This is a genomic window from Paenibacillus sp. TC-CSREp1 (assembly GCF_050171015.1).
GTDB lineage: Bacteria > Bacillota > Bacilli > Paenibacillales > Paenibacillaceae > Paenibacillus > Paenibacillus silvae.
Window position 1 is genome coordinate 173,015 of the sequence record NZ_JBNOKM010000006.1, and the last position, 115,343, is coordinate 288,357.

The 115,343-nt window shown below is 48.2% G+C and carries 110 protein-coding genes and 1 other annotated feature (2 of these 111 running past the window's edge); of the genes, 11 read left to right on the forward strand and 99 right to left on the reverse strand.

Annotated elements, in window-relative coordinates; translation table 11 throughout:
* The 13 genes from ACQSGY_RS10945 to leuC form a co-directional block, all read right to left on the reverse strand.
* Positions 1 to 133, reverse strand: the 5' portion of a protein-coding gene (locus ACQSGY_RS10945) for an ABC transporter substrate-binding protein (protein WP_427051919.1). It extends 887 nt beyond the left edge of the window; only the first 133 of its 1,020 coding nucleotides appear in the window; it begins with the start codon at positions 131 to 133; its stop codon lies off the left edge, out of view.
* Positions 134 to 267: 134 nt separating this feature from the next.
* Entirely contained in the window at positions 268 to 1,932 is a 1,665-nt protein-coding gene (locus ACQSGY_RS10950) for an AraC family transcriptional regulator (protein ID WP_427051920.1), read from the reverse strand.
* A 251-nt stretch (positions 1,933 to 2,183) separates the two neighbouring features.
* Positions 2,184 to 4,034 carry an ABC transporter ATP-binding protein gene (locus tag ACQSGY_RS10955; protein WP_216514738.1) on the reverse strand — a complete coding sequence of 617 codons (1,851 nt, stop codon included), beginning with the start codon at positions 4,032 to 4,034 and terminating at the stop codon, positions 2,184 to 2,186.
* Positions 4,031 to 5,803 carry an ABC transporter ATP-binding protein gene (locus ACQSGY_RS10960; protein WP_188591028.1) on the reverse strand — a complete coding sequence of 591 codons (1,773 nt, stop codon included), beginning with the start codon at positions 5,801 to 5,803 and terminating at the stop codon, positions 4,031 to 4,033. Before ACQSGY_RS10960 ends, ACQSGY_RS10955 begins: the two co-directional genes overlap by 4 nt.
* 407 nt (positions 5,804 to 6,210) lie before the next feature.
* Positions 6,211 to 9,885 carry a dynamin family protein gene (locus ACQSGY_RS10965; protein WP_427051921.1) on the reverse strand — a complete coding sequence of 1,225 codons (3,675 nt, stop codon included), beginning with the start codon at positions 9,883 to 9,885 and terminating at the stop codon, positions 6,211 to 6,213.
* Between the two features lie 392 nt (positions 9,886 to 10,277).
* Positions 10,278 to 10,550, reverse strand: a complete 273-nt coding sequence (locus tag ACQSGY_RS10970) for an NAD/NADP transhydrogenase alpha subunit (protein ID WP_110894196.1) — start codon at positions 10,548 to 10,550, stop codon at positions 10,278 to 10,280.
* A 2-nt stretch (positions 10,551 to 10,552) separates the two neighbouring features.
* Entirely contained in the window at positions 10,553 to 11,269 is a 717-nt protein-coding gene (gene nth / locus ACQSGY_RS10975) for an endonuclease III (protein ID WP_111271348.1), read from the reverse strand.
* Between the two features lie 98 nt (positions 11,270 to 11,367).
* Complete coding sequence (locus ACQSGY_RS10980) at positions 11,368 to 14,103, reverse strand: S-layer homology domain-containing protein (RefSeq protein WP_427051922.1); 2,736 nt, start codon at positions 14,101 to 14,103, stop codon at positions 11,368 to 11,370.
* A gap of 75 nt (positions 14,104 to 14,178) precedes the next feature.
* A complete protein-coding gene (locus ACQSGY_RS10985) occupies positions 14,179 to 14,859 on the reverse strand; it encodes a GerMN domain-containing protein (RefSeq protein WP_427051923.1) in 681 nt (226 codons plus the stop codon).
* Positions 14,860 to 14,893: 34 nt separating this feature from the next.
* Positions 14,894 to 16,303: an N-acetylmuramoyl-L-alanine amidase gene (locus tag ACQSGY_RS10990; RefSeq protein WP_427051924.1), complete on the reverse strand. Its 1,410-nt coding sequence runs from the start codon at positions 16,301 to 16,303 to the stop codon at positions 14,894 to 14,896.
* Positions 16,304 to 16,545: 242 nt separating this feature from the next.
* Positions 16,546 to 17,967 (reverse strand): N-acetylmuramoyl-L-alanine amidase, encoded by a 1,422-nt coding sequence (locus ACQSGY_RS10995; protein WP_427051925.1) that lies wholly within the window; start codon positions 17,965 to 17,967, stop codon positions 16,546 to 16,548.
* 353 nt (positions 17,968 to 18,320) lie between these two features.
* On the reverse strand, positions 18,321 to 18,923 hold the full coding sequence (leuD, locus tag ACQSGY_RS11000; protein WP_111271353.1) for a 3-isopropylmalate dehydratase small subunit: 603 nt from the start codon (positions 18,921 to 18,923) through the stop codon (positions 18,321 to 18,323).
* Between the two features lie 31 nt (positions 18,924 to 18,954).
* Complete coding sequence (gene leuC, locus ACQSGY_RS11005; protein ID WP_145403630.1) at positions 18,955 to 20,376, reverse strand: 3-isopropylmalate dehydratase large subunit; 1,422 nt, start codon at positions 20,374 to 20,376, stop codon at positions 18,955 to 18,957.
* A gap of 494 nt (positions 20,377 to 20,870) precedes the next feature.
* Here leuC and ACQSGY_RS11010 point away from each other — a divergent pair, with 494 nt between their 5' ends.
* Positions 20,871 to 21,803, forward strand: a complete 933-nt coding sequence (locus ACQSGY_RS11010) for a LysR family transcriptional regulator (RefSeq protein WP_111271355.1) — start codon at positions 20,871 to 20,873, stop codon at positions 21,801 to 21,803.
* A 933-nt stretch (positions 21,804 to 22,736) separates the two neighbouring features.
* On the opposite strand, the gene ACQSGY_RS11015 is transcribed toward ACQSGY_RS11010, so the two are convergent.
* On the reverse strand, positions 22,737 to 23,573 hold the full coding sequence (locus ACQSGY_RS11015) for a carbon-nitrogen family hydrolase (RefSeq protein ID WP_427051926.1): 837 nt from the start codon (positions 23,571 to 23,573) through the stop codon (positions 22,737 to 22,739).
* 68 nt (positions 23,574 to 23,641) lie between these two features.
* Complete coding sequence (locus ACQSGY_RS11020) at positions 23,642 to 24,673, reverse strand: ABC transporter substrate-binding protein (protein WP_427051927.1); 1,032 nt, start codon at positions 24,671 to 24,673, stop codon at positions 23,642 to 23,644.
* A gap of 335 nt (positions 24,674 to 25,008) precedes the next feature.
* On the opposite strand from ACQSGY_RS11020, the gene ACQSGY_RS11025 reads away from it, so the two are divergent.
* The 7 genes from ACQSGY_RS11025 (at position 25,009) to ACQSGY_RS11055 (ending at position 32,434) form a co-directional block, all read left to right on the forward strand.
* Positions 25,009 to 26,217, forward strand: coding sequence for a pyridoxal phosphate-dependent aminotransferase (locus ACQSGY_RS11025; protein WP_427051928.1), 1,209 nt, complete (start codon positions 25,009 to 25,011; stop codon positions 26,215 to 26,217).
* A 382-nt stretch (positions 26,218 to 26,599) separates the two neighbouring features.
* Positions 26,600 to 27,703, forward strand: coding sequence for a glutamate 5-kinase (proB, locus tag ACQSGY_RS11030; RefSeq protein ID WP_184187369.1), 1,104 nt, complete (start codon positions 26,600 to 26,602; stop codon positions 27,701 to 27,703).
* A gap of 22 nt (positions 27,704 to 27,725) precedes the next feature.
* Positions 27,726 to 28,973, forward strand: a complete 1,248-nt coding sequence (locus ACQSGY_RS11035; RefSeq protein ID WP_427051929.1) for a glutamate-5-semialdehyde dehydrogenase — start codon at positions 27,726 to 27,728, stop codon at positions 28,971 to 28,973.
* A gap of 36 nt (positions 28,974 to 29,009) precedes the next feature.
* Positions 29,010 to 29,876 (forward strand): pyrroline-5-carboxylate reductase, encoded by an 867-nt coding sequence (gene proC, locus ACQSGY_RS11040; protein WP_184187363.1) that lies wholly within the window; start codon positions 29,010 to 29,012, stop codon positions 29,874 to 29,876.
* Positions 29,869 to 31,092, forward strand: coding sequence for a 2,3-diketo-5-methylthiopentyl-1-phosphate enolase (locus tag ACQSGY_RS11045; RefSeq protein WP_427051930.1), 1,224 nt, complete (start codon positions 29,869 to 29,871; stop codon positions 31,090 to 31,092). Before proC ends, ACQSGY_RS11045 begins: the two co-directional genes overlap by 8 nt.
* An 8-nt stretch (positions 31,093 to 31,100) precedes the next feature.
* Positions 31,101 to 31,778, forward strand: a complete 678-nt coding sequence (locus ACQSGY_RS11050) for a 2-hydroxy-3-keto-5-methylthiopentenyl-1-phosphate phosphatase (protein ID WP_427051931.1) — start codon at positions 31,101 to 31,103, stop codon at positions 31,776 to 31,778.
* 2 nt (positions 31,779 to 31,780) lie between these two features.
* Entirely contained in the window at positions 31,781 to 32,434 is a 654-nt protein-coding gene (locus ACQSGY_RS11055; RefSeq protein ID WP_427051932.1) for a methylthioribulose 1-phosphate dehydratase, read from the forward strand.
* Between the two features lie 171 nt (positions 32,435 to 32,605).
* Here ACQSGY_RS11055 and ACQSGY_RS11060 read toward each other — a convergent pair whose 3' ends face one another.
* The 25 genes from ACQSGY_RS11060 to ACQSGY_RS11180 form a co-directional block, all read right to left on the reverse strand.
* The gene (locus ACQSGY_RS11060) at positions 32,606 to 33,892 is read right to left on the reverse strand and encodes a multi-tm2 domain protein (RefSeq protein ID WP_427051933.1); all 1,287 of its coding nucleotides are present in this window, start codon (positions 33,890 to 33,892) and stop codon (positions 32,606 to 32,608) included.
* A 30-nt stretch (positions 33,893 to 33,922) separates the two neighbouring features.
* Positions 33,923 to 34,375: a hypothetical protein gene (locus ACQSGY_RS11065; protein WP_427051934.1), complete on the reverse strand. Its 453-nt coding sequence runs from the start codon at positions 34,373 to 34,375 to the stop codon at positions 33,923 to 33,925.
* Positions 34,368 to 34,868 (reverse strand): RNA polymerase sigma factor, encoded by a 501-nt coding sequence (locus tag ACQSGY_RS11070; RefSeq protein ID WP_253299021.1) that lies wholly within the window; start codon positions 34,866 to 34,868, stop codon positions 34,368 to 34,370. The genes ACQSGY_RS11065 and ACQSGY_RS11070 overlap by 8 nt, the downstream gene beginning before the upstream one ends.
* Before the next feature lie 243 nt (positions 34,869 to 35,111).
* On the reverse strand, positions 35,112 to 35,837 hold the full coding sequence (locus ACQSGY_RS11075; protein WP_427051935.1) for a DnaD domain protein: 726 nt from the start codon (positions 35,835 to 35,837) through the stop codon (positions 35,112 to 35,114).
* Entirely contained in the window at positions 35,837 to 37,132 is a 1,296-nt protein-coding gene (gene asnS / locus ACQSGY_RS11080; protein WP_216514757.1) for an asparagine--tRNA ligase, read from the reverse strand. The genes ACQSGY_RS11075 and asnS overlap by 1 nt, the downstream gene beginning before the upstream one ends.
* Positions 37,133 to 37,233: 101 nt before the next feature.
* A complete protein-coding gene (locus ACQSGY_RS11085) occupies positions 37,234 to 38,439 on the reverse strand; it encodes an acetate/propionate family kinase (protein ID WP_427051936.1) in 1,206 nt (401 codons plus the stop codon).
* A complete protein-coding gene (locus tag ACQSGY_RS11090; RefSeq protein WP_145401188.1) occupies positions 38,436 to 39,308 on the reverse strand; it encodes a 3-hydroxyacyl-CoA dehydrogenase family protein in 873 nt (290 codons plus the stop codon). Before ACQSGY_RS11090 ends, ACQSGY_RS11085 begins: the two co-directional genes overlap by 4 nt.
* Before the next feature lie 133 nt (positions 39,309 to 39,441).
* Complete coding sequence (locus ACQSGY_RS11095; RefSeq protein ID WP_427051937.1) at positions 39,442 to 40,944, reverse strand: AAA family ATPase; 1,503 nt, start codon at positions 40,942 to 40,944, stop codon at positions 39,442 to 39,444.
* Positions 40,937 to 41,464: a hypothetical protein gene (locus ACQSGY_RS11100; RefSeq protein ID WP_427051938.1), complete on the reverse strand. Its 528-nt coding sequence runs from the start codon at positions 41,462 to 41,464 to the stop codon at positions 40,937 to 40,939. The genes ACQSGY_RS11095 and ACQSGY_RS11100 overlap by 8 nt, the downstream gene beginning before the upstream one ends.
* A 329-nt stretch (positions 41,465 to 41,793) precedes the next feature.
* Positions 41,794 to 42,324 (reverse strand): DUF5590 domain-containing protein, encoded by a 531-nt coding sequence (locus ACQSGY_RS11105; protein ID WP_427051939.1) that lies wholly within the window; start codon positions 42,322 to 42,324, stop codon positions 41,794 to 41,796.
* Positions 42,325 to 42,375: 51 nt separating this feature from the next.
* Positions 42,376 to 43,683, reverse strand: a complete 1,308-nt coding sequence (locus ACQSGY_RS11110; RefSeq protein ID WP_427051940.1) for an amidohydrolase — start codon at positions 43,681 to 43,683, stop codon at positions 42,376 to 42,378.
* A complete protein-coding gene (locus tag ACQSGY_RS11115) occupies positions 43,667 to 44,323 on the reverse strand; it encodes a redox-sensing transcriptional repressor Rex (RefSeq protein ID WP_184187330.1) in 657 nt (218 codons plus the stop codon). Before ACQSGY_RS11115 ends, ACQSGY_RS11110 begins: the two co-directional genes overlap by 17 nt.
* A gap of 245 nt (positions 44,324 to 44,568) precedes the next feature.
* Positions 44,569 to 47,421, reverse strand: coding sequence for an ATP-dependent DNA helicase DinG (dinG, locus tag ACQSGY_RS11120; protein WP_427051941.1), 2,853 nt, complete (start codon positions 47,419 to 47,421; stop codon positions 44,569 to 44,571).
* Between the two features lie 143 nt (positions 47,422 to 47,564).
* Entirely contained in the window at positions 47,565 to 48,212 is a 648-nt protein-coding gene (locus ACQSGY_RS11125; RefSeq protein ID WP_427051942.1) for a tetratricopeptide repeat protein, read from the reverse strand.
* 94 nt (positions 48,213 to 48,306) lie between these two features.
* Positions 48,307 to 48,690: an aspartate 1-decarboxylase gene (gene panD, locus ACQSGY_RS11130; RefSeq protein WP_427051943.1), complete on the reverse strand. Its 384-nt coding sequence runs from the start codon at positions 48,688 to 48,690 to the stop codon at positions 48,307 to 48,309.
* Positions 48,683 to 49,585, reverse strand: a complete 903-nt coding sequence (gene panC, locus ACQSGY_RS11135; protein ID WP_427051944.1) for a pantoate--beta-alanine ligase — start codon at positions 49,583 to 49,585, stop codon at positions 48,683 to 48,685. The genes panD and panC overlap by 8 nt, the downstream gene beginning before the upstream one ends.
* On the reverse strand, positions 49,585 to 50,457 hold the full coding sequence (gene panB / locus ACQSGY_RS11140; RefSeq protein ID WP_188591048.1) for a 3-methyl-2-oxobutanoate hydroxymethyltransferase: 873 nt from the start codon (positions 50,455 to 50,457) through the stop codon (positions 49,585 to 49,587). Before panB ends, panC begins: the two co-directional genes overlap by 1 nt.
* Positions 50,458 to 50,807: 350 nt before the next feature.
* Positions 50,808 to 51,785 (reverse strand): biotin--[acetyl-CoA-carboxylase] ligase, encoded by a 978-nt coding sequence (locus ACQSGY_RS11145; RefSeq protein WP_427051945.1) that lies wholly within the window; start codon positions 51,783 to 51,785, stop codon positions 50,808 to 50,810.
* A complete protein-coding gene (locus tag ACQSGY_RS11150) occupies positions 51,772 to 53,073 on the reverse strand; it encodes a CCA tRNA nucleotidyltransferase (protein WP_427051946.1) in 1,302 nt (433 codons plus the stop codon). Before ACQSGY_RS11150 ends, ACQSGY_RS11145 begins: the two co-directional genes overlap by 14 nt.
* Before the next feature lie 38 nt (positions 53,074 to 53,111).
* Entirely contained in the window at positions 53,112 to 54,272 is a 1,161-nt protein-coding gene (gene bshA / locus ACQSGY_RS11155; protein WP_427051947.1) for an N-acetyl-alpha-D-glucosaminyl L-malate synthase BshA, read from the reverse strand.
* Positions 54,273 to 54,414: 142 nt separating this feature from the next.
* Positions 54,415 to 55,104, reverse strand: coding sequence for a bacillithiol biosynthesis deacetylase BshB1 (gene bshB1 / locus ACQSGY_RS11160; protein WP_427051948.1), 690 nt, complete (start codon positions 55,102 to 55,104; stop codon positions 54,415 to 54,417).
* Positions 55,101 to 55,541 (reverse strand): methylglyoxal synthase, encoded by a 441-nt coding sequence (gene mgsA, locus ACQSGY_RS11165; protein WP_110894267.1) that lies wholly within the window; start codon positions 55,539 to 55,541, stop codon positions 55,101 to 55,103. Before mgsA ends, bshB1 begins: the two co-directional genes overlap by 4 nt.
* Before the next feature lie 43 nt (positions 55,542 to 55,584).
* Complete coding sequence (gene dapB, locus ACQSGY_RS11170; RefSeq protein ID WP_216514966.1) at positions 55,585 to 56,388, reverse strand: 4-hydroxy-tetrahydrodipicolinate reductase; 804 nt, start codon at positions 56,386 to 56,388, stop codon at positions 55,585 to 55,587.
* A gap of 91 nt (positions 56,389 to 56,479) precedes the next feature.
* Positions 56,480 to 57,004, reverse strand: coding sequence for a tetratricopeptide repeat protein (locus ACQSGY_RS11175; protein ID WP_427051949.1), 525 nt, complete (start codon positions 57,002 to 57,004; stop codon positions 56,480 to 56,482).
* Between the two features lie 50 nt (positions 57,005 to 57,054).
* On the reverse strand, positions 57,055 to 57,384 hold the full coding sequence (locus tag ACQSGY_RS11180) for a nucleotide pyrophosphohydrolase (RefSeq protein ID WP_111271388.1): 330 nt from the start codon (positions 57,382 to 57,384) through the stop codon (positions 57,055 to 57,057).
* A 221-nt stretch (positions 57,385 to 57,605) separates the two neighbouring features.
* Between ACQSGY_RS11180 and ACQSGY_RS11185 the strand changes: the two genes are divergently transcribed.
* Complete coding sequence (locus tag ACQSGY_RS11185; protein WP_111271389.1) at positions 57,606 to 58,475, forward strand: YitT family protein; 870 nt, start codon at positions 57,606 to 57,608, stop codon at positions 58,473 to 58,475.
* Between the two features lie 91 nt (positions 58,476 to 58,566).
* Here ACQSGY_RS11185 and ACQSGY_RS11190 read toward each other — a convergent pair whose 3' ends face one another.
* The 32 genes from ACQSGY_RS11190 to mtrB form a co-directional block, all read right to left on the reverse strand.
* Positions 58,567 to 59,436 carry a sporulation protein YpjB gene (locus ACQSGY_RS11190; RefSeq protein ID WP_427051950.1) on the reverse strand — a complete coding sequence of 290 codons (870 nt, stop codon included), beginning with the start codon at positions 59,434 to 59,436 and terminating at the stop codon, positions 58,567 to 58,569.
* A gap of 66 nt (positions 59,437 to 59,502) precedes the next feature.
* A complete protein-coding gene (locus ACQSGY_RS11195) occupies positions 59,503 to 60,129 on the reverse strand; it encodes a DUF1405 domain-containing protein (RefSeq protein WP_216514968.1) in 627 nt (208 codons plus the stop codon).
* Between the two features lie 111 nt (positions 60,130 to 60,240).
* A complete protein-coding gene (locus ACQSGY_RS11200; protein ID WP_427051951.1) occupies positions 60,241 to 61,122 on the reverse strand; it encodes a c-type cytochrome in 882 nt (293 codons plus the stop codon).
* 22 nt (positions 61,123 to 61,144) lie between these two features.
* On the reverse strand, positions 61,145 to 61,816 hold the full coding sequence (gene qcrB, locus ACQSGY_RS11205) for a menaquinol-cytochrome c reductase cytochrome b subunit (RefSeq protein ID WP_017687726.1): 672 nt from the start codon (positions 61,814 to 61,816) through the stop codon (positions 61,145 to 61,147).
* A gap of 15 nt (positions 61,817 to 61,831) precedes the next feature.
* Positions 61,832 to 62,374: a ubiquinol-cytochrome c reductase iron-sulfur subunit gene (locus tag ACQSGY_RS11210; RefSeq protein ID WP_111271394.1), complete on the reverse strand. Its 543-nt coding sequence runs from the start codon at positions 62,372 to 62,374 to the stop codon at positions 61,832 to 61,834.
* A 192-nt stretch (positions 62,375 to 62,566) separates the two neighbouring features.
* The gene (locus tag ACQSGY_RS11215) at positions 62,567 to 62,989 is read right to left on the reverse strand and encodes a DUF2487 family protein (RefSeq protein WP_216514772.1); all 423 of its coding nucleotides are present in this window, start codon (positions 62,987 to 62,989) and stop codon (positions 62,567 to 62,569) included.
* A gap of 166 nt (positions 62,990 to 63,155) precedes the next feature.
* Positions 63,156 to 63,335: an IDEAL domain-containing protein gene (locus ACQSGY_RS11220; protein ID WP_017687723.1), complete on the reverse strand. Its 180-nt coding sequence runs from the start codon at positions 63,333 to 63,335 to the stop codon at positions 63,156 to 63,158.
* Between the two features lie 23 nt (positions 63,336 to 63,358).
* Complete coding sequence (locus ACQSGY_RS11225; RefSeq protein WP_427051952.1) at positions 63,359 to 63,865, reverse strand: gamma carbonic anhydrase family protein; 507 nt, start codon at positions 63,863 to 63,865, stop codon at positions 63,359 to 63,361.
* Positions 63,866 to 63,909: 44 nt separating this feature from the next.
* Positions 63,910 to 65,028, reverse strand: coding sequence for a hypothetical protein (locus ACQSGY_RS11230; protein ID WP_427051953.1), 1,119 nt, complete (start codon positions 65,026 to 65,028; stop codon positions 63,910 to 63,912).
* A gap of 234 nt (positions 65,029 to 65,262) precedes the next feature.
* On the reverse strand, positions 65,263 to 65,862 hold the full coding sequence (locus ACQSGY_RS11235; RefSeq protein ID WP_427051954.1) for a histidine phosphatase family protein: 600 nt from the start codon (positions 65,860 to 65,862) through the stop codon (positions 65,263 to 65,265).
* Positions 65,863 to 65,907: 45 nt separating this feature from the next.
* Positions 65,908 to 66,543 (reverse strand): anti-sigma factor family protein, encoded by a 636-nt coding sequence (locus ACQSGY_RS11240; RefSeq protein WP_216514776.1) that lies wholly within the window; start codon positions 66,541 to 66,543, stop codon positions 65,908 to 65,910.
* A complete protein-coding gene (locus tag ACQSGY_RS11245) occupies positions 66,540 to 67,133 on the reverse strand; it encodes an RNA polymerase sigma factor (protein ID WP_111271400.1) in 594 nt (197 codons plus the stop codon). Before ACQSGY_RS11245 ends, ACQSGY_RS11240 begins: the two co-directional genes overlap by 4 nt.
* Positions 67,134 to 67,827: 694 nt before the next feature.
* Positions 67,828 to 68,922, reverse strand: a complete 1,095-nt coding sequence (locus ACQSGY_RS11250) for a prephenate dehydrogenase (RefSeq protein WP_111271401.1) — start codon at positions 68,920 to 68,922, stop codon at positions 67,828 to 67,830.
* Between the two features lie 27 nt (positions 68,923 to 68,949).
* Positions 68,950 to 70,050: a histidinol-phosphate transaminase gene (gene hisC, locus ACQSGY_RS11255; protein WP_427051955.1), complete on the reverse strand. Its 1,101-nt coding sequence runs from the start codon at positions 70,048 to 70,050 to the stop codon at positions 68,950 to 68,952.
* Between the two features lie 47 nt (positions 70,051 to 70,097).
* Entirely contained in the window at positions 70,098 to 70,904 is an 807-nt protein-coding gene (trpA, locus tag ACQSGY_RS11260) for a tryptophan synthase subunit alpha (protein WP_289371526.1), read from the reverse strand.
* Complete coding sequence (gene trpB / locus ACQSGY_RS11265) at positions 70,904 to 72,100, reverse strand: tryptophan synthase subunit beta (protein ID WP_427051956.1); 1,197 nt, start codon at positions 72,098 to 72,100, stop codon at positions 70,904 to 70,906. Before trpB ends, trpA begins: the two co-directional genes overlap by 1 nt.
* Positions 72,097 to 72,780 (reverse strand): phosphoribosylanthranilate isomerase, encoded by a 684-nt coding sequence (locus ACQSGY_RS11270; protein ID WP_373288425.1) that lies wholly within the window; start codon positions 72,778 to 72,780, stop codon positions 72,097 to 72,099. Before ACQSGY_RS11270 ends, trpB begins: the two co-directional genes overlap by 4 nt.
* A 53-nt stretch (positions 72,781 to 72,833) precedes the next feature.
* Positions 72,834 to 73,622, reverse strand: coding sequence for an indole-3-glycerol phosphate synthase TrpC (trpC, locus tag ACQSGY_RS11275; RefSeq protein ID WP_427051957.1), 789 nt, complete (start codon positions 73,620 to 73,622; stop codon positions 72,834 to 72,836).
* Positions 73,612 to 74,652 carry an anthranilate phosphoribosyltransferase gene (gene trpD / locus ACQSGY_RS11280; RefSeq protein ID WP_427052034.1) on the reverse strand — a complete coding sequence of 347 codons (1,041 nt, stop codon included), beginning with the start codon at positions 74,650 to 74,652 and terminating at the stop codon, positions 73,612 to 73,614. Before trpD ends, trpC begins: the two co-directional genes overlap by 11 nt.
* 68 nt (positions 74,653 to 74,720) lie before the next feature.
* Positions 74,721 to 76,289, reverse strand: coding sequence for an anthranilate synthase component I (gene trpE, locus ACQSGY_RS11285; protein WP_427051958.1), 1,569 nt, complete (start codon positions 76,287 to 76,289; stop codon positions 74,721 to 74,723).
* Positions 76,290 to 76,868: 579 nt separating this feature from the next.
* Entirely contained in the window at positions 76,869 to 77,237 is a 369-nt protein-coding gene (aroH, locus tag ACQSGY_RS11290; RefSeq protein WP_110894307.1) for a chorismate mutase, read from the reverse strand.
* Between the two features lie 4 nt (positions 77,238 to 77,241).
* A complete protein-coding gene (aroB, locus tag ACQSGY_RS11295; RefSeq protein ID WP_427051959.1) occupies positions 77,242 to 78,336 on the reverse strand; it encodes a 3-dehydroquinate synthase in 1,095 nt (364 codons plus the stop codon).
* Position 78,337: 1 nt separating this feature from the next.
* Complete coding sequence (aroC, locus tag ACQSGY_RS11300) at positions 78,338 to 79,507, reverse strand: chorismate synthase (protein ID WP_427051960.1); 1,170 nt, start codon at positions 79,505 to 79,507, stop codon at positions 78,338 to 78,340.
* A 168-nt stretch (positions 79,508 to 79,675) separates the two neighbouring features.
* Positions 79,676 to 80,467 (reverse strand): CheR family methyltransferase, encoded by a 792-nt coding sequence (locus ACQSGY_RS11305; protein ID WP_216514784.1) that lies wholly within the window; start codon positions 80,465 to 80,467, stop codon positions 79,676 to 79,678.
* A 24-nt stretch (positions 80,468 to 80,491) separates the two neighbouring features.
* Positions 80,492 to 80,935, reverse strand: a complete 444-nt coding sequence (ndk, locus tag ACQSGY_RS11310; protein ID WP_111271411.1) for a nucleoside-diphosphate kinase — start codon at positions 80,933 to 80,935, stop codon at positions 80,492 to 80,494.
* Positions 80,936 to 81,131: 196 nt separating this feature from the next.
* Positions 81,132 to 82,106 (reverse strand): polyprenyl synthetase family protein, encoded by a 975-nt coding sequence (locus ACQSGY_RS11315; protein ID WP_216514785.1) that lies wholly within the window; start codon positions 82,104 to 82,106, stop codon positions 81,132 to 81,134.
* A 287-nt stretch (positions 82,107 to 82,393) separates the two neighbouring features.
* The gene (locus tag ACQSGY_RS11320; RefSeq protein WP_427051961.1) at positions 82,394 to 83,011 is read right to left on the reverse strand and encodes a UbiX family flavin prenyltransferase; all 618 of its coding nucleotides are present in this window, start codon (positions 83,009 to 83,011) and stop codon (positions 82,394 to 82,396) included.
* 2 nt (positions 83,012 to 83,013) lie between these two features.
* Positions 83,014 to 83,880 carry a UbiA-like polyprenyltransferase gene (locus tag ACQSGY_RS11325; protein WP_111271414.1) on the reverse strand — a complete coding sequence of 289 codons (867 nt, stop codon included), beginning with the start codon at positions 83,878 to 83,880 and terminating at the stop codon, positions 83,014 to 83,016.
* Positions 83,873 to 84,601 carry a demethylmenaquinone methyltransferase gene (locus ACQSGY_RS11330; RefSeq protein ID WP_216514787.1) on the reverse strand — a complete coding sequence of 243 codons (729 nt, stop codon included), beginning with the start codon at positions 84,599 to 84,601 and terminating at the stop codon, positions 83,873 to 83,875. The genes ACQSGY_RS11325 and ACQSGY_RS11330 overlap by 8 nt, the downstream gene beginning before the upstream one ends.
* A gap of 15 nt (positions 84,602 to 84,616) precedes the next feature.
* The gene (locus ACQSGY_RS11335; protein WP_426333020.1) at positions 84,617 to 85,483 is read right to left on the reverse strand and encodes a heptaprenyl diphosphate synthase component 1; all 867 of its coding nucleotides are present in this window, start codon (positions 85,481 to 85,483) and stop codon (positions 84,617 to 84,619) included.
* 101 nt (positions 85,484 to 85,584) lie between these two features.
* On the reverse strand, positions 85,585 to 86,136 hold the full coding sequence (locus ACQSGY_RS11340; RefSeq protein WP_427051962.1) for a hypothetical protein: 552 nt from the start codon (positions 86,134 to 86,136) through the stop codon (positions 85,585 to 85,587).
* 117 nt (positions 86,137 to 86,253) lie between these two features.
* Positions 86,254 to 86,475 (reverse strand): trp RNA-binding attenuation protein MtrB, encoded by a 222-nt coding sequence (gene mtrB / locus ACQSGY_RS11345; RefSeq protein WP_111271418.1) that lies wholly within the window; start codon positions 86,473 to 86,475, stop codon positions 86,254 to 86,256.
* 148 nt (positions 86,476 to 86,623) lie between these two features.
* Here mtrB and ACQSGY_RS11350 point away from each other — a divergent pair, with 148 nt between their 5' ends.
* Positions 86,624 to 86,803, forward strand: a complete 180-nt coding sequence (locus ACQSGY_RS11350) for a hypothetical protein (protein WP_427051963.1) — start codon at positions 86,624 to 86,626, stop codon at positions 86,801 to 86,803.
* A gap of 79 nt (positions 86,804 to 86,882) precedes the next feature.
* On the opposite strand, the gene ACQSGY_RS11355 is transcribed toward ACQSGY_RS11350, so the two are convergent.
* The 26 genes from ACQSGY_RS11355 to ACQSGY_RS11480 form a co-directional block, all read right to left on the reverse strand.
* Positions 86,883 to 87,155, reverse strand: a complete 273-nt coding sequence (locus ACQSGY_RS11355; RefSeq protein WP_090917341.1) for an HU family DNA-binding protein — start codon at positions 87,153 to 87,155, stop codon at positions 86,883 to 86,885.
* Positions 87,156 to 87,371: 216 nt separating this feature from the next.
* Positions 87,372 to 88,358 carry an ABC transporter permease gene (locus ACQSGY_RS11360; RefSeq protein WP_184187236.1) on the reverse strand — a complete coding sequence of 329 codons (987 nt, stop codon included), beginning with the start codon at positions 88,356 to 88,358 and terminating at the stop codon, positions 87,372 to 87,374.
* Entirely contained in the window at positions 88,355 to 89,875 is a 1,521-nt protein-coding gene (locus tag ACQSGY_RS11365) for a sugar ABC transporter ATP-binding protein (protein ID WP_427051964.1), read from the reverse strand. The genes ACQSGY_RS11360 and ACQSGY_RS11365 overlap by 4 nt, the downstream gene beginning before the upstream one ends.
* 72 nt (positions 89,876 to 89,947) lie before the next feature.
* Positions 89,948 to 91,045 carry a sugar ABC transporter substrate-binding protein gene (locus ACQSGY_RS11370; RefSeq protein ID WP_427051965.1) on the reverse strand — a complete coding sequence of 366 codons (1,098 nt, stop codon included), beginning with the start codon at positions 91,043 to 91,045 and terminating at the stop codon, positions 89,948 to 89,950.
* 218 nt (positions 91,046 to 91,263) lie between these two features.
* Positions 91,264 to 92,742 carry a stage IV sporulation protein A gene (spoIVA, locus tag ACQSGY_RS11375; protein WP_342551712.1) on the reverse strand — a complete coding sequence of 493 codons (1,479 nt, stop codon included), beginning with the start codon at positions 92,740 to 92,742 and terminating at the stop codon, positions 91,264 to 91,266.
* A 430-nt stretch (positions 92,743 to 93,172) separates the two neighbouring features.
* Positions 93,173 to 93,955 carry a hypothetical protein gene (locus tag ACQSGY_RS11380; RefSeq protein WP_427051966.1) on the reverse strand — a complete coding sequence of 261 codons (783 nt, stop codon included), beginning with the start codon at positions 93,953 to 93,955 and terminating at the stop codon, positions 93,173 to 93,175.
* Between the two features lie 57 nt (positions 93,956 to 94,012).
* Positions 94,013 to 94,372, reverse strand: a complete 360-nt coding sequence (locus tag ACQSGY_RS11385) for a 2Fe-2S iron-sulfur cluster-binding protein (protein WP_427051967.1) — start codon at positions 94,370 to 94,372, stop codon at positions 94,013 to 94,015.
* Positions 94,372 to 95,007 (reverse strand): hypothetical protein, encoded by a 636-nt coding sequence (locus ACQSGY_RS11390; RefSeq protein ID WP_427051968.1) that lies wholly within the window; start codon positions 95,005 to 95,007, stop codon positions 94,372 to 94,374. The genes ACQSGY_RS11385 and ACQSGY_RS11390 overlap by 1 nt, the downstream gene beginning before the upstream one ends.
* Positions 95,008 to 95,092: 85 nt before the next feature.
* Entirely contained in the window at positions 95,093 to 95,272 is a 180-nt protein-coding gene (locus tag ACQSGY_RS11395; RefSeq protein ID WP_184187216.1) for a DUF2768 family protein, read from the reverse strand.
* A 174-nt stretch (positions 95,273 to 95,446) separates the two neighbouring features.
* A complete protein-coding gene (locus tag ACQSGY_RS11400; RefSeq protein WP_090917250.1) occupies positions 95,447 to 95,722 on the reverse strand; it encodes a stage VI sporulation protein F in 276 nt (91 codons plus the stop codon).
* Positions 95,723 to 95,833: 111 nt separating this feature from the next.
* Positions 95,834 to 96,874: an NAD(P)H-dependent glycerol-3-phosphate dehydrogenase gene (locus tag ACQSGY_RS11405; RefSeq protein WP_427051969.1), complete on the reverse strand. Its 1,041-nt coding sequence runs from the start codon at positions 96,872 to 96,874 to the stop codon at positions 95,834 to 95,836.
* Positions 96,867 to 97,490, reverse strand: coding sequence for a glycerol-3-phosphate 1-O-acyltransferase PlsY (gene plsY, locus ACQSGY_RS11410; RefSeq protein WP_427051970.1), 624 nt, complete (start codon positions 97,488 to 97,490; stop codon positions 96,867 to 96,869). Before plsY ends, ACQSGY_RS11405 begins: the two co-directional genes overlap by 8 nt.
* Positions 97,491 to 97,501: 11 nt before the next feature.
* The gene (der, locus tag ACQSGY_RS11415; protein WP_427051971.1) at positions 97,502 to 98,824 is read right to left on the reverse strand and encodes a ribosome biogenesis GTPase Der; all 1,323 of its coding nucleotides are present in this window, start codon (positions 98,822 to 98,824) and stop codon (positions 97,502 to 97,504) included.
* 183 nt (positions 98,825 to 99,007) lie between these two features.
* Positions 99,008 to 100,222, reverse strand: coding sequence for a 30S ribosomal protein S1 (gene rpsA, locus ACQSGY_RS11420; RefSeq protein WP_111271431.1), 1,215 nt, complete (start codon positions 100,220 to 100,222; stop codon positions 99,008 to 99,010).
* Between the two features lie 135 nt (positions 100,223 to 100,357).
* A complete protein-coding gene (locus tag ACQSGY_RS11425) occupies positions 100,358 to 100,945 on the reverse strand; it encodes a lysophospholipid acyltransferase family protein (RefSeq protein WP_111271432.1) in 588 nt (195 codons plus the stop codon).
* Positions 100,942 to 101,646 carry a (d)CMP kinase gene (cmk, locus tag ACQSGY_RS11430; protein WP_426333024.1) on the reverse strand — a complete coding sequence of 235 codons (705 nt, stop codon included), beginning with the start codon at positions 101,644 to 101,646 and terminating at the stop codon, positions 100,942 to 100,944. The genes ACQSGY_RS11425 and cmk overlap by 4 nt, the downstream gene beginning before the upstream one ends.
* 104 nt (positions 101,647 to 101,750) lie before the next feature.
* On the reverse strand, positions 101,751 to 101,975 hold the full coding sequence (locus tag ACQSGY_RS11435) for a hypothetical protein (protein ID WP_216514798.1): 225 nt from the start codon (positions 101,973 to 101,975) through the stop codon (positions 101,751 to 101,753).
* Between the two features lie 108 nt (positions 101,976 to 102,083).
* A complete protein-coding gene (locus ACQSGY_RS11440) occupies positions 102,084 to 102,737 on the reverse strand; it encodes a flagellar brake protein (protein ID WP_427052035.1) in 654 nt (217 codons plus the stop codon).
* 154 nt (positions 102,738 to 102,891) lie between these two features.
* Positions 102,892 to 104,238 (reverse strand): germination protein YpeB, encoded by a 1,347-nt coding sequence (gene ypeB, locus ACQSGY_RS11445; protein ID WP_427051972.1) that lies wholly within the window; start codon positions 104,236 to 104,238, stop codon positions 102,892 to 102,894.
* Positions 104,239 to 104,372: 134 nt separating this feature from the next.
* Positions 104,373 to 104,546, reverse strand: a complete 174-nt coding sequence (locus ACQSGY_RS11450) for a hypothetical protein (RefSeq protein WP_427051973.1) — start codon at positions 104,544 to 104,546, stop codon at positions 104,373 to 104,375.
* Between the two features lie 105 nt (positions 104,547 to 104,651).
* A complete protein-coding gene (gene prsW / locus ACQSGY_RS11455; RefSeq protein WP_111271437.1) occupies positions 104,652 to 105,350 on the reverse strand; it encodes a glutamic-type intramembrane protease PrsW in 699 nt (232 codons plus the stop codon).
* 43 nt (positions 105,351 to 105,393) lie between these two features.
* Positions 105,394 to 106,008, reverse strand: coding sequence for a genetic competence negative regulator (locus tag ACQSGY_RS11460; protein WP_145403869.1), 615 nt, complete (start codon positions 106,006 to 106,008; stop codon positions 105,394 to 105,396).
* A gap of 187 nt (positions 106,009 to 106,195) precedes the next feature.
* Complete coding sequence (locus ACQSGY_RS11465; protein WP_216514801.1) at positions 106,196 to 106,546, reverse strand: hypothetical protein; 351 nt, start codon at positions 106,544 to 106,546, stop codon at positions 106,196 to 106,198.
* A gap of 96 nt (positions 106,547 to 106,642) precedes the next feature.
* Positions 106,643 to 107,452, reverse strand: a complete 810-nt coding sequence (locus tag ACQSGY_RS11470; RefSeq protein ID WP_427051974.1) for a metallophosphoesterase — start codon at positions 107,450 to 107,452, stop codon at positions 106,643 to 106,645.
* Complete coding sequence (locus tag ACQSGY_RS11475; protein ID WP_427051975.1) at positions 107,452 to 107,904, reverse strand: hypothetical protein; 453 nt, start codon at positions 107,902 to 107,904, stop codon at positions 107,452 to 107,454. Before ACQSGY_RS11475 ends, ACQSGY_RS11470 begins: the two co-directional genes overlap by 1 nt.
* Entirely contained in the window at positions 107,901 to 108,494 is a 594-nt protein-coding gene (locus ACQSGY_RS11480) for a CPBP family intramembrane glutamic endopeptidase (protein ID WP_427051976.1), read from the reverse strand. The genes ACQSGY_RS11475 and ACQSGY_RS11480 overlap by 4 nt, the downstream gene beginning before the upstream one ends.
* Before the next feature lie 475 nt (positions 108,495 to 108,969).
* Positions 108,970 to 109,202: a binding site (T-box leader), on the forward strand.
* Positions 109,203 to 109,405: 203 nt separating this feature from the next.
* On the opposite strand from ACQSGY_RS11480, the gene serA reads away from it, so the two are divergent.
* Positions 109,406 to 111,001: a phosphoglycerate dehydrogenase gene (gene serA, locus ACQSGY_RS11485; RefSeq protein ID WP_427051977.1), complete on the forward strand. Its 1,596-nt coding sequence runs from the start codon at positions 109,406 to 109,408 to the stop codon at positions 110,999 to 111,001.
* Between the two features lie 97 nt (positions 111,002 to 111,098).
* Here the strand turns inward: serA and ACQSGY_RS11490 are convergent, their stop codons facing one another.
* Positions 111,099 to 115,343: the 3' portion of a BclA C-terminal domain-containing protein gene (locus tag ACQSGY_RS11490; RefSeq protein ID WP_427051978.1), read on the reverse strand. Its footprint extends 450 nt past the window's final position; the window shows 4,245 of its 4,695 coding nt (coding positions 451–4,695); its start codon lies off the right edge, out of view; the stop codon is at positions 111,099 to 111,101.

Sequence of the window (115,343 nt, forward strand, 5' to 3'; positions counted from 1 at the left end):
ATGCAGCTGTAGTGGACTGACTTGTACCGCGCTCTCCTGAACCGGACGCTTTAGGCTCGGTAGCCTGTGCACATGCACTAAGCAATAGCAGCAATAAAATAATTCCTGTAAATACCCCATACTTTAACTTCACTTCTCATGTACCCCCTATATATTTTTTTGAAATTTTGATAACCATTGATTAATAATAATTATCATTATCAATTAGACATAGGAGTAGTATAGTCAAAATCTGCGCCGCAGGATATTGACGATTGCGACTTTATATTATGGACGATGGTGCCACATATTCAATACTTCGTCCAACATCAGATCATGAGTAAAGGCGGTGTCCTCCAGCAGCACACCTGGATGCATCATGCTGATAGAGCCCTGCTGCGCGGCTTTGGTAGACTGCCATATCTCCGAATCGCTTAGTTCAAGCCAAGTTTGTCTTGATGCAGCATCTTCACCAACGATGACTAGTGCCCTGTCTATAGACAGATGTGCCAGATCGCTTAGATCACTCATCTGCAGATGATGCTTCTGCCATACGTGCTCTATGCCTTCGGGGGCCAGCAGCTGCAGATCCGTATAGAAAACGGAAGCGATTGTTCGTGGACCCATTACATGAATGCAAGCTTCCTGAATACTAATGATAAGCAACGTGTCCTTGAGGATCTGTTCAGACAGCTGTGAACGCAAGGCAGCTGCCTTTTGCTCATACCTTTGCAGCCAAACCTCGGCCGCAGCAGACCGATTTAGACACTCGGCCGCAGTTCTGAGATGATGACGCCAATCGCCATCCGCATGTGAAAGCACACATACAGGTGCCAGTGAGCTTAGATGCTGCATCATGTTATGTGACATTTCTTCACGAAAAGCAACGATATAATCAGGACGTATGGCCTCCAGCTGCTGCAGAGCTCCATCCTCCGTGTCAACCAGAGGAGTAACCTTATCCGTCTCATATTTTCGTCTGTAATAGGCCGTCCATGGGTGATTCGCTCCTGCTGCGCAGGGGATAACCTGAAGTACAAGCAACGTGCCGATCGCTAGCGGATGAACAGCAGCAATACGCTGCTTACTGTTACGAATAAACGCAGCTGGCGGAAGTCCCGAAATTTGTTTGAATTTACGGCGGAAATACATCTCGTCTGTGAATCCCACACAGGTCGCAATCTCCTTCAGCCGAAGGCTGTGGTCATTCCTCATCATAATCTGTGCCTGCTTGATTCGATAAATCGTTAAATAGTCCACTGCGCTGCAGCCGTATCTTTTTTTGAACAGGCGCATGAAATGACGTGAGCTCATCCGTGCAGCCTCAGCCATATCCTGAATCGTTATTTTCTCCATATGATGCTGTTCAATATAATGCTTGACCTGCTCAACAGGCAGGAGTGTCTCCTGTGTTTCAACATGGAGCATATCACTGAACATAAGATATAACAGCTCTTGAAAACGAATCTGACCATAATAACGCTTCAAGCCCTCTGCACATCGGTTGAGCTCCTCTATATCCTGGCATAACAGACGAACAGCAGCTGGCGAGCTGCAGCTGATCTCGCTGTTATTGCTTTGCATGTATATTTGTTTCATCATGTCCTGTACGGATGTATCAATCCATTCACCATCAAATGTAACGCTAAACTTCATCAGGTACAGCCCACGTTTATCTTTTCCGTGAAACACGGCTTCCACTAGCTGCCCAGGCAAACCGATATAAAAAGCTCCACTTCGGAGCTCAATAAACTGGCCATCAACCGTCAGCCATCCTTCACCACTCGCAGCAAAAAGCAGTAAATAACTTTCCAGAAAATGTTTGCCCAGTCTCCAGCCAGGCTCGGACTGGCTTGTCGATGCCGCTTGAAACTCGATCAAGCTGAAATGCAGCTTATCCAGTACATCAAAAGAAGAAAGTGGGCTGACCTGTCCTGCGCGTTTGTTCTGCATGCTCTTCCCCCAGATATCGCTGTAATTTTTCATGATGTTTAAAATATAACATATTTCACTTCGCATCCTCTGTGGTCAGGCAACATGATTCCGATTAGAATCCGAGCATAAAAAAAACACCTCAACCCTGTGGTCTCATACCTTCTTCAGGGAAACCTGCTTGAAAGGAGAGAAACCAATAAGGCTGAAGTGTCTGTTCATACTAGCTATACTCCAATTGCTTGTTAATGTTTCTGTGTTATTCCGATCATTTATAAAAACCGATACTGCGCTTCAATCAGACCGTTGTATACGCCCTGCTTCTGGATGAGCTGCTCATGATTGCCTTCTTCCTTGATCTCCCCGTGATCCAGCACAATAATGTTATCCGCATTGCGAATGGTAGAGAGTCGGTGAGCCACCATAAAGGAAGTGCGTCCCTGGAGCAGCACCTTGAGTGCCTCCTGGATTTTCAGCTCGGTTTCTGTATCAATGCTGGCTGTGGCTTCATCCAGGATCAAAATTCGCGGATCAGCGAGCAACGCACGGGCAAACGACAGCAATTGCCGTTGTCCCATGGACAGCACGTTACCACGTTCTTCAACCTCCGTGTCATATCCACCCGGCAGCTTCATAATAAATTCGTGAGCATTGACGGCTTTGGCGGCTTCCTCTACCTCTTCATTGGTCGCATCCAGCCGTCCAAAACGAATGTTGTCGCGAATGGTTCCCGAGAAAATAAATGTATCCTGCAGCACAATGCTAATCTGACTGCGCAGGCTCTCAACCGTTACATCGCGAACGTCATGTCCGTCGATGGTCAGACGCCCGCTCGTGATGTCATAGAAGCGGCTGATCAGATTGATAATTGTACTTTTCCCCGAGCCTGTGTGACCTACAAGCGCAATGGATTGCCCGGCCTTAGCCGAAAAGCTGATGCCTTTGAGCGCCTGTCTTCCTTTTTCATATTCAAACACCACATTGTCGAACACGATATCCCCTTTAATAGAAGGAAGCGGTCTTGCACCTGGTTTATCCGCGATATGCGGCTTCTCATCCATGAACTCGAAGATACGCTCGGATGAAGCCATCGCCACCAGCAGCTGATTGTACATTTGTCCCAGACGGTTGATCGGGTCCCAGAAGTTGCCGACATAGTTGGCGAAGGCAACGAGCAGACCCACGGTTAACATTTCATTCTGGATGAGATGTGCACCATACCAGAATAGTATGAGCGTGCCGAAGCCGCCTGTGATTTCAATTAACGGACCGAATCCCTGGTTCATGGCGGATGCTTTGTCCCAGGACTTCTTGCTGGACATATTCATATTGTCAAAGTATTTCATATTTTCTTTTTCCTGCGTATACGCCTGCGTTACCCGGATGCCTTGAATGGATTCATTCAAGTGGGAGTTAATTCTGGAGTTCTTCATCCGCACATCCTGCCACGCCCGGCGAATCATGACACGCAGCTTGGTGGATATAATAAACATGATCGGTACCGTAATAATTACAGCCAGCCCCAGCTTCCAGTTGATAAGCAGCAGAATAACGATAATGCCTAGCAGCTGCACACAGTCGATCATGACATTGACCGCACCGTTAGTAAACAGATCCTGCAAGGAGTTAATATCATTCGTTACACGCACAAGCACTGAGCCTGCCGGCCTTTTGTCAAAAAAGTTAAAGGACAGCTTCTGAATATGCTTGAACAAGTCTGAACGAAGATCGTAAATAACCCGCTGCCCAATGACATTTGTCAGCTTGATCCGGTACGTATTAGCCGCCCACTGAATGATATACAGCAGCAGGATTGAACCTGCAATCAGATACAGCAGTGTTACGCTAGGCACTCCGCTTTGCGGCGCAATCGCTTTATCGATAGCCAGACTGATGAGAAACGGTACGGACAATTTCGTAATCGTTCCCAGAATCATCATCAGAATAACGAGCGGCAGCAGCTGCTTCGCATACGGTTTCATATAGGCGAACAATCGCCCGAATTCTTGCCAGTTAAACGGTTTTTCAATAACTTCATCATCCTGATAAACAAATCGTTCATTCATTTTCGGATTCGAGGTCCCTTTGACCTCGCGCCTATCTGTTATCGTCTCGGCACTCATGAGTTCACCTGCTCCCCAGCCTCCCGCTTGCCGCGGGCAATGTAGTCTGCATATTGAATGTTATACACATCCTGGTACGGTCCAGGCACCTGAATAAGCTCTGTATGTTTACCGCGCTGTACAACGCGTCCTTCATCAAGCACCAGAATCTCGTCGGCATGACGCAAGGATGAAATCCGGTGGGCAATAATAAATGTTGTTCTGCCGCGCATAACCTCTTGAAAGCCCGACTGAATTTCGTGTTCGGTTTCCATATCCACCGCGCTGGTTGCATCATCCAGCACAAGAATTTTCGGATTTTTGAGCAATGCCCGGGCAATGGCAATCCGCTGTTTCTGACCACCAGACAGCCCCATGCCGCGTTCGCCCACGACCGTATCGTACCCTTCGGGAAACTCCATAATAAAGTCATGCGCCTTCGCCAGCTTGGCAGCACGGATAATCTCATCCATCGTGACATTTTTCAGTCCGTAGGAGATGTTATTGCGAATGCTGGAAGAGAACAGGAACGTTTCCTGGAACACGGAAGCAATCTGACTCCGCAGGCTGCGAATGCCCATATCCTTAATATTTCTTCCATCCAGCTTGATTGCGCCTGAATTAACGTTATACGCTCGCATCAGCAGCTGAATAATGGTCGATTTACCAGAGCCTGTTCCGCCAAGGAAACCGATTACAGAACCAGGCGGAGCATCAAAATTAATATCCGTTACAGCTGGCATTTTGTTTCCGTAAGCAAAGGTTACTGATTCAAAAGTCACATGACCTCTGACCTGCTCTGATTCCACAATCACCGGGTCTTCTGTCTCTACAACGTCAACAGGGGTATTCAGCAGCTCAAGCACCCGCTCACCGGAAGCTTTGGACTGTGTATAGTTATTGATATGAAACCCAAGTCCCCACATCGGACCAATTATGTACCAGATCAGACTGAAGAAGGCAACAAGTTCACCCAGGGTCAGTGTCTGCTGAATAACCATCCTTCCACCAACTACGAGCAGCAGTACAACACTTACCGATGCCAGGATCTCCATGACAGGAAAATAACGGCTCCATAATGTAGCAGCATGGATTTGATTGGTTTTGTACCGTTCATTCCGTGTGGAGAATTTCTCCACTTCATAAGGCTCGCGTGCAAAGGATTTAACGGTTCTTACACCTGTAATATTCTCTTGTACCGCTGTAGTCAGCGAGCTTAGAGCCAGTCTCATCTCCTGAAATGCAGGGTGAATTTTGGATTCGAATCGAAGCGCAACGAAGGCAAGCAGAGGAATGCAGACAAGGGTCAGCAGCGTTAGCTTCCAGCTCATCGTCATCATCATAATTGCGCCGAACACGACCATTAGAACCATGTTGAGAATCTGGGCGAAACCAAATCCGATAAAGTTACGGATGGCCTCCAAATCTCCCGTGAGGCGGGACATCAGATCACCTGTTTTGGCCGTATCATAATAACGGAAGGATAGAAATTGAAGCTTTTCATAACATGCATTACGCAGGCGGTAGGCCAGATAGTTACCGAGACGCCCACCAAAGAAACCGTGTAAAAATTGCATTCCCGCTTTCAAAATAACGACACCTAACACCGTCAGGGCAAGTATGGGAACGTCTTCAAAATTTCGTGGAACAATGACATCATCAATCAAAATTCGCAGCAGGTTCGGGTAGACCAATCCAAGTGCGGTCGCTAAGGCGAGGAACAAGATTGATACCAGTAAATACGTTCGCTTCTCCCAAAAAAAGGTTTGCAGTTGCCTAAGAACATCCATGTTTCTCCTCCTCTGATGTTGCATTAAATGATATGAACATTTATGAAGTTTATCACCGTCCCCCATTCGCGGCAAAGCGAATAATAGACCATATTCAGGCTGCTTTCAGCTTATTATCGCATTAACGGAGACCAATACCCGACTTTCAATCAAATGTTTGAATATTCTCTATATTTCAGGTTGGTCATACCAAAAAAAGGCTCCCTGTATGCCTTTACAGCGGGAGCCTTTTTGAGCGTGTTTTTGCAACATTTTCAAAGTATTTTGGAAGTTCTCATTTATTTTACAAACGTTTCCATAATCACGACCATGTTGGCTGAAAAAACCTTGTCACAGGACAGGCTATCAATCGCGCACATTTACCCGTCATTAAAACGAAGTGATGCTATTGAAGCATCCATGACCTCTTATTCCTGCATCTGTTCCAGCTGGGCCGACAAAGCGGCCCACTGCTCTGCAGGAATTCCACTTTCGAGCGTATCCTGCAGTCCGCTAATCGCTTCATCCAGCCGCTCGGTGAGCTGACGCGCTTGATGCTGCACCGACTGGCAAACCTGTGTATCGTAAAATTGAATCAGCTTTTGTTCCGAGGCAGGCAGCGCTTCAATAATCATCTGCTTGAGCACAGGATCAAGCACCTCCTGAAGGCGCTGGCGCCCATCTCCTTCAAAGAACTGCTTCGGATTACGGAAGTAACTCCAGTAGTTTTTCCAACCCGACGGTTCCTCCAGCCGGATTTCCTCCAACACCGGTGTGCTCCATTTCTCATCCAAGGTTAAGGATAAATCAATGCCGCTGGTCAGCTGCTTCACCTCATCAATGCATTCGGTGACTTGCTTGGCAACCCATGCCTGCCCGGTCTGCTCCAGTCTCAGTGTCGTGGCAAGCAATTCCTGCTCAAGCTCGATACCGATCATACGCAGCAGTTCCCGGCCGCATGCGGCAAAAGCCGTTTTCAGATTGCCCTGATCCTCCCGCAGCACCGACGGATGGAACGCTTCAGCCATAAACTGACCCAGTCGGAACGCAAGGCGTTGTCTGACATGGAAGAGCAGTTCATTCGTTTCCTGTGTCAACTCATCCTTCATCGCCCGCTGTGCCAAGCGCTGAATCCGCTCACGTGACTGCCCGGAGATCGTCTCCAGTTCATTCCGCCGCTCACGAAGTTTTTCTTCTCCCTGAGCTGCATCTTCCGCGCGTTTGTTCAAGCGCTGGATGACACGTGCCAGCTCCTCGGAAGCTCCACCTACTGCAAGATCAGCCAGCTCCTTGCCCGCAAAGCGGTTAAACTCCTCCTCAAAACGAATGAACCCGGATTGCTGCAGCAGTTCTGCATTGCCATCCATCTTGCCTTCCATCGCCATAATGCTGGATACCGGGAACAAACGAGGGGAACGAATGCCGTTGCTTCGCAGCTCTGTACCTACGTGCTCCAGCACCTGTTCCAGCTCTTCATCGGAAGAGGACAGGTCGCTTGCATTGACAACAAAGAACATCTGATCCATCGCAGAGCTGTCCTTGACCCGCCCCAGCTGATTCAGGAACTGTCGATCTCCTTGAGAGAAGGCATGGTTATAATACGTTACGAAAATGAGCGCATCGGCATTTTTCATATAATTAAACGTTACGCCGGTGTGGCGTGCATTCACGGAATCTGCCCCGGGTGTATCCACCAGCACAATGCCCTGTTCGGTTACATCACAGCTGTAGTATAGATCGATGGAATCCACAAAACAGGATTTCTTCTCGTTCGCTACAAAATTGCGATAACCATTCAGATCGACCAGCACATCCTGACCCAACTGATCCTGCGTCTCCTGCCACCCCGCAGCAGCGGCTTGCAAAAAGCTGTAATGCGGACGTCCAGCCGGATGCACATCCTGCGGTGTCAAGGCTTTCACACGCTTCTGCCATTCTGCGCCAGGCTCGCCAAGCCCCAGCAGGCGGAAGGAATACGCCAGATCCTCCTGGAAGGCGTCCCGGGTCTTCATGCGGACCCGGGCTGTTCCATGCTGCGCGCCGCCGGCCGGAGCCATGATGCGGTTGATCGCCGCTGTCGTTGGATGCGGCGATACGGGTAAGACGGCTTCGCCCAGCAAAGCGTTGGCGAAGGAGGATTTGCCCGCGCTGAACGCACCGAACAGCGCGAGTGTGAACGTGCCGCCCGCAAGCGAAGCTGCGCGTGCACGCAAATCCCGTACCGCCGACCCCATGGCGGGGTACGGCTCCACCAGCACAGCAGCGGCTTCCAGCCGTGCCGCTGCTGCGTCCAGGCGCCGGCGGCGTTCCGCGCCAGCCGCCGCCGGTGCGCCCTGCGCCGCTGCTGCGCGCGGCGGCGCAGGGGCGTGCGTCTGTGGCTGCGCAGCCACAGACGTGAACGTGCCCGCCTGCGGACCGGGAGCTTCGCCCGGTCCAGGCGCGGGCACGTGCGGGCCCTTCACCTCCGGCAACAGCCCGGAGGTGAGGGGGCCCGCAGGAGGCAGCAGGCTGCGCAGCCCTGCTGCCTCTTCGGCGGCGGCGCGCTGGAGCGCCGTGTAGCGCGCCGCCGCCGCCGACTGCGCCAGCAGCGCTGCGCGGCTGGCGTCCAGCGCCTGGAGCGCGGCTTCGCCCTGCGCAGCCAGCGCTTCCAGGATGCGGTCGGCCAGCGCCATGGCCAACTTGCGATACCGGGCCTCGATCTCGCCCCGGACATCCTTGCTGAATTGCATCACATACTCAGGCGACAGCTCTGCACTCGCACTTCGTTTCAGTTCAAGCAATTCCTCATCGATTGCAGGCAGCTCTGAATTCAGTGCCTGCTCCCACTCCGCGCCCCAGATTTGATGGGCTTCACCCAGCTGTCTGAGCATTGTGCGCACGTGAACCTCCACTTGGCTAGTGGTTTGATCCTGCAGCAGCCTCACCAGTTCCGAAGCCCGGCGCTGCTTTTCCTGCTCCGTCTTGCCGCCGGAGAAGAGCAAGCCTACCCGGAAACCCGGCTTGCGGCTTTCCAGATAACTGCCTGCGGAAGTACGAATGTCCGCCGGAGTAAGATTGGCATTAGCCAGCAGCGAATCAAGCTCTGCTCTGAACTTTTCGCGTATCCGCGATGGTTTGCCCTGAATCTCGGCAGCTTGTTCATCCAGATGCGCCAGCTCCTGTGACAAACGTTCAATGCCTTCTTGCCCGCCAATCTCCTCCAGCAGTGCATTTTCCTCATCTTCTCGTTTTCCCGCCTCACGGGTCAGATGCTGCTCCGTAATATGACGAGCCGAACTAGCCAGACTGTGTGAGATCAGCTCTTCTTTGCTCTTCATCATCTGGGTAATAAGTTCGGGAAGCTGCTTCCACTGATTATATCGATGCTGCTGATCCCGCAATGAGGTAAACAGCAGACCATCATAACGCACCTCCCATGCTTCAAAAATCGCTTCTACGCCTTGCACATATTGTTCAAACGAGAGCTCACGCTCCCGGTGTTTATCAATCTGGTTTACGATCAGGAACAGCGGCTTGCCCCAGTCGGACAAACTTTTCGCAAAAGAAAGATTGGTCTCCGACTGAACGTGATTGTAGTCCATCACATAGAACACAACATCTGCCAGATGCAGTGCTGAATGTGTGGCCAGGCTGTGCCCGCGATCGGTTGAATCTACGCCTGGCGTATCCAGTAACACGGCGTCGTCCTGCAAAAGCGGGATATCATCCCATACTTCAATAGAGCTGTATGCCCCGCCGTTTTTACAATATGCCTCGAGCTCTTCGGGTGAAACCTCAAGCATGCCTTTATCGTTATTGTCAGCGCTTACGCTCGGAGACGTATAAATAAGTGCTCTCGGCTTGCCATTGCGAATGGCAACCACATTTGCGCTGGTTGGCACAGGGCCGGAGGGCAGCACCCTTTTACCGCACAAGCTGTTAATCAGACTCGATTTGCCTGCCGAGAAATGTCCGCAGAACGCAATCGTCAAATGTTTTGTTTCCGCCTTGCTGATTAAATCCGTTATTGCCTCTACAGCGGTTTGGTCCCCTGTCTTCTCCATTGCTTCACGCAACGGGTTCAAAGGTGTGGCCATTTCTGCTGGAAAATCTGTTCTGGACATGACTGGCCTTCCTCCTGGCTCCTCTAATTTGACATCCTTATCGACGTCAATCTCTGTTATATCTTATTTAGTTTAACATTATCATGTTTGAATTTGAACGTTTTCACTTGAATCTGCATGTAGATGAATTCCAGATCAATATCATTGCATTACGAGATCATTTCTGCCAGCAATCTGTTCTTAACACAATGTATGTACTACCTGTGGTATGGATAAAAAAATAAAACCGATCATGTCGGTTTTAAAATTTTATACTATAATTTCCGCATAACACGGAACGTTCATCATCAAAAAACTGACCGCATGACATACCATCCTCATCTGCATACACAATAGAACGGTCGTGTCACGGCAGCCAGGTTCTTGATCATAGGTTTTAGACTAAACAAAACTTAGGATACTGCATTCTCCATTTCAGGCAGCAAAATTTCGAAAACCTGACCATGCTGCAAAATCGTAATGTTTCTGCCTTTGTCTCTCATCACAACCACTTCTGGTTTCGTGGACATACGCTCCAGATAATGTTCAGGCACATCACCAGAGTGACTTACAGTGATACCTTCAACTTCTTTTTCTTCATTCTCAGCCATATCCTGTTCAACGATCTGTTCAAAAATATCGGAGAAGGCTTCAAAGTTGTCAGTGTACACGGAAATGCATTTCATCATTATTCATCCTTTTCTGCTGTTGAATTTAACTTTCGTTTTCGGGGAGTTGCACGTTCCTTATCTTTCCTGATCTGGGACGTTTTCATACGTTTTTTCCCTTCCCGGCATATGTCCAGTAACGGACAGATATGACACTGGGGAGATTGAGCCTTGCAATGGTAGCGTCCAAAAAATATAAACCGGTGATGAGTTATAGTCCATTCATCCCGAGGTACGCGCTTCATCAGTTTCTTCTCGACTTCAAGTACGGAGTCATCCCAACCCGCTAGCCCAAGTCTCTTCGACACACGTTCGACATGGGTATCTACAGCGATCGCCGGTACTCCAAACGCGTTTGATACAACGACATTTGCGGTTTTGCGGCCTACTCCTGGCAAAGTGACAAGCTGATCATGCTCCTGCGGCACGTCACCGCCATACTGCTCTATTAAAATTCGGCACATGTTCTGGATATGCTTGGCCTTGTTTCGGTACAGCCCGATTCGACGAATATCCTGCTCCAGCTCTTCAAGAGGAACCGCCAAATAATCTGCCGGACTTTGGTACTTTTGAAACAAATCCGCGGTGACCTTATTCACCGTTTCGTCTGTACACTGTGCAGACAGAAGCACCGCCACCGTTAGTTCAAATGCATTGCTGTGATTTAATTCGCAATGTGCATCAGGAAACATGGCTTCCATTGTTTCGAGTATATGTCTTACCGTCGCTGCATTCATGAAGAGCTACCTCCCAAAAAGCTTGCAAAAAAAACGTCTTGATGCGGGAAAGATCCCGTATCAAGACGGTCATTCTTTTGATCCTCGAAAAGAAACGATTACTGTTTTTGAATCTCAAACACAACATTGTTCAAGAGATACAATACAATATTATCATTATCTCTGAGAGATTGCACGCTTAAAGTGTTGTCACCCTGGTGAACAAATACGCTTGAACCCAGTGCAAAACGATAATTGGTGTCCGTTGTCGTTTCACGTTTAACCAAAATCTGGTTTCCTACTCCATCATAAGACCAGAACTGTTTGCTCATGACAGTAAGTACCCGGAAACGTGTGGAGTTATCCGTATCTTTGGTCATTTCTACACGGTCACCCACCGTAAGGTTACTTAAAGAGGTTAAAGTCGAACCGGATTTCACAACTTTCACCGCTCCCGAAATTGCCACCTTCTCTGTCGAACCATTGAACTGTTTCAAGGTTACGGAAGAAGCATCCACCGCTGTCACTTCAGCAAGTGTACGTTTGACAACCTGAACCGCTTTTGGTGTTGTTCCTTCAAAGGTCACATTGATCAGGCTGCCTGTAACCAGCTGTGCAGGAGTAATCGTTTGACCATTTTCATCCGTCAACACCGCTTGGTCCACATAGAACTGACTAGTAAGCAAATCAGCCTTCACTCGAACTCGGCCATTCGTTTCCACACCTGCAACTTCAAATTGAGCCACAGATTTGAGCGCAATTTTCTGTACCACATCCTGATTCGATCCAAGAGTAACAGTAACATTGTCACCAATCTTCAGATCAGACAAGCTCGCACCGGATTTATTATACATTTCAACCGTTGGAGCTGTTGTATATGGCACAGTCACCGTTTGACTGCCGGATAACAAGCTGATTTTTCGATTTGTAGTATCAATACTTGTGATCGTTCCCTCGTACTTGTAAATGACCTTTACAGACAATGCACGAGTTCCTACATAAGTCAGATCCAGCTTGCGGCCATCATTTAGCAGGGATTCCAGTCCCGCCAATGTCGGTTTGGCTGCGTTATAGTCCATTTTTGTCTTTTCATCAAGCGTAAACACATACGGTTTTTTATTGGCATCCAGTACCGTGAGCACTTTTGTTTTGCTATTGTAGGAGACAACCGTAGCTCCATTCAAAGGCTCCATCTGACGTCCGATGACCTGAATGCGTGTCACCTGATCATCACTGTTTAACGTAAGCTCAACCTTGTCGCCATTGATTGCATCTGTAATCAGATCATTCAGCGTTGCATCCTGAATGCCGTTAATGATCACCTCCGGCTTTTCAATCAGAAGCTTGGCTTCAAGGGAGCCGCCATCGCTTTTGAATGTTACCGTAGACTGATTGCCACCGATCTCAACAAGTGTTCCACGAACGGATTGCTCAACCCCTTGAGCAAGCTCGATCGTTTGCAGCACACTGTCTTTTACCATATATTTCACTGCGCTTCCTGCCTTCAGATCAGACACAGACAGAATACGATTTTGATAACGGATAATCAGATTATCATTATATGTGTACTGTTCGGTTGCTCCGGCTGCATTGACCAGTTTGATCGTTTTGCCAGAAGTCTGTACTTCCGCAATCACACCGTTATCGCTTTTGTTTACGATGCCCGATTTCACCCGGATCGCCACTGTTTTTTTGTCAGCGGAGAATGTCTCACGCTGCACCTCAATAATACTGTCTACTGTAATGTCAGACAATTTAATGGCATTGCCATTTTGATCGATAAATGCTGTGTTCTCGTCGTAACTGTAAGTTTCATAATTTTCGCCTACGAACAAGCCGATTTTATTACCTGACAGCGAACGCGCAAATGTACCTTCAATGCTCTCCACTTGAGGATTGGCATCAATAACCTCGACGTAAGAGGCACTACCCGCTGAGCCTACAACCAGCACTTTGGTGTACAGCTTTACATCCGATGCAGCTGCTCGTGTTTCACTATCCTTGGTAAAATAAAGGGTGCTGCTGTTCACTGCATAATTAACGGCATTGCCGTCAACCATCAGCGTGATCTGCCCGTCTTTTAATCCGGTCACATAACCTGTTGCTGTGTTCGGATATTTCGTATCCGTTAACGATTCCCCGCGGCTGAAAAACGTCGCGAGCTGCGCTCGAGTTACAGAACCTGTCGGATTAAACTTGTTGCCATCCAGGCCTTTGGCCAGATCCAGACTAACAGCCAGATTTACATACCCTTTGGCACTGTCGGAAATGCTTGCATTGTCCGCAAAACCTGTAGACTGATCATTTTGAGCCTTTGCTTCAGCATCCTTGTTAAGTGAGCGAATCAACAATTTAGTGATCCATTCACGTGTTGCCGGTTTTTGGCCCCATGTTGTTTTGGACATATCTGTAGCTGCTTCTTCCGTTTTATCCACGAGTCCCAGTTGAAGTGCGAGTGCAACATATGGCTTGAAGTAGTTGCCCACTTCCATATTTGTCGGTAATGCCGTAGTTGTGGAAGACAACTGGGAGCCCATGTTCATAAAACGAATAGCCATCGTTACTGCTTCTTCCTGTGTTACCGCGTCCCCTGGACGGAACAGACCGTCATTACCGAGAAGAATGCCTTGGTACGCCAGTTTATATACATGTTTCTCAGCCCAAAATCCGGCCTTGATGTCACTGAACAAACCCGTCGGTGCAGCCGTGCTGTTCGCTGCCGCACTTTGACCCTGCCCTGTCTGTGTAGAGTCTGCTGCCATCGCAGCTCCGCCCGAGCTCAGGGCCATCATGCCTGCAAGCACGACAGATGCTACTTTTTTAGAGTGTGATGAATGGTTATATTTAAAAGTCACCTATGATTCCCCTCTCTCATATAAAACGACCTGACCTAATTCCGTGAGGCCACGGTAACACATTAGAAGCATAACCTAATTGGATCTTGTCATTGGATGCTCCAGATCAACATGCCCCATTAAGCTTTCAGATGATTTGCCGTCAACCAGCAGATCAAGTGATTTCACTTCATCGAACTGGAAAAATGTTTGTTTCAGTGCATCCAGCGCGAATACCTCGCCACCTGCACCAAGACGTGCTGTATCTGGCATATGAATATCCAGCGTCAGTGCTCCATCCTTGAACTGAACAGATTTCAGTTCAATATCTTTAGACCAGAGTGGAACAAGCTTATCGTCTTTGCTTTGCTGTAAGGAAGCAAAAGCCGCTTTGTATTTTTCATCCTCTGATGCAAATGCAATTTCAGCTGATGCCTTGTGCAGCTCAAGCTCCTCCGGATCAGTATAGAACACTTCAATGGACTTCTGCTGCTTGCTGTCCGATGCTGAAGGCTTGTCCGTAGAGTTTTCGCCTCCAGAGCTTGTTCCCTCCGAGCTGCTATTTGCCGGAGTGGATGGTGTTGTATTTTCCTCGGAATCCGCCGTTGCAGGATCAGTAATAACCTGACCATCTACCTCTGTTACGCCGGTTCCTGTTTGTGTCTCTGTTCCCGTACCTTGTGTCTGGCTCGGAGCAGCTGTCGGTTTACTGCCACATCCAGCAGCTATAGCCATTACAGTCACCAGCAAAGCTGCGATCCATATTTTTTTGTTCATTCTAACTCCGCCTCCTCAGCATAAGGGTTGTCCCTTATTGAATTCCCAGATACTCCTTGATCCCAGCAACAATACCTTTTGCTACATTGTTCTGGAAATTTTCCGTAAACAGTACAGCCTCATCACTCTTGTTGCTGAGGAATCCGCCCTCCAGTAAAACTGCCGGCATAGTTGTTTCACGGGTTACATGGAGGCTGGCCATCTTCACACCCCGGTCTTTCAAACCCGAAGTCTGCACGAGATACTTATGCATAATGTTAGCCAGTTCCTTGCTCACCGAACGGGAATAATAAGTTTCTACTCCCGATGCCGCGACTGGGCCGCTGTTCGCATGAATAGATATAAAAATATCTGCATTTATGTTTTGTGCAACCTTCACACGTTCTTTCAATGCAAGAAATGTATCATCACTGCGAGTTAATACAACATCGATTTTTGGTTCTTTTTTCAGAAGTGCCTCGACTTTTAATGCCATGGCAAGGTTGAAATCCTTCTCTCTTTTGCCCGTAACACCAATAGCTCCCGGGTCCTGATCTCCATGCCCGGCGTCAATGACTACAACCTTCTTGCCATTGTTGCCAACCGGCTTTGCGGGTGTACCGTTCTGATTATTCAGATCAATCATGATCAATCCAGAATCGTTCTGCACACTGTAGCCTTTGGAACCTGTCAGATCAATGACAAAGCGAATCGTTGAAGGACTGTTGCTGAATAAGGAATAACGAATTTGAGACACATCAGGATAACCGTTTACGACAAGCTGACCATTTTGATTGCTGTCCAGTGCCTGACCTTGGCTGAAAGAATCAGCAAATGCCGTATTAGGCAAATCAATAACGATGCGATCTGGTCCTGTCATCGTGAAGACGTTCGGCTTCGTACTTCCACTTGTTGCAATCATTAAGCGGTTGTCGCTGAAGCTGATGCCGTTCACCAGTACAAGACCTTCCTGATCCGATCCTCCACCATTATTGCCAGAGCTTGGAGGAGTAGTTGTCCCGTTTCCGGAACCAGAATTCTGGGTAACTAATGTTACCGTCTTTGTGGTGTTGTTCCAACCCACCTTGAGACCCATTTGCTCTCCAATAAACCGGAGAGGCACTAATGTCGTACCGTTTTTCACGAGGGGCGGGGCATCCAGGTCTACGTTACTGCCGTTCACCGTTGCCGTCTTTTGTCCAACAATCATCTGCATGGCAGTGTTGTCTTTGCTAATCGTCACCGTTTGCGACTGCTGCTTCCAATCCACGGAATATCCCAGACTTTCAGATACAACACGAATTGGCACCATCACTTTGCTGTTGATGTTCTCCGCTTTCGCACCCGAAGGCTGTACGATCTCGGTCCCGTCTAGGATAATTTTCGTGTCCGCTGCTGCATGACTATAGCCCGGGAAAACAAACCCGAAGACAAATAACAGTACCAAAAAACCGAACTTCTTCATCCTTCACCCCTACCAATCTCATATTTTTTTGCCGCATGTTGCATGTTTGCAACTTCCACTGAACACGTGGGCATTACCAGACACCTATTAGACGCCCGGCAATCTTAAAAGTTGCGAATTTATTCCAACATAACAGAAAAAAAACGTTGACAGATCAAGCTTTTTTTACATTTTAATGTCTGATTTTTTCCTTTTTTATCAAATGTGCATCTTGAAACAACGCGTTGGTCGAATCTGCATGTTTACGAAATTCGATTGGTTACACTCAAATATTCTATAATTCCGTCTACGATCGCCTGAGCACATTGATTCTGATATGCCTCTGATAGCATTAATGCTTCGTCAGCCGGATTACTCAAAAAGCCGAGCTCAAGCAAAACTGCTGGCATGGTTGTTTCTCTGGTTACATGCAGACTTGCCACTTTCACGCCGCGGTCCTTAAGCCCTGTAACAGGCAGTACGTGTTTGTGAAGTGTCTCGGCAAGACTTTTGCTCGCCTCGCGTGTATACAGCGTCTCAATCCCGTTAGGAACAGGCGTTGTAAATTTATTCCCATGAATAGATACAAACAGATCCGCCTGATTCAGCTTTGCTATATCGACACGCTGCTGCAGCGAAAGCTCGGTATCATCCTGACGTGTAATTACAGTCTGAATATCGGGGTTTTGCTCCAGAAGTGTCTTCACTTTAAGTCCGACAGCCAGATTAAAATCTTTCTCATATGCTCCTGTTACACTGACCGCCCCGGACTGGCGCCCCCCATGTCCCGGGTCAATGACTACAACGGCTTTACCACTTTTCTCCGGCAAGGCCGGTTCGCTGTTCGTGGTCCCATTACCAGCCTTAAGATCAACAAGCAGCACGTTATTTTCTCCAAGCGACCAATTTGCGGTAGCATTCTGGCTTAAATCCAGAACGATACGCACCGTTGAAGGAGAACTGCTGAACATGGCAAACCTTACTTTGGAAACCAGCGCAGAATCGGAGATATTCATCTGTCCGCTTCCATCAGGACTTGAGGCCTGTCCCTGCACAAATGTTTGTGAGAAGGTTGTATTTGGCAGGTCTACAATAATCCGCTCCGGCCCGCTAATACTTGATACTTTAGGACTAATGCTTCCACTTGTCGCTACAATCAGACGATCACCGCTGAAACTTATACTTTGCAGCTCACTTGACCCAACCGGAGCAGGCGTATCTACCGGGTCACGATCACTCTCTGTCTCCACAACAGGAGGAATGCTGAACAGGCTAACCGTTTTAGTTCCATTGTCCCATCCAACCTGAAGACCCATGCCCTCACCAACAAAACGAAGTGGAACAAGGGTTGTCCCCTGTTTAATCAGCGGAGGTGCATCCAGATTAACTACGTTCCCATTAACCGTTGCAGCATCTTTGCCCGCCGTCATTTCAATGAGGCTGTTTCCTTTCTGAACGTGCACCGTCTGCGTTGCCTTCTCCCATTTGACGTCGTAACCCAGATTTTCAGACACAATCCGGATCGGGACCATCACGGTTTTACCGATGTTCTCTGCTGGAGCCCCAGCCTTCTGGTCAATAGCTATCCCATCCAGCATGATTGAAGGCACACGATCCGCATGAGCCATCATTGGGAAAAGACAAAGGAACAGGACAAATACGACTGCTGCCGACCATTTCTTCATACGTCATCCACCATTCTTGTTAAGTTATGAACGTTCCAGTTGCATCTTGGGATGAATCTTGTAAAGCGATATGTACCCTTCCATAATCTACTATTCAGTCTATCAGATATTGTCTGTTCATCCGGTTACAACGTTGTCATATTTAGTCGGAAAACGGATGCAATTTATTGTCGTCATGGAGAAATAGTGTACGACTTGAACCATAAAATGGATACACAAAAAACCTCTAAGCAAGCACTGGAAACAACAAGTTTCCAGTTCGCTTAGAGGCCTTTTGCCCGGCATAAAGATACAGATCAATTGAATCAAGCTTCAGTCAAGTTGATCAAAATTCGGATCAAATCGCCATTCGCTTAGCCAAACAGTTTGGCAGCGTGACGTTGTTCATAAGCTGTAATTTCATCATCATGCTGAAGTGTCAGACCGATATCATCCAGTCCCTGCAGCAGGAACTGACGGCGGTGCTCATCCAGATCAAAATCAATATGCAGTCCATGTGCATCTGTAATCGTTTTGTTTTCCAGATTAACATTCAGCTCATAGTTCTCATGGTTGGCTGTACGCTGGAACAAGTCCTCTACTTGCTCTTCAGAGAGCTTGATTGGCAGGATGCCGTTTTTGAAACAGTTGTTATAGAAGATATCCGCAAAAGATGGTGCAATCACACAACGGAATCCATAGTCCATAATCGCCCATGGTGCATGCTCACGTGAGGAGCCGCAGCCAAAGTTGGCACGAGAAATCAAAACGGATGCTCCCTGATAACGAGGTTTGTTCATCTCAAAGGACGGGTTGTTATTTCCCTCTTCGTCAAAACGCCATTCATAGAACAAAAATTGTCCAAATCCGGTCCGTTCAATCCGTTTCAAAAATTGTTTTGGAATAATTGCGTCTGTATCTACATTGACCCGGTCTACCGGTGCAACGATGCCTTGCAGTGTTTTAAATGCTTCCATATGTTCCGTTCTCCCTTCTGGCGATTATCAATTAGATTACTGCTTCAGTTTTGAAATTCCAGTCACGTACGTCTACAAAATGTCCTTTAATCGCTGCCGCTGCCGCCATTGCTGGTGAAACCAGATGTGTACGTCCGCCGCGGCCTTGACGTCCTTCAAAGTTACGGTTGGAAGTCGATGCACAGCGTTGTCCTGGCTGCAATACGTCCGGATTCATCGCGAGGCACATACTGCATCCTGCATCACGCCATTCAAAACCGGCTTCCGTGAAGATTTTGTCCAGACCTTCTTTTTCTGCCTGAATCTTAACACGTCCTGAACCAGGCACGACAATAGCCGTTACGTTGCTGGAAACCGTGTGTCCTTTGGCAACCTTCGCTGCTGCACGCAGATCCTCAATCCGTCCGTTTGTGCACGAACCGATAAATACATAATCAACCGGAATTTCAGAGATCGGTGTTCCAGGAGTCAGACCCATATATTCAAGCGCTTTTTCAGCTGCTTTACGTTCATTTTCAGTTGGCAGTTCTGCCGGTACAGGTACTTTGGAAGAAATATCTGTGCCCATACCCGGGCTAGTGCCCCAAGTAACTTGCGGGATAAGAGACTCAACATCGATTTCAACGACGCGGTCAAACTCGGCACCCTCATCTGTTACAAGCTCTTTCCAAGCCGCAACTGCTTCGTCAAACTTCTCACCTGCCGGTACATATTCACGACCACGCAGATATTCAAACGTTGTTTCGTCCGGTGCAATCATACCTGCTCTTGCTCCGCCCTCGATAGACATGTTGCATACAGTCATGCGTTCTTCCATACTCAGTTCACGGATCGACTCACCTGTGTACTCGATAACATAACCTGTTGCAAAGTCAGTGCCATACTTGGCAATAACCGCGAGGATCATGTCCTTTGCCGTTACACCCGGGTTGCGTTTGCCGACAAAACGAACTTCCATCGTTTTTGCTTTCGCCTGCTGCAAACATTGAGTTGCCATAACGTGCTCTACTTCACTTGTTCCGATACCAAATGCAAGTGCACCAAATGCACCATGCGTGGATGTGTGGCTGTCGCCGCATACAATCGTTTTACCCGGATGAGTCAGGCCCAGCTCAGGTCCCATAACGTGTACAACACCTTGGTCGATCGTATCCAGATCGTACAGCTTCACACCGAAGTCGCGGCAGTTCTGCGACAGTGTGTCGATCTGCTGTTTGGAGATTGGATCAGTAATGTTGAAGCGATCCTTCGTTGGCACGTTGTGATCCATTGTTGCAAATGTCAGCTCTGGACGACGAACCTTGCGGCCGCTCAGGCGAAGACCTTCAAATGCTTGTGGCGATGTTACTTCATGCACCAGATGCAGGTCGATATACAGAATGCTCGGTTTTCCTTCTTCCTGATGAATCACATGATTCTCCCAGATTTTCTCAAACATCGTTTTTTTACTCATCATTTTCACCTCATCATAAGTTCGGTCCTTGGAAGAGCCTCTTGCGTTTGCGTGTAAAAGTGAAGCTCTTGAATGACATTAATATATCACCCTGTCCTTCATTGTTCCAAGATATAATATCTATAGATGTTATAGGTTAAACCTATAATGAGGGAAACAACAATAAACCGCTGTTTATTACAGCAGTCTCAATTGATAACAATTATCATTATCATATAAAACTTATACTACGTTGATGTTCTGCTTCTGTCAATGCTGTAGGCGATTTTTATTTTTGCCGGGCCATAACGTACTCGGTTTTTGTTATCGCTATTAACGAATGCGGCCCTGATCCATGACGAATGCAGCTGTTCTGGTGATAACGGGTTTTTACACTGTAGTGATAACGAATTTTGGCGTTTTAGTCATGACAAGTTTCCGGCCTTTTAGTCATAACGAATTTTTAGCCTTTTAATGATATAATAGCGACATCAATGAAAGGAATGACATCAATTATGGAATTCAGACAACTTCAATATACATTGCAGATTGCTGCCGAACGCAACTTTTCACGAGCAGCAGAGAAATTACATATTGCCCAGCCTTCCTTGAGCCAGCAGCTGTCCAAGCTGGAGAAGGAGCTAGGGGTTCTGCTATTTCAGCGCAATACCAGTACGGTTGAGCTGACTCATGCGGGAGTTACCTTTGTAGAGCAGGCTCAGAAAATTGTGGATGCTGTGGAGCTGCTGCGCCAGGAAATGTCGGATATTTCGCAGCTTCGCAAAGGAAAGGTTGTCGTTGGCAGCATGCCAATCACCGGCTCACATCTGCTTCCGCATGTGCTTCCTGCTTTTCAACTGGCGTATCCTGATATAGAAGTCACTTTGCTGGAGGACTCCGGTCTTGCACTCGAAAAGCTGACGGCCAGCGGCAAAGCGGACCTCAGTCTGCTCTCCTTGCCTTTGCAGGAGCCCAGCTTGTCTTATGTTACGATTGGTGAAGAACGCATTGATCTGGCAGTACCTCCGAATCATCGCCTGGCGCATCGAGGAGACCCGGATCATCCACAGCCTGTGCGAATCGATGAGCTGCGGGAAGAGCCCTTTGTTGTATTAAAAAAAGGACAGGGCTTTCGCAAACTTACCTTTGACCTGTGCGAACAGGCTGGCTTTGATCCACAGGTGGTGTTTGAGAGCACCAATATTGAAACACTGCAATCGCTGGTCGCAACGGGCATGGGCATCACTTTGGTTCCCCGCTTTATCGCCCGTGCTCCGCGCAGTGAATTCGTGCCGGTGTATGTGCCCCTTGCTGAGCCGACGCCTAGCCGTACTCTAGTTGTCGCTTATCGCCAGGGGCGAGTGCTCTCCAAAGCAGCAGAAGCCTTTATTCAAACCTTTCAGCAAACGGTCGCAGCGCTGTCCAAATCCGATAACTTGTCAGGTTAAAGTGCTGGCAGTCCAAGTCGACTACAGTCCGCGGTGAACCTGCTCGCTGCCGGAATATAACCGAACTCACGCGAAGTCGTCACATATAAGACGTCCATCTGTTGGTTATCATGTGTTGGTGGTCATCTGTGTTCATATGTTGAGCCACTTATTGGAGCAGAAGCTGAAGTAAAAGGGATGGAGAAGGACGTGAAATGCTCATACTGAAAATTTGCACGCAACAGCAGGCATTTATGCACGTTCAGCAGGTATTTTGTCTGCATTCAGCGTGAATTCAGTATGCAATTTGCGTGCATCCAGCATGAATCCAGTATGTATATTGCATGCATTCAGTATGGATCCAGTATATATTTTGCATGCATTCAGCGCAGATTCAGTACGCATTTTTCATGCAATTGCGAGCGAAACTGCTCCAGAGCCTGATGCCGAGCGCTAACGATTCCCACAGACCTTATTTACGCATTTTACACCACTTTTAATTTCTAACGAATCTATAGAACGTTATTTCAACTGAAGAGGGCAAAATCCCCTCAATTCATGTCTAAAACCTGGAAATAACGTCTCTGTGATTCGTTAGAATTACAAATTGGTGATTTTACGTTAAATAGCATCCTGAGGATTCGTTAGAATTCTTGCGACCTTAACCTTCCCCGTTCCTTCGCCTTACCTTTCAATTTTCACCATTTTCCCGTTGCTCCCCCTTCTTTTCGTTGTCCACCGTTGGTTTCCATTGCTTATATTTGTTTTTCCTTTCCTCCATCTGCTTTTCCGTTGTTCAGCTTACTTTATACTTTGTTCGCGTCCCTCTACCTTTCCTTTCCTTCACTTCAATTTACTTCACTTCATTTCAGTTTACTTTTCTTTACTCCACTTCACATCACTCTACTCCACCTTACCTTCCTTACCTTTACTCCTTGCGCTCCACTGTTTTCTTCACCCCAGCGTTTCCGACTCTTTCCTGCCAAAATATATACCTGGTCTGCGGTCCTCAAACACGGGAATGCGTCCACGAACTTCATCAACCAAAGCAGGGCGAATCACACCTGTTACGATCTCTTCCCCTTCACCGCCTTCAGCTACAATCTCACCCCACGGATCGATGATCAGGGAGTGACCAAAAAATTCAGTGTCTCCCCCTTTGCCCACACGATTACATGCAATGACATACATCTGATTCTCAATTGCTCTCGCCGTCAGCAATGTGCGCCAGTGATGCAGACGGGGATTCGGCCATTCGGCTGGCACAATTAAAGCACGAGCACCGTTCAGAGCCAGCGTCCGGGCTAATTCGGGAAAACGTATATCGTAACAGATCGATGCCCCTGCGGTCAGACCGCTGCCCAGCTCGAACAATTCAGGCTGAGCGCCTGGTTCCAAATATTTTTCCTCATCCATCAACCGGAACAGATGAAGTTTATCGTAACGTGATACTTCTTCCCCTGCTTCATTATAGGCATACATCGTATTATATATTTGCCCGTCACGCTTTTCGGCAATGGAGCCACCCACAATCGAAAGCCCATGCTGCTTGGCAAAAGCCGACAGCCATGCTCTTGACGTTTGTCCCTCCGGGTCAGCAAGCTCATGAATTTGCGTCAAAGCATATCCTGTGTTCCACATCTCGGGAAGCACGGCCAGCTTCAAATCCGGATATTGTTCTACTGCACGTTCCAGCAGCATCTGCATGTGAGCATGGTTTGCTTCCGGGTCCCCCAGCTTAATATCCCCCTGGATCAATGCCACCCGTAATTCCCCTTGTTGTTCAGTCATCCCCCAACACTCCTCCAAAACGTAATACTTGATATCATAGCCTGATCCCGAGAAACTCCGCAACTGTATTACTGCAAATGGCTGTCTAACAAATCAGGTAATTTTTCCAGCAGCTGCTCACATGTCTGTGCATCACCTGAATTCCAGACCAGCTCCTCTAATGGATAAACACGTCCCTGTTCTACAGCCGCAAGATTTCTCCACTCTGGACTTTGCAGCAGCCTCTCTGTGGCATGTCGTGCAGCCGGCTCCTGAGGTAACATGAGGAAAAGGTAGTCTCCCGCATATTCGTGAACCTCATCAGCTGAAATTTCTTTATATGCTCTGCCTGCCGCAAGAGCTTCCTGCACCTTGCACACCGGCCTGAAGCCAAGCGGATGATACAATAGTGGCGCAATTCCGATGTTCCCCATCACAAACAGTCGTACTCTGCGATGATATGTCGGTACAGAAGCTGTTTCGCCGCGTGATATTGCTTTGCTAATTTTCTCCCACATTTGCACAAGTTGTTTCTCATACGAACTTAACCATCGTTTAGCCTTGTTCTGTCTGCCAAACCAGCTCCCTGCTCTGCTCAAACGTTCGTGGAGAGACGCATGGGAGTTGTAAGCCAGTGTAGGCGCAATGCGTGAAAATTGCTCATACTGCTCCTCATCTTCGCTATCCATAATAATCAGGTCTGGCTTTAAAAGGCGAGCCGTTTCGACATTCATATGAGCCACTGGATCATCCGCATGTTCCCCTAGTAAGGGGATGCCTAATACTCGCAAATCTCCGGCCGTATGACCAAAAAAGAGAACTCTCTCTGGATTTGCAGGAATTTGTACGTCATGTCCCAGCCAATCCTTTACCAGCGTCTGCTGTTGGATTGACCTGTCATACTGCCTGGGGGATAATCCGGTGATCTGGCGAAAACGTCTGCTAAAATAATACTCATCTTTAAATCCGACAAAGCCCGCAATATCACGTAAAGGTGCATCTGTCTTGCGCAGCCATTCCTTCGCATGCTGAATACGAACAAGATTGATATAGTCAAGCGGTTTGTGTCCCGTTCGCTCCCTGAACATTGTTGTGTATAAGGCTGGCCGAATACTAGCCATACTTGCAAGCTTTTGCACAGAGATTTCATCGGCATAATGTGCATCTATATACTGAATGGTGCTGACTAATCTGGATTCTGTTTTTGAGAAATATTATCACTCTGGATTTCATGCATTCATGCTTCCACATTTCCGATGTTGCTGTTTTATTCCCTGTAATCCATTCCTCGGCCTCTTGCTTTATATCTAACATATCACCAAGAATTTGCATTCGATCTTCCAACGATGCAAATGAGTTAAAGGTTACTGTCATCTCCCCCTATACAGCTCGGGATTGACGTGATAAATTAATAAAAACGTTTGGCTATAAATGAACCTTCGGAGTGATAAATACGATGACCAATGCTGACTATACTTCTTCACGTTCTGCTTTTCCCATTCCATCTGCTGATATGCTGTCTCAGCTGCCCACGCAATTTTTTGCAACGCTCGTGCAAAACGTTAATCGTGAGATCGCAGACGGTCATGATGTTATCAATCTGGGCCAGGGCAACCCTGACACCCCTACACCGCCGCATATTATCCGTTCCTTACAAGAGTCGGCTGAGAATCCGCTGTATCACAAATACTCCCCGTTTCGCGGATACGCCTTTCTCAAGGAAGCTGTCGCCAAGCGATATAAGGAAGACTATAATGTCGATCTTGACCCCGAAACCGAAGTGGCTATTCTTTTTGGCGGCAAAACCGGACTCGTCCAATTACCACAAATATTGTTGAATCCGGGTGACGTATGCCTTGTTCCAGATCCGGGGTACCCGGATTACTGGTCGGGCGTTGCAATCGCGCAGGCACGTATGAGCTTTATGCCGTTATTGGAAGGCAACGGGTTTCTGCCCGATTACGAGGCAATTTCCGCAGATGACAGGCAGAAAGCCAAGCTGATGTTTCTGAACTATCCGAACAATCCAACCTCGGCTGCGGCTCCGTTATCCTTCTATGAGGATACCGTTGAATTTGCAATACAAAATCAGATTGTGGTGGCTAGTGATTTTGCATATGGCGCTATCGGTTACGACGGCCATCGCCCGGTGAGCTTCTTGCAGGCTCCGGGAGCAAAAGAAGTGGGGATCGAGTTTTATACGTTATCCAAAACGTACAACATGGCTGGATGGCGTGTTGGATTTGCGCTGGGTAATGCGGAGATCATCTCTAAAATCAATTTGCTGCAGGATCATATTTATGTCAGCCTGTTTGGCGGCATTCAGGCTGCGGCGGCCGAAGCCCTCACAGGTCCGCAGGATTGTGTTACTTCGCTCGTAGCCAAGTATGCATCCCGCCGTGATGCGTTTTATGAAGCCCTCTCCTCCATCGGCTGGCAGGCTCCGAAACCACAAGGTTCTTTTTTCGGCTGGCTGCCTGTATCCGGCGCTTACAGCTCTGCTGAATTTGCTAACATTCTGCTAAGAGAGGCAAAAGTGGCTGTTGCGCCAGGCATCGGCTTTGGTTCCCACGGGGAAGGCTATGTACGCATAGGTCTTCTGAGTGATGAGCAGCGATTGCAGGAGGCCGCAGAGCGAATTGGCAGACTGCAGCTCTTCAATTAAAGGTATCGTTCGTTTTGCAAAAGTACATGGCTACAATCCCTTTGCATATGCCAACTTTCCATGGTATGTTATAAGAAATAGTTAGAACGAAACGTGATGACGGGACCAGTAAGAGAGAACCGGCTGTGCACAGAGAGTAAATTCCATTCGGTTGAGAGAATTTACCGCAGCTTCTTTCCGAAACCTACCCCTGAGCGGCCTGTTGCACACAGGACAGTGCCTTCTGTTACAGGGCATGAAGCCGGATGATCTGATCATCAATAAAGGTGGTACCGCGGAAGTAACGAACTTTCGTCCTTTTTAACCAAAGGACGAGAGTTTTTTTTGTACCTGAACAGGCTGCTCACCATCACTGATTAATTATGTTTAAGGAAGTGAAACCATGACTTCACGTATTGTCGTTAAAATCGGGAGCAGCTCATTAACCACAGAGGAAGGCGGTCTGGATCGCCGTGCCATATCTTTTTTTGCAGACGAGATTGCCTCTCTTGCAGCACAGGGTCACGAAGTTTTGCTTGTCACCTCTGGAGCAGTTGCTGCCGGATTTCGGGAGATTGGATATCCCCAGCGTCCCAAACTGTTACATGAGAAACAAGCAGCGGCGGCTGTAGGGCAAGCTTTGCTGATGCAGGCATATCAACAGGCTTTTGCAGCGCACCGCGTTACTACAGCGCAAATTTTATTGACCCGTACCGACTTTCACAGCCGTAAACGTATGGGAAATGCCGGTATGACGGTAGAGGAGCTGCTCAAACAAGGTGTCATTCCGATTTTTAACGAAAATGATACAGTATCTGTTGACGAGCTGAAATTCGGGGATAATGACCTGCTCTCTGCACTGGTTGCCAATCTGGTCAAAGCTCAGCATCTTATCATTGTGACGGATACCAACGGACTGTATACCGCTGATCCGCGCAAAGATCCGGCAGCAACTCGTTATGACCGCATCCCCGAGATCACAGCCGAGATATACGCCTACGCTGGCGGCTCGGGATCAACCGTGGGAACGGGCGGCATGCGCTCCAAAGTTGATGCGGCCAAGGTCGCTACACGCGGAGGTGTACCTGTTTTTGTTGGAAGTGTGAAAGAGCCTGGAGATATGCAGCTGGCAGTAGATGGAACGGGTAAAGGTACCTATTTCGAGACCAAGCTAGCTTCGCTCTCCCGTAAAAAACAATGGCTGGGCTTTATGTCCACACCGCTTGGTACAGTCGTGGTCGATCATGGTGCCGAGGAAGCGCTAGTACATGGCGGGCACAGCCTGCTTCCCGTAGGGGTCAAACGAGTTGAGGGCACGTTCCACGCGGGTGATGTCGTGGAGGTGCTCGGACCGGATGATTCACTTCTGGGACGGGGTATCGTCAATTACGATGATGATCAGCTTCGTCAGATTGCAGGAATGCCTAGCGGCGAGGTAATGAAACACCTGAACAGCATACACAGACTTGAAGTCATTCATCGTGATGAATGGATTACATTAAAATAAAACTCCTGAGGAGGAATGTAAGATGAGTGAAGTTCGTGAAAAAGCAAGCAAAGCCAAATCTGCCGTATCCACGCTGAATCGGCTGACGACTGAGCAAAAAAATGCTGCACTGCGCATCATGGCTGACGCCTTGATTGCACAATCCGAAGAGATCATTGCTGCCAATTCCGAGGATCTGGATCGCGGCAGAGAACAAGGCACGCCTGAGTCCATGCTGGATCGCCTGGCATTGAACAAAGAGCGGATTGCAGGTATAGCCGAAGGACTGCGTCAGATCGCTGAGCTGCCTGACCCGGTCGGTGAGGTGCTTGAAACCTTTACCCGTCCAAACGGTCTTCATATCGAGAAGCTCCGGGTTCCGATCGGTCTGATTGGCATTATCTATGAAGCGCGTCCTAACGTGACCGTGGATGCAGCAGGGTTATGCCTCAAAACAGGAAACGCGGTGCTGCTGCGCGGCGGCTCCTCTGCCCTTTCCTCCAATCGCAAAATCGTTGAGGTGCTGCATCAGGCACTCGCAACATCTGCAATGCCAGCAGAAGCGCTGCAGCTCGTCGAAGACGCAGACCGTTCTTCCGTTGATGAGATGCTCAAGCTGAATGGCCTGCTGGATGTCATCATTCCACGCGGGGGTGCTTCGCTCATTCGAACCGTCGTTGCTAATGCAACTGTACCTGTGATTGAAACAGGCGCCGGCATCTGCCATACGTATGTCGATGAATCCGCTGATGAAGTGATGGCTGCAGACATAGCAATTAATGCCAAGGCACAGCGACCATCCGTATGCAATTCCATGGAAACCCTGCTGCTGCATGCCAATTATGCCGAAAAACATCTGCCTGCTCTGGCTGAGCGTTTCCGTGAAGCAAATGTTGCTCTGAAGGGCTGCGACAATGTACGCCGCCTTGTTCCAACAGTGCAGGAAGCAACAGAAGAGGATTACGCAACAGAGTATAATGATTATATTTTGAACATCCGCATTGTAAGCAGCCTGGACGAAGCATTGCAGCATATTGCACAATATGGAACCAAACATTCCGAATGTATCGTCACCCGGGATACGGCTCACGCGGAACGTTTTATGCATGAAGTCGATGCAGCGGCTGTTTATCATAATGCTTCCACCCGTTTTACCGACGGCTTCGAATTCGGTTACGGTGCAGAGATCGGAATCAGCACCCAGAAGCTGCATGCACGTGGTCCGATGGGGTTGCCAGCCTTGACCTCCAGCAAATACCGGATCACAGGCAATGGTCAGATTCGTCAATAATAATGAAGTAGCAGTTATATAGGAGGAACGATAATTATGAGCCAAGAGCAGCAGACCTTACTACAACAAAAAATTACTTTCCACGGAGCAGGCGCCATGGCCGAAGCCATCGTTCGTGGACTCATTTCCCGTCTTGTCGTTCGTCCTCAGGATATTACGATGCTGAATCGCAGCAATCTCAAACGTCAGGAGGAGCTGAGCACAAGGTACGCCGTGCATACCGGAACAGCCTCGCAATCACTGGACCTTCTTGCCTCTTCCCCGGTAATTGTGCTGTGTATGAAACCCAAAGACGCCGCGGCAGCGCTGCGTGAATTAGGCCCCTTGTTATCACCGAATCAGCTGATCGTATCCGTTATTGCGGGGCTGTCGATTCGTACAATGCAGACACTGCTTGGTCGCAAGCAGCCTATAGCCAGAACGATGCCTAACACCTCCAGCACCATCGGACTTGGTGCAACCGGGCTTGCTTTCTCTGCAGAGATTACCGATGAACAGCGCAGTACGGTGATGACACTTTTCGAAGCTGTAGGCATTGTAACGATTGTGCCGGAGGACAAACTTGAAGTGCTTACCGGGATTTCCGGCAGCGGACCTGCTTACGTATACTATCTCATGGAAGCTATGATTGCTGCGGGAATCCGCGGTGGTTTATCCAGCCAGCAGTCTCGGGATCTCACAGTTCAGACCGTGCTGGGCGCAGCGCGGATGGTACAGCAGACTGGTCTCGAACCAATGAAGCTGCGCAGTGATGTTACCTCGCCAGGAGGTGCAACACAGGCCGCACTGAAAACGCTGGATGAAGGAGACTTCTTTGAAAATGTCATCGCAGCCGTGGGACGTTGTGCCGAACGTTCACGTGAGATGGGAGCTGCGTTGGAAGGAGATTTAAACCATGAATAATATGTGTACGGCCACCTATCGTCTGCATGATGATCAAGCTGATTTCCACAAAAAAGCCCAGTCCATCGCCATCGGTATGACCGTTGGCAGCTGGACCGAGCTGCCTCAGGCCCAACGTGAAGCGATGCAGAAGCATTTGGGCGAAGTGCTCAAGGTTGAAGTACATGAAGCCGCAGACATGGCTCCAGGTGAGCGTTATGCAGATATTACGATTGGATACCCGGATATTAACTTCAGCCGTGATATTCCCGCCCTGCTTGTGACCGTCTTTGGTAAAATCTCGATGGACGGACGCATCAAGCTGCTGCAGCTTGGCTTCTCCGACAACTTCCTTAAAGCTTTCCCGGGACCCAAGTTTGGCCTAAACGGTGTACGTGACCTGCTGGGTGTGTATGATCGGCCGCTGCTCATGAGTATTTTCAAATCCGTCATCGGACTGAATGCCGATGAACTGCGGGAACAGTTTATCCGCCAAGCCCTTGGCGGCGTTGACCTTATCAAGGATGACGAAATTCTGTTTGAGAACAAGCTCACTCCGATTGAAAAAAGAGTTGAGGTCTGCATGAAGGCAGCCGAGCAGGCACGACAGGAGACAGGAAAAAAACTGTTGTATGCCGCCAATCTGACCGGACCTACTTCACGCTTGAAGCAGCAGGCAGAGCGTGCCATTGGCGCAGGAGCAAACGCGCTGTTATTCAACGTATTGTCCTATGGTTACGATGTGCTGCATGAATTAAGCAGTGACCCCGATATCAACGTGCCCATCATGGCTCACCCTGCACTTGCCGGTGCGCTGTATCCATCCCCGCATTATGGTATTTCCGCATCTGTCGTGCTGGGACAGTTAATGCGTCTGGCCGGGGCCGATCTTGTGCTCTTCCCTTCACCATATGGCTCTGTTACGATGCCTAAGGAAGAAAACATGGCGATCACCGAGCAATTGTTAACACCGGAGCTGCCGGTAAGACCAAGTATGCCTGTACCTTCAGCCGGAATCCACCCGGGACTCGTGCCGATGATTCTGAGAGACTTCGGCAAGGATGTGATCGTCAATGCTGGCGGCGGAATTCACGGACATCCAATGGGAACCGAAGCAGGTGGACGAGCTTTCTTGCAGGCAATTGAGGCTGCGGGACGTTCCATTCCGCTGGCAGAGCATGCTGCAGAGCACCCGGAATTGAAAAGCGCGCTGGATTTATGGGGTGGCGAGCGATGAACCGTGAGATGAATAGTAATAAAAAAACAGCGATATTTTGTGATTTTGACGGAACAATCACCCTCTCGGACAACATCGTTGCCATTATGAAGCATTTCAAGCCAGAAGGCATTGAAGCGATCATGAAAGACACGATTGAACAAAAGGTATCTCTGCGGGAAGGCGTTGGAGCGATGTTTGATCTCCTGCCCTCCTCTCAAAAAGACGAGATTGTCGAGTTTGTGCTTGGACAAGCAGGCATTCGTGAAGGCTTCCCAGCATTTCTGGAGTACGTTCGCAGCGAAGGCATTGAATTCAATGTAACCAGTGGCGGCATGGACTTTTTCATCGAGCCGCTGCTCGCACCGTTCAATATTCCGCAGGATCGTGTGTATTGCAATGGTGCAGATTTCTCAGGCGATAGAATTCGTATTGAATGGCCGCATCCCTGTCAGCCTCCGTGTGAGAATGGCTGCGGGATGTGCAAAACAACCGTGATCCGTTCGTTCCCGGCAGATGATTATAACCGGATTCTGATCGGAGACAGTCTGACCGACTTTGAAGGGGCTAAAATCGCTGATCTGGTCTACTCCCGCTCCATCCTGACAGATAAATGCGTGGAGCTTGGTGTGGATCATGTGCCTTTTACAACCTTCTATGACATCATCGAAGATATGAAGCAGAAGCAATCACAAGGAGTGCTGTAAATATGGGTTTTGAAAAGATTACACTGGAACATAAACGCCAGGTTCTTGAAGAACTGGCTGATGTCAAAGCACTATTCGCAAGCCGGAACTGGTTTCCGGGCACAAGCGGCAATCTGTCGATGCGAGTGGGTGAGTTTGACCCTGAGCAATTTTATTTTGCGGTTACTGCTTCAGGCAAGGATAAGTCACTCCGCACGCCGGAGGATTTCCTTTTTGTTGACAAGCAAGGCAAAGCAATTGAAACGACAACGCTGAAGCCAAGCGCCGAAACGCTAATCCACTGTGAAATCTATCGTTTGACTGGCTGCGGAGCTGTATTCCATGTGCATACGGTATTTAACAACCTGATCAGTGAATTTTTCAGTGATCAAGGCCACGTACCGATTCAGGGCATCGAATTGATCAAAGCCTTTAACATTTGGGAAGAAAATGCAGAGATTCGTGTGCCCGTGCTGCCGAACTTTGCTCATATCCCTTCGATCGCCGAGCTTGTTCCAGGTGTGCTGGATGCCAATGTTCCTGGAATTTTGCTGCGTAATCACGGCATCTATGCATGGGGCAAGGATGCTTTTGAAGCGAAGCGTCATCTGGAAGCCTTTGAATTTTTGTTTGAAGTGATGTATCGTCAGCTGCTGCTGAGAGGTGCATCCAAGTAACAAACGTGCAGCAGATATAAAGCTATCGGATAGCCTGCTCTTTAATGTATCTGTTTCACTTATTACAAAAATAACAGAATCACCAAAAACACACCAACGGCGTTTCATGGCCTTGGTGTGTTTTTTTATTAGCATTTTGCTCGTAATCCAAAATTATATATCTTTGAACCGTTATTGCCGATCATCCTTATCCTTGAACAAAAAGAGGCTTTCCAGTTCATCATCTTTGGTCTGATTGGTGATGGAATGACCGGAAATCGCTGCAGACTCCTTCTGTTTGCCAAATAACAGCTTCAAACCACCAAAGATAAGCAATAAGGAAACAATGACCGTGTTCAAATGGGATCGAATCTCATAACTCAGGAACATATCCGGGAACAGCTCGTTCAGCTGCGGAATAATCAACCGAATCGTTAGATAGTACAGCCCAAGGCCGGCGATGCCAAAGCCGATTAAACGCTGATGCCGCACCCAATCCTTGAAGATCGGCTCATCCGTGAGCGGCTCACGTCCGTAACGGCTGGAGCATTGAAGCCCGTCGAAGAAGCTGTAGAACCAGATCAGCGGAATCATAAACAGGAATACAGATAAGCGAAGCAGGTCGAGAATGTAGATGCTTCCCAGAAACAAAAACATCAGCTGCAGTCCTCTTTTTTGCAAACCGAGATACATATGTCCTGCTCCTGGAAAAGCAGAGAGCAATGTCGCCAGCACTTTACTGCGCCGCCCCATAATTCTGCCTGTCTCCAGTTCTTCAAACAAGGTTCTGTCCTGTAGCACTTCACCTGCCTGCTTGCGATGAACATGCTGAACTGCATCAAACATGCAGTATACCCAGATCACAGGAAGAACGAGCAAAAACATCAAAAACACAGATTCATTTGTAATGGCGGAGACAAAAACCATCATCGCAAAGGAACCGAAAAACGCCATCAGGAAGGACAATCCCCGGTGAAGTAATCCGAGATGCAAATGTCCAAGACCCGGAACAAATGAAAGCAAAATGGTAAAAAATCTTTCCCCTTCGCTGCCTTTCTGGTACATGGGCTGAGACTGAGCATAACCCTCGCCTGGAAATGCAGCATGCTCAGGGGGGACACCGTCTACATTCTGATGATGTATATGGTTCTCATTAGGAGCAGCAGCACTACCATAAGGCGCATTATAACCTTGCCCGTAGTAATACCTTTCACTAGCTGTAGGTGCGGAGAGCAGCACAATGATCATGTCCAGCATATTCAATGCCCAAACAAAAAGCACAGCCAGCAATCCAAAAGCAATTAAATCTCTTTCACCCGTGAGCCAGGATAGCATCAAAAAACCGATGCCCGTGCCGAAAAATAACAGGGGATAGACAACAGCCCGCACCTTGCGACGCCAGTACAAAAATCCCAATCCGGGGAACAGGTTTAATAAAAATGCAAGTAATTTATTTCGATCTGGATGCACAGTCGTCATTCCTTTCTTTATCAGGCCTTACCCAGCCATTCAAGGCTTGGGTTTGAAATTATCGAGCCACGAAGTAGCTGCCTCGGTCCATTTCTCTGTGAACGAACCTGCAGTTTCACCTTCCTGGAATTTATGATAAGGGGCAACTTTGTCAAACAATCCGGAAGAGAGAAAGATCAATGTCAGGCAGGCGGCCACGGCGTAATGAAATGCACGTTGCTCAAACCAGCGGCGAGTACGTCCGCCACGAGATTGACGCATGCTGCCCATGGTTGGCAAACGTTCAATTCGTTCCATCACGGTATTTGTAAATTCAATCGGATGGGACAACTCAGGATAAGTCTGATCCATGTCTAACGCTCTAAGGTACGCATCCATCGCATCCGGTTCGTTCAACAGAAGCTGCTCCATCCGCATGGCCTGATTGCTGCTAACTCGGCCTTCAATATAGTCCACCCACTGCTGGGCGGTATACATCTCTTTTTTACTCACGCCACTCCTCCTCCTTCCAATGGTTTCGAATCCATTGCCGTGCCCGATATAGTCTGGATTCTACCGTTTTCACAGCCACCTGGGCCTCATGAGCAATCTGCTCATAATTTTTCTCGCTCAGATAATATGCGGTAATAATATCCCGATGCTGAGCCGGCAGCTGATCGATCCGTTCACGGAGTTTATCCTGTCGCTCTTTGCGTATCACACGGGTGAGGACATCTTCCTCCCGCCCTGGCAAATTCACTACCCGGTCTTCTCCACCCAGATCTTCAGCACTTCTTCTGCCAAGCTTGCGTTTGGCATCAATGGCTTTATGAAAGGCGATTCGGGTTAACCAGGTTTTGAAACCTTCGGATCGATAATCGGGGAGAGATTTATAAATCTGTATGAACGCCTCCTGAGCGGCATCCTGGGCATCCTGATCATTACGTAAGACGGAATACGCAACATGATACACATGCTGGCTGTATTTATCGATCAGAACACGCATCTGGGATGCATCTCCTTGACGGATTTGTTCAATGATTAGCGCTTCGTCAATAACTCTCCCCTCCTCTCCAATTCAATAGACGACGACATGTCATCCGACCCCTGCATATTTTATCAAATTTATTATGATTCTGTACCCACGTTCCAAAAAGAGTGAATTGGCATGTCTAATTTAACTTATAATCCGGAAATGCTGCACCAAAAAAACAGGCTCAGAATAACTCTGGCCTGTTTCTCCATTAAACTAACGTCCCCCGTTACGGAAACGCTGTGTATACGCTTTGGCATCCTGCACATTTTTGACACGATTTCTGCTCCACTCCAGCAAGATTCGGTCAATGTAACGGAAATGCACCTTGCCTGCAAAAACCGCTTCCTTCAAAGCCAACAGAATAAGCTCCTCCTGATAACGATCCTGATCAAGCCAGCCGGATATCGTTTCACATTCCATCGGAGAGAGAGGCCGCGCAAATTCCTTTTCAAAAATAGAAAACATATTCCGCTCTTCCTCATCTTTTTGAACAGTGTTCGAATCAGGACGTAAAGCATTGCTTTTCAGCTGTTCGGACCGGGCATGCACTGCATCATCCGCGGCACACATGGCAAGCTTTGCAAACAAGCCATGCAGGTCATAGCGTTCATACTGGATATCCCGCTCTTCATCCCGCTGCTCATCAATCGTGATATAACCATCCCTCATCAGACGCTGCAGCATTCTCGCAATGCCTTCGGGAGCCAGTCCCATGCGTCCAGCAAGCTCTTCAAGCGTAGGAAATTCATTGAATTCTGCCTGGCGGAAGCCGAGCAGCTGAATCAGCAGCAGCACTTCAGAATCAGATAAACCTAGCTGGTGATAGAAACGCAATAACGCATAAGGCAATTGAGCAGTACCCGATGACATCCCGTAGGCTGCTCCGCTTAACCAGGCTTTGGAGGCACCGTCCTCCATGTGCTCTTTTCCGTTAAACATTAAGGGTACAGACGGTAGAGCATACGTGGGAATGCGATAGTCTCACGAACATGATCGAGTCCGCAGATCCACGCTACCGTCCGCTCCAATCCCAGACCGAAACCGGAGTGAGGAACCGATCCGTATTTACGCAAATCCAGATACCACTGGTACGCTTCATCCGAGAGATTGTGCTCTTCAAAACGCTGCTGCATCAGCTCTGGATCATCAATCCGTTGTGATCCGCCAATGATCTCTCCATAGCCCTCGGGCGCAATCATATCTGCACAAAGAACAACTTCAGGACGATTCGGATCAGGTTTCATATAAAACGCTTTGATTCCTGCCGGATAATGGGTAATGAATACAGGTGTATTATACTTCTCGGCAATCGCTGTTTCATGCGGTGCACCGAAATCTTCACCCCAAGGAATGTCGAAGCCTTGCCCGTTCAGGAACTCAATCGCTTCGTCATACGTAATACGAGGGAACGGAGCCGTAATGCCTTCCAGCTTGGATACGTCACGTCCGATGGACTCCAGTTCTGCACGGCAATTTTTTACCACAGACTGCACAACATGTGCAATGAACTTCTCTTGTACACGCAAGCTCTCTTCATGATCAACAAACGCCATCTCCGGCTCAATCATCCAGAATTCGATCAGGTGACGGCGAGTTTTGGATTTCTCAGCACGGAACGTTGGGCCAAAGGAATAAACTTTGCCGAGTGCCATTGCCGCAGCTTCCATATACAGCTGCCCACTTTGTGTAAGATAAGCGTCCTCATCAAAATATTTAATGTGGAACAGGTTTGTTGTTCCTTCCGCAGAAGAAGGTGTCAGGATTGGCGGGTCAACCTGTGTGAAGCCGTTACCATCAAAAAACTGCTGAACAGCACGAATAATCTCGGCGCGAATAACCATCACCGCACGTTGTTTCGTAGAACGAAGCCACAGATGACGGTGGTCCATCAAGAAATCAACACCGTGCTCTTTCGGTGTAATCGGATAATTTTCCGTCAGATGAATGATTTTCACACCTGTAACGGTCATCTCATATCCAGACGCACTGCGCGGCTCTTCACGAATGATTCCTGTTACATAGACAGAGCTTTCCTGAGTCAGACTTTTGGCATCATTCCAGATCTCTTCGCTGACTTCACTCTTTACTACAACCCCTTGAATATATCCAGTACCATCACGCAGCTGCAAAAACTGAATTTTACCGCTGGAGCGTTTGTTGTTAATCCACGCACCGATCGTGACCGTTTCACCCACATGCTCATTCACATTACGAATTACACAATTCGTATCCATGCCATATCTCCCCTTGGTTCCATAAATTTGAAAATGCAGCGGACAGGTGTAACCCTGCCCTCTGCACTTCCTTGTCATTCTGTATTTACTTTACAGTTAGTTTACTTGGAATTCAATACGATTCGGTGCGTATCACGCGCAATAACCAATTCTTCGTTTGTTGGCACAACCAGAACGTCAACTTTGGAATTTTCAGTTGTGATGCGGCGTGGTTCACCCGAACGGATTGCATTGAGTGCTTCATCCAGCTCAACGCCAAGGTATGTCAATTGCTCACATACTTTCTGACGCAGAACAACAGAGTTTTCACCTACACCGGCAGTAAATACGATCACGTCAACACCGTTCATCGCCGCAGCATAAGAACCGATGTATTTACGCAAACGATATTCATACATTTCGAAAGCAAGTGTAGAGTTTGGCTCGCCCTTTTCCATGCCTTCTGTAATTTCACGCATATCACTGCTGATGCCCGAGATGGCCAGAAGTCCGCTGTGTTTATTAAGCATGGAGTTCACTTCGCTGACGCTAAGCTCTTCCTTGTTCATTACATATGGCACAATGGCCGGATCGAGGTCACCACTGCGTGTTCCCATCATCAAACCTTCGAGCGGAGTCATACCCATAGATGTATCCACCGACACGCCGCCTTTGACTGCAGTCACACTGCCGCCATTACCCACGTGACAAGTGATAATTTTCAGGTCTTCCAACGGACGGTCAAGATACTCTGCCGCTGTTTTGCTTACGTAATCATGGGAAGTACCGTGAGCGCCATAACGACGTACTTTATATTTTTTGTAAAGTACACGCGGGATAGCATACAAGTATGCATGCTCAGGCATCGTTTGGTGGAACGCTGTATCGAACACCATAACCTGAGGTACACCCGGCATGTTCAATTCAGCCGCACGGATACCCATCATCGCTGCAGGGTTATGAAGCGGAGCCAGGTCGAACAGACGGCGAATCTCAGCTTTGGCTGCATCATCCACCAGTGCGGATGCTTTAAATGCTTCACCACCGTGTACTACACGATGTCCAACTGCTTGAATTTCGCTAACGGAATCCAGTACACCATTCTCTTTGTGCGTCAGAATATCGATGACTTTACGAATTGCGGTAGTATGCTCCAGAATTTCGCTAACTTCCGTAATCTCCTCACGGCCAGTCGGTTTATGCGTCAGAATGGAGGAGTCCATGCCAATCCGCTCCACCAGACCTTTCGCCAGTACAGATTCATCTTCCATGTTATACAATTGATATTTAAGCGAGGAACTTCCCGCATTTATTACGAGTACTTTCACAGCCGGTCACCATCCTTGTCGTACTTGAAGAATCCTTCTCCTGATTTCACGCCCAGATGACCTGCACGCACCATTTTTTTCAGAACGGTAGAAGGACGGTATTTCAATTCTCCGAACTCACGGAACATTCTTTCAAGTGCTGCCTCAACGGAATCAAGTCCAAAACGGTCAGCCATCTCAAGCGGGCCATGCTGGAAGTTATATCCGATACGCATTGCATCATCAATGTCCTCTGCAGAAGCCACACCTTCTTGCAGAACGTGCAGTGCCTCGTTAATCAGCAGACAGATCAGACGTGAAGTAACGAAACCAGGGGATTCATAGATCATAACGCCTTTTTTGTCTACAACCTCTTCAACGAAACGACGAGTTTCTTCGAAAGTTGTATCAGACGTTTTGAGTCCGCGAATAATCTCAACAAGATCAACCCGGGATACCGGGTGAATAAAGTGCATACCAATAACACGCTCAGGATACTTGGTCGAGCTTGCAAGCTCGGTCAAACTCAGCGTGGAAGTGTTACTTGCCAGAATTACATTGCTTGGACAAACCTGATCCAATTGATGAAAGACTTTCTTTTTTGCTTCCAGGTCCTCTGTAATGGTTTCGATAACCATATCACAAGAGCCCAGTTCAGCAAGATGTCCTACTTTGGTAATCCGGGAGAGAATCAATTTCTTCTCTGCCTTCGTAATCGCCCATTTCTCCAGTTGTTTATCCAGATTGGTCTCGATCATATTGTACGCATGATCCAGCTTTTGTGTTGTGTGCTCCACCAGAAGCACATCAAGTCCTTTGGCTGCAAGCATCTGGGAAATTCCTTGGCCCATCGTGCCGCCGCCGACAACTCCTATTTTTTTGAAAAACATGGTTCTGCTCCATCCTTTCGGTTCTCTATTTCTCTATTGTACCCTGTTCGCCGAAAATTACAAATTTCGACCCAACATCTAATAATATCTTAGCACGAGTGAAATGTAAAAAAAAATAACCAGCATAAAGAAATTATGCTGGTAAACGGGCGCTGTCACGAAATTGACAACGAAATTGTTCTCCTGATAAAACTTCCTCACGCATCAGAATATCAAGCGAATTGTCGAAAATTGTCCGCTGTTCCTCAAGCCGGCGTTTGGTCTGCTCCATCAGCTCCTGCAAGATCACTTTATTCTCACGCATCAGCTCTTCCGTTGTGACCATATCCATGTTTACGATGCCGAGCGAGGTCAAGCCGGAAGCCATCATCGTCTGAACAACATTGGTCGCCTGCTCAAAGTCGTTACGTGAACCTGTGGAACGCCCGCCGTAATACATCTCTTCAGCAGCTGCACCGGCAAGAGCAATCATAATCTGCTCCTCCAGAAAACGCTTCGTATACAGAAACTGTTCCTGTTGGGGATTGTGACGCACATAGCCAAGAGCCTGTCCACGCGGACTCAGAGCGACCTGGCTAACACTTCCCGGGCGCACAAGCTCTGCCATTATGGCATGGCCGAGTTCGTGAATCGCAACCCTCTTTTTCTCTTCGACGCTCGATTCACGATCGGTTTTCTCACCCATCATCACTTTATCAATCGCAAGCGACAGATGACGCTGCTCAATCGTAGCCAGGCCCTCACGCATCGCGTATATTGCCGCCTCGTTCATTACACTCTCCAGCTGTGCACCCGAAAAACCATAGGACTCTTCTGCAGTCTTCTCCAGATTTACGTCCTGTGTTAAAGGTTTGTTCACGGCATGCAGCTCCAGAATATGCTTTCTGCCTTTTTTGTCCGGCAGATCAACCTGGATGTGGCGGTCAAAGCGCCCAGGACGGGTCAGCGCACTGTCCAGCATTTCCTTGCGGTTGGTCGCTGCAATCAGCAATATCCGCGGTGTATCGGAGGTATATATACCGTCCATCTCTGTAAGCAGCTGGTTTAATGTCTGATCATACTCACGCTGCTGACCGCCTTCACGTTTACCGCCTATAACATCAATCTCATCAATGAAAATAATTGCATTTTCCTTGTTTTCCTTAGCCGCCCGCGCTCTGGCATCCTTAAACAGATCCCGGATACGACTGGCACCTACACCGACATACATCTCAACAAATTCACTACCCGATGCAGCTACAAAAACGGAATCGGTATAATGTGCAGCCGCTTTGGCCATCAGCGTTTTACCCGTTCCTGGAGGGCCTGTAAGCAAAATGCCTTTAAGCGGACGAATACCGAACTTTCGTATCTCATCATGACGAATGAGAAAATCCAACGCTTCTCTTAGCTCCTGCTTGGCGCTATCTTGCCCTCCAATTTCCTCAAAGGTCAGCTTGGATGGCCCTTTTTTCTTCCGTTTACGCTCCTGGGCTGCGCCCACAGTAATTCCTCCGCGCATCTGCATCATAAATAACAAGCCACCTACCAGCGCTGCAGCCATAAGAATAGGTACAATATTCACTCCGACAAATGCAAGAAAAATAATCAAAACAGGAACAAATCCAATGGCTGCTTCTTTCGTCCATTTAGGCATTAGGCCACACTCCTATCTGGCCGGGTACACGCGGCAGAATAATAAACTTGCTGGCATCTCCGTCTCTCAGACTTACATAAACATTGTTGTCATCCATTGCTGTGTTCACTTTGATCCCACCCGTCGCCATCTTAGATAGCGTAGGGGTAATCTCTGCATATTGTTTGTTTTCCATCGCTTGAGCTACTGTAAACATCGCATCGCCCCACCAGCTCTCCAAAGCTTCATTCGAATGATCCACGACGTCCAGTTTAAGTGCACGTGAACCAATCAGGCTCTGTCCTTCTCGATGAAGGTATTGCACGAGTCTGCCTAAATCTACATTAGGTTTCAAATCAAGTTTCATTTGCACATCATTGCGGTTAATAGTTATCTGAGCACTGTTGACACCATCATACTGTGTAACCATCTTTTCAATCGGACTTTGTACAGCAACTTGTCGATATATGAACCAACCTCCGAACAACAGGACGGCAGAAACAACGGCAGTAATAATAATAGGCATTACTTTCAGCTTCAATTGAATTTCCCCTCCCAAAAATGAGCCTATACACGATCTACAGGCATATATAGTTAGCTGTACTTGAAATCTGCAAGAACTGTTGCAGATTTGTTTGCGTTATTTGTTAACTTCAGTACATATTTGAGTATATCACATCGTATATACAATATCGAAGGTGAAAATATGAATAAAATATTAAATTTAACTATATTAGTTGAACTAAAGATTTTACACAATCCACTCCAATAACTCTATTAAACTTTAACATAAGCTGTTTTGACAGCATTTACTATCGTGAACATGCCAAAAAACCGGTTCAGTCGATGTATCGACTGCCGGTTTCTTGGCTAGCTGTTAGGAACTGTATACACCAGATCTACCTGCTCCCCGGTGCTGAATCGGTAAAACCGATAATAATTGTGTGTATCCGCTTTGTAATATACCTGCCAAACGTAAATATTATTTACGACTCCGGGCATGATCCGATTAATCTCGCCGCCAGGCACGTCCGACTCGAAGCGACTGCGAATTTGTGTCTCAGACATCCCGTTCTGCAGCAGCTCACTGTGAACCCCGCCCGTACCTTGCACAGGCTTATTGTTCGCATCAAACTTCACCCATACCATAATATCCTGGTTGTCTTTATTTTTGGCCGTCATCGTCCAATAGATGTTGTCATCGCCTTCTTTTTCGCCCCAGACGTATTTGCGCAGCTCATCCGGTGATGTGATGCCGAGCTGGTCCTTCGCCGCCTGAATCGCCAGTGCTTCCTCCTGGCGCTGATCCTGTGTAACGTAGACATAATATTGCTGCAGTCCAAACAAAACCAGAACGAGGATGAGCAGCGATATCCAGATCCACTTCTTTTTTTTCTTCAAGAGCTGAACTTCCTTTCCTTGAAAAACTGCACACTGCAGCCTGTCTATTCCTTAACGAGCAAGCAGCTGGTCAAATGCCTGCTGAGCTTCTCGCAAAATACGCTCTTCATCAAGTGTCAAACATTCACCATGCTTCACTACCTGCTTCCCGTCAACCCAGACGTGCTGCACGTCCTTCGCAGAAGCAGAATATATCGTATGTGAAATCAGATCGGTATGCGGATAGAAATGAGCCTGTTCAATATCTAATGCAATAAAATCAGCCTTCATTCCCACTAGCAGCGCTCCTGTATCCTTCAGAAAGATAGACTTCGCACCGTAACCTGTTCCAAGCAGCAGCGCCTCACCAGCAGGTACAGCTGTCGGATCGCCAGATACACCTTTATGGATAAGGGCTGCAAGCCGCATTTCCTCAAACATATCCAAATTGTTATTACTCGCAGGGCCATCTGTCCCCAGTGATACCGTCACCCCGGCTTTTAACAGCGCTGGAACACGCGCTACCCCGGAGGCCAGCTTCAGATTACTCCCCGGATTGTGAGATACGGCAACATCATGACGCCCCAAAATTTCGATCTCTTCATCGTTCAGATGCACCGCATGAGCTACCAGCGAAGGGCGGGAGAAGAAGCCGTGTTTCTCCAGATGTGCCACTGGACGCAGACCATAATCTGTTACATTTTGCTCAACTTCACGTAAGGTTTCTGACATGTGTGTATGCAGCGGCAGGTCCAGATCATGTGCAACCTGTACCAGCTTCTCTATGTAGTCTGGAGGACAAGTATAGGGTGCGTGCGGAGAAATTACGGTTGTGATGCGTCCACCCGCCTGTCCATTCCACTCACGTGCAAATGCTGCAGACTCTTCCAGTTTGCGCATCTGCTCTTCTTCCGAACAAAGTCCGATTACACCACGCGCAAGAGCAGCTCTTGCCCCGGACTGTTCCACCACTTTTGCGACCTGATCCATATGATCGTACATATCCAGAAATGCTGTTGTGCCGCCTTTCAACATCTCCAGCACGGAAAGCGATGCTCCCCAATACACGTCCTCGGAAGTCATTTTGGCCTCCATAGGCCACATTTTTTCCTGCAGCCACACCTGCAATGCCAGATCATCGCCATGGCCGCGAAGCAGTGACATCGCTGCATGACCATGCGTATTGATCAGACCCGGCAGGAAGAGAAGCCCTTTTCCATCCACTTTAGTCAGATGCTCGTTTCCTTCCGGCAGCGTCTCACCAATATGCACAATCTTGTCATCCTCAACAACCATATATCCTAGCACTACTGTCCAGTTGGAGCCTTCATTTACAGCAAATTTCCCGTTGTGAATTACCCATTTATTCGTTGTTGTCATCTTGCTCCTCGTCCTTTCCGTTCTCCAAGTAATAAGCCAGGCTCAGCAAATCTGTTGTAAAATCAGCATGATGGATACGTACATGCGGAGGTGTTTTCAGAATGGTTGGTGCAAAGTTCAGAATGGCCTCAATCCCCGATTCAATCAGCTGGTCAGCGACATTCTGCGCTTCTGTATCAGGAACCGTGATGATGCCGATGCGGATGTTATCTTTTTGTACCGCCTCGGTCAGCTCTTCCATCGGTTTGACCGTCAGACTGTTGATCTTGCTGCCAATCTTCGGACCATATGCATCAAAGATAGCTACAATCTTCATATTGTCCTTGAGGTACGCATTATAATTCGACAACGCATGTCCAAGATTACCGGCTCCAACCAGAGCCACATTGATCTGTTGGTCTATTTTCAATATGTGACGAATCTTCTCAATCAAGTAAGAAACATCATATCCAATGCCTTTACGGCCAAAATCACCAAAATAAGCCAGATCCTTGCGAATCTGGGCCGGATTCAAGTCAAGGCGTTGTCCAAGCTCCTGCGAGGAAACCGTTGTCACCTCACGCTGCACGAGTTCATTCAAATAACGCAAATACACAGGCAGACGTCTTACTACTGCTTCTGAAATTTTATCCGATTTCATTCTTGCTCCCCCTTACCATTGCCACGATAAAATAATAAATAATGCTGCGATATCAAAATACATATTGAAAAGATGAGCATTCTGTATATCTACCTATGCATAGCTGCAGTATTTTTATATATACAGAATGCCCGCAAGTTAAATTTATAAGTTCATGATGTTCTGCCTGTAAAGTCTCTTTCGAGTGTAACGCCATGTTAAAGCACAATGCAATGCCATAGCTTACAAAAAAATGAATATTTTTGCTACTCGGCAGGTCGATCCAGCCATTCGGAAATACGCGGTACCATCTGTTCTGTGAGCATATGTTCCATCTTCGGCCCAGGCAGCGAGTACAGGAAATACTTGCCGTAGTAAGCCTCGATCACACGGGTATCATACACGATGACAATACCCCGATCCTTGCCGGTACGAACCAGTCGTCCAAATCCCTGCTTGAACCGGATGACCGCCTGTGGAACAGACAGCTTCATAAATGGATTTTTTTTCTGCTCCACCAGCAGTTCACTCTTCGCTTCGAGAAGCGGATGGTTCGGCGGCTGAAACGGCAGTCGTACAATCGCCAGACAGGTGAGAGCTTCGCCTGGAATATCCACCCCTTCCCAGAAGCTGCTCGTGCCCAGCAGTACCGCCGCTTTGGCATCCTGAAATCTTCGGGTCAGCTTGGAGCGATTGCCACTGTCCACCCCTTGGCCCAGCAGAGAAATGTCATTTCCCGACAAGGCCTCCTTGAGCGGATCATACACCTGGCGAAGCATTTTGTAAGAGGTGAACAGCACCATCATCCGTCCACGAGTTGCGATCGCCGCTTCAGCCAGCGATTGCACCAGCATCTGTACAAAGTGTGCATCTCCGACACTGCCCTTCAGACTCGGGAAATCACGCGGGATCACCAGCAAAGCCTGCTCACGATAATTAAACGGAGAAGGAAGCATGGATGTCAGCAGCCGATTATTGTCCGCAGCCTCCTGCAAGCCCAGCTGCTCAATCATAAACTGGAAGGACTTATCTACAGACAATGTCGCCGATGTAAGCACAACGCTTTTCTTTTTGTCAAAAAACATCTCTTTCAGCTGTGCACTTACATCCACCGGAACAGCGTATAGCTGAAGGGATTTACTGCGGAACTGACCGCTAGCTTCCATCCAGTACACGGTCTTGGCATCGTCCATACGCATGAAGAATCGCAAATTCTCCTTCATTGTCGTCAAATCCTTCAACAGTCCGGTAATATCTGTGATCAGGCTGTCAGACTGATAATCATCCTGGTCCTCTTTCACTTCAAGCAGCAGCTTGTCGCCCTTGCGAACCATATCGCCCAGAGTGACATAGATCTGGTTCTCCAGATCCTGCAGCTCCTGCCATTTCGCAGGCTTTTGCGATGCCTTCAGTCGAAGGGAGAATTGTCCTGTCTCGCCTGGTGACGCATCGCTGCGTTCAGGAAGCAGGCTGAACAGAGCGTCGCTCAGACGGTCCCAGAGCTCCTTAACTTCCACAGCAAGAGGAAACATCTCATCCACCATGGAACCCCACTGCACGCCTTTCTCGTGTCCTGACAGCTGTGAGCGCAGCATCGGCAGCTGCCCGTTACGGCTGTCCTTGAACAAACGTGTGAGTGTGTGCACAAGGGTAAAATATTTCATATGAAGACCCAGATGTTTACCCGCAACATCCTCCAGGTGATGGGCCTCATCGATAACCAAACTTTCGTATGCTGGCAAAAGCTGATGAGCTGCCTTCACATCCGTGAACAGCTTCGAATGATTGGTAATCACAATGTCCGAAAGCCCGGCCTCATGCTTGGCGCGGTGATAGAAACATTTGCGGAACCAAGGGCAGGATCTGCCAAGACATGATTCAGATTCGCTCTGAACAGTCTCCCAGAAGTCGCCGCCACGTGCACTGAGGTTCAGCTCCTCGTCATCCCCCGTTTCCGTTTGTGTGAGCCATACAATCATTTGAGCTGCTGTGAAATAATCCTCTTTTGGCGTAGCAAATTCACGTTTGTTGATTTTGTGTTCGAACTTGCGAAGGCACAGGTAATGCCCTCTGCCCTTGAAGACAGCGGCCTTGAACGGGAATGGCACCACCTGTGTCAGCATGGGAATATCCCGCTCACGCAGCTGCTCCTGCAAATTGATGGTGTGAGTGCTCACCATCACCTTCTGCTCCTGTTTAACACTTTCATAAATAGCAGGCAGCAAGTACCCCAGTGACTTCCCTGTGCCCGTTCCAGCTTCCAGAAGAAGATGTTTCTCTTCATCCAGCGCCTGTCGTACACTGCTAAACATCTGTGTCTGTGCTTCACGCTCTTCATAATGCTCCAGCGTATCCTTGAGATTAGCTCTCACCTGATCCATAAACTGATCAAAGCTTACCCCGTCCAGCGGATTCGCTTCCCGTTCATCGCGAGGTGCTCCAATCTCCGTCCAATCGCTGACGTTAAGCGCCAGCTGACGATAATACGTATGCCCGTCAAGGTCTTGTATTGGCTCAGCTTCCTTCTCGCTGCGCAGTCCGTCCAAAAACCAGCCCAGATCACTATCCTCTGGCGCAAACAGATCACTAAGCCGCTGAATTGTTATTAAAGGCAGCTCTTTAAGCTCATCCAGACACTTGAGCAGCACATAAGCTGTTGCAAGTGCATCGCTGTCCGCCTGATGTGGACGGTCATGCTGAAATCCGAACTCGGCTGACACATAACCGAGCTGATACGATCCCAGAGAAGGAAACGTAATTTTCAGAAAGTCGATCGTATCGAGAATACGGCCTGTAAAAGGCAAATAACCGCACCGATCCAGCGCATTCTGCAAAAAATGAAAATCAAAGGCAACGTTATGGCCCACAAGCACCACATCGTCAAGAAGCGGTACCATCTCCATCATCATCTCTTCGAGTGAAGGAGCATCCGCGACATCGTCTTCTGTAATTCCGGTCAGCCCCGTAATAAAAGGAGGAATAGGTACACCCGGATTTACATAAGAACTATATATTTGAGTTATGCTGTAGTCATGATCTATGATGGCAAGTCCGGCCTGTATAATCTCACCGTCGGACTGCGTGCCGGTTGTTTCGAAATCCAAAACGGCAAATTTCATTGCAATATACGGTCCCTTCCATTCCAGTCTATGTTACAGCATAGCAAAAAAAAGGACATTTGAAAATTAACTGACAAAAAAGCGGTGTTCCCGCCGCTATGCCATAGGAGGAAACACCGTTCTTTTGCCGCCAAATGTCCATTTTAATTCAGGGCATTCAGCTGATTTGCGTATTGCAGTTTGCCTCTGTTCAGCCTGCAGGCTTCCATGTTATACAGAGGCTCGGTCAATGTCGGGTCATGCTGAAGGGCCTGGGCAAACAAGGAGCAAGCTGCTTCCGGATTTGAAAGCTTGGCTTGAATACAGCCCAGAACATTACATACAAGGCCCTTGAGCCGCGCAGAACCGTTTAACAGCATAATATGCTGTAAATGGACTTCTGAATCGAATAACTGTTCCAGATTCAGGTGAGCAAGTGCCAGATAGAAGCGGGCCAGCGCACTCTCCGGATAGTCGTGAACAACCCTTGAGAATTGATCAATGGCTTGCGGATACATTTGCAGCTTGAAGTACCCCTGACCGCGACTGAAGCATTCCAGATAAAGCTCGGGAAGAGCAGTAACTGCCTCCTGCTCCGGCTCCAGAGAAGCCGGCTTTTCGAGCTCCTGCTCCCTCAGCTGGCTCATCTTTTCTTCAAACATCAGCCATTCATCCAGCACTCCATCACTCATGCGCTTTAATAAATTCCATTTCTGCTGCAGTTCCTGTTTGTCCAGACCTTTAGCGGAAGGATAGCTCTTGATAATTTCATCTAACATGTCGTTCATCTCGGCGAAAACATGCTGGAACATCGCTTGCATCCCCACCCTTGAAAAAATGGATTAGTGCAGTGACCTGTACTCATTTTTTGCTGGATGAGCCGATTTCATTCCCCTTCCCAGCCGATTACAAAATCGTGGCGTGCACTTCCTTTTTCATCGTCTGCACCGGTTTGTTCTGACCGTCGACGAATACCACCGTTGGTTGATGTGTACTCGCTTCTTCCTGAGACATCATCGCATAGGAAATGATAATTACCGTATCTCCAGGCTGTACGAGACGGGCTGCCGCGCCGTTCAGGCAGATTACACCACTGCCGCGCGGACCTGGAATAACATAGGTTTCAAGCCGTGCACCATTGTTGTTATTCACAATTTGCACCTTTTCATTTTCCATCAGGTCCGATGTCTCCATCAGGTCTTCATCAATGGTAATGCTACCCACATAGTTCAAGTTCGCTTCCGTCACCGTCGCACGGTGGATTTTGGATTTCATCAAAGTTCTAAACATGGGACAGCACCTCCAGATGTTGAATACGTATATTATCAATCAATCTTGTTTTTCCAAATTTCACGGCCAGTGCAATTAACAGATCGTCGAAGGCACGCAGTTCATCCAGGTCATGAAGCGGCTCCAGACTTGGAAAAGCCTGAATCTCTGCATAATCAATAACAGCTTCAGCAGATTTGCCAATGTGCTCACGCAGCAGACGACGAACGTCAGCCGCTGTAACCGCCTTTCCTGCCTCAACAGCCTCCTGCACCGCACGCAGTGCCTGAGACAGCACTAATGCCTCCTTACGCAGCTCTGAGCTCAAATAAACATTGCGCGAGCTCAGCGCCAGTCCATCCTCTTCACGAACAATCGGGCAAGGTACAATCTCAACAGGCATATTAAGATCATTGACCATCTGTTCAATGACTGCTACCTGCTGTGCATCCTTCATACCGAAAAACGCCTTTTGCGGCTGCACGATGTTAAACAGCTTGGATACAACCGTCGTGACACCGTCAAAATGCCCCGGACGAGAGGCTCCGCATAAACGCTCCGTGATTCGGGAGACCGAAACTGTCGTTTGTGTCGGCTGTGGATACATCTCCTCCACGGAGGGAATAAATACGATATCGACTCCTTCATTGCGAGCTGTCTCAACATCCCTTGCCTCATCCCGCGGATAACTGTCGAAGTCTTCATTCGGACCAAACTGAATCGGATTCACAAAAATACTCAGTACCACGATGTCCGTTTGTTGTCTTGCAGCCTTCATCAGGCTGGCATGACCCTGGTGAAGATATCCCATCGTTGGTACCAGTCCAACAACAGCCCCTTTAGCATCGCCCGCCTGATTTGTGCGAATCAACTGAATTTCCTGTCTTAATGCTGTGATTGTGCGTATAACCTTCATCAGCGAATTTCCACCTTTTCTTTGCGTTGTCCATACAATTCATCCAGCACACCATCAGCGGCATTGAATACATGCTCTTCTGCCGGGAATGAACGATCCTTCACTTCTTTTACGTAAGCTGCAATGCTGCTGCGAATCAGCGAACCAACGTCGCCATAAGTTTTGACAAAACGTTTCGGTGTGTAAGGCGAAGCATACTGAACCACGTCATGGAAAACGAGCACCTGTCCATCGCATCCGCGGCCTGCACCGATGCCAATGGTTGGAATGGATAACTCTTTCGAAATGGCAGCTGCAACCTCTTCCGTTACCAGCTCAAGCACGATGCCAAAAGCACCTGCGGCCTCAAGCGCCTTCGCTTCATCCATCAGACGCTTCGCATCTGCAGCATCCTTGCCCTGAATGCGGTAACCTCCGATTTGATTCACCGATTGCGGCGTCAAACCGATGTGTCCAAGCACAGGTACTCCTGCCTGCACTACGGCTTTGACCGTATCTGCAATTTCAACGCCGCCTTCCATTTTGACCGCATGCGCATGACCCTCCTGCATCAGGCGGCGCACACCTTTCAGCGTTTCGTCAATACTGCCGTGATACGTCATGAAAGGCATATCTGCCACGATAAACGTATTCTCTGCACCACGTACAACCGAACGGGTATGGTACACCATATCATCAATCGTCACCGGCAGCGTGGAATTGTAACCCAGCACAACGTTTCCCAGGGAATCTCCCACCAGAATGATATCAATGCCGGCTTCCTCGGCAAGCAGAGCTGTCGGATAATCGTAAGCCGTAATCATGCTTAGCGGTATTCCGTCCTGCTTGTATTTTTTCATTTTCACAATGTTCAATGGTTGCTTCTTAGCCATGTTCTTGTGCCCCTTTCTCTTTCCCTTTTCATTAAACGCAACAAAAAAAACCTTTTAGTTTTTCCACTAAAAAGTCCCGAAAAGTCAAAAAAGAGTCACTTGCGATCGTCCCTTCTGTCTCGGTCCTCTTCGGCTCAGAGCAGAATCCAACAATACTTTTGTCGATATGTTACTTTGATTACATTGCCGTCTGCTTCAACAAACAAAGCAAACAGAACCAAGATATACTGCCCTAAGGAGTGCAGCTCGGTCTGTAACAACCCGATACCGCCTCACGAACACAGTATAGCAGAGTTCTGCTCAAACTTCACGTCTAATGTTCACATGACCTGTGAAAGTTCGACAAAATGTCAGCTTTTCCAGCTTACTTCCCCTGAAACGATGAGCTCACGGTGTCCATCCTGCATCTCGACTACTAGCGCCCCCGAAGGGTCAAGCCCTACAGTTGTGCCTTCAATCACTCCATGTGGATTCGTGATGGTCACTTTGCGGTGCAAGGATACCGACAATGCCTCCCACAGCGATGCGATAACACTAAACCCCTCTTTTTGATATAAAAAATAGAGATGCTCCAGCTCGGTCAGAATGGCGGCTGCAAGCGCGGTTCGGTCAATCGGCTGTCCGGTTTCGATCTTGAGCGAGGTGGCGATATGCTGCAAGTCTTCCGGGTAGTCATGTGTATCAAAGTTCGCATCCACACCAATGCCTGCCACACAGTATCGAACCTCGTGATCTTCGACCGTCGATTCCAGCAAAATACCACACATCTTACGGCCAGCAATTAACAGATCATTGGACCATTTAATGCCTGCCTGAGCACCAGTGCAAGCGCGAATAGCTCGGCATACGGCTACACCGGTCAGAAGCGTTAGCTGCGGTGTATGCTGTATAGCCAGCTCCGGACGCAGCAGCACACTCATCCATATGCCTTTGCCAGAAGGAGAAAACCATTTTCTACCGAATCGACCTCTTCCTCCAGTCTGCTCTTCTGCAAAAACAACAGCCCCTTCGGCCTCGCCTTCCTCAGCCAGCTTCTGAACATCCCCCTGGGTGGACAGCGTGGAGGAGAGCATCACGGACTTACGACCAAATACGGTTGTTTTCAGCGCCAGCTGCAGCGCTGCTGCATCAATTCTTTCCGGCTTGGTGACCAGGCGATATCCTTTACGGGAAACCGCCTCGAATTCATAGCCCATGTCACGCAGTTTATTCACATGTTTCCATACAGCCGTTCGGCTGATCGCCAGATGTCTGCTGATGTCCTCACCCGATACAAACTCACCATCAGCATGAAGCAGCATATGTAATAAATCTTCATGCTTGCTCATTCACAGCCACCCGCTTCACTTCAGCACTTAACGCTTCATGCTGATTCATTATATTTCCGATTGCCGTCTCTTTCAGCAAATGTTTCATCAGCTGTCCCAGCCAAGGTCCACCCTTGCGATCCACCAGCTTCAATACCTGCTCTCCGGTAATTTGTAACTCCTTCAGCTCATGCACAGGCATGGATTGACTCCAGACAGCAGCTTGTGCCTGAACTTGAGCCAGCCTGAGATATGCCTGCTCCGAAACTTTTCGCCACTGTTTCGGCAGAACCTGCTGAAGCTGGAGCCAGTCACTGGCCGCTTGAGCACCGCAATGGAGTACGGTGACAATCCAGTTTGCCCGAAGAGTGTCTATATCACCGCATTGCTCAACAAAATTAGTGACCTGCTGCTCTACCTGAAGAACCCCGGTAATACGGGTACGTTGATCATTAGAGAACGTCCACTGCCGCAATAGCTTGTCCGCCTCTTCGCGGTCATAAGCACCTGCAAGCAGCAGACAAGACCAACGCAGCAATGTGTGATCTCCTGTCAATTGCTCCAGCCCAGTCAGCATACGCCGATTAAATCTGGACGCATTCACCGGAGCCTTGACATGCTCCAGCGCCTGACTGCGATCTAACAATGCCAGCCCTTTCAGTGGATGAGGACCAGCCATCATCTTCACCATCTCGGTTCGAACCCGCTCCATCGCAATATGCTGAAGCAATTCGCGCTGGTGTACCAAGCCTTTCCAAGTATTAAAGGCAATGCTGAAATCAAATACCGAAGCGAATCGTACACAGCGCAGCATTCGCAGTGCATCCTCACCAAAGCGCTCAACTGCCAGCCCTACACAGCGAACCAGCTTCTGCTTAATATCCGTTTGCCCGCCGAACGGGTCTACAATAACCCCATCCACGCCCATTGCCAGAGCATTCATGGTGAAATCCCGCCGCTGCAAGTCTTCCTTGATATCCTGAACAAATTGTACTGCTGCAGGTCTGCGATTATCCTGATATTCGGATTCCGTGCGAAACGTAGTTACTTCGAAATAATGCCCTCCTGAACGAACCGTTACCGTTCCATGCTGCAGCCCTGTAGGGATGCAGTCCTCAAATATGTTCATCACTTGCTCGGGAGAAGCAGAGGTTGTAATGTCCATATCATCAACAGAACGGCCCATTAATTCATCACGAACACAGCCGCCAACCCAATATGCCTTGAACCCCTCTTCATTTAACCGAATGAGCACGTTCTCACTTTGTTTTGCCATTTCATAATCTGCTTGTTTCCATTGAACCACCATATATCACCTCTTCTCTTACCTGCTGTGGTCCCCGAGGCTTACCCGCATACGGGATTCAAACTGGGAATTTCTCTCCCAAGCACACGATAGTATATTTGTTCATAATTGTGGCGAATAGAGTCATTACAGAAATCATGATGCGCCCGCTGCAGACAAGCTTCCCTGATATCCGCAGCCAGACGCTCGTTTGTCAACAAACGTATCGCGTTCTCTGCCATAGACTTCGTATCTCCGATTGGTGAGAGAAATCCTGTTTTGCCATGCAGCACAAGCTCTGGAATACCACCAGCCTGTGAACCAATCGTGGGTACACCACATGCCATAGCTTCGAGTGCCACAAGGCCAAAGCTCTCCTTTTCAGATGGAAGCATCAAAATGTCAGCCATGGATATCACCTGAGCGATATCATCCTGTCTGCCGAGGAAGTGAACCTTGTCACTCAAGCCGAGCTCTTTAATCTTGCATTGAATTTTAGGCAAATCCGGCCCCTCACCTACAAACAGCAGCTTGGCAGGAACCTGCTCCTGTACTTGACGAAAGACCTCGACCACATCCTGCGTTCGTTTGACTGGACGGAAGTTGGAGATGTGCATCAATATTTTTTCATCTGGTGTAGCAAAATCACGACGCAGACTCGCCGCATCTCTCGGATAATACACACGCTTGTCAATAAAATTATAAGTCAGGTCAATCGGCCGCTCGATGTCCAGCAGCTCGACCGTTTCACGAATCAAATCCTGGGATACGGCGGTTACCGCGTCACTCTCATTGATCGCCAGACGAATCAGGTCTTTCAGAGATTCATCCTGAGCGAGCACAGTAATATCCGTACCATGAAGTGTAGTCACAACTTTCAGGTTGTCCCCGACCATCTGTTTCGCGAGAAAAGCACATACCGCATGCGGCACCGCATAATGGACATGCAGCAGATCAAGCTGCTGCGCCTTCGCCACCTGTGCCATCTTGGTCGCCAAAGAAAGGTCATACGGCGGATAACGAAACACATAATAATCATTTACTTCAACTTCATGATAGTAAATGTTCTTCTGGAATTTTCCTAGTCTGAAAGGAATACTATTTGCAATAAAATGAACCTGATGTCCCTGCTCAGCCAATAACTTGCCGAGTTCCGTTGCGACAACCCCAGAACCTCCGAGAGACGGATAACAGGTAATTCCGATTTTTAGCTTTTGATCCATCCGGTTGGACGCTCCTTTGATCTCCCGCTTCGTGCAGGTTGATATCAAACAACGGAAAAATTAGATATCCTAATCCGTTAATTGTTAATTATATTGTGTGAATAAATGGACTTATATCTTTATATACAAATTACCTCTGGCTTCAAACCCCAAACTGTGTCACAACATAAGGTGTTTTCGTGGCAAAACCTTCCGCAAATGAAATCATGCTGCGCTGTCCAAGCAAGGAATCACGAGCTCTCACCCGTTCGATATAACCTTGATTCAGCGGCGTAGATACGATGCCTTCACCCTGCTCAAACTGGGAGCGATAACAGCGAAGCGATGTTTCCTTCTGTTCATAGTGTTCCGTAATATCCACAATCAAATCCGTAGGACCGATATCGTTAATAAAATAAAAATATGTTGCCTTTACCTGCACAGCAGGCATATCCGGCAAGTAATTTCGCAGCTTTGCGTTAAATACCGCTTCCTGAACAAGTTTACTGCACATGATATGATCGGGATGCCGATCCTCCCAATAAGGAGCAAAAACGATGCGCGGTGCATGTTTGCGTATCTCCGCAGTAACCGCTTGTACCTGTTCAGGTGTAATATAAAGTCCGCGGTCTGGCAAGCCGAGATTGGTCCGACACGAAAGACCGAGGACGCGGGAGGCTTGCTCCGCTTCCTCGGTTCTGCGCTCGACTGTGCCATTGGAGGACATCTCCGAACGCGTCAGATCACATACGCCTACCTTTAAACCGGCAGCTGTATGTTTCGCAATCGTTCCGGCCATTCCAATCTCGGCATCATCTGCATGTGCTCCGAAGATGAGAATATCCAGGCTCATTCAGCATCACCTGTTTGGATTCCAGCCTCAGGCTTGTACTTATGTACCAGCTCTCTCCAAGCAAAATCACCGCGATCCAGTGCTTTAACAAGAATCTCGGCGGTTGCTATATTCGTTGCCAGCGGTATCCCCTGTACATCACACAGGCGTAGCAGTGCATTGATGTCCGGCTCGTGCGGCTGAGCCATCAGCGGGTCACGCAGGAAGATGATCAGGTCCATCTCGTTTTGCGCTACCAAAGCACCGATCTGCTGGTCGCCTCCCAGCGGCCCTGATTCAAAACGATGAATCTGCAGGGATGTGCCCTCCATAATACGAAGACCAGTTGTGCCCGTGGAGTATAATTGATGATCCGTAAACACAGGCTCATAGGCGGTGACGAAGTTTACCATTTCTTCTTTTTTGCGATCATGGGCGATAAATGCGATTTTCAACATGACAATCTTGATCTCCTTTACATGACTATCTTTAAATTACGTTCTAATCGATAAAGTTGTCAAAGCCGTATACGAGACCCGTATATTCCATGACCTTTTGTACACCGATCTTGACTCCCGGCATATAACCTGCACGTTCATATGAATCATGTCGTATTTTCAGCGACTGTCCGTAATCACCGAATACCACTTCCTGCTGAGCGAACACACCCGGCAGACGCACACTATGGATGCGGAACCCGTTGTAATATCCACCACGTGCTCCTTCAATCGTTTCTTCCTCGTTCGGATTGCCTTGACGGATCTCTTCACGATTGGCCGCAATCAGCTCTGCTGTTTTGATTGCTGTTCCTGAAGGTGCATCCAGCTTCTGATCTCCGTGATACTCAATGATCTCCACGTTAGGCATATGCTTGGCCGCCTGTGCGGCAAAACGCATCATCAGGATCGCTCCAATCGAGAAGTTAGGCGCAATCAGTCCGCCAATGCCTTTCTCCTGGCACTGCTTGTCCAGTTGTTCGATCTGCTCCGGCGTGAAGCCGGTAACACCCATGACAGGTCTTACGCCATGACGAATGGCAATCTCTGTATGAGCAAAGGCAAATTGAGGCACTGTAAAATCAACCATGACCTGCGGCTTGGTTTCGGCAAAAGCCATTTCGATATCATCCGTTACCAGTACACCGCAATCCGGCAATCCTACAAGTGCCCCGGCGTCCGTGCCTGCTCCGGAGCGGTTGACAGCGGCTGCAAGCTCCAGATCCGGGTCCTGTAGTACCAGCTTCACCACTTCACGGCCCATTCGGCCAGCCGCTCCGATCACGGCAACTCTAATCACTTCACTCATCTTGGCTGCATCTCCTTCACTATGTTCGTTCATGTATTCGTCTCAACCCAGCTGTCATCCCAGCCATTTCATTTCGGACTGTGATGATCTCTTACTGCATGGATTTCATACGCTGCTTCGTATCCTGTAACATTTGATGCAGCTGCCCATTCTGCGGATCAAGCAGGATGGCATCCTGCAGGGCCTGCAGGGCACTCTCGTACTCATTCAGATCACTGCAAGCCAGCGCCAGCATAACATGAGCTTCCACCGACAGCGGGTCTAATCTGACCGCTTCTTTGAGAAGCGTAGCTGCTTCGACATAAGGCGTGGTTGTTTCTTCACCTGCCTGCTCCAGCAGCATTTTGGCCGTCATTGTCAGCTGTTTCGCCTCAAGTGTCTGCAGATGAAGCACATATTCTTCTACGCCTTCGGATAACTCCACTGCCTTGCGGGCGTATTCAAGTGCAGGCAGCAGATGATTGCTGCGAGCATGTGTAATGGAACAGCGATAATATAACTCGGCATGTTCCGGGTGAGCATGAATGGCCGTCTCAAACCAGCGAATGGCCTGCTCAAAATCATTTTGCAATATACAGCGGTAAGCCTGCTGCATATAATCTTCCGGTTTCATCATCAAGCTGACCCTCCCCGTGCGGGTGATGGTACAGCATATGTAATTTACGCCTAATCGGTGTTTTTTGGAGTCCACCGATTTGCGTCGCGGGTATTAAATTTATGCATGACTTTATCATGCGCTTCAGCCAAATCAATACCGAGCGAGTTTGCAAAACATATCGTGATAAACAAAATATCTCCGAGCTCAAGTTCAATCGAATTGGCAGCTTCGGAAGCCTTCTTCGGTTTCTCTCCGAACTCGTGATTCACTTCACGGGCAAGCTCTCCAACCTCTTCAGACATCCGGGCCAGCATGGCCAGAGGACTGAAATATCCCTCTTTAAACTGGGAAATATAGAGGTCTACCTCACGCTGCATTTCCGCCAGACTTTTCTCCATGAGAGCAGGTTCTCCTTCTATTCTGATGTCGTGTTTGTTCCTAATAATATCAGTTATTGAAGCTCACTTCCACCATCATCCGGCACAAATTCATTTTTAAGGTCCTGCATAATTCCATTTTCAAGGTCTTGAACAAACCATTTTTAAAGATTGAAGAAACAGGTATACTAATATGGGAATGATTGCTTGCACATTCTAATTCATGTACAGAGAGGGATCTTATGAGCACTGCCAAAACGTGGGTTCAACTAAAGCTCGTACTGCCCATTCTGCTGGGTACAGCCTTGTATGCTTTCGGGCTTCTCTATTTTATTATCCCTAATCAGCTGATGGAGGGCGGACTTACTGGGGTAACCGTATTAATCAACTATGCCTTCGGGGTTTCTCCTTCACTGACAACATTGATTCTGAACGTGCCGCTGTTTCTCATTGGCCTTAAAGTACTGGGCGGCAGACAGATGATTTACACTGGCATCGGGGTCGGCGCGCTGACGGCCTTTCTATGGCTTTTTGAGAAGCTGATCCATCAAGGCTGGATTGAACCGTTACATACAGAAAACGACCTTCTCTTGGCCGCTTTGTATGCAGGAGTAACCCTTGGAGCCGGCCTTGGCATCGTTTTTCGCTGGGGAGGCACTACAGGCGGCTCTGATATTATTGCACGTATTCTGAACCGCAAATATGGCTGGAGTATGGGACGTGTGCTGTTAGGCATCGACTTTGTCATTATCGGGCTTTCACTCATCTACATTCCCAAGGAAAAAATTCTCTATACACTGGTAGCCGTGTTTATTGCGTCCAAAGTCATCGACTTCATTCAGGAAGGCGCTTATTCTGCCCGCGCATTTATGATCATCAGCGACCATGCCCCGCAGATTGCAGAGCAGATCACCAAAGATATGGACCGTGGTGTTACACTGATTCCCGCTATCGGAGCTTATTCCAAACAAGCCAAACATATGGCATACTGTGTTATTTCCAGACAGGAGTTCCGCAGACTTCAGACCATTGTGCGCTCGATCGACCCAAGAGCCTTTGTCATTATCAGCGATGTACATGATGTACATGGCGAAGGTTTCAAGGAAAGCTGACACCCGTTTTCGGAATGTAAAACATATAAGAAAAACCTCTTCCCGCATGAATGGCCATGAATCTGGCCGCTTGCGTTGAGAGGTTTTTTTATTAACGTCGATATGTAAAAATATCCTGCTGCTGTGCACGGTATTTGCGGTATCCCGCATAACTGAGCGCAGCGACAATGACCGAACTGATCACCAGTCCCGCGACCCTGCGGTCAGGCCCCTGTACAAAAGGAACAAATGCACTCTCATCCTTCTCACGTCCAAACAGCTGGTTCACCAATTCTTCTCCGTGAGCAGTCATGCTTCTCAGCTGCGCAGCATCAGGCTGCTTTGCCTGTGTCAGCCCTTTGATATGGGAGAGCCATGCATCTACCTGTGCAATCTGGTACGGCTCGAGACGAATCATCGCTGCCGGCCGGATCGTTTCATAATGCTGCTCAAGTACCAGATATTGATTCGCGAGCTTGGTCGGGCTCTGGTTTTGATTAGCTGCGAGTGACAACGCGTCCAGATCATCCTTCATGATTTTATAATACTGCAGCCAAAGCGGCTTCACCGGGTGAGCTAAACTGTCCGCGGCAAGCCTGAGCTTGGCCGATGACTCCAGAAGCAGTTGTTTATCCGCCTGCAGTTTGACCGCAGCCTCTTTGACTTCAACTATTGTTTCAGATAAAGCATGAATGCCCTCAACCGAGGTTTGACCTTCAAACGAGATATGCTGCAAGCTGCTGCTGATGCGCAAAATGCTTGCGCGCACTTCCTCGATATTATTTTCCAGCGCTCGGCGATACAATACAGCGGCCTCTTCGTTCAGTTGTGCAATCGTATACTTGGAGGACACTTCCTGATTCCTGTTCGGACTGGATTCATCGCTTTGCGCAGATACTTGATTAGTTACATTCGTCCAAAGCAGCAGAGCCATGAGCGTTACGGCCAGCAATCCCGCTTTACTGATGCATCTTCTCTTCATGGACATCCCTCCCACCATCAATGTATGGCATGGGAGGCATGATTAGAACAGGCTGTGCATGTGTCTTCAGGCTCTTTTAGCCTGCTTCAGTGCCAGCCATGCAGCGAGAATACTGGCGATGGTCAACGTAAACGTAAAATTGCGAACAGCCTGTACATGGTTGTATAGCGTTGCGGGCAACCAGGGATAGATGTCATATGTATAATCCATTGTATCGTTGAGCAGTGTCCAGAGACCAGCCACAATCAATGCCACCCAGCGGAAGCCAAAGAAACGCACATAAATCAGGGCTTCGATAGCCATCGCACTGTGGGAGGCAATTAGCATCCAGTCCTGCCAGTGCTGCGCCCCTCCTTGAGACCAGCCTGCAAAAATAACAGCCACGGCCCATACTCCGTATTTTACAGAGGTTACAACCGCAAGAGCCTGAATGACATGTCCGATCCGCTGAAGGACTACCGACTTGACCGGATAAAGTACCCATAACAGCGCTAATGTGAAAAACAAGCTTGCTGTTGGGCTATCTGGCACAAATACGATCTGCCACGCCGGCTGATGGGCAAGTGTCCACTTCATCTGTTCTCCGTACCAGATATAGCCGTACACTGTGCCGAGTGCATTACACCAGAACAAAAGCCACAGGAAATAGCGATTGGTCAGAAACTCCCTGCTCCAAAAAAACGATAAAGCCACGCGCACCGCTCCTTCTTTCTTCTTCAAAATAACCCCATGCTGTTCTTCAACAAAAAAAGACTTCAAAAAAACCTGATCGATGAACGATCAGGTTTTTTCATTAATTTGATTTTACTGTTCTGCCTTCTGTTTCGCAAGCCATTCCGTTAGGTGGGTAATTTCCTCATCCGTAACACCCTGTGCAATAGCATTTTCGTACTGAGGCTGCATTCTGTTGTAACCTTCTTTAATGATGGTCAAAATTTCTTCCTGGCTGTGTTTGTCCCCTACTCCGCGAAGAGAGGGACCTCCTGCGCCTTTCAGGTCAGCTGCGTGGCAACTGATACATCCGGCTTTTTTATACGTTTCCATCGCCGGATCATCTTTGTCAACGATCGCGACCTCCTGCTGCTGTCCAGGTGCATTGGAGGTAGGCAACCCTTGCTCATGTTTCTCAAGAGCTTCTTCCTCCCGCTGAATATGCTCCGGCTTCTGACCTGACGCTTCAAGCTCATGCTTGTAGTGAGTCCAGGCTACGTTCGTGAGATAGAACACCGAAATGACAGACAGAAACATTAGAGCAGATGCAATCGGCCGTTTGTAGAAGCGACGCTCTTTCCCTGTGTCCAGGAAGGGAGCCAGCAGCAATGCCCCAAAAGCAACACCACTGACACCCAGCACGCCCAGCAGGACGTAATCTCCAGATGCGTAAGGATATTTCAAATACTGATACAGGAACAAAAAGTACCAGTCTGGCATCGGAATAACCGATGCACTTGGATTCGCCGGATAGCCGAGAGGTGCAGGTTCCGATATGGTCAGCACCAGGATGCCGACCAGAACAACGACACCTACCATCCATTCCTTCAACAAGAAGTTCGGAATAAATGCTTCCGACTTGCCGGGATATGCCGTGTAGTCAGGTGGAGTGATAAACCCCGACCCCTTGCGGACGCGTGAATCACCGACAAAGATAACCTTTTCCTCATCATTGTTCTTGTGCCCGTGAGCCATTACGTTTCCTCCCTTCTTTCGTTTATAGTGGTCCCGAAATGCCCTGTCTGCGGATCATAATAAAGTGTCCGACCAGAAGCACCAGAAGCACCGCAGGGAGGAAGAAGACGTGCAATGCGAAGAACCTTGTCAGTGTCTGTGCACCAACGATTGTTCCCCCTTGCAGGAACTCCTTGATAATTGGCCCGAGCCAAGGCACTGTGTTGGCAATTTCCAATGTTACTTTTGTTGCAAAATAAGCTTTGTTATCCCAAGGCAGCAAGTATCCTGTCAGACCCAGACCCAGCATGACGAAGAAAATCAGCATGCCAACGACCCAGTTCATTTCACGCGGAGCCTTGTAAGAGCCTGTAAAGAAAACACGCATCGTATGTAGGAACATCATGACGATAACCAGACTGGCTCCCCAATGGTGCATACCGCGTACAATCTGACCAAAAGCTACTTTCGTTTGCAAATACTCTACACTTGCATAAGCGTTAATAATATCTGGAACATAATACATCGTCAGGAACATCCCCGACAGGATCTGAATAACTGTAATAAAGAACGTCAATCCGCCAAAACAATAAACGAATGCGGAAAAGTGATGAGCCGGGTTAACGTGCTCTGGCACTTCATGATCCGCAACGTCCCGCCAGATCGGCGTGATGTCAAGACGCTCATCAATCCAGTCATAGACATTTTTAAACATCTGCGTTCACGCCTCCTATTTCACTCGGGTGTTCGGAACAATCTCGCCCAGATAAACCCAGCCTTGTTCCTCCTTGACCACATATTCATCCAGCGGTTTCGGGGCTACGGCAAGATTCTTCCCTTCCTTGTCATAGTGCGCGCCGTGACATGGACAATGGTACTCGTTTGGATAATTTTTGTCGCTATTCCAACCTACTGTACATCCCAGATGTTTGCAGATCGGGGAAAGCGCATAAATTTTCCCTTGTTCGTCCTTACGAATCCAGGCCACCAGCGAGGCATTGCTCAAATACCATCCATCCTGCTGCTTCAGTTCAAACGTAAATTCTTGAGGTTCATTCGTAATTTTGCTGATTTCAGCCACTTTGACAGAGGTTCCTTCTCCCTTGTGCTGCAAAATCGGGTCCACCGCAAAACGGACCATAGGAAGAATTGCACCGGCGGCCATGTAGGCTGTAGCTCCACCAAGCGTGTAAGTCAAAAACTGCCTGCGTGACATTTCCAATCTGCTTGGCGGTTTCATCGAGGCTTCGTGCTGGTCATGCTCACTGCTCATACTGTCTCCAACCCCCTTTTAAGCCAACTCTCTCAATCGTTTTCATTATCATAAATTCCACGACTTACTAGAACATACATAATCATATAGTAGCCCTAGAACACCGTCAAGAATTTGTCACACATTTTTAAGGTTGAATTGTAAGCGTTGTTAAAAAACTGTTGAAAATTTGTCACATTTGTCATCAAGACGTCACTTTTTCCATAGTTCGCGAATACATTCCCCTACATATCGAGCGATGGACTCGTTTTCCATTTGTTGAAGAAGATCACGTTGACTCAATAACAAATCAGCATTCGGAATATGCATGTCCGCAAAAGATCCATCTGCTGACATCATAACCACATATTTGAAACCCGAAGCTTTCAGTTCAGACGACAAGGTATTTAATGTCATTGACATTTCTGCACTTATGTAGTGGTAGGCCGGATATGTCATAATTCTGCCTTTGAACGGAATTTCTACGGTGTCTAAAAAATCTCTCAGCCTCTCCAATGCTTCAGTCGCTTCGACTGGGGATTGTTGACCGCTCATAGCCGTGAACGGAACAAGGCATGTATCCAGGTAGAGCTGCAGTTCGGCCCAGCTATCCTGATTCATCTCACTGAATTTCAATTCCCTATATCCCCTTCCTATCCATTTTATTCCCATATTATATATGAGCATATGTTATAAAGCCAGATATTCATTTTTTTTCAGCATGCACATTAAAAAAAGGAATGCACGGCTGCGCATTCCTTTAAGTTCAGCATTCACTCTATGTGTACCATTCGCTGATCTCTTAATTGATCGTCCTCAGTTCATCCGTCAGACTCCGGAAAGCTACTTCGTCTCCGGTAGCCAACGCTTTGTCGATTTCCAAATAAAGCTTCTCGCTGCGCTGTTTGCGAAGCGCCTCGTCCCAGACCATCTCAGCCGCCAGCCCCAACATGACTTCATACGTAACTTTCATTTTATCCAATAGGATGCACCTCCAAAACGGATTTAAGAGCTCCTATATTCTCTTCCTTTGATCACATAACCAAGTGTAGTTTTCGACATTCGCTGCAGATCAGCTTCAGTCAATTCTCGAATTACTTTGGCGGGTGTGCCCAAAGCGAGAGTATAGGGCGGAATTTTACTATTTTCAGTAACCACAGAGCCGGCGCCGATTAGTGAAAATTCACCGATTTCAGCCCCATTCAGCAGAATGGCTCCCATGCCGATCAATGATCCTGTGCCAATGCTGCAGCCATGAATGATTGCAGAATGTCCTACGGAAACATCGTCTCCGAGCACTAAGGGCTGATTGGTATTAACATGTCCAACAGTGTTATCTTGGATATTACAGCGCTTTCCAATCATGATGGGTGCCAAATCAGCCCGCAGGACTGCATTGAACCATACAGAAGAATCTTCTCCCATAGTGACATCACCAATCAGTTTCGAGCCTTCAGCCATGTATATTGTAGGATGTAGCTGTGGTTTTTTACCTTGATAAGAAATTATCATTCGTATCACTCCTTAATTTGGGAGTGATTTTAACAACTTGTCCCTCACTTGTCAAACAGAATCGGCTTGACATCTCCCGAGATGGAGCGGCAGGAAGCCGCAAGTTTCGAACCCCAGGCTGTCATCTGCACCGTTCTTCCTTGCTCATGCTCACCCGCACGAACCAAACCGAGATGTAACATCATTTTGATGACTCGCTTGTCATAGATATCTTCTGCTGTATCGTAGTAGAAGGGCTGAATGAACGGTCCAATTTGCTGAAAGAGAGATTCGGTTGTAGACCAATCAGCGGCACACTCCCCCGTCCAATACACAATTGACGACAAGTTTGGAACAGCGCCTTTATAAAGTCTTAACCAAAACCGAAAAAGCTGTATCATTTCGGTCGCTTTATCCGCATTCAGCTTTTCTTCTCCCGCTGCTGTCATTCTTAGAACCCCCTGATCTTCCCGAATAAGTCGGTGATGAAATGCGTAATCATACACCAGTGCAAAGCGGTCAGGATAGTCCTTGAACGAGCGGCCATATCCGAATCGCCAGCCGCCTTTGCCAACCAGTTCTTCGGGGATATGCAAATGCTCCATCACTTGCTGCTGCGAACGGCGGTACATCATGCCTTCTGCATTGACTGCGATCTCATGCTGCTGCACAAATCTCAGAAAGAGCTTCAGGTCCTCGGCCATCAGATGATATTCTTCACGATACATGGCTGGCTCGGACGTTTTGGTGATGCCTGCTCGTAAATGTGCTGATAACACATCTCTGAACCTTAACTTCAAATCTTGAGGCACTTGATAGAGGTATCTTGTCTGCTGCGTTGTGCCACTGAACAACCAACCGCTTTTGGTAAAACGAATGATCAGATCACGCGGACTCGCACCAGCTTCACTCTCCTTTTTGTCCATAGATTGACGGGCTATGGCGATGAGCTCTTCCATGCCATAATACTGGCGGGGATCAAATAACAGGTTATTCAAAAACCGTTGGTCTGCCTGGGTAAGCTGCCGTACCTGGTTCTCAAAGAAAGGTTTGCTGCCCAATGTAGTGAGAATGCTCTGGATGAGTTCATGTTTGGAATTGGGCTTACATTCACATTGATAGTAATCTGCTATTCGATTTAACTGGCCAATATCAGCAAAAGTCAGCATATCTGCTAGATTCATGGGTCCATCGCCTCGCCCCTTCACTGCTTACGGCTGCTGATTAAAGCCTGTAACAGTGTGGTTTTGTAAACATCGTTGACGGATTCTCCACAATCTAAACCTCTTCTTGCGATTTTTTTTGATTTATCTTATTCTATGCCTGAACCTAGTCGATCAGAAGAAAAGAAGAGTTATTGCATCGTTTATAGCTCTTGCTCTTGGAAACATAAGATAAAAAAAACAACCTGAGTTTTATCACTCAGATTGTTCGGCAGTGTCCATAGACAAATGTTTTGTGCAATTATATAAGATTGGAATCCATTCATCAGCCTGCTGCTCCAGAATGGTCAACGACAGATTACCGATTCGTTCCGTGTACTTATCTTGGAATAACGCAGTTAACAGATTGGCAAGAAGTGCGCCATGGGTAACAATAAGTACATTTTCTTGCCCATGTGAAGACCACAAATCCTGCAAAAAAGCCATCGCACGTGCCTGAATATCTGCGATATGCTCCTGCCCCAAATCGATCGCGTCCCAGGACTCCCCGAAGCGTGCAACTCTTTCCTCAGATGTAAGCCCTTCGATCTGACCGAAGCCTCTTTCCTTCAAGCGTGCATCCGGTTCAAGCATTGGTACCTGAAGCAGCCTCGACAGGATCTCACCTGTCTCCTGAGCCCGTGATAAACCACTTGTAACAATATAATCCCAGTGGTAGTCTTCGGACTGCAGACGTCTCCCCAGACGCTCAGCCTGCTTGCGGCCTTCCTCATTTAAAGGAATATCCGTCTGACCTTGTATCCGCCCGGCAGCATTCCAATCTGTGAGACCATGACGAACAAGTCCGATCCGCACGTATATCCCTCATTTCTTCACACGGCAAACGTTAGGCTGAAATACCTATGCACGCACACCCTGTTTACGTTTATTCGTTGATCGATGCATGCGGCCAAGTGAAAACAAAGCCATGCCGATAGCAAGCAATGACAGTCCCATCCAATACTCTGGATAAGTAGGAGCCATACTTACGACAAAGGGCTCGATAATGCTGCCCTTATCTGCTTGTGGAATGTTGTACTGGTACATTCCTGAAGAAGAAGAAGTACTTCCAGCAACTGCTGTCTCAAGTATGCCCGTTGTTACAACATTTGATTTCTCAGCCTCTGACACGTCTGGCTTGAACATAGCCATGTACAGAAAACTGCATAGAAAAATAGCCAGGAACGCCGCGATCCAAAGCGACATATGTTTACGGATCGCTGCAGAGAAACGATTAACCTTTGCCTCTTCCGGCAATAGCCATGGAGACTCCGCGTATATCCGGTCCATAACATTACGGTTGACTCTCTCTGCCTGTTGTTCGGTCACTGGAACAGGGATGCTGTGCAGCAGCATCTGGGCTTCCTCCCAGACTTCAAACTGCGCCGAACACTCTTCACAACCAGCGAGATGTGCATGAAATGCAATTCGCTGTGGATGAGATTCCGGCAAATCCCAGACCAGTGCAAACAATTCCTGGGCTTCATTGCAATTCATCGGTTCTTCATCCCTTCATATGGCTCGTACATCGGTTCGAAGAAATAAGGTTCCAACTGCGTTTTGACACTTGATCTTGCTCTGAATAGGAGCGATTTCACAGAACTTACGCTCTGTCCCAGAATTCCTGCAATCTCCTGGTAATCAAGCTGATCATACTCACGAAGAATGATTGCAGATCGCTGCTTTTCCGGAAGATTGTTAATCGCGTCTCGAACCAGCATCACCCGCTCGCTGCGTAGTACAGCATGCTCCGGAGCATTCTCCTGAGGAGCCACAGGCACGACACCGCTCTCTTCAAGCGGAACATTGCCACTGCGCTGTTTGCGAAGCTCACTCAGTACCGTATTTCTGGCAATGGTATATAACCAGGTGGAGAACGAAGCATCCACCTCACGGAACGAGTGTAAACTGCGGAACGCCTTATAGAATGTCTCAGAACAGAGATCTTCTGCAAGCAACTCCATATTGGAACTTTTCAACATATGATATACGAAAGCCAGTATTTTACGCTGATAACGACTCATCAGCTCGGAATATAACTCCACGTTACCTTCCTTGATCTCTCGAATCAACTGGGAATCCGTCATTTGAGTGCGACCCCTCCTCGCCCATCCATGTGCTTCTCCCCGTTCGACTCTATCCATGTATTACCGAACAGGCGTAAAAAAGTTGCGGTTTTCACCGCATAAAAAAAGCGTCCAGCGCCATTTCAGGCCCTTCCGCCAAATTCCCCTATGTAATGGCAATTTCCCCAACGTTTCTACATAACAGTAACATTGTACAACGGTCTGCATCATCCTGGCAAATCCATTGCTATCCACCAAAGCCCGACTTAACATACATATGCCGTTAAATTCATTGTCATGCTTCCTTTTATCTCCCTCTGGAGAGCCTCGCAAAATATAGACGTCGCAACCTTTGAAAAGGTTACAAAAATGTGATATTTTTTTTTATTTATTTTTGTTCGAGTGGCTCGAAAACTCAACATTCGTTAAATTTTCTGTTTTTTTAGACAAAAAAAAGACCGCTTACATAAGCGGCCATTGCTCACGTGGAGCAATACAGTTATTGGATAGGAGTGGAGAGAAACCATACTGTACTTTTATTATATGTATCCGTTTTCATTTTGTCAACACTTTGGACAAATTTATTTGTATAAACTTAGATTAAGAGGAAGAACAGAACAGCTTAGTCTTATTTTAAAAAATTCTTATCTCAGCATTACACTCTCTTAGCATTACAAATTTTCACAAAAAAGAGGGCTCTCGCCCTCTCCCCTTCTTACACCCACACCTGATATCCCAAAGAGTCCAGCAGCGTTTTCGCCCGCTCCATGTCCTCTTCCTGACGGAAAGACAAACGCATGATTCCCGGCACATCCACCCGATTCTCAATAATTTCAAGGTTGCTCAGGTTGATGTCATTTGCCCCGAGCTCAGTTGCAATTTTACCAATCATACCCGGCGCGTCCTGTACATCTGTATACAGATCAAACAGCGGGGAGATCATGCCCTTGCGACGCTCAGGCAACACACTGCGGAACTCACGTGCCTGGCGGAATGCCTCTTCAATGCCTTCGCCGTTTTTTTGTTCAAGCATATCGGTAAACGACAACATCTGACTGTTCCAGTCCTTCAGCAGTCCCAGCAGCACCTCACGGTTGCTAAGTAAAATATCCCGCCATACAATCGCATCACTGGAGGCAATCCGTGTAATGTCGCGGAAACCACCCGCTGCCAGCATTTTATACAGTGGGTTGGATTCATTATATTCACGCACCTGATTTACCAAAGCAACCGCGATGACATGAGGCAGATGACTGATGGCACCCACAATATCATCATGCAGCAGCGGCTCCACCCGGACAATCTGCGCACGTGTATAAGCTAACAGCTCGGACAACCGGCTGTACGCCTCCTCAGGCACATGTGCAGACGGTGTCAGTACATAGTAAGCATTCTCAAATAAAACAGCCGAGGCCGCGTCTACGCCTGCACGTTCGGAACCAGCCATCGGATGTCCGCCGATGAAATAGGCATCCGTTAAACGAACATGCTCCGCACAAGCAGCAATGGAAGCTTTGGTGCTGCCAACATCTGTAATAATACAGCCTTTTTTGAGCGGCAATCTGGACAATTTTTCAAAATAGAATTCCAGCAGCCCCACAGGCACACACAAAAAAATGAAGTCGGCATCCTGCACGGCTTCTTCCAGAGAAAGCGTCGCATCGTCAACGACTCCGCTCGCTATGTACTTTTCTTTTAATTCTTCCAGATGTGCGTAGCCCATCACGGTTAAACCCGGCTTGCCTTTAAAGCAAAGCGCAAGTGAACCGCCGATGAGCCCTACACCAATCATTGCAATTTTTAATGTCATGGTTCCTCACTCATTTCATCGCCAGTATTAAGGGCGTGCTACTGCATTCTCCGCCAGTGTATTCTCCAGCGCTGCTATAAACATACGATTCTGCTCCGCTGTTCCTACAGACACACGAATGTACGTTGGGTAGACATGGAAGCCAGCGCGGACGATAATACCCTGCTTCAGCAAGGACTGGAACGCTGTGTCAGATGGCATGTTCAGGTCTACGAGAATGAAGTTGCCATGTGCCGGGAAATACGGCAGACCAAGCCGTGCAAATTCATTTTGCAGCCACTCCCGATCGGTTGCATTATGCTTGGCACACTCTTGTACAAATGCCTGATCCTGAAGTGCAGCGATTGCCGCAACCTGCCCGAAGCGAGAGGTGTTGAACGGTTCACGCACACGATTGATAAGGTTAATAACCTCAGGACGTGCAATGCCATACCCAATACGCAGCGATGCCAAGCCATAGATTTTGGAGAAGGTGCGCAATACAACCAGATTAGGATAACGATCAATCAGCGCAATGCTCTGCGGATAGGCTTCATCAGTAACAAATTCATAATAAGCCTCGTCCAGCACAACCATCACATTGGATGGCACTTGATCCAAAAACGTAACAAGCTCCTGTTCGGAAACGATAGTTCCGGTAGGATTATTCGGATTGCATACCCAGATGGCTTTGGTTTTGTCAGTGATTTGAGCGAGCATTGCTGGCAGATCATGCGTTCCATTTTTCAAAGGCACCTCAATCGTTACAGCACCTTCGATGTCCGCATTGCTTTTATATACGGAGAAGGTCTGATCTGCCAAAATGGTCTCATCCCCAGGCAAGAAAAACGCACGTGTGATCAGTGCAATGATCTCATCCGATCCACAGCCAAAAATAAGGTTGCTACGCTCCACCCCCAGATGCTTTGCCAGCACCTCTGTCAGGTTAGCCGCGCTGCCATCCGGATATATACTCACACTCGCCATTTCCTTCGTAATAGCCTCCAGCACAGCCGGGGAGCTGCCAAAAGGATTCTCATTGGAGGCCAGCTTGATGACTTGCTCCAGCCCCAGCTCACGTTTCACTTCTTCAATCGGTTTGCCTGGCTTGTACACAGGCAGATTGACAATCTGGGATTTCGGTTTCAACTTGACCGCCTCCTGCTGTTCGAATTTAGCGTTCTAACAGAACGCCTTTATCCTTTCAATTGTGCCACAAAGTTGCGAATTTGCAACAGTCCCGCCTCGCGTGTATCCGGATTCTCAAGCAGCGGTATCGCTTCCTCCACCTGGCGCACAATGGCACTGCCCACTACAACACCATCACAAATGCGGGAGAAATGTGCCACCTGTTCATGACTTGAGATGCCGAATCCAACGGCAACCGGAAGATCAGTTAACCCTTTTACCGTTTCAATAAAACTTTCTACACCATCAAAAAAGGAAGCGCGTTCTCCCGTTACACCCAGGGAAGAGACACAATAGATGAATCCGCGCGCGCCGGTAACAATTCGTTCAATCCGTGCATTGGATGTAGGCGCCACGAGCGGAACCAGATGCACCCCGGCCTGATCGGCACGGCGGCGCATGTCCTCTGCCTCTTCAATCGGCAGATCGGGAATAATCATACCGCTGATGTCATGTTTGACCAACTCGTCAAAAAATACATCCAGCCCGGTTTGCAGCACAGGGTTATAATACGTAAACAGAACAAAAGGCAATTTCACACCTGCCGCGCGAGCTTTGGCCGCAGTCTCCATCACGGTGCGAATCGTAATCTGACTTTTCAATGCACGTTCAGAAGCACGCTGAATAACAGGGCCATCAGCTAACGGATCGGAATATGGAACACCGAGTTCCAGAATATCTGCTCCAGCCTGCTCCAACTGCTTAATGATATCAATCGTTGTGTCCACATCGGGATCGCCAACGGTCAGAAACGGGATAAGTGCTGTACGATTTTGTTCTTTTAATTGCTGGAAGGTCTGATCCATCAGATTCATTACAAGTTACCTCCCGTATATTTCATAATGGATTCTACATCTTTATCTCCGCGTCCGGACAGACAGATCACGATAACATCCTCTGTTGACATTTCGGGTGCAAGCTTCACAACCTGAGCCACCGCGTGAGCCGACTCCAGTGCAGGAATAATGCCCTCCGTACGGCTTAACAGCTGCAATGCATCCAAAGCCTCCTGATCCGTAATCGGGACATATTGTGCACGCTTGATGTCCTTGAGATACGAGTGCTCCGGTCCAACCCCCGGATAATCCAGCCCTGCGGAGATCGAGTGTGCAGGCTGTACCTGACCATACTCATCCTGCAGCAGATAACTCATGGAGCCCTGGAATACACCGTGTGTACCTTTACTCATCGTTGCCGCATGGTACTCGGTATCTACCCCTTTCCCCGCTGCCTCAACACCAACCAGCTTCACAGCCTCATCCCCGATAAAAGGATAGAACATACCGATGGCGTTACTGCCGCCACCAACAGCTGCAACGATGACATCAGGCAGTCGCCCTTCGATCTCCTGAATCTGACGGCGTGTCTCATCACCGATAACACGTTGGAAATTACGCACCATCATCGGGTATGGATGTGGACCAACAACAGAGCCGAGTACATAGAAAGTATCCTCCACATGACTAACCCAGTAGCGCAATGCCTCGTTACCTGCATCTTTCAGTGTACGTGTGCCAGAGGTCACCGGAATGACTTCTGCCCCCAGCAATTTCATTCGGAATACGTTGAGCTGCTGCCGCTCTGTATCTTCTTCGCCCATAAACACTTTGCACTCCAGACCCAGCAGTGCGGCTACAGTTGCTGTTGCAACGCCATGTTGTCCTGCACCAGTCTCGGCTATAACTTTCTTTTTGCCCATACGTTTGGCAAGCAGCCCTTGTCCAATCGCATTGTTGATTTTATGTGCGCCGGTATGATTCAAGTCTTCCCGCTTCAAATAAATTTTGGGTCCGCCCAGATGGCGGGACAGCTGCTCTGCATAATAAAGCGGGGTCTCCCGTCCGGAGTATTCACTCAGTAAATAGTTCAGTTCCTTGTTAAACTCCTCATCTTCAGAAAAACGGCTGTACGCTTCCTCCAGTTCGATCAGAGCGTTCATTAGTGTCTCGGGTACAAAACGGCCTCCGAACGGACCGAAACGCCCATGCTGATCCGGCAATTGATGTGTCATGCCTGCTTCACCCTTTCAACAAATGCTTTAATTTTGGTTATATCTTTAAGACCTTCCGTCTCCACGCCGCTTGAGACATCTACGCCGTAAGGTCTGTACGTTCGTATTAATTGCTGTACATTTTCTGCCTGAAGTCCTCCGGCCACCAACAACGCAATGCCATGCTGATCAGCCCAGTTCGCATACGCAGGTATGCGCTCCCAGGCAAATGTTTTTCCAGAGCCGCCGCCATACAGCGGATCAAAGGTGTCAAGCAATATTGCATCTATACAGCCTGCGTAAGCATTCAGACTATGCAGTGCTGTATGGTCCGCTTCTTGCCCTGATTCATCTTTAGGAAAAGAAACTGCCTTGAATACGTGCGCATCCCAGCGCTCTTTCACTTGTTTACAAAATGCAGCACTTTCCTGTCCGTGCAGCTGGATTACATCCAGGGGAGCGGTTTGCATCACATACTCCAGTTCTTGAAGTGTCGGATTCACAAACACACCCGCAAGTTTTGGCCTCTCTTCAGTCGACCACTCAAACAAAACCGTTCTCAGCTCTGCGGCCTGCTCAGGCGTAATTTGACGTCTGGAATTGGCAAACACAACCCCAATGAAGTCCACAGGCAAGTTTATCATTGATTTTAGCACTTCAACGTCCTGAAGTCCACATATTTTTACGGCCGCTGGAAGCAAGGGTTCCTGCTCCCCTGTACGGCGGCCTGCTTGTTCAGATAGTGAATTATTCATCATTTTGGCCCCATCAAGTCGTATACGGCGGCTTCCACATCCGCTTTGCGCATAAGATGCTCTCCAACGAGAATACCGTGAACTCCTGCTTCAATCAGCGGTTTTGTAGATGCAGCTCCATCAATTCCGCTTTCGCTGATCAGCGTTACATGGGATGGAATCAGCTCCATCAGATCCAGCGTTGTATTCAGACTGGTCTCGAACGTTTTCAGATTCCGGTTATTGATGCCTACAAGCGTTGCATCTGGGATCTCCAGTACCGTTTCCAGCTCGGCCCGGTCATGTACTTCAATCAAAGCGTCCAGTCCAATGCTTTTGGCAAACGTCAAATATTGTCGAATCTGCTGCGGTGTAAGAATGCTCGCAATCAACAGAATAGCGTCTGCTCCGAGCAATCTGGCTTCAGCAATCTGCTTCTCGTCAATTATAAAGTCTTTGCGCAGGAGCGGAATGTTCACCGCCTGATGAATGGCCTGTAAATATTCGTTGCTGCCTTGAAAATAAGAAACGTCTGTCAGCACGGATATACAATCCGCCCCTGCCCGTTCATACGCAGAAGCAATTTCCACCGGATGAAAATCCGGACGGATTAATCCTTTGGAAGGTGAGGCTTTCTTCACTTCAGCGATCAGCCCCAGCTTCCGATTCCGTCTGCTGGACAGCGCCTGTTCAAAACCGCGTGTTGCGGGTAATTGCTCAATCTTCTGAAGCGCTTCATCCATATGAAAAGTCTGTGCAAGCACCTCAACTTCTTTATGTTTTGTTGCTACAATGCGATCAAGATACATGATTGTACGCCTCCGTTGTATGAATTAACTGTGCCAGCTTACTGGCAGCTTTACCGGAATCCACTGCCTCCGCAGCGATTTTAACGCCGTCTGCGATGCTGTCCGCAAGGCCGGATACGTAAATACAAGCCCCTGCATTCAGCAGCACAACATCCCGGTAAGCACTGCGTTCACCCTGGAAGATCCGATGTATAATTTCGGCGTTCTGTGCCGCATCTCCTCCAAGCACTGCATCCAGCGGATGCAAAGAAAGCCCCATATCGCGCGGATCAATGTCATACGTGCGCACTTCCCCGTTCCGCAGCTCGGAAACCTGAGTGGGTGCAGAGATACTGATCTCGTCCAGCCCGTCATGACTCGCTACGACCAACGCCCGTTTTAGTCCGAGGCGGTTCAGCACTTCCGCAATCATTGGAGTACGGGATCGGTCGTAGAGCCCGAGCAATTGGCGATCTGCACCCGCCGGGTTCGTTAACGGGCCAAGCATGTTAAAAATAGTCCGCACGCCCAGCTCTTTTCTCGGCGCTGCTGCATGCCGCATGGACGGATGATACACCTGGGCAAAACAGAAACAGATTCCGATTTCATCCAGACATTGTCTGGCCTGCTCCCCATTCAGATGAATATTAACACCGAGCGCCTCCAATACGTCCGCACTGCCGGCTTTGCCGGAGGCAGAACGATTGCCATGTTTGGCTACCCGAACTGACACCGCTGAAGCGATAATAGCCGATGCTGTGGAGATATTGAATTTGTGAATGCCTGATCCACCTGTACCGCACGTATCCAGCAGCCCTCTGCCATCCGTCAAAATTCGTCCGCCCTGTCCACGCATCGCCTGGGCAAAACCGGTGATCTCTTCCACCGTTTCCCCCTTCATGCGCAGCGCCATCAGCAAACCCCCGATTTGAGCCGGAGTCGCTTCACCTTTCATGATCGAATACATCAGCTCACGCGCCTCGTCCTGCTCGAGATGACGTCCTTCCAGAATTTTGGCGAGGCCCTGCTTCATTCCTTCTTCATGGGATATGGATGCTTCCTGCACCACCCTTTGGTCTTTCAAAATCGGGTTAACGTTCATGTCCAGTCTCTCCTCTCTTAGTTCGTTGCAGATGTTGGTGTGACAAAATAATCAGCATTAGCCAGACTTAACTTGCGATCAGCAGCTTTTACCGGAAACATCGCTTCCGCTGTGCGAATTGCCTTTAACAAAGCTTTGGCTTTGTTCACGGTCTCTTCATATTCCTTCTCAGGCACAGAATCCCATACGATTCCTGCACCGGCCTGCACATACGCTTTTCCTTTTTTGAAAATAATCGTGCGAATCGTAATACACGCATCCATGTTTCCCGAGAAACCAAGATAACCGATCGCTCCGGCGTAGGCTCCACGCGCCTCTTTTTCCAGTTCCGCAATAATCTCCATCGCACGCAGCTTCGGCGCTCCAGATACCGTTCCAGCTGGCAAGCAGGAGAGGAAGGCATCGAAGAAGTCCTTGTCTTCTCTGAGCTCACCTGTAACGTTCGATACCATATGCATGACGTGAGAATAACGCTCGATCTCCATAAACATGTCACATTTCACACTGCCAAAAGTAGACACCCGACCCAGATCATTTCTTCCCAGATCAACCAGCATGAGATGTTCCGCACGTTCCTTCTCATCCTGTAGCAAGTCTGCCGCAAGTGCGCGATCCTCTGCCTCTGTTGCTCCCCTAGGCCGTGTACCTGCGATTGGACGTGTCTCTACGCGGTTGCCATCCACCTTGACGAGCGCCTCTGGCGACGTTCCAACGATAATCTCATCATCCATTTTCAAATAATACATATAAGGCGACGGATTCAGCGTCCGCAGTACACGATACACATGTAAAGGCGAAATTTCCGTATCAATATGGAAGCGCTGGGACAGCACCACCTGAAAAATATCGCCTGCGCGGATATACTCTTTAGCCTGCTCCACATTGTCTATAAATTGTTCTTTGGTCAGATTGGAACGAATGTCTCCAAGCTCAACATCGCCGGGAATCGAACGCGGATTCAGATTTTCACCCGGTCCTTGCTGCTGCAGCCGCTCTGCCGCCAGTTCAAGCTTCTCGGAAGTTGCTGCGTATGCCTGACGAATCTCTTCATCCGTTGCCCCGTCCTTAACGTGAACATTGCCCACAAGCAGCATATGCTGCTTCACATGGTCAAACACAACGATCTGGTCGCAGAACATAAAACGAATGTCATCCATATTGAGATCATCCAGCGCGTGAGCGGGGAGCTTCTCATAATATTGCAGCAGATCATATCCAAAAAATCCAATTGCACCGCCGGTAAAAGGGGGAAGGTCATCCTGCTTCGGACTCCGATATTTGCGAAGCAGTGCTTTGAGCTCTTCGATCGGCTTGCCAGGCAATTCGCGAGTTTTTCCTGCTTCCTCCACCACGATGCGGCCTTTTTTGCCTGAAATCATCAGGAACGGATCTGTACCGATGAAGGAGTATCTGGCCCACTGAATGCCTCCCTCTACACTTTCGAGCAGGAATGCACGGTCATTATCCGCATAACGACGGAATATACGAATTGGCGTCTCCATATCAGCCAAAATTCGTTTGACAACCGGAATCAGATTATACTCACTTGCCATTTTCAGTACCTGATCAACGTTTGGCGTTATCATCAGATCACGTCCCTTCAGACTATTGTAATTTTTTATAGCTTTATATTGTAACTTTTTGATTGATTTCAAAGGTAGAAGACTGTTATACGACAAAAAACCTCTACCATCAGGTAGAGGTTTGATTTAATAAGCTGTATTCAGGCATGCTGCTTCATAAATAACAAGTCCCTATACTTCCGCTTAAGGATAAATGTCAGGCTACTGATCCATGTTATCACATGGTTTCAGATATTTTTATAGAGAGAACATCATCCTGATAACATCTCCTTCACCATCATCTTGACGAATGCGAAACAACAAGCTGCAATGATGATGTAGAAATCATGTGAAATGTTACTTCATGATATGTGAATAAACAATGTCCTCTTGAACATATCTACTCTCTCTTCCTGTACTTGCCCTTAGCACGACGTACCGTGAATGCGTTGACCGATTTCAGATGCATCGGCTACCAAACACTGGACTCTGCTATATACTCAACTATACTCAGCTGCTCTCAGCTCAATCTCAAGCTCTACTCAACTGTTTCTCACTATACATGATATTTGTCACTTTGACAACCATTGCCGTTCAAAAAACTTATCGTGCAGCCAGATCAGGGCGCAGTGCCTGCGCACCGTTCAGGTATACGTGATGGATCTCGTTCTGCGCTTTGGTTGTATTCACATGCACCATGAAACGGATACACTTCGCCAAGGCCCCTTCTACAGGCACCTCCAGTGCACACATCAGAGGTACAAGCTCCCAGCCATCCAGTTGACGGATCACCTTTGCGGGAAAAGCCGCATCCAGATCTCCGGTCATCGTAATCCATACACTGCAGATGTCTTCCGGCACAATCTTGTTCCGGTCCACAATTTCCTGCAGCAGCACGGCTGTTTCTTTCAAAATCTCTTCTTCATTATTTTGCGTGACTGTCGTCGCCCCGCGGATTCCCCGTGTAACCATTGCTTTATTCTCCCTTCCTGAGAAGCTCGATAACTTCACGCACTGCCGTCACCGGCACATCCTTCACGATTCGGGCTGCTCCAATCCGATCAGGAACAATAAAGACCATATGACCTTCACGGAATTTCTTGTCATGCATCATCGCTTCCATCAAAGCATCCGTACCCAGATGTGCAGGCAGCGTTACCGGAAGGCGGAGTGCACGCAGCATGCGCACCGTATCATCATACAGGCCTGCCGGCGCTCCAAGCTTCTCTCCTAACAGAGCTGAACCAGCCATGCCGATCGAAATCGCTTCTCCGTGCAAAAATTCACCGTATCCGGCAATCGCTTCGATCGCATGTCCGATCGTATGCCCCAGGTTCAAGAGTGCACGTTCACCGTTTTCACGTTCATCATTAGAAACAATCTCTGCTTTGATGCTGCATCCGCGTTCGAGACCGTAGCCGAGTGTGTCCGGATCAAGCGCAAGCAGCCCCTCAGCATGCTCTTCACACCAATGAGCAAATGCTTCGTCACGAATAAGCCCATGTTTGAGCATTTCAGATAAACCTGCTGAAACATCTCTTGGCGGCAAGGATTGCAAGGTATCTACATCATAGAGCACAAGCTCCGGCTGATGAAAAGCACCGATCATATTTTTGGCAAGCGGATGATTCACCGCCACTTTACCTCCAACACTGCTGTCATGAGCAAGAATCGTTGTTGGAATCTGAACAAACTTGACGCCACGCATATATGTAGCAGCCACAAAACCAGCCAGGTCACCGACAACCCCGCCCCCGAGAGCGAGGATCGACGAGCTGCGGTCGAGTTTGCCTTCAATTGCCGCTGTCATCATGTCCTGATATACAGCAAGTGATTTGGAAGTTTCTCCAGCAGGAACGACCGCAGAAACGACGGCGTATCCGGCACTACGCAGTGTCTGCTCCAATGCTGCCAAGTATTTCGGAGCCACATTTTCATCGGTGATGATCATCAGCGGACTTTTTTTGGTCAAGCCATATTGTTCGAAAAATTGGGGAGCTTGAGCCAGCAGACCGCTGCCAATCAGGATCGGATACGAGCGTTCCCCGAGCTGCACTGTCAACTGTCGCATATTAATAGCTCTCCAATTGTGCCTGGTAGCTAGCAACGTTCGCCCGGATCTCCTCCATGGAATCCCCGCCGAATTTCTCAAGGAATGCCTTGGCGATTTCCCATGCAACAACATGCTCCATTACCACGCTGGCTGCCGGCACCGCACAAGCATCGGAACGTTCAACCTGGGCTGAAAAAGCTTCTTTTGTATCAATGTCCACGCTTTGCAGCGGTTTGTACAAGGTTGGAATTGGCTTCATTACGCCGCGCACCACAACCGGCATACCATTGGTCATACCGCCTTCGAATCCGCCCAGACGGTTCGTTGCCCGGTGGTAGCCGCGTTCTTCGGAATACAAAATCTCATCGTGCACCTGTGAACCGCGAATCGTTCCCGCTTCAAAGCCAATCCCGATTTCCACACCTTTAAATGCGTTGATCGACATTACACCCTGAGCGATGCGCGCATCCAGCTTGCGATCATATTGTACGTGACTTCCCAAACCGATAGGCACACCTTCAACGATACATTCGACGATCCCGCCGATGGAGTCACCCTCCTGCTTGATCTGATCAATGTAAGCTTCCATTTTTTTCTCAGTCTCGGCATCTGTCACACGGACCGACGAAGCCTCTGTCACGGCGATCAGTTCGTCAATTGGAAGGTCTTGATATGGTGCTTCAATCTCCCCGATGCGAATAACACGTCCGGCCACTTTAATGCCAAACTCAGCCAGAAACTGTCGTGCAATCGCACCGCATGCCACACGTACTGTTGTCTCGCGTGCACTGGAGCGTTCCAGAACGTTACGCAGATCTTTGAGATTGTACTTCAAGCCGCCGTTCAAATCGGCATGTCCAGGGCGCGGACGGTGCATGCGGCGCTTTTCCTCATCGCTGCCTTCAATCGGCTCAATGTTCATAATATTCTGCCAATGCTTCCAGTCATTATTTTGAACAACGAGCGCTACGGGCGCACCTGTCGTATATCCGTGACGAATTCCGCCAACAAAATTGGCCTGGTCCTTCTCAATCTGCATCCGGCGTCCACGACCATATCCCTTTTGGCGGCGGTGAAGCTGGAAGTTCAATTCTTCAAAATCAATATTCAGGTTACTTGGCAACCCCTCAATAATTGCGGTCAATTGGGGTCCGTGCGTTTCCCCTGCGGTTAAATAACGTAAACTCATAATACGTTCCCCCTTTAAACTGTTAAACTTCACATTGCTAAAATCCCATAATTTCTTTGCTTATTATAGTATAGCTGACCCACTTTGACAAGAAAGCCGACTTTTCTTATGCAAACAACCGCCTGAGTACATCTGCATGTACCTCAGGCGGTTGGTCTTTATGATGCTTTACTTTTTCCGATAGAAAAACGTCTCTGCCGTCTCCAGTCCATATTGACCTGGGGAGAAAATCTGCTCTGTACTGCCTACGAACAGCATACCACCCGGGCGCAAGCTGGCTGCGAATTTGTGATACAACAGATTTTTGGCTTCCTCGGTAAAATAAATCATGACATTCCGGCAGACAATCAGATCATAGCCATCATCAAAGCGGTCCACCAGCAAATTCTGTTTCTTAAAGTTGATTGAACTTTTCAGTTTTTCATCAATTCGATACATCATGCCATCCTGTTTAAAATAACGGCTTGCCGTTTCAGGAGGTACATCTTTGAGCGAACGCTCCATATAACGCCCTTCCTTGGCCTTCGCAAGCGCTCCTTCATCCAGGTCACTTGCCGTAATGGAGCTTTCTCTCAGAATACCCATCGTATCCAGAATCATCGCAATGGTGTAGGGCTCTTCACCTGTAGAGCAAGCAGCACTCCATACCTTGACCTTGCGTTTGGAACCGACCAGTTCTGGTAAAATCTCATCACGCAGCACTTCCCAGCGGTTCGGGTTTCGCCAGAACTCGGATACGTTAATGGTCATGCGATCAAGAAACTCATAAAATAACGCCTTGTCCTTCTGCATCGCATCGAAAAAGACGGCAAACGTATTAAATCCGTTTTTGTTGCGAAGTGTGGTCAGCCGTCTTTTCATCTGGCCTTCCTTGTATTGAGCAAGATCAATGCCTGTGCTCTCTTTCACTTTACGAATGAATCCGGCATAATCCGGGTCTAGTTGTTCTTGCTCCAGCATCGTATATCACCCTTTGGCTAATAATTACAACCAGGCTGCGATGCTCTTCTCATAACTTACCAGCTCGTCAGGACTGAAAAAGTTGGCTGCTTCACGAGTTGCACTTTCCGGCGAGTCTGCCCCGTGAATGAGATTATGCGGTGTATGGCTGGCGAAATCTCCACGAATTGTCCCTGGAGCCGCTTCCTTTACATTCGTCTTTCCAATGACAATACGTGCAAGCGCGACAATATCGTCACCTTCCCATACCATGGCAAATACGGGACCAGACGTAATAAACCGAACCAAATCATCAAAGAAAGGCTTGCCCTCATGCTCGGCATAATGGCGCTTGGCCTGTTCTTGTGTCATCTGTACCAGTTTCCCTGCCACCAGCTTAAATCCTTTGTCTTCCAGACGGCTGATAATACGGCCGATCAAACCACGCTGCACACCATCCGGCTTCACCATCAAAAATGTACGATCCATTGCCAGTTCACTCCTCACTCACGGTTCAAAGTTAATCACTATGTAAACGCAATCCCTTTGATTGTAACATACAACTCCATTTCCTCCCAATGAGGAATTTCACAGACCTATGTTACATGTGAGAAATGATTAAAGAGCAACATGGCACATAACGGTGACCGCCAGTTGCAAACTTCAAACGATAAACGCTGCATAATTAATGTGTACGCTTAACGACAAAATGAGCAATATCACGCAGGTTTTTGGTGGTCTTGATGTTAGGCAGCTGATCGAGAGCATCGAGCGCTTTCTTCATATATCGGTCAGCTAGGGCTTCCGCTTTAGCAATTCCTTGACTTTGGCGAATCATTCCAATTGCATCCGATGCACTGGCCCTTCCGTCCTCATGATGCACACGGGAGATTTCATTGAGCAGCGGCTCACGCAGATGCTCTTCCTCCAGTGCATACAATACGGGGAGTGTAATGTTGCCTTGTTTCATATCACTGCCTGGAGGCTTGCCAAGCTGCTTCTCCGTGCCGACCAGATCGAGTACATCATCTTGAATCTGAAAAGCCATACCGACATTATATCCGTACGTGTACAGCAAGGAAGAAATGTGTGCAGGCGCACGTGTAGCAAGAGCACCGAGCTGGCAGCTAACCGCAATGAGCAGTGCGGTTTTACGACGAATTCGCAGCAGGTAGTTACGCACACTCTGTCCTGTGTTGAAGAAGTCGCGAATCTGCTCCATCTCACCAATCGACATCTGTACCATCGCTTTGGCAAGAATGCGGTGAATGGCTGGATCAGACAGCCCCGCTGTCATCTCCAGGGCTTTGCCATAGATGTAATCCCCAGTGTACATCGCAATGCGATTATCCCATTTTGACTTGACTGTAGGTTTGCCACGGCGTGTCTCTGCGTTATCAATGACATCATCATGAACGAGGGATGCCGAATGTATCAGTTCCAGCGGAACGGCGATGAGCTTCAAGCGCTCAATATCATATGTACCAAACTTGCCGCCTAACAGCACAAAAACAGGCCGCAGCCGTTTCCCGCCTGCCTTGAGCAGATGAAGTGAAGTTTCACTTAACAGCTTTTGTTCACCTTGAACGCTGCGGTACAATTCTTTTTCAATATAATCCATGTCCTTTTTTAACAATCCGAAAATGTCCAATAGTTTCATTCGTTCACCCGTATCCGCGTATTGTCATTCCAAAATTCCATGCTTACCTTCCCCTCCAGCAAACCGGGCCTTGCAGGTTAATCGTTAACCAAGGCTTGCCGTTCCTGCTTGTCTTCTTAAACACCACGACTAGTTCTGAATCATGTAAGTACAGAAGTTGCCGGAGCATGGGTCAAGGCTGTGGTTGCTACATACGGTCATCAGCACTCACCAATACCCCGGGAGACGGGGGATTCTACTGCCAAGAAACAAATCTGCTAAGCTAAACAGACCTGCTGCTTCGCGTATCATCCCCGTTCGTCCGGTTCTCCCCACCTTGCAAACAATTGATGCGGAATACACAAGCTGTCCAGCACTTTCCCCACCAGAAACATGATCAGATCATCCATGGTCTGAGGTTTATAATAAAACGCTGGCATAGCCGGTATCATTCGAACACCAAGGCGTGAGAGCTTCAGCATATTTTCCAGATGAATGGCATGTAAAGGCGTCTCACGCGGTACAAGAATTAACGTTCTGCCCTCTTTCATCATAACGTCAGCAGCACGCGACATCAGATTATCCGAAGTCCCGTTCGCGATCGATGAAAGAGTACCCATGGAGCAAGGCATGATAATCATGCCTTCAGCCAGATACGAGCCGCTTGCAATGGAAGCACCGATGTCACTCACGGGATGATAGACAAGGGCTCCGGCACGATGACCGAATTGCTCCTGTAGCACACTCTCCCGATTCGTTACGTCCCAATCCATTTCTTCTTTTAACACACGCCAGCCTGCATTCGAGATGACCAAATGAACGGTATACTCCAAATCAAGCAGCGTTTCAATCAATCGAATACCATATATACTGCCGCTTGCCCCGGTAATTCCGACAACAAGTCGTTTATTCTCCGGCTGCTGCATCTTTACTTCACCGCCAAATCGATGAGTGTAAATGTAAATACGACCAGACTAAGCACACTGTTCATCGTAAAGAACGCCGTTTGTACACGGCTCATATCGTTAGGAGATACAATATAGTGCTCATATAACAATATTCCGTACGTAATCAACATACCTGCGCCATACCACCAGCTCAGATCAGTCATTAACAGCAGCGCGAGGAAACCGATGGCCGTGATGACATGAAAGAACTTGGCAATCTGCAGCGATTGAACCAGTCCAAAGCGGGACGGAATCGAATGCAGCCCTTCGCCTTGGTCAAACTCCAGATCCTGACATGCATAGATGATATCAAATCCTGCGGTCCAGAATACAATCGTAACGTACAGCACAATCGCTGTCCAATCCATCGTTCCGGTAACCGCAACCCAGCCGCCAAGTGGAGCCAGACCTATCGTCATGCCTAACACCACATGACAAAGCCAGGTAAAACGTTTGGTGTATGAATAGAGCACCAGCATAAATACTGCGATGGGCAGCAGCTGCATAGATAATACGTTAAGATTGGAAGATGCCCAGAACAGCAATATAAACGAAATGATGATGAAAACAATCACTTCACCGTTCTTCAGCAAACCTGCCGGAATAGCTCTCATTGCCGTGCGCGGATTTTTGGCATCGATCGCCTGGTCAATAATCCGGTTTAACCCGAATGCTGCACTCCGTGCACCCACCATGGCGAGCAGCACCCACATAATCTGCATCCAGCTCGGGAACGTATTGTTTACAACCATCGACCCCAGAATGGCGCCCATAAATGCAAAAGGTAAAGCAAAAAGCGTATGTTCAATCTTGATCATTTCTAAAAAAATGCGAATTTTCCTAAACATTCTGATTCTCCTTGGTTCCAATATGCAGTGCCGCGATGCCTCCGGTCAGAGGATAGGCCTGCACCTGCTGCAATCCGGTTTCAACAAAGATGTCTGCCAGTTCCTTTCTTCCCGGGAAAAGTGCCAGAGAGTCCGGCAGCCATTTATACTGCTCATAACGCTTGGCAAATAATTTGGCCATGTTAGGCAGCACATGTTCGAAATAAAAATAATAAATGCCTTTGAACGGCTGCCAGGTCGGTTTGGATAACTCCAGACAAACGACCATACCGCCAGGTTTTACAACACGCTTCATTTCAGATAAAACTTGTCTTAGGTCAGGCACGTTACGCAAGCCGAAACCAATCGTTACATAATCAAACGTATTATCTTCAAACGGCAGTGCCATTGCATTGCCCTGAACCAGCGTAATTTGCTTTGATCGTTTGACAGCATCAATTTTCTTCTGGCCTACTTCGAGCATGTTACTGCTGAAATCCAGCCCGTGCATGTGCCCTGTTTCACTTGCTTCTGCCATCGCAAGGGTCCAGTCACATGTGCCGCAACACAAGTCGAGCCCGGTATCCCCTTTAGACATATTCATCTTTTTCATCGTGAATTTACGCCAGGCTTTATGCCTGCGGAAACTCAGGATATCATTCATAACATCATACTTGCCGGCGATACTCTGAAAAACCGAATGGACAAATTCTTCTTTCGGTTTCGTCTCTCCGCTCCCCATTCGTCTGTCTCCCCCTCAATCTTCCCTAACTGCCACATGTGAAGTCTTTACATAGGACAGGTAAGGATCAAGAATTGCATCGAACTCACGTAAACCTTGGCGCAACCCCTGCTCATCCTGAAGCAAAAGCTGAATGCGTTGTACAGACTCGCGAAGCTTGTCCAGCAATACCTCACTGACACTGTATTTCAGCACCATAACATCCCATGCACGTGCGTTAATTGGTGTCTGGCGTAACTCGTCACGTTCTGAATCGTTACCGTTCTCATACACATGCCAGAATGCATAACTGTCCGTATGCTGCTGCTCATCACGCATCCGGTTCAACTCATCCGCAATCGTTTCACAGATACTAAATTCAGTTAACAGGCTGCTCCATAAAGACTTTTCTTCTTCACGGATCATGTCTGAAAATGAAAGAAACAGCTGCATTCTCAGCTGTACCGTTTCACGCAAATATTCATCAGCCGAAACGAGCAGTTTTTTCATCCGTTCATACAGCGTCATCTTGCGTGCGTTCACTTCAGCAACAGCACCGCTTAACTTACCGATCATCTCAATTTTGCCGGCATGAGCTAACAATTGATAGAAACGGCTGCTCAGATAATCTCCAGCGAGCACATTCAACTGACGTGAACGCATCTCCTGTTCTCTCCGATCGCCGGATATCGTATCGATTCGATCATGCGTATCCATAGCCAACTGAACGAGCGATGTTGCAAGCGAATATAACTCATGATGCACCTTCTCGTCTGTACGGCCCACAAATACCTGTAACAGACGCGCCCGGCTATCCGGAAATGACGGGATTTCCGTATGTTGTCGAATCATGTCGTAATCCGTATATTTCTTTGCTAGTTGGGGTACGCGATATGAATTCATTTTCATCCTCCGAGGCTATGCTTTGTCAAACCATTTATGCACTACAATCTTATATATTATAGCATATGTTTTTCGGACACGCACTGAAACATGCTATTTGATTACCCCTGACTTGTCATTTCAAACTGTTTCCTCCACAGTTCGGTCTGCATCAGATGAAACCAGTCTTTTAATTCCTCCGAGAACACTGCGCTTTTCCAGGTGCGAAGCATGTCGATAGCATACATCGGCCACTCCCCCCGCCGAATATCTGCAGCAAGCAGAAGATGGCGCTTATGCATCCATTCATCCTCGGCCATGACACGAAGCAGCACCTGTTCCACGTTTTCCAGACCCCGGAAGCTCAGATCAACTACAGCAGCCATACTTTCATAGATTTCGGTATACGTTGTATCCGTGCCCTTTACTTTGAGATCAATCGTTAATATGGACTGTTTCCACTCTACTCTGGCAATCGGCGTTGACATATGTAGAGAACGAAGCACATCCACGAGATTGTCATTGGTCAGCTGGACCGGCTGGTGAGTAGCTGTAACAGGCTCTGCCTTTTCCCCGCCCCATGTACGTGTATGCAAGCTCTGAAGGGCCACGAGCAAAATGACCGCCGCAATCGTTGTCAGCATCGATGCAGTCACAATCATTCCCGGTTTCATACGCGCCTCCTCGCCTTTATCTGTTAGTGTAGTCTGTCCGATAAAGGCTCATACCTCATTGTACAATGAAAAAAAGCAGGCTATGCCTGCAATTTTATGGGGTCCATAATCTTTTTATTATTCCGATTCGATCTCCCCGTGCTTTGTAATTAACGTCGCTTTACCACGAATTTTAATAGCAGAGGTGTGTGTTGTGAACTGCGCAATCATCACTTCGCCCTTGTCCAGCTTCTCGGTATGATGAAAACGTGTATCCTGTCCGCGAGTTAGCCCAATCACTTGAACACCATTTTCTTCAGCTTTGATTACGATATAGTCATTGCCCGTAGATTGATCCATCGCGCACGTCTCCTTTTCTAGTATCCTTAGCGTTAATGATGATCAAGATCATTCCATTTGTCAACCAGCCCGCCAGAGGAAATGGAGCGCAAGAAACGGTCATTTCCCGGCCATACTAAAACAAAACAGCCAGGAAAGGAGAATCAACATGAAATACACCCCAGCTCTGCTTACGGACGAGCACGTACAACAGATTCAGGAGATGGAACAGCATCTGTCCATTGTTAGCGGCAAGGAACTGGTATTAATCGCCTACAGTAGTCAGCCGGAGCGTTCGAACGAAATCGTAGACGGTGAGCAGAAGCATGAAAACATCCCCCGTTTATAGCTGTATGACTCTATAGACAAAAGAAAAGGCCGTGAACAAGTCACGGTCTTTTTGTTGACATATGGAATATGTAGAAATCTTATTTAATTCCGTCTTTGAGCGCTTTACCTGGTTTGAACGCAGGAATTTTGCTCGCAGGAATTTCGATTTCTTCACCTGTTTGCGGGTTGCGTCCTTTACGTGCGGAGCGCTCGCGAACTTCGAAGTTCCCAAAACCAACCAATTGTACTTTGTCTCCGTTTTGAAGTGCCTCAGAGATCGCTTCGAATACGGCATCAACCGCTTTCGTTACATCCTTTTTGGACAATTCAGTTGCTTCGGATACGTGTGTAATCAAGTCTGATTTGTTCATTTGTTTTTCACCTCCTGAATCAATGTCCTGAATGTTATACTGTGTTTCCGTTTTATAGGAAAATATACGTTCATACGCAAAAAACGTAAGGACATCCTGAGCGATGAACATGAATCTCCTTCTGCGGTAGACAGTCATTTCCGGCAAATACCGCCAGAAACAACGGGTGTTTCTGGGGTCGAACAAATTTTATACTAATACAGACAGCACACAATTTCAAGTGCGACTGCGGTTTAAAACATAAAATGTAACCGCCAGAGCCAGTACCAGCACTCCGCCTTTGACGATATCATGTGTAAAATACTGCACATTCATCATCGTCAAACCGTTGACCAGCACGCCAATCAGAACCGAACCAATAAACGTACCAATGACATTGGGTTTGCCTGCACCAAAAACGGAGAAGCCTACAAACACGGCTGCCACGGATTCCATTAACAACGGGGAACCCGCATCAATTTGGCCAGATCCAACCTTGGACGCGTAGATAATACCCCCGATTGCCGCAAAGATACCTGCTGCTACATAGGCAAGGGTACGCACCTTTTTCACCTTGATTCCAGAGAGTCTTGCCGCCTCCTCGTTACCGCCTGTGATATACATCTGCCGACCATATTTGGTATACGTCAAAAAGATATGAACCGCCGCTACCGTAATCAGCAGCAAAATAACCGAGATCGGCATACCTAGCCATTTCCCTTGTCCAATCAGCAGAAACGTCGGGTCCATCTCGCCGGCAGCCTTGCTACCATCCGGGAACTGCATATGGTTGTAGATGGTATACCCTTGAGCATAGGTTTTGTGAATCCCCCCGATGATGTACATCGTTGCCAGCGTTGCCAGCAGGTCGGGAATACGCAGTTTAACAATAAGCAGCGCATTCAGCAGACCAATAACAGCCCCAATAACCAATGGCACAATAATTACAACAGCCAGCGGCTGCTGGTACCAGATCATTAGCGATGCTGTAACTACCGTTGTCAGAGACACGGTCGCTCCAACGGAGAGATCGAAACCATCCACGATAAGAGACAACGTCACACCAATCGCCACGAACGTAACGATCGAGATCGAACCCAAAATGTCTGTCAGGTTACTGTAGGTAAAAAAATATGGTAGCTTGATCCCAAAAAATGCGATAACCCCTATAATGACAACAATCGCGCCATATCGAAACGCAAAATCCATTGATTTATCCTTCATGCTTCCACCTCATGTCCACCGCTTGCATAATATAGCAGCTGTTCTTGGCTTGTCTCGCCACGTTTGAACTCCTTTACAACAACGCCTTCACACATCACCGCAATACGGTCCCCGATTCCCAAACCTTCATCCAGTTCACAGGTGAAATAGATGACGGCCTTACCTGCGAGAGCCAATTCATTGATAATGCGGAAAATGTCGCTTTTCGCCCCGATATCTACACCTTTTGTAGGTTCGTCGAAAATAAAAACATCCGCTCCGGTTTCCAGCCATTTGCCGATCGCAACCTTCTGCTGATTGCCACCGCTCAAGTACTTCACTTCCTGTTTCACAGAAGAGGCTTTAATGCCCAGCTGACTTACGAGTGAATCCGCATGCTGGCGTTCACGCTTGCGATTGACGAATCCAAATGTGCTGAGGCGGGAAAGCAAAGGCAAACTCAAATTCCGTTCTACATTTTCGTGAATCAATATGCCCTGCTTGCGGCGTTCCTCCGGCACAGAAACGATGCCCAAAGCAGCAGCATCCGCAGGCTGGGACAAGCGCACAGAACGGTTCTTCAGCCGAATCTCTCCTGCTTCCAGCGGGTCTGCCCCTATCAACAGGCGGGAGCATTCCGTCTTCCCCGCACCTACAAGTCCTACGACCGCAAGCACTTCACCCCGATGTACCTGAAGATTAACCCCCTTGACCTTGACACCCCGGCGCAGTCCGCGCGCTTCCAGCAGTAATTCACCCACCGGAGCTTCCGTCTTCGGAAACTCCTCTTCAAACGGCTTGCCCAGCATCTGTGTTACCAGATCATTGATCGTCAGTTCGCTCGTCTTTCCTGTAAATACATGACTACCATCCCTCATGACTGTAACCCGGTCACAATGACTCATCACTTCCGTAAGGCGATGTGTAATGAAAATACAGGCTACCCCTCGATCCGTCAAAAGATGTACGATGCGAAAAAAAGCATCGGTCTCTTCCTGACTCAAGGGTGCTGTGGGCTCATCAAAAATAATGACCTTGGCGTCCTGAATCAGGATGCGGGCAAGCAGAATCATCTGCTTTTCGGCCAGCGTAAGATCCGCGACCTTGCGATGAATGTTTATGCTGTCAGCACCCAGCTGCTGTAATGCTTCCTTGGCACGCTGCTGCAGCGCTCTCGGACTCTTCCACCAGCCACCGTCAGCGGAAGCGAGCTGATCCAGCATAATATTCTCGGCAGCAGTCAGTTGCGGCACAAGCGCAGCATCCACCTCCTGATACACGCAGTGAATGCCGCTGGCCTTTGCCTCTCGCGGTGAGCCAAGCTGGAGCTTATAGCCATTCAGACGAATTGCCCCCTCATCCAGTTGATACGCTCCCGACAATATTTTCATCAATGTGCTTTTGCCAGCTCCGTTAGCTCCTAACAGCGCATGAATCTCTCCACCCCTGACAGAGAAATGTACGTCCTTCAATGCAGGTACGCCTGAAAACTGTTTAGAAATATGCTCCATGTCCAGCGATATCGGGTCCTTTGTCATGATGTTGCCTCCCATCTGCTGTAATGCCTGTGTATTGAAAAAGCGCACCTTCCGGCGCGCCCATAACGCAATTTACTTCGCAGTAATGCCGTATTCGCTCATCCAGTCCTTGATCCCCTGTGTACTGCCGCCCCAGCCTTTGACATATTCGGACAGCTCTGACGTCGAGATTTGTTTGTCAGGCAAAGCCTCACGCTGCACATACACCGGGTTAAGCACTACGGAATCTTCAGTCTGGTCTCCATTCAGCTTCTGGTATGCATACCGTACCTGAACACGTCCAATATCAGTCGGATCTACAGCGGCGGAAGCAACCCAAGGATTTTTCGGGTCCTGAATCATTTGCAAATCCTCGTCACTCATATCAATACCGTATACCTTGATTTCATCACGGCCCGCTTGTTGAATGGCGCGTGCTGCACCTTTGGCGAATTCATCCCATGCTGCCCATACAGCTGTAATTTCACCCTTTGGATATTGCTTCAGAATCGCTTCCATTTTCGCTTGAGTATCCAGAGCTGGGTTCTGAGCAGAACCAAATGCTGCAATTTCCTTAATTTCCGGATTGGCTTTCAGGAAAGCACCGTAAGCAAGCTGACGACGTTCCATTGGCGCAAAACCGGCTACCCACACTTTAACGATGTTGCCTTTGCCGTTAATATCTTTTTTCATCTGCTCCAGCGTCAGCTCGGCCATTTTCTGGTCGTCCTGAGACAACACTGTAGCTCCCGGCACACTGATGTCTGCATCGAATACAACAACCGGGATCTTTTGCTCTACCGCTTTTTGCACACCCGGTTCCAGAAGCGAATCACCGTGATCCGTCAAAATCACATCGAATTTCTGGTTAATGGCACTGTCAAGCAAAGACACCATTTTGGCTTTATCGTTGTCTGCGACAAAAGTGGTAAGTTCACCACCGAATTTGGCAATTTCCTCTTTCACTCCTTGCACGTACTGCTGTGAAAAGGTTCCTGTATTGAACTCCATAATCAGCGCCACCCGTTTACCGCTTAAAGGTCCTGTTACAGCTTCCGTTTTAGGCGTTTCCCCTGCATCGCCCGTTGCCGAAGATGTTGCGGGTTCCTTTTTGATTCCGCATGCGGATAATGCCAATGTAAATACCAGTAATACGCTCAGCCATAACCATTTTGAACTTGTTTTTCTCATGTCGGTTTCCCCCTGTTTCGCTCTCTGTGACTTCAATCACAATTGTTGAATATTAATATAACGACTAATCCCCAGTATGTAAATATGTTTTAATGATTTAAAGCTGAAACTTGCTAAGTTTTTTTAAAAACATGCTTCTTTCTACCCATTTCATCCAGTATTAAGAAAAAAGAGACAGAAAAAGACCATGAGGTTATGCCTCATGGTCTTTTGGAAAATTAAAGGATGATGGCGATCAAACCGCCTGAACCTTCGTTAATAATTCGTCCCAGCGTCTCCTGCAATTTATATCTGGCATTGTCCGGCATCATGGCAATTTTGCCCTGAATGCCTTCACGCACAATGGAGTGCAGTGAACGGCCAAACATATCTGAATCCCATACCTTGATCGGATCGTTCTCGAAGTCCTGCATGAGATATCTGACCAGTTCCTCGCTCTGCTTCTCTGTTCCGATAATCGGTGCAAATTCTGACTCCACATCCACACGAATCATATGAATGGATGGCGCCGTTGCTTTCAGACGAACACCAAATTTGGTTCCCTGACGGATCAGTTCAGGTTCATCCAGTGCCATCTCGGCCAGGGATGGAGCTGCTATGCCATAACCCGTCGTTTTGACCATCTCAAGCGCCTCCGCAAAGCGGTCATATTCTCTCTTCGCATGAGAGAATTCCTGCATCAGCTGCAGCAGATGGTCTTTGCCCCGGATTTCGATCCCAACGACCTCTACGAGAATCTGATCATACAGTTCATCCGGCGCATAGAGATCAATCTCTGCTACACCCTGCCCCATATTCATGCCGCTGAGACCCGCACGGTCAATGAACTCGTATTCCATGAACTGTGACACGACCCGATCTACGTCACGCAGTCTGCGAATATCTTTTACCGTATCCCGTACCGAATTTTCATAGTTGCTGCGAAGCCAGTGTGTATCATTCAGCACCATGACCCAGCTCGGCAGGTTGACATTCACTTCATGTACAGGGAACTCATACAGCACCTCACGAAGCACACCTGTAACATCATCTTCTGTCATGGTGGCAGCGCTTAGCGTCATTACCGGAATGTCATATTTCGCTGCCAGCTCGCTCCGGAGCTGCAAAGCTTCTTCACTGCGAGGACGTGTAGAGTTGATTACCAGTACAAACGGTTTGCCCACTTCCTTCAGCTCGGCGATGACTCGCTCTTCAGACTCCACATAGGAACTGCGGGCAATTTCGGCAATTGTGCCGTCTGTTGTAACCACAACCCCCAGTGTCGAGTGCTCTTGTATCACTTTCCGTGTACCAATCTCGGCCGCCTCCTGAAACGGAATCGGCTCTTCGAACCATGGCGTAGAGATCATGCGTGGACCATTTTCATCCTCGTAGCCCTTCGCACCCTCCACAGCGTATCCTACACAATCCACCAAACGTACATTAACATCGAGCCCTTCAGCCACTTTGATCTGGACTGCGTTATTCGGCACGAATTTCGGCTCGGTGGTCATAATCGTTTTGCCTGCTGCACTCTGTGGAAGTTCATCCACTGCACGGGCACGATCAGCCTCGCTTGTGATGTTTGGCAGTACGATCGTTTCCATGAATCGTTTAATAAATGTTGATTTCCCCGTCCGGACTGCGCCGACAACCCCGAGATAGATATCCCCTCCGGTCCGCTCAGCTATGTCCTTAAAAATGTCCACTTTCTCCAATGAAATCCCCTCCTTAAATTACTCCGAAGGAAAAATGCTAAAGAGCATCCGCTTCGTTTTTTCAATCAGAAGACTGAAATCCCTGCAACGGTAGAGCCGCCTTTGTGAGTGCCCGGAAGTCGTCCGCCGCCGAACGTTGCATTCTGATGAAACCGGCGAGAGCGGCGTTAACTCGTACATGCAATTGGACTAGTATCATCTTATGTATCCGTATGCGGCAATATGACGTGTTTTTTTGTTTTTTTATCTCATGATGATGACATTCAGAACATCCCCCGATCCCGGACTGCGCGTCTTTATTTCAATCTACTTTATGAGAAAGGCCTTTCGTTTATGACACCTCTCTCCAGTGCCGCTGTTTTGGAACGAAAAAAAAAGACATCCCGTCGTTTACGGAATGCCCCTCTTTACGGTTCGTTCTATCGTGGTTTTAATCTGCCTGTGGGACAGGGGTATTGTTCTGCAGCGTATAAGGAAGTGATTTGACAGGCACAAAAAACGAATGGGCCAAGAGATGCTCACGTAAATCTGAAGCAAACTTGTCCTTGGATGCACCGTCTGCCTTTTCCAAGGCCTGCATAATATCAAAAGCATAATCTACGTAGACCGTACCTTCGGCGTCCATTATAAAAGGCAGCTCCTGACCTGAATACACACTATTCAATGTAACTGCTGGAGCCCCTGCCTGCGCGGCCATTTTCATATCCACCGCAACCAATCCAGGATACAGCTCTTCACCTGCAGGCAGCTTCTGATTATGTACGGATTGATACTGCTTCACCATGCGCTGTACATCATTTACCTTCTGTACCGTCTGTAAATCCATCACCTTTACCGTCGGTTCAACCTCTTCGTTCTGCACCAAAAAGTAAGCGCTACCGCCATTCTCAAAAGCAGTCCCTGGTATGTCGTCAAGATAGCCAAGCTGTTTCAGTTTGGGCAGATCGATTCTGAACTTTTCATATTTCGGCGTATCGGCATCTGCATTAAGAATGGGCAGTACGCTCTGATCCTTCTGAAACGCATCTATTGCGCTCTGAATGCGGTTCACGCTTTCGCGATACGCTGTTTTGGGATCTGTGTTGTGCTGAGCCTGATACAAGCAGCCACTCGTTGTCATGACAAGCAGCATCAGCAGGAGCATACCTAACAACCGCTGCACCAGGCTTCTGCTTTTTGTTATTCGGCCTGACTTACTTCCATTAGTCATCATCTGTATCCCCCTCAAAACATATAACACATTAATATGAGCCATTTCTGCCCCCTGCCATCATACAAACCAGTCGTCATCCTGCTCTTGCTGCTGCCGTTCAAGCTGCTTGCGTATCGCGGCTTTGAGCGGGTCTTCAGGAACATGCACAGACAACGAACCACGCACTTTAGCCTGACATGAAAGTCTTGTTCCAGACTCAAGCAGCCGTCCCAGCTTGCGTTTCTCAGCGTCCGTGGGAGACAGTAAAGCCTTCAGCTCGTCCTGCTCCACCCCTACCTTACACATCAAGCATGCTGCTTTACCATCGCATCGGGTCGTAATCCGCACACCTGCGCGTCGTGCCGCATGCAACAGGGTCGTTCCTGGCTGGACCTTGATCGATTTGTTCATGGGTAAAAATGTAACAACCTCTTGCATTATTGATCCTCCCCGGCTTCTTCCGACCAAGCAAAGCCTACCAGTTCCTCCACTTCCGATCTGAAGCGAGGTGTCCATACGTTATGACGACTTAGTTCAATCATTACAGGCTGATGAATCTCTGGCTCTCGACGCATTACTAAAGAGATCGGTACATACCGATCTTCACGTCCACGAAGCAGATTAAATAACAGTTCATGTGCCAGCGGCATAAGTCCCAGCCGGTAATCATGAACTTTAGCTTCAGCTGCATGAGGAGCAAGCACCTGCTCGATTTGCGTGCGATACCAGCTTTGGCGGGCCCATATCTCAAACCCGCCTACCAGTTCGAGTGAGCATTCACCCACCTGATAGTGACTTAGCAATGAAGCATACGGACCTGTTGTGTCCACTACAGGCTCGTCCAGTCTTCTCCCCGGAGCATGGTGATGCAGTGCTTTAGCCGCAGCAATATCTGCGTATACATCAATATCCCTTGGCGCTTGACTCAGCTGCACGCCTTGAAGAAGCAAGCTGCAGCTGCCTCCCAGCAGCCATGTATGCGGTTGACCGTGCCAGGCTTTGGCCATCTCCAGCAATGCCGAATGTAATTCCGGGTAACGCTCCGTCCAGCCCGGCTTCTCATTTTGCCCCACAGGCACACACTCCTCTCATCCGTCTTATCCTTATGTCCGTTCATTAGATGCGCTTATGCGGATGTTCTCTCTCCCGAAAGGGAAATCAAGTCAGAGAAGCGATCCCACCAAAAAAACCGATGAGCATAATTAAAAATGCAATAATCGAAAGGATGCCTCGCACGAGCCCTTTTGTTTTGGCACGAGCAAATGTAATCAGAAATACAGATAACCCCATAATGAGGATGGCAACCAATGACAGCCACATCTTGTCCATAGCGCTCATAAACCAACAGTCTCCCCTTCAAGTCCGATATTCATCACTGACAATGTGACAATTGCAATTATTATAACATGAAATCATGCGGTTTTTTCCAATAAAAAGACAAAAAGCAAGTCAGCAGCCGCTGACTCACTTTTCGTTACCTCATTGCCCACTACTCGGAGCAGGTATGATCTATTATTTTTTTATCATCATTTTCATCAACGATTCCATATTGCTTGGATTCAGCCCGCTTTTCTTGACTGCACTCACAATATCCTGAACCGTATCCTCAGATACCGGTATTTTCGCCATGGCGGATACTTGTTTGATCAATTGGCGCAGCTGAGCCTCGTTCTGCATCGTTGTTGGTTTCACTGTGCTCGCCAGCTTTTTGACAGCACCTTCCGTGATGGTTTTACCTGTTTTTTTGTTAATGGCCTTCAGCGCTTCTTTCGAGATGTTGTTACCCATTCGTCTCCCCTCCTCCGGCAATACTCATGTGTATCATATGAGTCTGGTGCGGAAAAGGTGAATAAGCTTCATCACTTCATACTAGGCTGACAACACGCTGAATTGATGAACTCAGGAATGCCATTGTTCCCAGGTTTCCAGCTTCATCACTTCCATCTCGGTTTTCGGATCGCGGCCCATCAAGGCCTCAACCGCATCCCTTGGCTGTCTGTTCTGGAATAATACATGATACAGTTGATCCGCAATCGGCATCTGCACCCCATATTTCTGAGCAATAAAATAGGCGGCCTGCGTTGTTCGAATCCCTTCGACAACCATGCCCATGGATTGCAATACATCGTCAAGCTTATGACCCTGTCCCAGCATGGAACCCGCTCTCCAGTTCCGACTATGCTGACTTGTCGCGGTAACAACCAGATCCCCGATGCCAGCAAGTCCTGAGAAGGTTAATGGATTCGCTCCCATCTCAACACCGATGCGTGTAATCTCGGCAAGGCCACGGGTTAACAGAGCTGCCTTGGCATTATCTCCGAATTGAAGTCCGTCTGACATGCCCGCCCCAAGCGCAATAATGTTTTTGAAAGCTCCCGCCAGTTCAACGCCGAGCATATCACGGTTCGTATACACACGAAAATAGGCATTCATAAACAATCCCTGAACTGCCTCAGCAGACTCCTTATCAAGGGCAGCCACAACAACCGTTGTTGGACAGCGCTTTACCACTTCCTCCGCGTGACTCGGACCTGACAATACAACGACCTTACCTTCTTCACATTCCAGTTCTTCCGAGATGACGGTAGACATGCGTTTCAGACTCTCCGTCTCAAAGCCTTTGGTTGCATGAATAATGAGCATCTCCGGTTTGTAGAAAGGTCTGAACTGATGCACGACCGCACGCATTGCAGATGAAGGCGCAACAATTAACACCGCCGCTGCATCTGCAACCGCTGCTTCCATATCACTGGTTGCCCGAATGCGGGGAGACAGCTCCGCACCAGGAAGGTAACGTGTATTGGTATGCTGTGTATTGATCTCGGCGGCTTGTTCTTCACTGCGTGTCCACATGACCACGTCCAGTTCATTTGCAGCCAGTACACTGGCCAGGGCTGTTCCCCAACTGCCGGCAACTAATACAGCAACTTTTTTAGACAACGCGTTTTCCCCCTCCAGGGTTCTTTGATCCCAATTTATTTTCCTGTCCTTTGGCGAGCTTCACAATGTTCGTGCGATGTCTCCAGAAGGCAAACAGACAAATAATCAGACTGCCCCAGAAAATACTCATTGAATATCCGGGCAAAATCAAGATGAAAACAGGAGTTAATGCAACGAAAATCAAGGAGCCAAGCGATACGTAACGTGTCAGAACAATCGACAAAATCGCAATGACTCCTGCGCAAAGCGCAGGCAAAAAGGCAAGGCTTACCATCACACCGATTGCTGTAGCAATGCCTTTTCCTCCACGGAAGTTAAAATAGAGCGGCCAGTTGTGACCTGCAATCGCAGCAATACCGCTGAATGCAGCAATCCACGGTGAGCCTGCGCTCAACCATAAGCCAATCCATACTGCAGCAATACCTTTGATTACATCCAGCAGCAGCACCGCAATAGCAGGCCCTTTACCCAGAATACGCAAGGTATTCGTGGCTCCGGCATTGCCGCTCCCGTGCTGACGTATATCAATCCCCCGTATTGCTTTTGCAAGAAGAACACTAAAGCTGATTGAACCGAGCAGATAGCTCAGCACAATCGCAGCGATTGGTAAAATCACAAACTTCTCCCCTAACCTTCGTCGGACTTCCTCCGAGTAAATATACGAATTGGCGTGCCTTCGAAATCAAACGCTGCTCGGATTTTGTTCTCCAGATAACGCTCGTACGAGAAGTGCATCAATTCAGGGTCGTTCACAAAAATGACCATAGTCGGCGGTTTAACCGCAACCTGAGTCACATAGTTAATTCTCATTCTCCGCCCTTTATCCGTTGGCGGTGGATTAATGGCAACCGCATCAGACACGACATCGTTCAGCAGGTGAGTCTGAACGCGCAACGAGTGCTGTTCTGCTACACGCTGTACCACAGGCAGCAATTTTTGTAAGCGTTGTTTTGTGAGAGCGGACAAAAAGACAATCGGAGCGTACGTCATAAAGAGGAAGTGGTCCCGAATTTTCGTCTCAAATTCTTTCATCGTTTTATCCGTCTTATCTACGATATCCCATTTGTTCACCACGAACAATGACGCTTTGCCCGCTTCAAACGCATAACCTGCAATATGCTTGTCCTGCTCAATGATGCCTTCTTCGCCATTAATGACGATGAGCACAACATCAGCACGTTCAATGGCACGCATTGCACGCATCACGCTGTATTTCTCCGTTGTTTCATATACTTTACCGCGCTTACGCATACCAGCTGTATCAATCAGCACATAACGCTGCCCGTCTTTTTCAAAAGGAGTGTCAATCGCATCACGGGTTGTTCCGGCTACGTCGCTGACAATTACACGTTCCTCTCCCAGAATCGCGTTCACCAGTGAAGATTTACCGACATTAGGTCGTCCGATCAGAGCTACACGAATGACATCCTCATCGTATGTCTCTTCCTCTAGTTCAGGTAATTTCTCCACAATGGCATCAAGCAAATCACCAATACCTGTACCGTGACTACCGGATACCCCAATCGGATCGCCAAAACCGAAGCCATAGAACTCATAAATCAGCTCACTGCGTCCAATATTATCCACTTTGTTCACGGCCACAACGATTGGTTTGCCTGAGCGATAAAGCATCTCTGCAACTTCCTCATCAGACTGCGTAATGCCTGCTTTGGCATCACACATAAATACAATCACATCCGCCTCTTCGATCGCTAGTTCCGCTTGCATACGGATGGATTTCATAATGACGTCTTCACCGTCAATTTCGATACCGCCTGTATCAATAATGCTGAATGCTTTACCGTTCCATTCACCGATTCCGTAGATCCGGTCGCGGGTAATGCCCGGTTTGTCTTCCACAATGGCCAGTCTGTCGCCGATAATTCGATTGAAAATGGTGGATTTACCCACGTTCGGTCGGCCGACAATTGCCACAACTGGTCTTGCCATACATTCCACTCCTCCTGTCCATACTTACGTTTCTCATCATAGCAAAAAAGCTATGTCTTGGCTAACGTTTCGTGGCAAAAATCTCGCAATAACAACAATCGGCGAACCCGCTAGGGCTCGCCGATCTTGCTTTTATTGTCAGCAAAATATGCAGTATATAACTAAGAACCATGCATGTATAACTTATTTGAATTTGCTGAGTTTGTCGCCAAACAGTTCGCCGAGCGTAGTGCTCATACCTTGATTGTTCAAGGACACGTTAGGGTTGTTGATTTCTTCACGCGGCGCGTTGTTTCTTGCTGGTCTTTCTGCTTTTTGCGGTTGAGCAGGAGCTTCTTCTGTTTCCTTGATGCTCAGGCTTACACGCTGTTCAGCAGGGTTCATGTCCAGAATTTTAACTTGAACCTCTTGACCTTCTTTCAGCACTTCATGCGGAGTGCCAATGTGTTTGTGGGAGATTTGCGAGATGTGCACAAGTCCCTCAACACCAGGAGCAATTTCAACGAATGCTCCGAAGTCAACCAGACGTTTAACAACACCTGTTACGATGTCGCTTGTGTTGAATTTGTCGCCAGCTGTTTCCCAAGGTCCTGGTTGTACAGCTTTCATGCTCAGGCTGATTTTTCCTTTTTCAGGGTCAACTTTCAGCACTTTAACGTTAACTTTGTCACCTTCAGACAATACGTCAGATGGTTTGTCAACGTGAGTCCAAGCAAGCTCGGATACGTGAACCAAACCGTCAACTCCGCCTACATCAACGAATGCACCAAATTGAGTCAAACGTTGAACAGTACCTTCGATCACTTGGCCTTCTTGCAAACCAGCCATAACTTGTGCTTTGTTTGCTTCGAATTCTTGATCCAGAACGTCTTTTTGGGAAAGGATCACTTTGTTGTTCTCACGATCGATCTCTTTCACTTTAACACGCAATGTGCGTCCTTTGTAGTCGCTGAAATCTTCAACGAAATGACGCTCAACCATAGAAGCCGGAATAAATCCACGAACGCCAACATCTGCAACCAGACCGCCTTTAACAACGTCGCCTACAACAACTTCGAAGACATCTTGATCTTCAAAGTGCTTTTGCAGTTGCTCCCAAGCGTTCTCACTGTCAATTGCACGTTTGGACAGAACGAGTTTTTCTTTCTCGTCGTCGATGCTAAGAACTTTAGCTTCAACTTCTTGTCCAACTTCTACTGCATCAGACGCGCTGCCAACGTGAAGCGAAGACAGTTCGCGAATTGGAATAACACCGTCATATTTATATCCAATGCTTACATAAGCTTGGTTATCTTCCAATTTGACGATGGTTCCTTTTACAGTATCTCCTTTTTTCAAGGAAACGAATTGATCCAACTCATCTTGGGTTGCTTCTTGATTTTTCATTTCTTCCGACATGTCAAATACCCTCCTCAATTCAAAAACCCCATTATATTCAAACCTGCCTTGGCAGAGTTCAAAACACTTTCATGCGAATGCATTTGTTATAGCTTCCCACAAAAATATGGAAACATGCATTCATTACAGACAGCCTTATTTGCTCGGCACGCCTGTTTTCACCATTTCATTAATTTTGGACATAATCTTCTCGGTAGCTCGCTCCAGAGCATCTCCAGATGGATCTTCCTTGAACTCGTCCAGATTAACCGGTGCACCATATACTACTTTCATCTTACGAAATAACTTGTAGTTACCGATAATAGCAGTAGGGATGACCGTAGCACCGCTGCGGAGAGCAAAGCTCGCTGCTCCTTTTTTGCCAATTCCTCCATCATTGTGACGGCTTCCCGCAGGGAAAATACCGAGCACTTCACCACCTCGCAGAATGTTGAGTGAGGTTTTGATGGATTCCTTGCTGACGCCTCCTCGTTTCACGGGGAAAGCACCTACAGCCTTGATGATTGGCCCCAGTACCGGAACATCAAACAGTTCGCTTTTAGCCATAAATCTCACTTGACGGCGAATCTTGATGCCAACGGTTGGCGGATCAAAGTTACTGATATGATTGGAGCATAGAAGTACGCCGCCGTCTTTCGGAATGTTCTCCCGTCCAACTGCCTCCAGGCGAAAAAGAATGGTGTACAAGATCCGCAGTACTGTTTTGCAAAACGTGTAAATCATAGACCGCCCTCTCCTCTGACCATTGTGCAATAAGATACGATTTTGTCAACCACTTCATGGATGTTCATCTCCGTTGTATCCAGAACGATAGCGTCCTCTGCACAACGCAACGGGGAAACCTCCCTGTTCTCATCCAGCTTGTCACGGGTGGCAATGTCTCGTTCCAACTGCTCCAACGTCAGACCATCGGATGGCTCCAGTTCTTTGAAGCGGCGAAGCGCACGCTCCTCCACACTGGCTGTCATGAAAATTTTCACTTCCGCATCGGGCAGTACTGTTGTTCCGATATCGCGTCCATCCATTACGACGCCCTTGCGCAAAGCCATTTGCCGCTGAATATCCACTAACTGCGTACGCAGCCCCTCGATTTGCGCATATCGAGACACGATTCCCGTTACTTCACGGGAACGGATTTCCGAGGTTACATCCTCCCCATTACAGAACACTTTCTGTCCACCCCGACCCGGCTGTAAATCAATAACCAAATCCTGAGCTTCCTGAAGTACCTGAGTCATATCATCCGGAGAAATATCTTTCCGAAGCATATGCAAGGATACTGCACGGTACATTGCGCCTGTATCGACATAAATGTAACCGAGTGCTTCTGCAACCAATCGGGCTACCGTGCTTTTTCCGGCACCAGCAGGTCCGTCAATTGCAACGTTCATTTTCCCGTTTTCTGATGTGTTCTGGCTTGTCAACGGGGCATTCCTCCTCAAACGATAAACCTCAATAAAAAAACAGGCATTGCCTGTCATCGTGAAAATTATACCACACTCTACACATGGATGCAAAAACAGACAAATCACCCAACCCGATCTGCGTTTGTGCTTTGCAAATGAATCGGGGTGCCTTCAAGGCGATCAATCGATGTCATTATTTTCTTCAAACCTGGTACGAGCAGCAGGAGCTGGCACAGCAGGGCAAGGAGCAGAAGGAATGCAACGAGACGCAGCACTCTTCGCTCCATTCGTTTGGAGAACAGAATGTAGAGCCGTTCAAATCTCCGGGAAGCAAAACGTTTGTTCATTGGAAGCAAGCTCCTTTTTTGGTGGAGGTCATCTCCGTTTTTGCCTTACGTTGCCCTGGAGAAACTCGCTTTATGCTCGCTTGCAATTGCTGACAGGTTTTATTTTATTTATTTCATGCGATAGTCCAACTGCCGTTCAAAACAAAATTTAATCACTTTCTGACGTTCGGAATCCATAATTTGCGAAAATTTCAGCATAGCCAGATCACGGCCCGATTCCAGCTTTTTGATACGAACCACCTCGGCCTCGAACTGAACATGGTCAATTCCACCATTACGATAAGGCACCAGCAGCCAGCATTTCAACTTCTGCCCTTCCTTGATTTTGAATTCTGGCTCGCAGTAAATGGACAGGCCCCCACCGCCGATATCTTCAGTCAGCATTACTGCACGGGAAAGATCCTCGCTCTGAACGGCCAGCTCAAGGCTGGCATGCACTCGCAGAAAGCTGCGACGCTGAATTTTTGAGATTTCTTCAAGCAGCGGTTTCCTGATGCGAACAAGTCGAATGACATCCTCCTCAAACCCGGTAACATACGTATTGAAATAATGGCGGACACCGCTCTCATTTATGTAAGATATGGACAGTTCTTCTCCGAAAAAAAGTTTCTTCAACCGGCTGTTGCCCTGCTGCATCGGGACTTCAATCAAAAAACTGTTGTCATCCGTGTCCGCGATGCGTGACTTGTATTCTTTATGTTCTTCTTTTTCATCAGCCGATGCGATCTGAATGTATAACACTTCGTTTATTTTAGGAAACAATCGGTTCACCGCCACTTATGTATTTATCTTCTTAATTGCAAGCATTATTATATCATGACCGATCTTACATGGAACAAGAAAAAAACAGGCCAGCTGACTGACCTGTTTTCAAAACCCCTTATGATGCTTTAGTAAATTGCGTTCACCTGATGCTTTAGGAAGTTGCGTTTACCGGTTTAATCTCTTCCACAGCTTCTTCCATTCCGGTATTTGCATTAATGTAGATCCGGTAACGCGAACCGTTAATTCGTCCACCAAACTCATGACATAACACTTCTTTGCCATATTCATTCTCAATTAACGATTTACGCGCATAATTTTCTTTGAAGTCGGGATTCAGCTTTTGGCGTGCTTGCTCAGCTGTAAGACTTGCTTTTGGAATCTGGCGTTTAGCGTTATGCTCATACACATAATCACTTGCCTCGAAGCCCGTTACCTCACCTGTATCCAGACCTACACGAACGGACATTTTCTCAGGATAAATGAGTGTATCCCCTTGTTTTCGCACATACGTAAGGTTTCCGAGATTGCCAAATTCATCGTAATTGACAGCCTGCATATTTTTATACCCTTTATTCACCAGAAATTGATCTGCATGCTTCATTGCCTGTTGTCTGGAAACCTTTTTAGCACCTACCGGCCGGGTGTCACTGTATGAGATAAGCATTCCACCGTTTCGGGTGAAATCCATCATCAATTTTCCGTTTCTCGCATGCACAGCAGTCGCTGTATACGATTCCCAGTCGGTTCCCTTCCCGTTCTCTTGAATCTGAATTTTACCGGTTTCCATATCCGCAAATTTGGCTGCTTTCGCCTGAATTTGTTCTTTAGATACAGGAAGCCCGCTCAGCTTTTTCACAGATCGTTTGGCAAAAACATTGGATACCGACGGACCCCAATCAAGCTCAGGGTATTCCTGCACCTTTTTGTTCATTGTACGGAAGCCATCCACGATTGAATTATCGCTTGTCTGCTCCTGCGTGGCCATAGCCGTTTCAGCATCCATCCAGCGCAGCCGGTCTGACAGCACTTTTTGCTGTACTTGCTTCAGGTTTTTCGTAATTTCCGAAGAATTTTGATACAGCGTCTTCAGATTGCCTACTTCCTTTTCACTAAGAGGTTCTTTCGTTAAGTCACGCATGGAAGCATGATACGCAAATTTCGAAATGCGAGAGAGAAACTCTTCCGTTTCGTTAAAAGGCAGCATCGTCAGCGGCAACTGGTTAATTTCATTTTGTGCTTCACTGGTGAGCCTCCAGACATTCATAAGCCCTTTACGATGCATGCCTTGTGAAGTTGCATGCACCGCAAGTGTATTGCCAATCTCCGAATGCAATTTGTCCATATGAAACGAGAGATCGTGAAACGCACGCTGGTACTGGTTCTCCGCTTTAATCAGTATCGCATTTTTTTCCTGATTCTCCTGATACCCCCACACAAGTGCGCCGATCAGGAGAACTGCAAATATCGGAAACATTACTGAACTTAGTCGTTTGTACACGGTAGATTCTCCTTTCTTCTAAACCACTGCCTTTATTGTGGATCGAAGAAAGAGCTCTTATGCATGCGATTTCCAGTCAGAACGAATTTTGACTTGTAATAGCATGGCTCAGGCCCACTCGACGCTAACCCTGTTTAGTTCAGTTGAAACCCGGTGATCATACCTTCTTCTTCAATCTCAAACTGGTCCTTGTTATCGCAAAGACACTGCTTGAAGCCTGTTTCAATCCGATTTCGTTCCTTCTTGCCTCTCAGCGTAAACCGCTCACCACATTGCTTGCATCTGATTTTGATTTTGATTCTGCTCATCTGACATCCCCGTTTCATTTCGTCGTTCCCCAAGTGGTGAATACAAAAAAACACACCGGGGTCTAGGCGTTTTCACGCTTTATGTCCACCAGTGTGTCCGTATTTTTATAATTTAACCTCTTCCTCGCGCTTCACGAAACGAAACGGCGAACGATTGTTGGCCCGTGTAATCTTGCCTACTGCACCGTACCAGAGGCCGGCCATCAGAGGCGCGATAAACCATAACCAATGATTCACCATCGTGTTCATAATGACATCGTACAAGGCATGCCAGAAGAACGGCAGAACCAGCGACAGTATAAGATACCATCGTTTCTTCTTCTCATCATCAATAAATTTGGCCTTACCCATGTAGTATCCCATAATCACTGCAAACATCGCATGCCCAGATACCGGGAGAAGCGCCCTGAGAAACATGGCCGATACGGATGCATTGCCCGCAATTGCATACAGTACATTTTCGACCGTGGCGAATCCCAGTGATACAGCAACAGAATACAGTATTCCATCATAAGGCTCGTCAAATTCGGTGTGATTGTAAATAATGTGATAGATCACAAACCATTTGACAAACTCCTCAACCCCGCCCGAGATCAGAATAGATTCGAGATAGGGATTATCCCCAAGCCACAACATCATACCCCGCTGAATAATCATCACAGGCAACACAATCAGTATACCCATCAGGAAAACCCTCAGAATCATGTGAAGCGGCTCGTAATCATACCGGTCTTTGAGATAGAAGTATGTTAACAAGGCGAGACCCGGAGCAACTGCTGCAGCTAAGACCGAAAACAAAAGCACCGAACTTCCCTCCTCTGACTTGTAACGCGATTAGAACCGGTGTTTAATCCTGACGTTTGAAGTGTGTGCAGATCAACTCAACTGCTTGTTCAGACATAACCACTTTCCCGTACTCTTCCATTACTGCAGGGGTAACGGAGGAACCTTCACCAAACTCTGCAAGCAAAGCAATCAATGCGGCATGTTTGGAAGTGTCTACGTCATCCGGTTCAAAATGCAAGAACCATTTATTTTTATAAGAATACAGTTTTCCCGCATCCGTAACATGCTGACGTAACATATGGGCAGCCTCGATCAATACCTCGAAATCCTTAAATGCGTATACGATGGAATCACTTTGCTCCAGTGTAACTTCCATTTCATATACTTCTTCAGGAAGATCGTCTTCATGACCTGAACCATATTGTTGCGGATCATATTTTCCACGAGTAACGATGACAACCATCCCTTGAGCGGGAAGTGCGAATACTTCAACAGCCAGCGGACCTGTAGCATCAAAGCCAAGTTCAGAATAAGCCTGGTCCATCATTTCAGTGAACAGTTCATGTACCTTCGGTAGCTCCTGCCACATATCTTCTTTTTGTATTCCGCGCTCGCTCAGATCGTCAAAGGTCAGGAAAATCCGTATCTTATCGTGACTTAGTCGTTCTATTTTCATACAGGATCTCCCCTTTATAAGCAAGTCTTATAACAGATTATGAAGCACAAAACAATATGTGCTGAAAATAAATCTATGTAGTTATGTTATCATTTTATACCTCTAAATGCACGCAGTAAAATCAACAAAAAAAAGAATCAATCCACATCAAATCAAGACGTGGATGATTCTTAATGGATGCTGTGGGTTATAAACCCGGTACTGTTGTATTTGTTTGACTTAAAATTTGCTCTACCTCATGTTTAACATCCGGGTTGGTACGAATAAAATCTTTAAGCATGTTCATATTTTCTTCTTTTTCTTTTGGTGAAATGACTCTGCTGGTTTTTGATGCTGTCTTATGCGGTTCACCATGATGATCAGGCTTGTTGCTGAAGCTATCCATACCCGGGAAAGTCATCTCCATCATTTTATGTTTGGCCTGGTCAACCATGTTTCGGGATGAACCTGAAGACAACATGGGCATTCTGCCTTTAGCTAACCAGGAACTGGCTGCAACGCCAACGACAATACCCCAGAAAAAGGATGACGCCTTCATTACTCCAACCTCCTTTAAGTGTTAAATCACAAGTAGTGTTTGCTGGAGTGGTCGATCTCATTCCGCATAAATACAGGAAAACAAAAAGCCCGGCTTCTATTGATCCGGGCTTTTTGCAGCAGGTGAACGCAATGTGATGAGATGTACCTCAGCGGGACAACCTAGTCTTAAGGGAAGATGATTTGTGCCAAATCCCCTGCTCACCAGCATTTTGCCATTCCGACTATCTTGTTTGTGCCGCCTTAAGAAGAACCAGCCGGATGACACCTTGCGGTAAGCCCTGTTCAGAAATACGGGGCCGAACCATGGCAACACCAGTTGTCCCCCATGGGTATGACCACTTAATACGAGATCAGCATGCAGTTCCAGTCTCAGGGCTTCCAGCGGATCGTGAATCAAAACAATTGTGCATTCGTCATGTTCCTGATTTCGAAGCAGCTCCTCTGACTGTTTAGAACGATAATCCAGCCCGATCAGTCTTAGCTGATCCGATCCCTTTTGCAAATAAACCGCCGTATCCTGTAGAAGCAGCACGTTGGATTCATCTAAAATCCGTTTCAAGTGAGCAGTACCCGCTTTTTTGTCATGATTACCATACACCGCAAAAGCCGGTGCTATCCTCGAAAGCAGACTCATATTGTGTCTTACAATCGACCAAGGAATTCCCTCCTCAGCGATATCCCCACCAATCAGCACCCAGTCAGCCTTCCCCTTCCACTTCTCGAAGTCCGTGGTTCTCAGCAGGCGTTTATGCGTATCCGATACATACAAAATGGTGGCACCGTCAAATGCTGCTGGAAGATTAATCAGCTCTACGTCATCCTGAATTAGATCGTATGCTCTGGCTTGAAGCCACATATGCAGCAATGCTGCTGCTGAAATAACGATAAAAATGGTGAACAGCATTACCACGGTAGTGGCAGGAAGGTGTTTAACGGAGGCGCTCCTTTGATGCCCCACCACACCAATCCAACAGTTAACATGATGAAAATAAAAATAAGTGAGTTAACAAATCTTTTGCTTAACCTCAAACGTCTTGAAGGATGCAATTCGGTCCGAGTGGGCAAGGATCTTGCCTCAGAAACCGAGTCCTCCTGCTGGTTAGCCGTTTTTTTGGAACGACTCGGTGCTCGCTGCGGTAAAACAGGGCTTTCCAGTGCAGATGCATAGGATTGACGCTGTGACCGAGGTAAAGTGATTGAAGTAATGGGTGGAGTACCACCTGTTTCGGCAGCAGCCGCCGTTTCAGCGACCAGACTGGTCTGGGAAACTGTGCGGCGCTCGATTTTCTCTTTTTTATCCGAGTGACGCTGACGTTGACTGCCATATGTTTTCATTCTGCTTAGTGGCTGACTCATGATCCCCTCCGAAAACGTATCGCCAAACCGGATACCAAGTCAATTACAAAATGACATAGAATAGGTGCCCACAACGTACCGGACTGCAAATAAATCCAGCCCAATCCGTAACTTGAGAGAAACACCCAGCCTGTAGGAATCCAGTGGCGAAGATAACGAATGTGAATAACTGCAAATAAAATACTTGTCCAGTATGGACCTATGACATGTTGTATCGCACCCCGGAACAGCAGTTCCTCGCACACAGCCACTATGGCCGCTATACATACAATATGCCAGATTGGACGCCCGCGAAACAGAAGCTCGTTAATGCCGCCGTCATCCATACTTTCCTGCGGTATCACATAGGACAGCACCAAATCCATGACAAGCATAATACCAGCCAGACCAAGACCCCACCATAAAAATTGAAGATGCTCAGGCAAGGCCAGAACCTCTAATACATTCCTCTTTTGCAGCAAAATCCATACAACACCAATAATTAAAGTCAACCCCTGAGTAAAATAAAGGTTAATCAATAATAAGCGCTCAGTTAACTGCTGCGGTTCGGCCTTCTGAATTTTGAATTTTGGAAACTTCCTGTTTTTCATTGCATGCGTCTGTCCCTTGAGTTATTTGATATCAATAATTGTTCCATTGACTAATTCTAAATTATTTCATCGACTAATCCAAAATTATGTCCGTTCACCTATCCAAAATTACTTTCATTCGCCCATCCCAATTTTTTTCTTTCGCAAATACGATAGTATACTAAATGATAGCCAAAAAACCAATCCGGTTCAAGACCTGTCCCAAGTCCCGGATATTTACCCTGAAACGTTACTTCATTAATGCGATGAAATTTGTTTTATTAACGCAATAAATTGGTTTCGCGAAACAGCAGGATTAAGTTGTTTTCACTCGGATTTCACCCCCCCTTTGCAGAGAGGGACAGCTCTATAATTGTGCGGCAAGCTCCACAAACGACGCGTGTAATTAAAACATTTAAGCCTATTGACATGCTCATGTCAGCCATGATACATTATGAAAAAATTAGTCACGTTAAACACGGTGATAAAAAAAGTGTTAAACACGATGATGGAAAAAAGACGTTGCAGTGTCTTTCAGAGAGCCGATGGTTGGTGCAAATCGGTGGCAGGCAAATGTTCTTGAGCGCTCCTGAGTTATTGCATTGAAACTGGAGTAGGTGCAATCGGTTTAGACCCGTTATCCTCTTCGGTCTTTCATTAGACCGCTAAGACTGTCGTTGCGAAACGGCAGTGAATTAGGGTGGTACCACGACAACTCTCGTCCCTTATTGCGCAAGCAGTATGTGGATTGAGAGTTTTTTTGATTGTTTTTGATAAAAAGAGTCCTGTGGAATCACCCTGTTTGTTTACCCTGCTCCTCTGCCACAGTACCGCGTTGTTGGAGGGAAGGATCATTTGGTTTTAAGGACGTTCTCCTGTCGGAGATCAATCCTTGACGAATATAGATATACAAATCCAAGGAGGAAGAAACCATGTACAAAGTGTTAGTGTCGGACCCAATCAGTGATCTGGGGATTCAGCAGCTGGTGGATGCAAGTGATGTTGTTGTCGAGAAGAAAACCGGACTTAGTGAAGATGAGCTTGTTGCCATTATTGGTGATTATGATGCACTCCTCGTTCGCAGCCAAACACGTGTTACTGAACGTATTATGACGGCTGGTACAAATCTTAAAGTCATCGGACGTGCAGGTGTTGGTGTTGATAATATTGAGCTTGAACCTGCTACACAACGCGGAATTATCGTTATTAATGCACCTGACGGAAACACTATTACCACTTGTGAGCATACTTTTGCAATGATGATGGCACTGGCCCGTCACATTCCGCAAGCCTACGCCAAAACCATTCAAGGTACATGGGATCGGAAAACTTTCCTCGGCGTGGAATTGAGAAATAAAACACTGGGTGTACTCGGTATGGGACGGATCGGAAGCGAAGTTGCCAAACGGGCTAAAGCTTTCGGAATGGATATTCTCGCATACGACCCTTTCCTTACAGAAGAGCGTGCAGAAAAATTGCAAGTGAAGCTGGCAAGTGTGGATGATATTATCCGCAATGCAGACTTCATGACCGTGCACACACCACTTACTCCAGAAACTCGCCATATGATTTCCCGTCCACAGTTTGAAGTAATGAAAAAAGGCATGAGAATTATCAACTGTGCCCGCGGCGGTGTTATTGACGAGATGGCCCTTGTGGAAGCTATTAATGAAGGTATTGTAGCTGGTGCAGCATTTGACGTATTTGAAAGCGAGCCGCCTGCGGCAGATCATCCGTTCCTGAATCACCCAAGCATCATTGTTACACCGCACTTGGGCGCATCGACGGTAGAAGCTCAGGAAAATGTAGCCATTGACGTATCAGAGCAGGTGCTTCACATTCTTCGTAATGAACCGTTCAAAAATGCTGTAAATATGCCGCCTGTTGCACCAGCGGTTATGAACAAGCTGCAGCCTTATTTCAAACTGGGTGAAACACTGGGCAGCTTTGCCGCTCAAATCACACAGAACGCTGTGCAAGAGATTCGCATTGATTATGCGGGTGAGCTGTCCGAGGTAGATACATCACCACTGACACGTTATATTGTGAAAGGTGTTCTTGCCAGACATTTGGGCGGAGAAGCCAACATCGTCAACTCCATGCACCTTGCGAAAATTCGTGACTTGAATATTGTGGTCAGCCAAACCTCGGCTACAAAAGGGTTCACAAATCTGATTACTGTAACTCTGGTGACCAATCAGGATGCAGAAGAACGCCGTGTTGCAGGTACACTTCTTGCGGGATATGGTGAGCGGATTGTGCGTCTGGACAAATTCCCGGTTGATATCGCACCGGAAAGCCACCAGATTCTGATCTCTCACAACGATAAACCGGGGATCATCGGACGTGTAGGTACATTGCTTGGTCAAAATGATGTGAACATCGCCTCCATGCAGGTAGGCCGTAAAATTATTGGCGGTGCTGCGATCATGATTCTGACCGTGGATAAAGAAGTACCAAAAGATGTGCTGGTTCAGCTCACAGCTTTGCCTGAATTGAACACAGCCGTTGAGATTGTACTGGGCTAATATCGCGGCTTATAATATACAAAAGAGACGGGAACGATGATGTTCCCGTCTCTTTCTGTACGTGAAAATGTGCTTTTTATCTATGAACTTGTGTGTTTTAACTTAATTGAATAATGGTTAATGTTGCACCCGGTGGTGCCAGAACAGCTGTAGCTACAAGGCCGAAAAGCTGCAGCTGGATCGTCGAGCCTGCGGTAACTGAGATAATAAATTCAGTCGTTAACTGACTTATGGAAAGTGCAGGAGAAACTACACTTGCGGGAACCGATGCCCCATTGAGCAGCACACGGGATTGAATTAATGCAGCAGCTGTTAAGTTTATTCTATAAGATATAAAGTACCGTCCAGTGTTGGCTAAGGTGAACGTATCGTTAGATCCATTAACTGTAATGCCCGTGCCGATGTTTTGATTGTTAGGCAGCGGGATCAAAGTACCACCCAAAATAACAACGATCGTACCGGTCGTATTTTCTGCAAACGCCGACGTAGCTGTGACAGACGTTCCTGTTGCCCCTGTAGCACCTGTATCTCCTGTCGAGCCCGTGGCTCCGGTGATACTTGCACCTGTCGCTCCAGTGACTCCTGTTCCTCCAGTCGCACCTGTAACCCCATCTACTCCCGTTGCTCCAGCAGCTCCGGTCGTACCTGTCGCCCCGGTGATACTTGCACCTGTCGCTCCAGTGACTCCTGTTCCTCCGGTCGCACCCGTAACTCCATCTGCGCCCGTTGCTCCCGTGGCTCCGGTTGAACCTGTTGACCCGGTAATACTTGCACCTGTCGCTCCGGTGACTCCTGTTCCTCCGGTCGCACCCGTAACTCCATCTACGCCTGTTGCTCCAGTCGCACCTGTAACCCCATCTACGCCTGTTGCTCCAGTCGCACCTGTAACCCCATCTACTCCCGTTGCTCCAGTAGCTCCTGTATCTCCTGTCGAGCCTGTGGCCCCAGTGATACTTGCACCTGTCGCTCCGGTGACTCCTGTTCCTCCGGTCGCACCTGTAACTCCATCTGCGCCTGTTGCACCCGTAGCTCCTGTATCTCCTGTCGAGCCTGTGGCCCCAGTGATACTTGCACCCGTCGCTCCGGTGACTCCTGTCGAGCCTGTGGCCCCAGTGATACTTGCACCTGTCGCTCCGGTGACTCCTGTTCCTCCGGTCGCACCTGTAACTCCATCTGCGCCTGTTGCACCCGTAGCTCCTGTATCTCCTGTCGAGCCTGTGGCCCCAGTGATACTTGCTCCTGTTGCTCCAGTGACTCCAGTAGAACCTGTTCCTCCGGTCTCCCCAGTTGTACCTGCAGCTCCCGTCACACCTGTCGCTCCTGCGGCTGCCAACAGCGTGTAATCCGCCGATGTGCCCGGCGTTCCTGTTGGGGATGCCACAGTCGCAATATACGTGCTTCCGTCAAACGTAACAATCTGACCTGCTGGATATGTCGGGGCCACTGCCGGATCAAACGCAACGATGCCTGTTAAACCAACCCCGGTCGCTCCAGTCAGACCTGTTGCCCCGGTCGAGCCTGCAACTCCCGTTGCACCTGTAGTTCCCGTGACTCCAGTAGAACCTGTTCCTCCGGTCTCCCCTGTTGTACCTGTTGCTCCCGCGGCTGCCAACAGCGTGTAATCTGCCGATGTGCCCGGCGTTCCCGTTGGGGATGCCACAGTCGCAATATACGTGCTTCCGTCAAACGTAACAATCTGACCTGCTGGATATGTCGGGGCCACTGCCGGATCAAACGCAACGATGCCTGTTAAACCAACCCCGGTCGCTCCAGTCAGACCTGTTGCCCCGGTGACTCCTGTTTCTCCGGTCGCACCCGTAACTCCATCTGCTCCTGTTGCCCCGGTCGAGCCTGCAACTCCCGTTGCACCTGTAGCTCCCGTGACTCCAGTAGCACCTGTTCCCCCGGTCTCCCCTGTTGTACCTACTGCTCCCGTCACACCTGTCGCTCCTGCGGCTGCCAGCAGCGTGTAATCCGCTGATGTGCCCGGCGTTCCCGTTGGGGATGCCACAGTCGCGATATACGTGCTTCCGTCAAACGTAACGATCTGACCCGCCGGATACGTTGGGGCCACTGCCGGATCAAACGCTACGACACCTGTTAAACCAACCCCGGTCGCTCCAGTCAGACCTGTTGCCCCGGTGACTCCTGTTTCTCCGGTCGCACCCGTAACTCCATCTGCTCCTGTTGCCCCGGTCGAGCCTGCAACTCCCGTTGCACCTGTAGTTCCCGTGAATCCAGTAGCACCTGTTCCTCCTGTCTCCCCAGTTGTGCCTGGTGCTCCCGTCACACCTGTCGCTCCTGCGGCTGCCAACAGCGTGTAATCCGCTGATGTGCCCGGCGTTCCTGTTGGGGATGCCACAGTCGTGATATACGTGCTTCCGTCAAACGTAACAATCTGACCCGCTGGATAGGTCGGGGCCACTGCCGGGTCAAACGCAACAATGCCTGTTAAACCAACCCCGGTCGCTCCAGTCAGACCTGTTGCCCCGGTGACTCCTGTTTCTCCGGTCGCACCCGTAACTCCATCTGCTCCTGTTGCCCCGGTCGAGCCTGCAACTCCCGTTGCACCTGTAGTTCCCGTGACTCCAGTAGAACCTGTGACTCCAGTAGAACCTGTGACCCCTGTCTCCCCAGTTGTACCTGCTGCTCCCGTCACACCCGTCGCTCCTGCGGCTGCCAGCAGCGTGTAATCCGCTGATGTGCCCGGCGTTCCTGTTGGGGATGCCACAGTCGTGATATACGTGCTTCCGTCAAACGTAACAATCTGACCTGCTGGATAGGTCGGGGCCACTGCCGGATCAAACGCTACGACACCTGTTAAACCAACCCCGGTCGCTCCAGTCAGACCTGTTGCCCCGGTGACTCCTGTTTCTCCGGTCGCACCCGTAACTCCATCTGCTCCTGTTGCCCCGGTCGAGCCTGCAACTCCCGTTGCACCTGTAGCTCCCGTGACTCCAGTAGAACCTGTTCCCCCGGTCTCCCCTGTTGTACCTGCTGCTCCTGTCACACCTGTAGCTCCTGCGGCAGCCAACAGCGTGTAATCCCCAGATGTGCCCGGTGTTCCCGTTGGGGAAGCCACATTCGCAATATACGTGCTTCCGTCAAACGTAACGACCTGACCTGCTGGATAGGTCGGGGCCACTGCCGGATCAAACGCAACGATACCCGTTAAACCGACACCCGTCGTCCCGGTTGGCCCCGGTGCACCTGTTGATCCTGTCGCCCCCGCTGCAGCAAGTAATGTATAATCCGGTGATGTGCCTGGCGTTCCTGTTGGTGATGTTACGTTAGTGATATACGTATTTCCGTTGTACGTTACTACCTGACCTGCCGGATATGTTGGTGCTATTGCTGGATCAAATGGTATTGAGCCGTCAAGACCAGCTCCAGTGGCTCCCGTTGCACCCGTAGTACCTGCGCCGGCAAGCAACGTATAGTCTGCTGATGTGCCTGGCGTTCCTGTTGGTGAAGTGACACTCGTTATATACGTGCTTCCGTTATATGTCACAATCTGTCCTGCCGGATACGTTGGTGCTTGCCCCGGATCAAAGGTAACTATACCTGTTAAACCAACTCCCGTTGCACCTGTTGGTCCTGTTGGTCCTGTTGGTCCTGTTGGTCCAGCTCCTGCAATTAACGTATAATCCGGTGAGCTTCCAGGCGTTCCTGTTGGGGATGCCACATTCGTAATATACGTACTTCCATTGTAGGTTACCACTTGACCCGCTGAATACGTTGGTGCTTGCGCAGGATCAAATGCCATCGAGCCGCCGAGTCCGGCCCCGGTGGCACCCGTTACTCCTGCTGATGCAATTAATGTGTAGTCTGACGATGTACCTGGTGTACCCGTCGGACCTGCTACACTGGTAATATATGTGCTGCCATTGTAGGTAACGACTTGCCCCAATGGATATCCTGATGCAAGCACAGGGTCAAATGCCACAGCTCCAGAAAGGCCGACTCCTGTTGCACCTGTTGCTCCTGTTGTTCCCGGAGGGTCTGCACCAAGTAACAGTGTGTAATCAGGTGAGCTCCCCGGTACGCCTGTTGGTCCATTCACATTAGCTACATACAAGCTGCCATTATAGCTGACAACCTGACCTTGTGCATAAGTAGATCCGGTGGAAGGGTTAAAAGTTGTAATATTGTTTAAACCTACGCCCGGAGCACCTGCTGGGCCTTGTATGCCTTGCGGTCCAGCAGGACCGACAGGTCCGACTGGACCCACTGCACCTGCTGGGCCTGCCGGTCCTCTCGCTCCGGGAACGCCTGGAACCCCTGGAACCCCTGGTACACCCGGAGGTCCTGGCGGCCCCGTTACGCCACCGCCAAGAGTCGT

What these genes read in the sequence shown, in the direction of transcription:
- mgsA (WP_110894267.1), bottom strand. Translation starts at nt 55,541, where the DNA reads ATGTTGAAAATCGCATTTATCGCCCATGATCGCAAAAAAGAAGAAATG.
- ACQSGY_RS11320 (WP_427051961.1), bottom strand. Translation starts at nt 83,011, where the DNA reads ATGCAGCAGCCGGAGAATAAACGACTTGTTGTCGGAATTACCGGGGCA.
- ACQSGY_RS11340 (WP_427051962.1), bottom strand. Translation starts at nt 86,136, where the DNA reads ATGAAACCGGGAATGATTGTGACTGCATCGATGCTGACAACGATTGCG.
- aroC (WP_427051960.1), bottom strand. Translation starts at nt 79,507, where the DNA reads ATGAGTTTACGTTATTTAACCGCAGGGGAAACGCACGGACCCCAATTG.
- ACQSGY_RS11050 (WP_427051931.1), top strand. Translation starts at nt 31,101, where the DNA reads ATGAATAGTAATAAAAAAACAGCGATATTTTGTGATTTTGACGGAACA.
- panB (WP_188591048.1), bottom strand. Translation starts at nt 50,457, where the DNA reads ATGGCTAAGAAGCAACCATTGAACATTGTGAAAATGAAAAAATACAAG.
- ACQSGY_RS10995 (WP_427051925.1), bottom strand. Translation starts at nt 17,967, where the DNA reads ATGAAGAAATGGTCGGCAGCAGTCGTATTTGTCCTGTTCCTTTGTCTT.
- aroB (WP_427051959.1), bottom strand. Translation starts at nt 78,336, where the DNA reads ATGCGACAGTTGACAGTGCAGCTCGGGGAACGCTCGTATCCGATCCTG.
- rpsA (WP_111271431.1), bottom strand. Translation starts at nt 100,222, where the DNA reads ATGTCGGAAGAAATGAAAAATCAAGAAGCAACCCAAGATGAGTTGGAT.
- ACQSGY_RS11180 (WP_111271388.1), bottom strand. Translation starts at nt 57,384, where the DNA reads ATGGAGAAAAGTCTGGCGGAAATGCAGCGTGAGGTAGACCTCTATATT.
- ACQSGY_RS11240 (WP_216514776.1), bottom strand. Translation starts at nt 66,543, where the DNA reads ATGAATTGCAATGAAGCCCAGGAATTGTTTGCACTGGTCTGGGATTTG.
- leuC (WP_145403630.1), bottom strand. Translation starts at nt 20,376, where the DNA reads ATGAGTAAAAAAACGATGTTTGAGAAAATCTGGGAGAATCATGTGATT.
- ACQSGY_RS11250 (WP_111271401.1), bottom strand. Translation starts at nt 68,922, where the DNA reads ATGACATTAAAAATTGCAATGATTGGTGTAGGGCTCATCGGCGGTTCA.
- ACQSGY_RS11045 (WP_427051930.1), top strand. Translation starts at nt 29,869, where the DNA reads ATGAATAATATGTGTACGGCCACCTATCGTCTGCATGATGATCAAGCT.
- aroH (WP_110894307.1), bottom strand. Translation starts at nt 77,237, where the DNA reads ATGGTTACACGGGGAATCCGCGGGGCGACGACAGTCACGCAAAATAAT.
- ACQSGY_RS11245 (WP_111271400.1), bottom strand. Translation starts at nt 67,133, where the DNA reads ATGACGGATTCCCAGTTGATTCGAGAGATCAAGGAAGGTAACGTGGAG.
- ACQSGY_RS11385 (WP_427051967.1), bottom strand. Translation starts at nt 94,372, where the DNA reads ATGCAAGAGGTTGTTACATTTTTACCCATGAACAAATCGATCAAGGTC.
- serA (WP_427051977.1), top strand. Translation starts at nt 109,406, where the DNA reads ATGTACAAAGTGTTAGTGTCGGACCCAATCAGTGATCTGGGGATTCAG.
- ACQSGY_RS10965 (WP_427051921.1), bottom strand. Translation starts at nt 9,885, where the DNA reads ATGTCCAGAACAGATTTTCCAGCAGAAATGGCCACACCTTTGAACCCG.
- ACQSGY_RS11090 (WP_145401188.1), bottom strand. Translation starts at nt 39,308, where the DNA reads ATGTTTTTCAAAAAAATAGGAGTTGTCGGCGGCGGCACGATGGGCCAA.
- ACQSGY_RS11055 (WP_427051932.1), top strand. Translation starts at nt 31,781, where the DNA reads ATGGGTTTTGAAAAGATTACACTGGAACATAAACGCCAGGTTCTTGAA.
- ACQSGY_RS10990 (WP_427051924.1), bottom strand. Translation starts at nt 16,303, where the DNA reads ATGAAGAAGTTCGGTTTTTTGGTACTGTTATTTGTCTTCGGGTTTGTT.
- panD (WP_427051943.1), bottom strand. Translation starts at nt 48,690, where the DNA reads ATGTTTAGAACTTTGATGAAATCCAAAATCCACCGTGCGACGGTGACG.
- ACQSGY_RS11200 (WP_427051951.1), bottom strand. Translation starts at nt 61,122, where the DNA reads ATGGCTCACGGGCACAAGAACAATGATGAGGAAAAGGTTATCTTTGTC.
- ACQSGY_RS11070 (WP_253299021.1), bottom strand. Translation starts at nt 34,868, where the DNA reads ATGCGTGTTCTGATCGATAAATACAGCCAGCATGTGTATCATGTTGCG.
- ACQSGY_RS11425 (WP_111271432.1), bottom strand. Translation starts at nt 100,945, where the DNA reads ATGATTTACACGTTTTGCAAAACAGTACTGCGGATCTTGTACACCATT.
- ACQSGY_RS11095 (WP_427051937.1), bottom strand. Translation starts at nt 40,944, where the DNA reads ATGCCTAAATGGACGAAAGAAGCAGCCATTGGATTTGTTCCTGTTTTG.
- ACQSGY_RS11015 (WP_427051926.1), bottom strand. Translation starts at nt 23,573, where the DNA reads ATGACTGAACAACAAGGGGAATTACGGGTGGCATTGATCCAGGGGGAT.
- mtrB (WP_111271418.1), bottom strand. Translation starts at nt 86,475, where the DNA reads ATGGATCAATCTACGGGCAATGACTATATCGTAATCAAAGCTGAAGAA.
- nth (WP_111271348.1), bottom strand. Translation starts at nt 11,269, where the DNA reads ATGAATGCAGCGACGGTAAGACATATACTCGAAACAATGGAAGCCATG.
- ACQSGY_RS10970 (WP_110894196.1), bottom strand. Translation starts at nt 10,550, where the DNA reads ATGAAATGCATTTCCGTGTACACTGACAACTTTGAAGCCTTCTCCGAT.
- dinG (WP_427051941.1), bottom strand. Translation starts at nt 47,421, where the DNA reads ATGAAATTTGCCGTTTTGGATTTCGAAACAACCGGCACGCAGTCCGAC.
- ACQSGY_RS11060 (WP_427051933.1), bottom strand. Translation starts at nt 33,892, where the DNA reads ATGACGACTGTGCATCCAGATCGAAATAAATTACTTGCATTTTTATTA.
- ACQSGY_RS11335 (WP_426333020.1), bottom strand. Translation starts at nt 85,483, where the DNA reads ATGAATTCATATCGCGTACCCCAACTAGCAAAGAAATATACGGATTAC.
- ACQSGY_RS10985 (WP_427051923.1), bottom strand. Translation starts at nt 14,859, where the DNA reads ATGAACAAAAAAATATGGATCGCAGCTTTGCTGGTGACTGTAATGGCT.
- ACQSGY_RS11350 (WP_427051963.1), top strand. Translation starts at nt 86,624, where the DNA reads ATGAAATACACCCCAGCTCTGCTTACGGACGAGCACGTACAACAGATT.
- ACQSGY_RS11190 (WP_427051950.1), bottom strand. Translation starts at nt 59,436, where the DNA reads ATGAAGAGAAGATGCATCAGTAAAGCGGGATTGCTGGCCGTAACGCTC.
- ACQSGY_RS11325 (WP_111271414.1), bottom strand. Translation starts at nt 83,880, where the DNA reads ATGTTTAGGAAAATTCGCATTTTTTTAGAAATGATCAAGATTGAACAT.
- ACQSGY_RS11355 (WP_090917341.1), bottom strand. Translation starts at nt 87,155, where the DNA reads ATGAACAAATCAGACTTGATTACACACGTATCCGAAGCAACTGAATTG.
- dapB (WP_216514966.1), bottom strand. Translation starts at nt 56,388, where the DNA reads ATGAGTGAAGTGATTAGAGTTGCCGTGATCGGAGCGGCTGGCCGAATG.
- ndk (WP_111271411.1), bottom strand. Translation starts at nt 80,935, where the DNA reads ATGGATCGTACATTTTTGATGGTGAAGCCGGATGGTGTGCAGCGTGGT.
- ACQSGY_RS11305 (WP_216514784.1), bottom strand. Translation starts at nt 80,467, where the DNA reads ATGCTGGAGCAAGAACAACTAGACCCGGATTATGCCGGATTCATTCGT.
- ACQSGY_RS11145 (WP_427051945.1), bottom strand. Translation starts at nt 51,785, where the DNA reads ATGAGCAAGCATGAAGATTTATTACATATGCTGCTTCATGCTGATGGT.
- ACQSGY_RS11370 (WP_427051965.1), bottom strand. Translation starts at nt 91,045, where the DNA reads ATGAGAAAAACAAGTTCAAAATGGTTATGGCTGAGCGTATTACTGGTA.
- ACQSGY_RS11330 (WP_216514787.1), bottom strand. Translation starts at nt 84,601, where the DNA reads ATGGGGAGCGGAGAGACGAAACCGAAAGAAGAATTTGTCCATTCGGTT.
- trpE (WP_427051958.1), bottom strand. Translation starts at nt 76,289, where the DNA reads ATGATAACGCCAAACGTTGATCAGGTACTGAAAATGGCAAGTGAGTAT.
- ACQSGY_RS11075 (WP_427051935.1), bottom strand. Translation starts at nt 35,837, where the DNA reads ATGTTTAACGGAAAAGAGCACATGGAGGACGGTGCCTCCAAAGCCTGG.
- bshB1 (WP_427051948.1), bottom strand. Translation starts at nt 55,104, where the DNA reads ATGAGCCTGGATATTCTCATCTTCGGAGCACATGCAGATGATGCCGAG.
- asnS (WP_216514757.1), bottom strand. Translation starts at nt 37,132, where the DNA reads ATGGATACGAATTGTGTAATTCGTAATGTGAATGAGCATGTGGGTGAA.
- ACQSGY_RS10950 (WP_427051920.1), bottom strand. Translation starts at nt 1,932, where the DNA reads ATGCAGAACAAACGCGCAGGACAGGTCAGCCCACTTTCTTCTTTTGAT.
- ACQSGY_RS11470 (WP_427051974.1), bottom strand. Translation starts at nt 107,452, where the DNA reads ATGCTGTTCACCATTTTTATCGTTATTTCAGCAGCAGCATTGCTGCAT.
- ACQSGY_RS10960 (WP_188591028.1), bottom strand. Translation starts at nt 5,803, where the DNA reads ATGGATGTTCTTAGGCAACTGCAAACCTTTTTTTGGGAGAAGCGAACG.
- ACQSGY_RS11115 (WP_184187330.1), bottom strand. Translation starts at nt 44,323, where the DNA reads ATGAAATCGGATAAAATTTCAGAAGCAGTAGTAAGACGTCTGCCTGTG.
- ACQSGY_RS11110 (WP_427051940.1), bottom strand. Translation starts at nt 43,683, where the DNA reads ATGACAACAACGAATAAATGGGTAATTCACAACGGGAAATTTGCTGTA.
- ACQSGY_RS11035 (WP_427051929.1), top strand. Translation starts at nt 27,726, where the DNA reads ATGAGTGAAGTTCGTGAAAAAGCAAGCAAAGCCAAATCTGCCGTATCC.
- ACQSGY_RS11010 (WP_111271355.1), top strand. Translation starts at nt 20,871, where the DNA reads ATGGAATTCAGACAACTTCAATATACATTGCAGATTGCTGCCGAACGC.
- ACQSGY_RS11435 (WP_216514798.1), bottom strand. Translation starts at nt 101,975, where the DNA reads ATGAACAAACGTTTTGCTTCCCGGAGATTTGAACGGCTCTACATTCTG.
- ACQSGY_RS11380 (WP_427051966.1), bottom strand. Translation starts at nt 93,955, where the DNA reads ATGATGACTAATGGAAGTAAGTCAGGCCGAATAACAAAAAGCAGAAGC.
- ACQSGY_RS11150 (WP_427051946.1), bottom strand. Translation starts at nt 53,073, where the DNA reads ATGGTGGTTCAATGGAAACAAGCAGATTATGAAATGGCAAAACAAAGT.
- ACQSGY_RS11225 (WP_427051952.1), bottom strand. Translation starts at nt 63,865, where the DNA reads ATGATAATTTCTTATCAAGGTAAAAAACCACAGCTACATCCTACAATA.
- ACQSGY_RS11365 (WP_427051964.1), bottom strand. Translation starts at nt 89,875, where the DNA reads ATGACAAAGGACCCGATATCGCTGGACATGGAGCATATTTCTAAACAG.
- trpB (WP_427051956.1), bottom strand. Translation starts at nt 72,100, where the DNA reads ATGACACATCAATTGCCGGATCAGCATGGGCGTTTCGGTCCGTTCGGA.
- qcrB (WP_017687726.1), bottom strand. Translation starts at nt 61,816, where the DNA reads ATGTTTAAAAATGTCTATGACTGGATTGATGAGCGTCTTGACATCACG.
- ACQSGY_RS11025 (WP_427051928.1), top strand. Translation starts at nt 25,009, where the DNA reads ATGACCAATGCTGACTATACTTCTTCACGTTCTGCTTTTCCCATTCCA.
- bshA (WP_427051947.1), bottom strand. Translation starts at nt 54,272, where the DNA reads ATGGATCAAAAGCTAAAAATCGGAATTACCTGTTATCCGTCTCTCGGA.
- ACQSGY_RS11185 (WP_111271389.1), top strand. Translation starts at nt 57,606, where the DNA reads ATGAGCACTGCCAAAACGTGGGTTCAACTAAAGCTCGTACTGCCCATT.
- ACQSGY_RS11210 (WP_111271394.1), bottom strand. Translation starts at nt 62,374, where the DNA reads ATGAGCAGTGAGCATGACCAGCACGAAGCCTCGATGAAACCGCCAAGC.
- proB (WP_184187369.1), top strand. Translation starts at nt 26,600, where the DNA reads ATGACTTCACGTATTGTCGTTAAAATCGGGAGCAGCTCATTAACCACA.
- ACQSGY_RS11125 (WP_427051942.1), bottom strand. Translation starts at nt 48,212, where the DNA reads ATGTTCCAGCATGTTTTCGCCGAGATGAACGACATGTTAGATGAAATT.
- ACQSGY_RS11175 (WP_427051949.1), bottom strand. Translation starts at nt 57,004, where the DNA reads ATGATGAAACCGGAAGATTATATGCAGCAGGCTTACCGCTGTATATTG.
- ACQSGY_RS11315 (WP_216514785.1), bottom strand. Translation starts at nt 82,106, where the DNA reads ATGAAACTATTGGACATTTTCGGATTGTTAAAAAAGGACATGGATTAT.
- ACQSGY_RS11395 (WP_184187216.1), bottom strand. Translation starts at nt 95,272, where the DNA reads ATGAGCGCTATGGACAAGATGTGGCTGTCATTGGTTGCCATCCTCATT.
- ACQSGY_RS11475 (WP_427051975.1), bottom strand. Translation starts at nt 107,904, where the DNA reads ATGAGTCAGCCACTAAGCAGAATGAAAACATATGGCAGTCAACGTCAG.
- ACQSGY_RS11450 (WP_427051973.1), bottom strand. Translation starts at nt 104,546, where the DNA reads ATGAGCAGAATCAAAATCAAAATCAGATGCAAGCAATGTGGTGAGCGG.
- ACQSGY_RS11460 (WP_145403869.1), bottom strand. Translation starts at nt 106,008, where the DNA reads ATGAAAATAGAACGACTAAGTCACGATAAGATACGGATTTTCCTGACC.
- ACQSGY_RS11020 (WP_427051927.1), bottom strand. Translation starts at nt 24,673, where the DNA reads ATGGCTAGTATTCGGCCAGCCTTATACACAACAATGTTCAGGGAGCGA.
- ACQSGY_RS11400 (WP_090917250.1), bottom strand. Translation starts at nt 95,722, where the DNA reads ATGGGTAACAACATCTCGAAAGAAGCGCTGAAGGCCATTAACAAAAAA.
- ACQSGY_RS11360 (WP_184187236.1), bottom strand. Translation starts at nt 88,358, where the DNA reads ATGAAGGATAAATCAATGGATTTTGCGTTTCGATATGGCGCGATTGTT.
- ACQSGY_RS10955 (WP_216514738.1), bottom strand. Translation starts at nt 4,034, where the DNA reads ATGAGTGCCGAGACGATAACAGATAGGCGCGAGGTCAAAGGGACCTCG.
- der (WP_427051971.1), bottom strand. Translation starts at nt 98,824, where the DNA reads ATGGCAAGACCAGTTGTGGCAATTGTCGGCCGACCGAACGTGGGTAAA.
- ACQSGY_RS11480 (WP_427051976.1), bottom strand. Translation starts at nt 108,494, where the DNA reads ATGAAAAACAGGAAGTTTCCAAAATTCAAAATTCAGAAGGCCGAACCG.
- leuD (WP_111271353.1), bottom strand. Translation starts at nt 18,923, where the DNA reads ATGGAAGCATTTAAAACACTGCAAGGCATCGTTGCACCGGTAGACCGG.
- proC (WP_184187363.1), top strand. Translation starts at nt 29,010, where the DNA reads ATGAGCCAAGAGCAGCAGACCTTACTACAACAAAAAATTACTTTCCAC.
- trpC (WP_427051957.1), bottom strand. Translation starts at nt 73,622, where the DNA reads ATGTATCTTGATCGCATTGTAGCAACAAAACATAAAGAAGTTGAGGTG.
- ACQSGY_RS11230 (WP_427051953.1), bottom strand. Translation starts at nt 65,028, where the DNA reads ATGAATCTAGCAGATATGCTGACTTTTGCTGATATTGGCCAGTTAAAT.
- ACQSGY_RS11465 (WP_216514801.1), bottom strand. Translation starts at nt 106,546, where the DNA reads ATGAAGGCGTCATCCTTTTTCTGGGGTATTGTCGTTGGCGTTGCAGCC.
- panC (WP_427051944.1), bottom strand. Translation starts at nt 49,585, where the DNA reads ATGAAGGTTATACGCACAATCACAGCATTAAGACAGGAAATTCAGTTG.
- trpA (WP_289371526.1), bottom strand. Translation starts at nt 70,904, where the DNA reads ATGAATCTGATGGATCAGACCTTCCAGCAATTAAAAGAACAAAATCGT.